The organism is Pedobacter sp. 05T44 (genome assembly GCF_056395985.1).
Genome location: NZ_JBFTKO010000002.1, coordinates 403,700 through 519,042, shown reverse-complemented (window position 1 = coordinate 519,042; position 115,343 = coordinate 403,700). Strand labels below are relative to the sequence as shown.

The window sequence follows — 115,343 nt, the reverse complement described above, 5'->3', positions numbered from 1 at the left end:
ATTTTTTGAGAAAATGGTGTTTAATGGTGGCAAATACCTGCCTGGATTATAACCAGCACTTATTGAAAAGGGTTCAGTAGCGTTAATGATCAGGTTGTTGATGATACTTGCGTTTTTAACCTGCCAGTGGCTTTTAAGTTCCGGATTTGGTAATCCGGCCATAATAGAAATTGCTGCGCTAACACTCTTTCCTGTAATACCTTGCAGGTAATTGTCGTGCACGTTATGCCCTTCGGCAATTATCCTTATTCCGCCTGTACCTGGTTTATTGTTGCCTATAAAGTAGTTTCCGTATACTTCTGAGTTATTGCCATGGCGCAGGGTAAGTGTTGCTTTACATTCATAAAACAGGTTGTTGCGGATAATATTTTTGCACGATTTAATAGATACAGCTTCCAATTCTCCGTCGCAATGTTCAAATATGTTGTTTTCAATGATGGTCTTTGAATCATGAAGGGACCAGGTGCTGTTACCTATCCTTAAAGTTTCACCGCCATTACCTCCCAATTCCGGTCTTTCTCCAAAATAGTTATGGTCTATTCTGTGGTAGTTAGGCTTGTCTGACAGCCATACCGTAAGGGTAACCCCCTGATGGCTTTTACCTTTGATAAAGCAATGATCTACCCTGTTATTAAAACCATTCATAGATATCCATCGATAATCAGCTGTTTTATCTGGGTTATTATATTCAACAATAGCAGTATTCGTTAGTCTGCACCATGTTGATTTGGTTGAGAATAGTACTACATCACCCTTGTCGATATATCCATTTGCAAAGGAAAGACCATCCACGACCAGCCATGCACCATCAATTTTAAGCGTAGAATTTCCACTTAGTGTGATACTGCCGGGTGTTGCGCTGGTAAGAGTAACAGGCTGATTTTTGGTGCCTGTTCCTTTAAATACCAATTGCTGATCTTTCCATTCTCCGACTTGCATAATCACCTTATCACCTGGTTTTAAATGTAAAACTTCCAGATCTTTAGCCGATTTTATTTTGTATTCTTTTGCGCTTAAAGCAGAGTTAAATCCCAGAAAAAGGATTAATCCCAGAACTATATTTTTCTTCATTATAATTAATCTAGTGCTCCTGTTTTCATTGCTTCTTTGGGCTTCGTCTGAATTTGATTTCCAACAATACCTTCAAACTCAACCTTTATTACACTTGCAATTGCATCTGGCGCTGCCGAAGGTAGTGCTATGGTTAAAACACCATTTTCTGTAGCGGTTTTCAGCTTGCTTTTTGTGGCTAACAATGTAGCTGAAAGCACTTCATTTTTAAGATTAGGAATAACCAATTTGCCATCTGATGGCCAATTAAATACAGAGAAATAAAGCGTGGTACCTTTGGCTGTTTCTTTTCGGGTACAGCGTCCCCATTCTAGCGGGGGTATCGGACTTGATTTGGTCGCGTAAATCGCTTCGCTATTTACTTTCATCCAATTGCCAATGGCTTTTAATCGTTCTATGCTTTCCTCAGGAAAAGTTCCATCTGGCTTAGGCCCTATGTTCAATAGGTAATTACCACCTTTAGAGGCAATATCGGCAAGGTTTCTGATCAGCGTTTCTGTCGATTTCCATTTGGTATCTGAAGTTCTAAATCCCCAGGTTCCGTTCATGGTCATGCAGGTTTCCCAGTCCATTCCATCCAACTCTGCCTGATTGGGTATTTTTTGTTCAGGAGTTTTGGTATCTCCCGGAAAATTAGGACGTTTTAAACGGTCGTTGGTAATAATCTGAGGTTGTGTTTTTAAGGCATCCTGTAATTTCAACGCTGCTTCATCTGTCATGTTTGTTGGGGTATCCCACCATAGCACCGCTATATCGCCATAATTGGTCATCAGTTCTTTAACCTGAGGTACCGATACCTCATCAATATACTGAGCAAAGGATTTGGTTTCCTGGGCAGGATCCCAATGTCCATGATGAGCTTCAGTGTAAGCGTCGACCTTTGCCGAGTCCGGATTTAACCAGCCTTCAGTCATTACCTTTCTTGCTGCAGATCCTCCTGCGTTATTCCAATCTTGGGCCTGCGAGTAGTAAAAGCCAAGTTTCATTCCTTGCTTTTTACAAGCTTCAGCCAAAGGCTTTAACAGATCTTTACCGTATGGCGTGGCATCAGTTATGTCCCACTTGCTGGCTTTTGAGTTAAACAAGGCAAATCCATCATGATGTTTAGCAGTAATGATGATATATTTCATGCCTGCGTCTTTTGCCATTTTTACCCATGCATCCGGATCGTATTTTACAGGATTAAAACTTTTAGCCATTTCCTGATATTCGGCTACCGGGATTTTAGAACGGTTCATGATCCATTCGGCCCCACCCCTAAGTTGTTCATGACCTTTATAAACCCCTGCAAACTGTGCGTAAACACCCCAGTGAATGAACATTCCAAACTTGGCCTCTCGCCACCATTTCATACGTTCATCTTTAGATAATTGTTTCTGACTGTAGCCTGTTTGTCCCAGAAAGAGAAGCGCTAACGTTATTGAAAATAGTATTCTACGCATGTTATATTTTGATAAATGTAATTGAGCAATACCTAAATTAGGGAGTAATAACTGGTTAATACTCTTTGTTTTTTGCCTATCGTTCAGCCTAATTGGCTTATTTATTTAATGCTTTGTATCTTAAAAGTGCTTCCAGATAATAATAATCTGCATAAGAAATCGGTACATCTACTTCGCTGTTAGATGGCTTTGAACCTGTACTGTGTAATAAAATAAAGCCCTTATTCTCTCCTTCAGGTGAAATATACTTTGTGCTTAAACTCTGCAACATGAGATTGGCTTTACTTTTATATAAATTCTTATTGCTGCTATATTTGCTTAATTCGTAAAGACCAGACACAATTACTGCAGCAGCAGAAGCATCTCGAGGCTCATTAGGTATACCAGGGGCATCAAAGTCCCAGTAAGGCACCAGGTCTTTTGGCATGTTTTTGTGATTAAGAATAAAGGCTGTAACATGCTCTGCCTGATTTAAATATGCTGGATCTTTTGTATAGCGATAACACATAGTATAACCATACAGCGCCCATGCCTGCCCTCTTGCCCATGCCGATTCATGACTATATCCCTGATGGGTATTCTTTTTTAAAACCGCCCCTGTGTTTGGATCATAATCGATAACATGATAAGAGCTATAATCTGCACGGAAATGATTCTTCATCGTAGTGTTGGCATGGCTCACAGCAATTTTATAGAATGATGAATCACCCGTAAGCTTAGTTGCTTCAAAAAGCAGTTCCAGATTCATCATATTGTCTATAATTACCGGGTTCACCCACTTATCCGTACTATGATCCCATGATCGGATCACTCCAGTTTTAGGATTAAATCTTTTACTCAATGTCTGCGCAGATTCGATAATTACTTCTTTGTAGTGTGGATCTTTGGTAAGCCTGTATCCGGTTCCGATACTGCAGTACACTTTAAACCCCATATCGTGGGTTACGCCATTTAGCTTTTCCTTTTCTATGTCAGCAGAAAATTTCTTTGCCTGTGTCAGCCAGTTTTCTTTACCTGTATATTCGTATAAAAACCATAGTTCTCCTGGGAAAAAACCGCTTGTCCAGTCTTTGGAGGCTACCAGTTTTAAATTGCCATGATCTAACGTTCTGGGCGAAACCAGTTCGGATTTACCGGAAGCTGCCTTTGCCTGATCTACTTCTTTAAGCATCAACTCTGTTTGTTGCGATGCCTGCTCAAATGCCTTTTTTACATTGATCTTTTGCGCAAGGGATGGTAATTGAAAAACAGATAAAATAAGTGCGGTAGAAATATATTTATTCATGATTGGGTAATGCTTTATAGGTTTTATTGAATAGGAATTAGCTGTACCTCTAACAGTTTCATTAGCTCAGCTCCTTTAATTTGTGTTGGTTTAATGGTAAGCAGTTGTATACCCACCGACGCCGAAATAACACCTGCATCCTGTGAGGTTACCATTCCATCGGCCGGAGGAACTACGGATGTGTTAATTTTAGTAGTTCCCAATTGGATTTCATAAGCAGCTCCAGAAGTTGAGCCTGCAATATATTTAACTACTACTTTATATTTGGCTGCTTGAAGTGATTTTAAGGTCCACGATAGGTATTGGTCCTTTAGCCTCCACCCATCCACATAATAGCGGTCTGCTTTACCATCGCCAAAAGTAAATTTCTTACCATGCAGTTGGGCATCAAAAGCAAGCAGTCTGTTGGTAGTGTTTTTTACTAACCGTCTTACCGTATCGGCAAGTATATTGCCTTTTACTTCCAGTACAACAACAGCATCAATAGCATCTGGCACTTTTTGAGGCAAAGTGACTACAGCATCTTCAGGCGTTAAGCGTTTGATTATCAATTTCTTTTCCGAAGGATCCGCCAAAAGATAAGCGTTACTTACATTGCTCTTTAAGCCTCCAACAAGCAGATTACCATCCGCTGGCCAGTCAAATACATGAAGGTAAAGCAGGTTAGCTTTCTGAGTAATAACACCCCATGCAGGGATAGGTAAGGCTGAACGTTTTGTGCCTTTAATGCTGGCTGAATTGGTTTTCATCCAGGTTCCTATTTCATCTAATATCCTGATATCTTTTTCATCAAAACTACCATCGCCTTTTGGACCAATATTCATTAAAAGATTACCACCCCTTGAAGCACTGGTTGCCAGAAGTTGTATAAAGAATTTAGGAGATTTATGACTGTTGTCGTGTTTTGAGTAACCATACGACTCATTCGTTGTTGGAATTGCCTCTGAGTCGCCTTCTACCGTTCTCAGTTCGGCTGGCCTATCGCCCGTGTTTAGGTAATCGCCAAAGTTGCCGTAATTACTTCTTGCAAGTCTGCCGTTGACAACGATATTTGGATCTGTTTCACGGATGGCTTCCAGTATCCTCAGATTTTCAGAAAGCGGTAGTTTATGTGGGGTATCAAACCAAAGTATATCGGGATGATACTTGTTAATTAACTCTTTTATTTGAGGAATGGCCTTTTGATCTACATATTTCACAGCTTTAGGAAGCCATTCCGGGTGACTATCGAACCAGTTTGCACCACCCAATAATTTATCACCTCCGGGATTTTGGTATTCCCAGTCGTTTCCGGGTGCATCGGGATGTTCCCAGTCAAAAGCATGAGAATAATAAAATCCAAACTTCATGTTGTACTTTTTAGCTGCTGCTGCCAGTTCCGCCATTGGATCTCTCTTAAACGGTGTTTGTTGCATTACATTAAAATCGAACACTTTACTGTCATACATTGCAAAGCCATCGTGATGTTTAGCGGTAATGATAAAGTACCCCACACCAGCATTCTTTGCTTTTAAAATCCATTCTTCGGCATTAAATTTTAATGGGTTAAATTCATGTGCCAGATCAAGATATGCGGCCCTTGTGATCTTTTCTTTCCGCATCAAATGTTCCGAATAGCCATTTACTTTTTTGCCTTTCCACTCTCCCGCAGGGTTTGAGTAAAGTCCCCAATGAATGAACATTCCAAAGCGTGCCTCTCGCCACCACGCGATGCGCTGATCGTGCGTTTTCATAGATTTGCGCCACCATCCTGCTGTTGCTGCATCTATGGCTTTCTGATCTCTTTGCAAGGCCTGATTAAACATGTTTACATCTTCATCTCCCGAAACCTGACTCTGTGCGGTGCTGCACAATAGCAGAAGTAATAGAAATAAAGAAATGTTTTTATAGTTTAGTTTAGCCATATCAAAGGATTTCTTACCGGTAGGTTTCTGATTACTTCTTCTACTTTTGGGTCATGCTCCAGCTTTAACCAGGTGTTTAACCATTCTGTTTTATGAAATGCCTGTGCTCCAAATATCAAAGCTGGCTGTGCAACGGGCCAGTTTTCCCAATACATCACATCAGGTTTTAAAGTCCACTTGCTTTTATCAGCCAGGTAAGGATAAAGATAGCTAATCCCCTTCTCAATAGATTTCCCGTCAACCGTCTTATACTCCCATAAATTATCGGTTTTAGTAGAAAGTATCTGGCAAAGCGTAGTCATGGCATCTAAATTAAAAATGGAATAACCATAAGGTTTTGTTCTCGACAGTTCTCTCGGAAAGCTTCCATCTACCGCCATTTGATCTGGCAACAACACTGTTTTATACCTTTCTTTGCAAAAGTTAAGCAATTTCTCATCCCCTGTAAGTTTAGCAAAGGATGCGACCTGCATGGTAAAGCAGGTTCCATGATTGTTCTGAGCATTCATTTCTGCTTTGCCATAAGGATGGCTCATTAACCAGCCCAGGTATTCTGTAAACCATTTTCTGGTTCCCGATAAAACCTTTGGATCTAGTACCTGTTGCATCACTATAACACCTTGTGCAACCTCTAATAGTTGTATGGTATCAATTATTCCTATCCCTCTGCCTGTAAACCTGCCTTTAATTGCCTGTGCATATTGCAGGTTTGCATTCATTAAAGTAGCAGCATTTATAAACCAGGCTTCTAAATGAACCATTGCCTGCTTTACATATTTATCATCTCCTGTTATTTTATAAGCAGATGCAAGTGCTCCAATGATTTTGCTGAACCGGATCATCGCCAACCGATGGGCAACAAAATTATCCGGATTGGTCATCCCATCTTTTTGAATATAAGGCGCGTTTGCATCTTTAGGATCAGGCCACCAGTAGTCGCCCTCCGAATAGAAGTCGTGCTTACCACCTGCACTTCTTAAGGAAGTTTCGGCTGTAACGGTAACCGGTTCTTGCTGCATAGCCCAGTTGGCCTGCTCCATTATCTGCGTTTTTAACACATTAACAGGCGCTTTTTTTATGGATGAACACGATTGCTGCACCATCATTACCACTATGGCTGTAAAGAAGATAAGTACGAATTTTCTAATCATTGCTGCTAATTGGTCATTGCTTTAAAAGTTACTTTATCAATTGTATTTGGCTTTCCGTTTTCGGCTTTAGATATACTTGTTTTCAGTTTACCACCTGCTGTTTTAGAGATGCTGATCTCTCTAAAGCTATACCCTCCTTTTTCATAATTAAAGGTCTCACCATCATCATCATAAAGCTGATATTTTGCAGGCTTGCTACCATAATACCTGATTTCCAGATTTACTTTTTCGTTAGGTTTTGGTGCATGTAGTAAGGCCGGCCCCATTGGGATAATGCCACCGTCTTTAACATATACAGGTATTTTATCCAGTCCTGGTGTAACAGTGATCACCTCTCCATCACCCGCATATTTACCGGTATAAAAATCGAACCATTTGCCTTTAGGAAATATTACTGTGCGCGTTTGCTTTCCGGTAAACATAGGAGCAACTAACAGATACTCGCCTGCCATGTACTGATCTTTAACCTCTTTACTCACTGCCTCTACATAAGGATTATCTTCAAGATTGGTGCTTTTTACTTCTTTTTTAACATCAGATTGATAACCTTCCTCCAGGTTCATTGCCCTAAACGGAGGGATTCCCTGAAAGTGGTATTTCGCAAACTCGCTGTACCAGTAAGGCATCATTTGCATACGCAAAATTGCCATGTCTTTCACTTGCTGTTCTACTTCCGGGTACGACCACGGTTTTGTACCGCTAGACCACGCATTGATCATTGCCATTGGCGAGAAAACTACCGACTGCATACGACGCAACCATTCCTCTCCGGTTTTAGATGCCCTCGCTTCGGGAGTCCACAATACCCCAGCAAAACTGCTGTTTATTAAAGCGGTAATAAAATCTTCATGGTTATAGTAATCGTTATAAATTACATAAGGCAATGAACTGCCACCACCATTAGAAGCCCGTACCAATCCATAAGTACGTTGGTTACGCTCATGATATAAGGCAGCGCTGTAGCGCTGAATAAGCAGGCCATAGGTTTGGCGCAATTGCTCTGCACTTTTACCCGATGGGAATATCGTTACATCAGGCCATAAATAATGGTCATAGCCATCTACCTCATCAAATTTATATCCGCTTATGCCAATATCTACCTGGCTCTTTTTAAGCTGTCCGAAGAAAATATCGCGGGCCTCGGGCATGGTTAGATCAGGAACTGCCCCAACCCAAACCGTATGGTCAGCAGTATAGGGTTTAATTGTCTTATAAATCGACGCTTCCGGCGATACATAAGGGTTAGTCCACAGGTTAAGTCTGATGCCTTTACCCAGCATCTCTTTTACAAAAGCAGCAGGTTCTGGATAGCGCTTAGTATCCCACTCAAATGTGCATGGGTAGGCTCTGCTTTGCCATCCCGGCTCCAGTCCGATAAAATCTAACGGAAAGCCTTTGTCCTGAAATGCTTTAGCTTCGTCTTCCACATCCTTAGAAGTAAACAAGGTTTTAACCCGCTGTGTAAAACCTAAACCCCAACGTGGTGGCAACACACCACCTCCATTAAGCAGGTTATACCTACGAACGGCATCTAATGGTTTTGGGCCTGCAAAAACATAAAACTCTACACCTTCTGCAGGAACAAGTATCTCTACACCATCAGAATAAGGGCGGGCCGACCAGCTTTTATCTGTATTACGATCTTTGGCTTCAGGCACGTTGGCACCATCTCTTTTAACCGAGGAACCTGCAAATACTTTTAAATAACGTGCTGAATTTACAAAAACGCCGTATCCATTAGATGAAACGTAAAATGGCGTTGGTGCATGGGTGCGTCCATTGTCTTTACCTCCATAATGATCTACATGGAGTTCAAGGATTTTACCGCGCTGGTGCACCGTTTGGAAGTTTAATCCAAAGCCATAAAGCTGCTCTTTTTTATCTAATGGAAAGCGCAGATAGGTTTTACCATCTGATAGTTTTCCGGTGATTTCGCTTTTTTCAAATGGGAATGGTGCATCACCCATGTTTTTTAGTCCATCAGCAGATGGTGTAGCACCTGAAGCAGTTAATAGGTTATAAGCCTCTGGTTTCCCGACACTGCCTTTCCATACACCTGGAGCCACTACTTCCCATTTAATATCCTGTGCGGCAAGATCAGTAGTTAAAAGTAAGAGCAACAGATACATCGGGTATTTAAATATTTTGTTCATGAAGGCAATTTTATAGGGTAATTATTTTATAGGTTTTTCCTTTTTCTGTTTTAAAATCAACTATATAGCCTTGCTGTACCGGAACAGATTGCAAAGCAGATTTAGCATTGTTCTTATATTGCGGTTTGTACGGTAGTTGTGTAAGTAGATTTGGGTTTGATCCGTTCACATGCTGTGCATCTGCTTCCACCACCTTTACTTTTTGCAAGGTTCTTAGGCGGCAGTTACCACCAATTTCCGACTTTATAAGTGCTTGTGCAAGCTTTCCGTTCTTCCAATCAAGGTTTACAACAAAATTGCCCCTGGCTTTAATTCCTTTTATGCTCCCTTCTTTCCAGGCATCTGGTAAGGCTGGCAATAAGCTTAGCATCCCGTCCTGACTTTGTAAAAGCATTTCGGTCATGCCTGCCGTTGCACCAAAGTTTCCATCAATCTGAAATGGAGGATGTGCATCAAAGAGATTGGGATAAGTTCCACCTCCGCTCATTTGTTCCTTTTCTTTTGTGGGGTCTATATAGGCAAAAGCATCTTCCAGTATTTTATAGGCATGATTGCCATCCTGTAACCTGGCCCACCAGTTTATTTTCCAGGCCATAGACCATCCTGTGCTTACATCTCCTCTGTATATCATAGATTGTTTTGCAGCGCTCGCCAGTTCAGGTGTTTCAAATACAGAAATCTGATTCCCGGGATATAAGCTAAACAAATGAGAGATGTGTCGATGGGTATCTTTTGGATCATCCCAATCCTGAAACCATTCCTGTAACTGACCATACTGACCAATATGAAACGGATACAGCTTCTCGCGTGCAGCGATCAGCTCTGCTCTAAAATCTGCATCCTCATTTAAGGCTTCCGAGGAAGCAATAATATCTGTAAAAAGCTGTCGCAGAATAGACATATCCATGGTTGAGGCCATAGAGAGCTGATATTCTTTACCTTTTATTTTTACCGTATTTTCAGGAGAGGTAGACGGATTTGTGATTAAATAATTGCTGTTAGGGTCCTTAATGAGCCATTGCAGCATAAACTCGGCAGCTCCTTTCATTAATGGATAAGCGGTATTTTTTAAGAAAACTTTGTCGCCAGTAAATTGGTAATGCTCATATAAATGGGTGCTAAACCAGGCACCACTCATAGGCCATGCAGACCATCTTGGCATCCCCTTAGGGTCTGAATCGTAACCACCTGGAGGGGAGCTCTTAGCCCAAAGATCAGAGTTGTGGTGTACCACCCAGCCCTTGTTTATATTATAATTAACCTTGGCTGTTTTAGCGCCATTTACCGCCAACTCCTTCATAAAATTAAACAGCGGCTCGTGACATTCAGAAAGGTTTGTGTTTTCTGCCAGCCAGTAATTCATCTCGGTATTAATGTTTGTGGTATAATTACTGCCCCAAGGTGGTTGTACCATATCATTCCAGATTCCCTGCAAATTGGAAGGTCGTGAACCTGGTCTGGATGCTGCAATCATTAAATACCTGCCAAACTGATAATACAATGTTTGCAATCCCTGATCGTTTTTGTTCTTTGCATATTGCAGCAAACGCTCATTTGTGGGTTGCTGTTCTGCCGCAGGGTTTGCTTTTAGCTGAAACCCTACTCTTTTAAACAACTGCTGATAATCGGCAACATGCTTAGCTTTTAAATCATTATATGCTTTTGCATAAACCTTGTCCAGATTTGCTTTAGTTTCAACGGAAGGGTCTTTGCCGTTTAAACCGGGAGATTTATCAAAGCCGTTAAAACTCGTGGCCTCTGACAAGTATATCGTCACTGCATTTGCATTGGCTACTTCTACCTGCTGGTTATTGATTTTTACGGTACCCCCTTCATTTTTTACTTTAATACGAATCTCGAAGTTCATCCCCTCTCCCGATTGCTCATCGTATTCTATTTGTTTCGGATCGTAATCTCTGTTTGCTACATATTTTGGTGCCTTCCCTGTAAGGATAAGCCCGTTCTGATCTGCACCATTAACATTAAACCGCAGCTTACTTGCTAACCCGGCTTTAAAGTTTAAAGCACCCGGCTTGCTGGAGGTTATCCTCACCAGTAATGCTTTATCCGGATAACTGGTAAAAACTTCTCTTTTGTAAGTTACCCCATCAATAGTATAATTCACTGCAGAAATGGCGGTATTGATATCCAGTTCTCTTTTGTATGATGTGGTTACACTATCCTTGCGGTTATCCAGAATATAAAGCTCGCCCAATGGTAAATACCTTGCCGAATATGGACCCTGCATCTTTTTCCAAAGTAGGGCAGCCTGATCGTAATTGCCTTCAAAAATTGCTTTACGAACCTGAGGCAAAACCTGCGGACCGTTAACATTGTTGCCAGCATCTGGAAAGCCAGACCAAAGTGTATTGTCGTTTAACTGGATGCGCTCGCGGTTTACGCGACCATAAACCATTGCGCCGGTTTTACCATTGCCTAAAGGCAATGCCTCTTCCCAGGCCTTTGCCGGTTTATTATACCACAATTTAAGGTTATTTGTTTGTGCCTCTGCGCCGATACTCATTAGGATAGCGCCTGATAATAAAGCCTGCTTTAATTTCATTGTACTCATTTAAAGTTCTATAAATGCAGAAGGTATTCCAGTTGCCTTAACACTGGCTACGCTTTTTCCGCCATTTAGTTTTACACTAATAATTGCATGCCCGTTACTTAGCTGCACTTTTCTCGATCCGCTGGAAGTCCCCTGATCGTCTACCAGACTTCCATCTCCAATTAAGCCAAATGTGATGTAATTTGCGGCATCCAGACACAATATACCTTTATCATCAGTCAATTTTACCTGAATTGTTGCAACTCCTTCTTTTTCTGAAACTTTTTCTAATACCATTTTAGCCGGTTTAGTCCATTTTGCAGTCTGGTACTGTTGACTGATCTCATCCGTTATAGTCTTACCATCCTTAGTAGCCACTACTTTAAAGTTATTGGTTCCTTCATTTAGTTTCACCATCCACCTTAAACCCAGCGCCGGGAAGCTTTTAATGTTTCGTTTTTTCTTGCCCAAACTTTTACCGTTCACAAAAAGCTCAGCTTCATCGCAATTAGAATATACTTTAACCATTTTTTCCTCTCCTGCATCTCCCCATCTTACCGGCCATGAATGTCCGTAAATATGTACCATCGGCATTTTTGTCCAATAGGCCTGAAAAACATAGTAAGATTCTTTTTTGGTAAAGTCTCGCTCTACAACCCCTTTTTGATTCACATAAGGAACAGGATTATCCGGACGAATTGGTGTAGAGAAATCTTTAAATGGCCAGTACGCTGTACCTGTTAACCAAGGCATAGATTCCTGCTCTTTTAAATGCCAGTCTATCAGGTTCACAATATAGCTTTCGCTCCAGTCGCCATCCTTAGATACCCTTGCACTACCTCCATATAATGATGCATCACCTTCTCTTTCATCTGCCCCTACGCCTGTTTTAACCAGGCTTAATGCTTTATCCGGACTCTCAGAATGGCGGCCGGCATGACTATCGCCACCCCATTCTACATGCAGAAAATGGTCTACACTTTCAAATTCCTTTTTAGAGGCTTCCTTATACTCCGTATAAATACCACGGTACCAACCTGCCCATATAGAAGGCGAATAAACATCAACAATGTCTTTGCAGAAATCACATCTTCTAATCGCTGTTTTCCTTGATGGATCCAGCTTATGCGAAAGGTCGTTTAACTCTTTCATAAAAGCCCTGATCTTGTCCTTCTCAAATTCAGCAAAATCCCCTGGCCAGTCATTTTCATTGCCAAGCCCCCAGATAATTATTGAGGCATGATTGTAATGCTGCTCAATCATATTGGTCAGCATCCTGCGTGCCTGATCTTTATAAATATCGCCACCTAAACCGCCACGGCACCATGGAATTTCCTCCCATACCAATATTCCCAGGCTGTCGCACAGATCAAGCACTATTCTCGATTGCTGATAATGGCCCAGGCGGATAAAGTTTACGCCCATATCTTTCATCATCATCATTTCCTGCTTTATCATGTCCTCGGTCATTGCCTGCGCTACTCCGGCATGATCTTCGTGCCTGTGCGTTCCTCTTAACAGCATTCTTTTGCCATTCAGCATGAAAGGGCCCTTTTTTACGAACTCGAAATTTCTGAACCCGATCTTTTCCTGGTGAACACTTGTTTCGCTTTTAACGTTCACAATAGTTTCAACGGTGTAAAGATTGGGTTGATCGGTAGACCAGAGTTTTGGGTTTTTAACCACGGTATCCCAAAGCACCTTATCGCCTGTAAAAGCCCTGATTTCCTTTTTCCAGCTCGAGATTACATTACCCTGCGGATCTTTAAGATTAATCTTTACAGAAATTGTATCAATCCCATCCGGGTTTAATAATCTGGCCGCCACCGTTAATCTACCTGAACCGCCTTTTGCATCAACGCTTGCATCGGCAAATACTTTATCTAAAGATACCTGTGGAGTATAAACCAAATTTACATAGCGGTACAAACCACCATATACATTAAAATCGGATAAGCTGGAAGGGATCATTTCCAGATCCCTTGAATTGTCGCAGCGTATTTCTACAGGAATTTTGCCCTTAAATTCCTTTTGAAAGACTTCATTTTTTTTGAAGGCCTCCACCTCATCTGTTATATCAATAGTGAATTCATCGTAGCCGCCAACATGTTCACCTACCTTTTTGTTGTAGATGTAAACCTGTGTTTTTTGTCCGGCACCCTCAAAGTGAAGCAAAGTTCTTCCCTTTTGGTATGGGTTGGCAATTGTTAGCTGTGTACGATACCAGCCTGGCCCCTGATAGTAATTCACATCAGGATCTACCGCATCGGTAGCATTAAAGCAATGCGGTAGCGTAACCTTCTGCCAAAACGGAACACTTTCCGGATTGCCTTCCTTAACTGGCCTTACCGCTTCCCAAACACCTCCCAGATCGCCTTTTAAATATTCCCAGTTTCCGGATAAACGTTGTTTTTGTTGTGCAAATAAGTATTGGTTGCAAATCAGCAATCCTAAAAAGAGTATCAGTCTGTATTTTTTCACTTTTATCAATATAATTTATAGGTATAATCGGTTTCTAAGGACTATTCAGGAATACTTGTGGTTAATACTCCCCCAATTACATGTATGGAGCCATTTGTTGCCTGTATGCTGCTGGTTCTAACATTCAATACCTCATTTAACACAATCGGATAATCAGAGGTATTAGATGGCGATGAATTAAGCACCTTAATGGTCATAATTGAATTAGGGTTAGGCAAAAAAACACTGGTTGATGTAATACCCACCGGTAACTGATTCCAGTAGCCTTTTGGTGCCAGTGTATTGCCTTCTATTGTTTGAAGCGCAGGAATGGTAAAGTGATCATGCTGTCCCTCCACAATAAGATACAAGAGGTAGTTTTTAACAAACTCTTTAGGATAATCGTCCCATTTTGTCGCAACTTTATTATTTATTTTATAGGTACCCCAAAAGTTGGTACCAGTAACAGCACCGTTATTTAGCAGTATAAATGTTCTGTTCGGCTTTTTGTATTCATTTGTATCTATCCCGGAATACTCAATAGCTTCCATCATCCTGTCAAATATCCTTGCCTCGCTATTAGCCCCTCTGGATCTGTCCTTTAGGTATTGCCATGTACTCTTATAGATCTTTGGGTCTACAGTATGCGGAACCCTGTCGTAGTTTTCCTGCAAGTCCAGCCCTGCAAGAGAACATCCCGAAATTAAAGTAGCAACAGTGGCTACCGTTAATATATTTCTAAATAAATTCTTCATTTTCCTGATCATTAATTGTAAGTTGGATTTTGAACTAATTGCCTGTTGTCTTCCAGAACAAAGCGGTTTATCGGCCACAACAGTTTTTCTTTCAACGGCCCAAAACCACCGGTTGCAGGCACTCCACCTTGCAGCCTGGTAAGTCTTCTGTTAATTACAGGATCCATTATTTTGTTCACATGGTTAGTACGAACCAGGTCAAACCATCTTTTACCTTCTCCAAAAAGCTCATATCTTCTTTCCTGAAGGATGGTATCTTCCATAGCAGTTTCATTTGCAACCGAAGGATCATCAGCAGACAGCGCGGCCAAACCAGCACGCACCCTAATAAAATTCAGGTATTTCAAGGCTCCTGCACGGTCGCCCGTTTTATTTAGCGCTTCAGCATAAGAAAGATAAACATCACCTAAACGGTACATCACCAGGTAAACATTGTACTCTTTAGCAGGCTTGCCACCTCCCGGGAAACCAGAACCCGGAACATCATAATATTTAAGTAACCTATCGAAATGTGCCAGCGTTTTCAAAGTATCAAGTGTTTTAGTCACTCTGGTATCAGCTTTATTCAGTTTCCAATCGTTGTGAATTACTGAATCCAGTCGAATGGTAGTGTTAGACTCTCCTATTGAAACTGGAATGCACGCGCAACCGTTATTTAAGTTATCCCAGTAAATGCTCCAGATCGCCTCTTTAGAACCTGTTGGATCAAGAAACAATTTCGGTTTCCAATCTGCCTGGCTCTCAAGATCTGTGATCTCATTACCACCATACACCTTGCCCGAAGGTGCTTTTGCTGCAAAAACTCTTTTGATCCACATTATTGCATTCTCATAATCCTGAGGCTGGTTATTTGCACCTGCGTTCCACATGTAAGCATCTGCTGCAATTGCAGCTATACCAGCCTCACCGATTAACCATACATTAGGCGTTTGAAGTTTCTGCGTTAATGAATATGCTTTTTCCAGATCAGCAAGAATAATCTCCTTCATGATCTTATCCTTAGATTCTCTTGGCCTCTCATCTTCCTGTGAAAAATCATCATATGGTTCAGTCCATATTGGTGCATCTCCCCAGAGCCTGATGATATAGAAATAGCACATTGCCCTCATTGCATAACATTCTGCCAAATTCTTATCCCTTATTGCCGGAGTAATCTGGTTATCTAAAGAAGCCGCTTGTGGAATGTATTTGATTGCGGTGTTTGCTCTTCCAATAGTTCTGTACAGCTCGGCCCACGATGACTGTGCATTTCCCGAGGTAAGGTTGTTTAATGAAAGCTCCTGCATGGTAATGTTGTTATAACCAGGATGCAAATCAAAATTATCTGATCGGGCCTCTCCCCAATAATGGTACTTACCGCTAAAATTTGCCCCCGTACCTGTCATTACCTGCTGAAAGGATCCGTAAACACCGGCCATAGCAGCATTTACATCTTTTAATGATTTAAAATAATTCTTGGCAGACACCTGTGTTAATGGTTCTTCGGTAAGGAACTTTTTGCAGCTGCCTAAAAAAAGAACTACACTAAATACCGCACTTATATATAATATTTTCTTCATGATTTCTGATTTTAAAATGTAAGGTTAACGCCCAAACCGAATTCTCTTATTTTAGGGTATCGACCAGAATCATTACCCGGTTGTAGCTGATTTGAGGTACTGAACTCGGGATCAAACAAGCTGTAATTTGTCCAGGTTAAAAGGTTCTGTCCAAAAACATAAACCGTTGCCGATTTCATTTTAGCCTTTGCGGCTATTTTAGGATCAAGCGTAAAGGCCAATCTGGCACTGCTTAACCTGATAAATGCGCCATCTTCCAGATAAAGACTGTTTTGTTCATAACGCATGTTTCCTCTTGTATCCTTGCGTGATGCCATAGGATATTTGGTTACATCACCTTGCTTATACCATGAAGTAAGTGCAGCATCCGGTGTTGGCGGAGAATAAGTAGAGTTAAATCGGTTCTGGTCAGCAGCTACCCTGTTATAGATTTTATTACCGAACTGACCATTAAACAAGAAGCTCAATGAAAATCTCTTGTATCTAAAGGTATTACTTAGTCCGAAATAATAAGTTGGCAAACCATTTCCGGCAATGATCTTATCATTGTCGTCAATATTTCCGTCATTATTAGCATCAAACCACTCAGTGTCACCACCTTGCAGTTTTACATTGTTATAATATTTACTTTTAACAGTTCCGGTGTATGGTTGCCCATCTAAAGTATATCCTCCAAAACTGGTCACTGTGCTACCATCTTCACTAACCACCACGTTTATAGGAGTAAGTCTTTTACCTTCGGGTGTATATGCATTTGACACATCGTATTGGTAAACACCAAGATTCTTAAAAATAAAGAAGTCACCGATTTTACCACCTTCCTGTATCAGCCATTTATTACCCGATAAAAATGCAGTACCATCAGCAAGTTTCTTCACTCTTGCTTTAGGGAATGTAATGTTTGCATTTACGTCCCAGCCAAACTTCTCGGTTTTAATTGGAGTGCCCACAACGGTAAATTCCAGACCTGTATTTTCTATGGTACCTAAATTTACTGCAACCTGAGTTTTTCCTGTTTCTTTAGCCAGCTCGCTCTGATAAAGCAGGTCTTTCGTGGTTTTGTTATAGTACTCTGCTGTAAAAGTTAACCTTCCTTTGATCATGGTAAGGTCTATTCCATAATTGGCAGATGTAGCTGTTTCCCATTGGATAAGCGAATTTCCTAAAACCACATTCTCTGCTGCTCCGCTTAACCCGTTATAATAGTTACCGCCAAAATTTATGGTAGTATACGATTGATAATCGCCGATAGCATCATTTCCCGCTGACCCATAACTATATCTTAACTTTGCATCATCCAGAAAACTTTTGCTCCAATCCATAAATTTCTCATCAGAGAATCGCCATGCGGCCGACATAGATATAAAATTTCCCCATTTGTTATTTTCTCCAAATCTTGAAGATCCGTCTCTGCGGATAGTTCCCTGAACAATATATCTTCCTTTATAGCTATATGATCCCCTTGCCAGCAATGATACATTTGAATTTGCTGTCGCAAATGTTCCCGTATTTGTAGGGTCAATTATCCCCACATTCGAAGTAAAAATATCGTCACTCAACAACTCCTCTACCCTGATTCTATACTCATCCCTACGTCTTCTATCGGCAGTAAAACCAGCTACACCAGTTACTGTATGGTCTTTGCCAAAAGTTTTGTTGTAGTTCATATAGGTCTGACTTTCCCAATAAACCTTTCTTTCTGTTGATCCTGTTCCTGTAGAAAATGCAGCATTGTTTATAATAGCCGGAGTTACATTTCTACTGTTTTGATTATCGAGTTGAGCATTGAACATGGTAGTAATGCTCAAATCTTTATAAATCTTATACTTGGCCTGGGTGTTAAACTGAGCCAGGTAATCATTATCGATGTTCTTATCCAACAAGGCAAAAGCAACAGGGTTTCTTTTCGATTCTGTAAAACCTGCAAGCGTTCCATCGGGCCTATAAAGACTTGTCCACGGATTACGTTCAAAGATCTGCCTTGCTGTATTCTGAATGTTCAGGATATTTCCTGTCTGATAAGCAAAAGCAAGGTTGTTGCTGATGGTCAGCTTATCTGATATGGCATATTCTACATTTAATTTCGATTGTATTCTTTTAATCCAGCTGTTCAATGCGATGGCTTGATTATCTACATAATTTAAGCCCCCGTAATAAGTTATTCCTTTTGAGCCTCCACTTAAGCTCAAGTTAACAGTATGCTTTTCCGATGTTCTGAACAATAATTCCTGATAATCATTGTCAGCATTCAGATAAGGGTTAATAGAATCGACATTTCCGCCAATTCCGGCACCACCACCTCTTATCATTCTGTAAAACCTAAGTTCATCAGCAGAAATAGTTCTTATTTTATTTGCCAGCTCACCTCTGTTATAAGTATACTGAACGCCAATAAGCGGCTTACCTTCTTTACCTCGTTTAGTAGTTATGATGATTACACCATTTGCACCTCTTGCACCATAAATGGCCGCAGACGCTACATCCTTAAGAATTTCAAATGACTCAATGTCTGAAGGGTTTATATAATTCCCGTTCTCACTAATGATTCCATCGATTACATACAAAGGGCCAGTACCCGATGCATTTATTGAAGAAGCTCCACGGATCTGGATGGTTCCCTGTCCGGCCGGATCGCCGTTATCATTGGTAACCAATACGCCAGAGGCTTGCCCTTGTAATGCATCAAATAAAGTAAGTGGCTGGCGTTCTGCAATGTCTTTAGCAGTTACTGATGATATTGAACCGGTGAGGTCACGTTTTTTAACTTTTTCGCCGTATCCGGTTACTACAACCTCGTCCAATGCAGACTCATCTTCTTTCAGGGTAATATCAATTACCTTTTTATTGCCCACAACTGCTTCCTGCGAAACAAGGCCGATGTAAGAAAACACAAGTGTTGAATTTGCATCGGGAACTGTAATGCTGTATTTACCATTTGCATCAGTCTGTGTGGATACTTTGGCATTTTTTACCCTGACGCCTACACCGGGTATTGCTCCCCCTCCGCCGTCCTTTACTGTTCCCGTAATATTAATGGTTTGCCCAAAGGCTGCTGAACCGGTAAGTAAAAACCCAATTATCACCATCCGTAAGGATAGGAAACTGAATAATTTACATACAGAATAGCCATAACATGAAACTGTTTGAGTATCATTTTTCTTCATAGCGTTTAAAATATTTGGTTGGTTAATTCACGAGTTGCTCAAACCCGTAGTTTGTTAGGTTGGTTGGTTAGTTTATTGATTGTATGTTTAATATTTAACTGAAATTGGTAACAAATTCTTTTTGATAACATAGCGGACTTTTTCCTGTGATCTTTTTAAAGCATTTGTAAAAGCTCGCGAAGTTATTAAAGCCACAATCATAGCATACCTGTTTTAGGTTAAGGCTGTGTTCAATTAATAGTTCGCAGGCCCTGCCCACTTTAATCTCTATCAAAAACTGCGAATAGGTTTTCCTGGTGCGAGATTTAAAGTACCTGCAAAATGAATTAGGACTGATCTTAGCTACATCAGCTATTTCTTCTAAAGTGATCTTGTTCTTAAAATTAGCATAAGAATAATCGTAGATATCGTTAATGCGATCCTTTTCATGAGGCTCCATTTCATGCTGAAAACCAATTGATGAAAACGTTTCCAATTTTTCACACTTAGTGATTTCAGCGAGCACTTGCATTAAAATAATTATCCTGTCTATGCCTTCTGCATTGGGCATTTCAGAAATCAAATCAGCAATATGCTGTTTGTTTTTACCCTTAATCTTTAGTCCTCTTCTCGACTTTTCCAGAACAGACTTTAACAGCTTATTCTCGGGTAAATTCAAAAAAGATTCACCCCACATATTTTCAGAGAAATGAACCACTCTTACGTCAGGGTTAGAGGCAGGATTATTATTTCTAAAGTACATATCATCAAATCGCCAGTAGTGTGGCAACTGAGGGCCAACAAGAACAATATCACCTTGATTAAACCTGCTAATATTGTCTCCGATAAATTGGGTGCCTTTTCCTTTACTGAAATAAACTAATTCAAATTCTGGGTGATAATGCCATTTGTTATTAACAGATGGAACCACATCCTGCCTAACACTAAATGACTGAGCAGGCGACATTGAAACTTTTAGTAGTTGTGCTTTCATAGTTTAATTTATTAAGTTAAAACCATAAGATGCGGGCGCACAAGAGAACACTGCTTGAGATACCTCGTTCATACACCGGTGATTTACATATTTGGTTTAGCTAATGTAAGCGCCAATAAAATGCAAGAGGGGTTAAAATCTTAAAGAAAGAGGGTGATTTTCTTAAATTCAGAAAAAAGGTTACTTTAAACTGTACTCTGAGGGGGTTTGTCCGAATTGCTTTGCAAATTCTTTACTGAAATATTTACTATCACTAAAGCCCACCATATAGGCAACCTCATAAACGGTATAAACATCCTGCTTTAGTAACTGAGCGGCTCGCTTTAAACGAACAGATTTGATGAAGTTATTTACCGTAAGATCTGTAAGCGCCTTAATTTTCTTGTACAAAATTGGTGTGCTCATCCCTACCTCCGCAGCAAGTGTATTTACACTAAAATCTTCATTGTTAAAATTGGCTTCGATATATCCCATTATTTTATTCAGGAATTCCTCGTCGGCCGATTCTATTAAAATATTGGTTGGCTGAAGTGTTATCTGCTGACTAAACTTTCTACGCATATTAGCCTGCAAGGTTAGCAGATTATAAATATTAAGTTGCAAGCTGTTAATGCTAAATGGCTTTGTAATGTAGGTCTCTGCTCCTGTTTTCAGTCCGTTTACCTCATGGATATTGCCGGAACGCGCAGTAAGCAATATAATAGGAATATGGCTTGTGCGTGGGTCTGTTTTAAGTGTACGACAAAGCTCCAATCCATCCATAACCGGCATCATCACATCACTCACAATAATATCAGGAATCTTCTCTATCGCCATTTCTACACCCTCTTCGCCATTATTGGCTTCTATTACCTGGTACGACTGCTTTAAAGATTGCGCAATAAAGCTCCTTACCTCAACATTATCTTCTACTATTAAAACAGTTATCCCGTCTTCTGTTTTCTCTGCCGGCTCATAATTCTTTACCGGTTCAATTTCCGATACCTGCTGATAAAGAATAGGGTTTTCACTGCTGATATACTGTTCAATAAGTTCATCCTTTTTAAAATGTTCTTTCCCTAATTTAAGCCTCAGGCTAAAACAAGTATGAACGTCTTCGTCTTTAAGCTCCTCATTATTTACCAATGATAAACGACCATGATGCAACCTGCTTATCTTTTCGGCTAAGGCCAGACCAATTCCTGTACCCGTAGTTCCCGAGCGATGGTCTCTAACCTGATAAAAGTTTGTAAATATCTTATTCCTGCTTTCTTCGGGAATCCCTTTTCCATTATCAGCTACCCTTATTTCGACCTGGTTGTCGCTGGTCTTAAGAATATCCAGGCGGATAATTCCATGATCAGGTGTGAACTTAAACGCATTAGAGAGCAGGTTAAACAATACCTTCTCCAGTTGTTCACTATCAAAATACACTTCTATGATGTCCTCATCGCAGTTAAAGCGATAATCAATATGATTTTTAAGGGCTACGTAGGTAAATGAAATATAAATCTCTTTAACAAAGCTTACAATATTCCCCGGTGCCACATTAAGTTCCATATTACCCGATTCGGCTTTTCTAAAATCCATCAGCTCATTCACCAATCTGGTTAGCCGGCCAGCATTTTTCTTTACCGTAAGTAATCTTCTGTTTAAGGCAGGCGATTCCTTTGTTTCGTTTACCAAATGCTCCAACGGGCCTACAATAAGGGTTAGTGGTGTTCTGATCTCGTGGGATACATTTGTAAAGAAATCGAGCTTCATCTGATAAATCTCGTGCTCTTTCCTTAGCAATGTTCTTATCCACAGGAACCTTAAAACAAGGAATATAAGCCCCGAAAGCAAAAGTATATAGATAAGATATGCCCACCATGTTTTCCAATAAGGTGGATTTACATTAATGATCATCTCCTCGGGCTTGCTGGTCCACACCCCATCGTTATTTGCTCCTTTAATTAAAAGAACATACCTGCCCGCCGGCAAATTGGTAAACGCGGCCTGTGGATTAGTTACATAATTCCACTCTTTTTCGAAACCCTTAAGTTGATAAGCGTATCTGTTTTTTTCGGATTTTACATAGTTTAGAATGGCAAAATCAATAGTAAAGATATTCTGATGATAAGAAAAAGTTAATTCCTTTGTTAAGCCTATATTTTGAGTAAGCAAGCCTGTTTTATCATTAATATTTACGGGTTTATTAAACAACCTTAACCTGGTAAATATAGCTTTGGGCACCTTTTTATTATCTCTTATCTGATCCGGGAAGAAACTCACCATACCGGTATAGCCACCAAAGAACATTTCGTTCTTACTGTCTTTAAAAAAGGAGTTGTAATTAAAAACATTTCCCGGCAACCCGTCATCAACAGTATAGTTTTTAAAAACCCGTCCATCAAATTTCGATAAACCGTTGGAAGTACTTACCCACAAATTCCCCTTACTGTCTTCCAAAAAACCTACTGCGTTATTACTAGGTAAACCATCATTAATCGTAAACCTACTTATTTCTCGGTTTTTATCATACTTAATCAACCCTGATTCATAGCTACCTATCCAGATATTGCCTTTCGAATCTTCTTTAATAAAATTGATGTCGTCGAATTTAAAATCAATGCTATTACTCTTGAACTCTTTAATCTGATTAGAACTTGCTGAAGCTATATAAATACCAGAATTTGTAGCTATCCATATATTTTTTGCAGAATCCTCAAAAAAAGTTCTTACAAACTTTAACTCCTGGTTATAGGCAGCGCTATTGAGCAGCGTAAAATTATCCTTAGCCTCATTATAAAGAAAAACGCCTTGTGCGCGTGTTCCCACCCACAATCTGCCCCTGCTGTCGTGTAGCAAACAAACGATCCTGTTAGAGTTTAAGGCATGTGGATCTGCAGTATTTGGTTTATAATGCTTAAAAGTACCCGAAAAAGGCAAATATCTATCCAGATTCCCCTCATAAGTAGCTACCCAAACACTTCCTTTCTTATCAATTGAAATGGCTTTTACCAGGTTTGAACTTAATGAATTAGGGTTGCCTATTTCATTTTTTATAGCTTTGAATTTCCCGGTTGTTCTGTTATAATAATTTAACCCTTCGGCTTCTGTCCCAATCCACAGATTATGGTTTTCGTCTTCAACAATAGCACTAACTACATTGCTGCTGATGCCATTACCGCCCAGACTGGTCTTGTATTCTCTGAACGGGGTAGAGTTGGCATGGTACACATTAACCCCTCCATAGTAAGTACCTACCCACATGGAACCTGCCGCATCTTTCAGAATATCATAAGTAGAATTTTGGTTTAAGGTTAATGGATCATTAGGGACGTGGTTCAGAACCGTGAACTTCCCTGTTTTAACATCAAATATATCTATACCATTTAAGGTGGAGATCCATAATTTTCCATCTTTGTCTGCCTTGATTTTGCGAATTACATTACTGCTAAGTCCACTACTGGGTCCGCCTTTTGCCGAGTAATGCTTAAAAGTGCCGGTAGCCCTGTCCATTAATTCCAGTCCATTATTATGCGTACCTATCCATAAATTATGGTACTGGTCTTCAAAAACAGCACTAAGGTCGTCATCAATTAAACTAGCTGGATTGCTGGGGTCATGAAAATAAGATTGAAAAACATACTTTCCTTTTTTTTCTTTCATGCTGGTAAGGCCTTGCATAGTAGCAATCCACAGTACATTATTATGGTCCTGATGAATAGCTTTTATTAATGAATGCGCCAACCCTTGACCCTTGGTACTGCTGCTATAAAAAACGCTGAAATTTATCAGGCGCTATCATCTTGTTTAGCCCGTTGTCTGTTCCGACCCAAATATTTCCCTTATTGTCTTCAAAAAGATTCCTGATAATATTGTGACTGATACTGGTTTTGTCTTTCGGATCGTGAAGAAATCTCTTAAAAGAATTACTTTTAGGCAAATAAAGATTTAATCCTTTTTGTGTACCTACCCATAAATTGCCCTTTCTGTCTGTAAGCAAATAATTAATATTCTGACTGCTGCTTAAAGAGGCATTGTTGTTTTTATCGTGCTTAAATACTTCGAATCTTTGAGTATTGAACTTGTTAAGTCCATCTTTAGTTCCGAACCACATAAACCCCATACTGTCCTGAGCTATAGAGAGTACACTGCTTTGCGACAAACCATCTTCTACCGTTAGGTGATTAAAGCTTATATTGTTTTTTTGAGCACTGGCATCTACACCGCAAAGAAGCGGCACTAACAATAATACACTGTTAATTAAGTGATACAATAATTTATTACGGCTCATATTTGGTGTTAACCCTATTCTTTAGTTCAACGAAAGTAAAACAAATAGATTTGCCATAAAAATACAATAGTTGATTTTATTAATTCAACCTTAATCTCTGCTTTTGCTTTAGCAGCTGGGTTTCCAGTTTTTTATAGACAACCTGCTGAACATCTACCTGGTCATCTATGGCTATAACAGCTGCAGTTGCTGCCGATTCACCAAGGATCATAAAAACAGGTTCCATTCTAACGGAACCATAAGCAATATGGGAGCTGGAAACACAAACCGGCACCAGCAAATTGCCACATTCTCCTTTTTTAGGAACTATTGATCCATAAGAGATGCTATAAGGTTTAGGGGCATGCACACCTATATCGCCCTCATTCTGCACAAATCCCTTATCGGTTACATATCGTTGTGTATTATGCGAATCTAAAGCATAAGAACCCATCCCAATAGGTTGAGGCACTTCCTTCCGTCCTAAAGTTTCGTTTTCTGTAAGTACCTGATCACTTATCATCCTTCTGGCCTCTCTTACATAAATTTGGTGGGGCCAGTTTCCATTATCTTTAAATTCGTCTTTAGATAAACCCCATGTTTGCAGTCTTTTTTGCAGATCAGCCGGAACACGTGGGTCTGTGATCATGAAATACATTAATCCTTTCTGATAATCTTCATGCTGTTTAATGATCTGCTTTCGCTTTTCGTATGAAGCCTCCGGATAATCGTAGTTCATGCCAATATAATCGGTACTGAACGGACCATGATTATTGGTATCCGTTTTATGATTGGGTATGTCATCAAATTTATCAAACAACTCTTTCCATCCACTCTGAAACACCCTAGCCAGCAATTCGTAATTTGCTGGGTTGTAATTATCAGGTTTTGGAAATGTAATTCTGTTCTCTGCCTTATTGGTGAGACACATTCTAAAGCAATATGCCTGCAACTTGTTATCGCCCTCTCCTTTTATCCCCGGATCCTGGTCGGATATGCCTACCAGTAGACCGCTGCTTTTATCGCCGGTAACTTTATATGGATCTATATTTGTTTTAAAATGATGGCCATGCTGAAACACTTCTGTTTGCACGCCATTCCAGGTTTCTCCGTATACACTGTTTGCTTCACGGCCTATGTGGTAGCTAACCTTTGCCGCAGCCATCAAATCTCCCTCATAGGTGGCATCAATAAACATTTTACCACTAAATTGCTTACCACTTAATGTAGTGATTGATGTAATTTTACCATCCTTCATCTCTACACCATCTTTACGGTTTAACCATTCATTGCGGTAAACTTTAATATTACTTTCTTTGATAAAATCTTCCATTATTTTTTCGGCAACGTGTGGTTCAAATATCCACATTGTGCGGTCTTTACCATCAATAGCAGGTGTTCCTTGCCCCTTGTTCCCATATTCTTCCTTTTTTTGCCATTTCCATGCAGTATCTTGCTGATAATGTAAATAAACCCGATGATAAAAATCTCGGGATAAGCCTCCTATCACCTCTTTATTTCCGGTATCTGTAAAACCCAATCCACTGGATGACAAGCCTCCGAGATGAATATCGGGAGAAACAACAATAACAGTTTTACCCAATTTTATAGCAGTTACTGCTGCTGTTACCGCTGCTGAGGTGCCACCGTAAATTATAAGATCTGCTTCATATGGTTTTTTATCTGCAGCCTGCAGACCAAAATTGGAAAATATAATAAAAATGGAAGTAAGTATCGTTTTATATAACATTTTATTAGTAATAGGGTTAAACATGTATTTGGTTAGAACAGCAAAATATACATTTTATATCAAACTTTTGGCTGTGGGGCTTTAACAGGGCGTTGATAGGGCTTTGCTAGGGCCTTGATAGGGCAAAAAGCCCTGGGAATGCCTTAGCAAAGCCCTAACAACACCTCAGTAAAACTACGATAACGACTGGTTTACTAATTAAAACCTTACACCAAGGCTTGCGGAAAAGGTAAGCATTCGGGTATCCAGGTTATCGCCTTGGTCTGATACAGTGCGATTAAAAACCGGCAGCAGGGTATAACTGATCCTAAAATCACCATAGAGATTTATTCTAAATGGTTTATTGTCGCCCACCTTAATACCCGCAAGCAAGCTGTTGTTAAAATGATTTACATATTTTAAAGGCAGCGTTTCGTTTCGGCCCCTGCCGCCATCGCCGTCTACCCCATCTTCATATCTTAATTTTGTTTTCGAATTAACAGCAATACCCGGTGCCATGCCGGCATAAGCCGATAAGAAGAGTCTGTATGCACTTGGTTTAAAATTGTAACTGATCAGGATTGGGAGTTCTACATAATCAATATTGAAATTATAGTTATTATAGGCCTGCTGCTCCTGTCCGTCATCGTCAACAATAATTACATAATTATTCTTTTCTCTGTAAACCATCCCTCTGGAATTAAAGAGCAACTCGGCACCCAGTGTAATTCGTTCTGTTAATCGCCCATCGGCAGTTAATCCAACAAGTGCAGATGCACGGAAATAGCGGTTAAAATAACTGAGGTCAGTTCTTTTTGAGTTGGCTGTGGGCGTTACGTTGCGTGTAAAAAGAGAGCCGTTAATGCCTGTTTTAATCCCAAACCTTACCTTTTTCTCAAAATCAGGCTGTTCCTGGGCCTGAACATACAGCCCATAGAAGAGCAGTATGAAAAAACATAAATTAGATTTCATAGCGTGTTTTATTTGTGTGTACTCTAATTTATGAAATATAATCCGTTACTATCGTAACATTTTGAGCGAGAAAGCTTTACTATTCCATCTCCTGAAGTTCTTCAGGACGGATTTTGCGTTCCGGACGGTAGCCAATCAAAGCAAGGTTGATTTCGTCCTGTTTGTTGGGATTAATTAAACGCGAACAGTATGAATCGCCGTTTTCATAGCAGAAACTGATTACTACACGTTCCTTAGGATGATCGATCTCTGGCAATGTTCCTAAAACCTCATACAAATTGTTAAGTGCATGGCTAACATCATCCGTTTCAGGTAAAACAAATAAAATCTCATCTCTTTTAGCATCAAAATAGCTAATTGAGCGCCAGTTGCGGCCAAGATAATGTGCTTTTAGGTTTACTAAAAGTTCTGATTTATAAGGATGGTCCATTTAATAGTTTGCTTGCTTCCGCTAATATAGCAGTTTTGGCTTAATAATAGTTGGGGCTGGCATACTTTCTATATACCAGCCTTAATAAGATCTGCTACCTTACACGAAATTGATTTCCGTTTTTTAAGCTGCTAACTGTATCAGCCAATTTATCAATCTCTGCACAAGTGTTATAGAATGCCAAAGATGGTCGCACCGTTGCTTCCAATCCAAACCTTCTCAGTATGGGCTGAGCACAATGATGGCCGGATCTTACGGCAATACCTTCTTTGCTTAATGCCTCGCCAACTTCAGTAGTTGTAAATCCATCTAATACAAATGAAAGCACACTCGTTTTATTAGCTGCCGTTCCAATTAAGCGCAATCCTGGAATTTGCTGTAACTGCTTTGTTGCGTAGCCTAACAAAAAATGCTCATAGTTGTAAATGTTGTCAATCCCAATCTTTTGAACATAGTCTATTGCCGCGCCTAAACCAACTGCATCCGCAATGTTACCTGTTCCTGCCTCAAAAAGTGATGGCGCGGGATTAAACTGGGTATGTTCAAACGTTACATCTTTAATCATATTGCCACCACCCTGATAAGGCTGTGCACTGTTTAACAACTCCTCTTTACCATATAATACACCAATACCTGTAGGCCCAAAAATTTTATGCCCAGAAAACACAAACCAATCTGCATTAAGTGATTGTACATCCGTACGAATGTGTGAAACAGACTGTGCACCATCGACAAGCACTTTTGCTCCCGCAGCATGAGCCATATCTACAATTGTTTTTGCCGGGGTTACCGTTCCTAATGCATTAGATACCAAGGTGAAAGAAACCAGCTTTGTTCTTGGATTCAGCAATTTTGCATATTCATCAAGAATAACTTGTCCATCATCATCAACCGGGATCACTCTTAATTTTAAGTTCTTCTTTTTGGCCAATAACTGCCAGGGAACTATATTGGCATGATGTTCCAAATGGCTGATGATGATTTCGTCTCCTTCCTGAAGATATTGGGCACCCCAGCTATCTGCAACCAGGTTTATAGCCTCGGTTGTTCCGCGTACAAATACCACTTCATTTGCTGATCTGGCATTTATAAAGTGCTGTGTCTTCTGTCTTGCTGCTTCATAAGCATCGGTAGAACGGGCAGCTAATTCATGGGCAGCACGATGTATGTTGGAATTTTCATGTGTATAAAAATAGCTTAACCTTTCTATTACCTGTCGCGGTTTTTGGGTGGTTGCAGCGTTATCCAGCCAAACCAGGGGTTTTCCGTTTACATACTCTGAAAGGATTGGGAAATCGTTACGAACAATGTTTACGTTAAATGCAGGGTAAGATTGGCCAGTTATTTCGCGGTAGTCTCCTTTGGCAAGCTTTTCTGCAGAAGAGAAGTAATATGAATGTTCTCCCAAAACTGCCGAAGGTGTAAATGGCAATTGAGAAGAAGGACTGTAAACATTAACTGCAGCCAGGGCTTTGCTCAATTCTTTCTCAAAGGGTCTGTCGTTTTCAAACGGCAGGGCATTCACTGATTTGGTGCCGGGTGAGATACCCCCACTTCCATGTGTGGAGGCAGGCACATGCCCCAGCCCCAGATTATTTGCATCCGGCAAACTTGTTTGCGGATCCAGAAGATCGACAGAATTTCCCTGATTAATTGCCAAAGGTGAAGATTGAGTTTTATCCAATGTTCCGGGAGCCGAGAAAAAAAGTTCATTTGCCAGTTTCTCTAAGAGATGTACATCTGGCAGTCCATTCGGACCATTAATTGTACCACTCATAACCTAGTATTTATATTCATGATATTTATTAATTTCAACATCGTCGAGTACAGCAATAGCATCATCTACCAAAACTGCCAGCGAACAGTAAAGAGATACCAGATAAGAAGCAATTGCTTTTTCATTGATCCCCATAAAGCGAACTGATAAACCAGGAGATTGCTCACCGGGAAGATCGGGCTGATATAAACCCACTACACCCTGACGGCTCTCTCCTGTTCTGATGAGCAATATTTTACTTTTATTATTTTCTATAGGCACTTTATCGGAAGGGATTAAAGGAATTCCTCTCCAGGTGATGAACTGAGAACCAAACAAAGATACCGTTGGTGGTGGTACGCCTCTGCGTGTACACTCCCTGCCAAAGGCAGCTACCGCTAGTGGATGAAGGAGGAAGAATCCGGGTTCTTTCCATACTTTAGTGATCAACTCATCCAGATCATCTGGTGTGGGTGCTCCTGAACGTGTAGAAATACGCTGAGAAGGTACAATACTGTGCAACAAACCGTATTCTTTATTATTGATCAGTTCGCTTTCCTGACGTTCTTTAATGGCTTCAATAGTAAGGCGCAATTGCTCACTGATCTGGTTGTAAGGTTTGCTATACAAATCGGAAACCCTGGTATGTACATCAAGCACGGTATTTACTGCACTAAGCAGATACTCACGTGGCTGTGCTACATAATCTACAAATGTGTTAGGCAATACACGTTCGTCTCTGTTAGAGCAATCTACATCCACTGATTCTCCTTCTTTTACTTTGTTCACTCTGTAAATCCCTGACTCTACGGGCGTCCAGCTTAAAAGATGAGGCAACCATCTTGGAGTAATAAATGATGCCTGCGGCACGGTACGGGTTGCAATAGCCAGCGGCCTTGCGGCAACATCACCTAATGCGGTTTGTGTTGGATTTAATTTTTCTGCCATGATTTGTTTAATTAATTATGTATAAATAGATCTATTACTTTAAATAATCCTTCCCTAAATATATAATTTATATATTAATTCTACGGAATTAGTAGACTATTTAATAAAATAGTTATACCTTAGTCAAATCATACACAATTTCTAATCGAAATTTGTTAGCTCGTCTGAGTTTTGTTTAAAATTTAAAGCCAGGTCGGATGACCTGGCTTTTTAAATTATAATTGGTTTAAGTGTGTTTTTATTTTACAAGGATCACATCATCGAAGTAGAAACTTTCATCTTGTTTTTCAGGGCCTTCTATCCAGAAGCCTAATTGTTTCATCGGACCTTTTTTCCAAAGTTCAAGTGTTGTCATCGGGATTTTAAAGTAAGTCCATACATTAGCAGGTACTATTATTGGAACGCTTCTATCTGAATTTCCATACCCCCCTGCCCTTGCATCGCCTGTTACATAAAGCGTATAGTCGGCCGAAGCTCCCTTAACCCAGAACGACAAATAATTATACTCTGGCATACTGGCTACACCATTCCAGTTTGCAAAACCATCTGCACTCCAGTTTCCTTTGTTATATCCTGCTTTAAAGGATTTGGTTCCACTTTTGGCAAAATCGGTTGATATTGAAGCGGGGCCCCATGATCCGTTTTCGAAACCATTACCATAATCATCTGTAAAGATCTTATAGGCTTTATCCAGATTCACAAATACCTGATTTGTGGTAATTGGCCCGGTAGAGTTGGTAAGTATTAGTTTTGCGCTGTTTACCGTAGTTGCAGGCATTTTAATTACCAGTTCTTTTTTGGATTGAGATACGATACTGGCCTCGGCCGCTGCGCCATCCAGCGTTATGCTGGTTACATCCTCAAGGTTGTTTCCAACCAGGGTAATTTCTGTGCCTTCAATAAAATTATAGTTAGAGGCTGTATTTACCAAAGGCAAAGCAACAACATTAAATGGCACTTTTAGCTGAACTCCAAGTCTGTTTGTTAAAATGATGTTTTGGGCACCACCATTTGCAGTATCAGGCACTCTAAATATCAATGCATTATCTGTATTTAGCGTCGGGTTAAATGAAGCAGGTACATTCCCTTTTTCAAAAACAATACTGGTCATATCGCCCAGGCCGCTTCCGGTTAAGGTGAGTACAGTATTTCCGCTTGCCCTTTCCGGATCAAGCTTATTGGCCACCGGACTATTGGACGCTTTGCTGCTCGACTGCTCTTCTTTTGTGCAGCCTGTTATGGTTAATGCTCCTGCCATACATGCCAGCAGGAATATCTTTAGATTTTTAATAGTTTTCATATCTATTTATAATAAGCTACTGCAGGTTCAAGCAGTAAAGGATTAATAACTGTTTCTGGTTGTGGTACCGGAAGGTACAACTGCTTTGCCGAAGTAAGTGTGGCCTTAAAGCTGGTTAACTGGCCGTTACCACCTAATGTACCACGCTCCTGTGCGGCTATCATCTGCTGTGCCTTAGCAAATCCTTGTCTTTGGATGTCAAACCAGTAGTCGCCTTCAAATGCGAACTCTACTTTACGCTCGTGTAAGATATCATCAAGCGTGATGTTGGTTAAACTTACCAGACCAGCACGGTTATGTACTTCGTTAAAGGCACTTAAAGCGGTAGCATCGCTGGTAGATCCTCCTCCGGCCATTACTGCCTCTGCATAAATCAGCAATACGTCAGCATAGCGAAGAATATAAGTAGAAATGCTGTTATGACTGTCGGAAGTTACTACTTCAGCGCTTCTGTTTGGTCCTACAACATATTTCTGAATATTGGAGCGGGTGCCTGTTTGAATTTTAAAATCGCTTGTTATCCCTGTAGTATCATAAGTAAATCCGTTAGGGAAATTGTCGTTGATCCAATCGGCTTTATGAAAGCCCTGCTGCATTACCGACCATCCTTTTCTACGGTCGCCGGTAGCATAACCTGTTGAAGCATTTAACATGTCGAACGACGGAACCACTGCTGAATAACCATTTCCTCCTGTTGGTTTTGGTTTTAACAAAGGTTGCGGACCTACGTAAAGCATGTACCTGTTTCCTCCGTTCCATCCCATAGCAGCTAACCATCTTAATGAAAACAACATTTCTTTGTTGTTTTTGTTGGCGATGTCTGAGGAGGTAAACATGCCCTGAAAATCAGGATTCAGGCCTATTCTTTTGGTTGATGTTGCATAGTCTATAACCTCTTTGGCTTTTAACCTTGCGTTTTCATAGTCCTTTAAGTAAAGGTAGATTTTGGCCATCATCCCTTTTGCTGAATATTTATTAACCCGACCATCCTGAGTTGCTATTTCGGGCAGGTTTTCTTCTGCAAACTTAAGGTCCTCAAGTGCAAACTTTAATACATCTTTTTGCAGGTATCTTGGTGTTGCAGGCGCCCCGGCTTTGGTTAGATCTACCGGGTTTTCTACTATTGGCGCATCACCAAAAGCACGGCCGATATAGAAGTACGCAAACCCACGGATAAACTTGGCTTCGGCTATACCTACATCCAGGTAGGAAGGATCGGCCACCTGAGTTTTTTTATTCATAAAAGTATGAATCAGTACAGATGCCTGTCCGGCTGCCTTATAGCAAGACTTCCAGGTGTCCATTACTAAACCATCTGTACTTTGGATATTAAAATTATAAAATGAGTTGTATTGTGCATTGCCCTGCACTCCGGTTACGGTACCACCCAGCACATCACCTACAGATATAAAGGCTTTGTCAGACCAGTCATTCCATACAGAATTGTACAAAAGTCCTGTGGCACCATTTACTTCGGCTGCTGTGGTATAATAACTTTCGGTGGTTGGTCCCGTTTCTGAGGGATTATCCAGGAAACTCTTTTTACAGGAAACTCCAATTAAAGCTACTGCAAAAAATATGATGATGAGATTTGTTTTCATTACTTTAATTTTTAGAGGTTAGAATTCAATGTTGGTGCCCAGAGTAAATGTTCTAGGAACCGGATAATGACCATTGTCGATATTCATGAACCTGATGTTGTTATTAAGCGCTCCCAGTTCGGGATCGTAACCCGAATAATTGGTAAATGTGTACAGGTTTTGAACAGAAACGTAGAACCTGGCATTGCTCACCTTTATTTTGCTTATTAAAGATTTTGGCAGGTTATAGCCTAGCGCTACGTTCTGTATCCTTAGGTAAGATCCATCCTCAATGTACCGATCAGAAATTCTGTTGTTATTGTTGTGCCATTGATTATACCTTGGCAAATCTCCATTAGGATTGTTTGCAGAGTATCTGTTCAATACAGTAGTAAGCTGATTGTTGTAAGGAGAGCTTAAGGCTTCGGTTTGGCGACGACTATAGTTGAAAATGTCACCTCCCTGGCTACCATAAATGAATATCGAAAGGTCAATTCCTTTATAGCTAAAGGTATTTGTAAAGCCGTAGGTGAAGTCTGGATTAGGATCGCCTATAACGGTAACATCCTTATCATCAACCACCTTATCGCCGTTTAGATCTTTAAACCTTACATCGCCCAGCCATAAGCTACCCGGAGCAATTGAGAGTCCGTAATCTATCCCATTGTTTAGCTCTGCCTGCGATCTGAATAATCCATCGGTAACATAGCCATAGAATGCACCAAGCGGACGGCCCTGTTGAGATAAGGTAACCAATGATTTGGTACCATATTCATCAAAAGTACCAGGTAAAGTTGCATTAGGCTCGTTCATCCTGTTAAGGATATTTTTATACTTACTGAATATGATATTGGTTTTCCATGTAAAGTTATTATTCTGAATGTTATAAGATGTTAGTCCGATATCGAAACCAGTGTTGGTCATGCGGCCATCGTTTGTTGTTGGCGTTTTGATATCGTTCCATGCCGTTCCTAAACCAGAATAAGCACCAAGCTGAGTAGCCAGTAACATATCTGAGGTTACTTTTTTATAGGCATCAAAGCTGAACTCTAATCTTTTATTCCAGGTGGTAAGGTCTAAACCTGCATTGTAGGTATTGGTAGACTGCCAGGTAATTAACAGGTTATCTACGTTATCAGGCAATCCACCTGGACCAAATGGTGCAATAGGAAATAGTCTGATATTTGCAGAGTATAGGTTACCTGAGCCGGCATCCTGCCCACCCACTTCTCCATATCCGAATCTTAGCTTCAGATAATTAACATATTTGTTGTCTTTTAAGAAAGATTCGTTACTTGCTGTCCACGATGCCGAAACAGCCGGGAATGTACCCCATTTGTGGCCCGGGCCAAAGTTAGAAGATCCGTCTCTTCTTATTGTTCCACTGATAGCATACCTGTTGTCGTAATTATAGTTTAAACGTGCAAATACCGACTCCATACTCCATGTTGCAGCTCCTGCTCCTATGCCTTGGGTATCGCCTGCATCACCTGCATTTAAATTTGGGATATTAAGAACCAGGTTATCTCTGTTGGCATTGATAAAGTCGTATTTGGATCTTTGTGCCTCATGGCCTACCGTAGCAGCTATATTATGCTTACCAAAGGCTTTGTTATAATTAGCATAGTTTTTAATTGCCCAGTAAAGGCTGTTATTTCTTTGCTCTCTAAGCCTTGCCGGAGAAAGGATGACGGCTTTGGTTTCAGCATTTTGTACATATGGCTGAAATGCCCTATCGCTGCTCAGATTAAAATCAAAGTTACCCTCTGATCTGATGGTGAGACCATCTATGATAATCAGATCTGCATATACTGTTCCGAAAGCTTTTGAAGATTGATTGCTTACATCACGCAACATTGCTAACGCAACCGGATTATTTGGATTTCCAAATGTGCTGCCTCCTATTACATTGGTAGAGATATAATTACCAAAAACATCTTTAACGGGAGTTACAGGACTATTATAAAGCACTGTACTGGTAACGGCATCGAAACCATCTGAAAGGCCGATCTGCTGATTGGTTCTGGACAGGTTTGCAGTGATACCTGTTTTTAACCATTTAGTAGCCTGATGGTCTATATTAGCTCTTAGGGTTATTCTTTTAAACCCTGTTTTGATTAGAGTTCCTTCCTGATTAAGATAGCCGCCAGAGAAATAGAACTGTGTTTTTTCTGTTCCTCCTGAAAAACCAAGTTGATGGCTTTGAGTAAATCCTCTTCTGTAGATCTCGTCCTGCCAGTCGGTACCCACACCTAATAAGGAAGGGTTTTTAAACTCTGCAATACTATCCATTCCACTTCCCGGAACTCCTCTTACTTCTAAAACCAGCGAGTTCATGTATTCTGCATTTTGGCGCAGGTTCATTACAGAAAGCTTTTTTGGAACTTCTGAAATACCAACATAAGAATCGTAGGTAATTTTACTTTGGTTGGCCCTGCCTCTTTTGGTATTGATGAGCACTACTCCATTTGCACCTCTGGCTCCATAAATGGCCTGTGCTGATGCATCTTTCAGGATATCGATGGTTTCAATATCGGCAGAGTTTAAGGTTGCCAGCACACTTTGCCCGGTTTGTCCGGAACCACCCCCTAAAAAGTTTTGTTCCAGGGAGCTGCTTTTTGAGTTCATAGGAACTCCATCTATTACATATAACGGTTCGTTATTCTCGCCCGTTGAGGTAAGCCCTCTGATCCTTACGGAAACACCACCTCCTGGCTGACCGCCATTGTTATTTATGGTAACACCCGCTACCTTACCTTGCAAGGCCTGATCTACGCCGGCAACAGGTAAATTTTTAATGTCCTTTTGGGATACAGAAGAAATTGCTGAGGTTACTTCTGATTTACGCAATGTACCGTAACCGATAACTACTACGTCGGATAAGGTTGAAGTAGAGGATTCAAGGTTAGCGTTAATTACTGAGCCTGAACCTACGGTAAGTTCTTTTGTGGTCATCCCTACATAGGAAAATACAAGTACACTTGCATTTGAGGTAACCATGATGGAATACTTACCTTCATTATTAGTTAAAGCGGTGGTTTTGGTTCCCTTTACCACTACAGATGCACCGGGTAAAGTTGTTCCGCTTTCATCAGCAACAACACCCGTAACTATTCTATTTGAAGTACTTTGGGCGTAACCGGATTTGGTGATTCCGGTAAGTGTAAAGATCATGAACAGGATAAAAATCCATTCATTACAACTCGTTCTTGTCGTTTTCATGTTTGGTCGTCATATTTGGTTTAGTTAAGATCCCCAGGGGATGGGTTTCTATTTGTTAAAACTAGATACAACTGAATCCTGTATTGCTAAAAAAGGGGTACGCAAATGTTAACCTTTCACAAAAAAGGCTACGAAGCGGTAATATCCGTGTTCCCAGCATATTTTGAAGGGAGCACATCAAATTCTTCTTTAAAAGATTTGACAAAATTCTTGGTGGTTTTAAAACCTACCTTATAACAGATCTGTGAAACGGTTAATTTTCCTTGCTCCAGCAGCTGCGCTGCCCGTTTTAAACGATAAGACTTGATAAACTCGAGCGGGGTTTTGCCGGTAAGTGCTACAATTCTTTTGTACAAGGTTACACGGCTTATCAGCATCAGGTTGCTAAGCATATCTACAGAGAAATTGCTATTCCCTATATTCTTTTCTATCTCCTGAAGAATTTGCTGCAGGAACTGTTCATCAGGGCTCTCCATTTCTATGGTTGCCGGTTGTACTTCTACCTGCTTCTGATAAAGCTTTCTGAAGGATTCCTGCTGAATTAATATGTTGCGGATTTTGGAGTTTAGGATTTCAAAACTGAATGGTTTGGTCATGTAGTCATTGGCCCCTGTTTCCAGACCCGTCAGCTCCTGCTCCTCGCCAGTTAAAGCGGTTAACAGCACTACTGGAATCTGGGTTGTTCTGGAATCGCCTTTGATCTTTTTGCAAAGTTCTATACCAGTCATTTCGGGCATAGAAATATCGCTGACAATGATATTCGGATGGTAGAATAATGCCTTTTGCCAGCCATCTTTTCCATTACCGGCTTCTATTACATTAAAGTCTTCCTTTAAATTATCTTTAAGATAAAAACGCAGATCGGCATCATCCTCAACAAGTAATACAGTTGCTTTTTTAGAAGAGATCGTAACGTTTGCTTGCTGATTGTTTAACGTATCCTCATTAGCAATTAGATTATCTACAAAGTTATCCGTTGGATTGCTTTGATGTCTAAGTTCCTCGAATGGCAGCAAAATGGTAAAGCAACTGCCAATGTTTTCATCGCTCTCTAAAAAGATCTCGCCACCGTGAAGTTTTACAAACTCTTTGGTTATTGCCAAACCTATTCCACTACCCTGATTAATGATAGACTCTGGAATATCATTCTGAAAAAAGCTTTCAAATATCTTCTCCTGTTTCTCTTTTGGTATACCTATTCCGGTATCGCGAACTTTAATCTCAACCATGTATTGGTCGATCATAATACAGTCTACAGACACATTTACCTTGCCGTTATCCAATGTAAATTTAAAGCTGTTAGAAAGCAGGTTAAAGAGAATCCGCTCTATTTTATCATGGTCAAAATTTACATCGAGCTTCTCGTAAGTAGCATTAAAGGTTAACTGGATGTTTTTCTGTTCAGCGAGATCCTTAAAGGAATAAGTAATGTCTCTGATGAACGAAATGATATCGCCAGGTCTTTTTTGAAGTTTGATCTCTTTAAGCTCCATCTTTCTGAAATCGAGCAGCTGGTTTACCAGGTTGAGCAGACGCTTTGCGTTTTTCTGTATCAGGGAGACCTGCTCTTTAATCAGATTATCTGATGATCCTTTCAGGATTTTGTCTATTGGTGCTAGAATTAAAGATAATGGCGTTCTAAATTCATGACTTACATTGGTTAGGAATTTGATTTTCATAGCATCCAGCTCTCTGTACCTCATTGCTTCTAAACGTTCATTATCAAGCAAGCGTTGTGATTCTACTTTCTCTTGTTCAATCAGTCTCTGAACTTTTTGTTTTTCCTGCTCAGCAGCAAATTGCTGCTTTAGTTGCTGGATACCGCGGTATCTGAAATAGTACAATGCGCCGCCTATGGCCAGAAAATAAAGAATATACGCCAATGTAGAAGTATACCATGGGTTCAGTATCCTGATCCTTAAGGTTACCGGTTTAGCATCAGAAATGTTTTCGGTACTTGATGCCCGTACCTTAAAAACATAATCGCCCGGATCAAGGTTTGTATAGGTGGCCTTGCGTAAAGTATTATCTGCAGAAATCCATGTCTTATCAAATCCCTCCAGCATGTACTGATGTTTCACTTTATGAGGGCCAATGTAATTTAATGATGCAAACTCTATGGTAAATACATTTTGATCGTGGTTTAAGGTAAGCTCTTTAGTATCAAAAATTGATTTTTTAAGTATTACCCGGCCATCAATTGCAGTGTTTGCTGTTACACTCTTATTGAACAGTTGAAAGTCGGTTATAAAGAGTTTAAAGGTTTGATTATAAGATTTAATTAAAGAAGGTTGGAAAATATTGATCCCATCAGGACCTCCAAATGCAAGTTCTCCGGTTCTTAGTTTTACGGAGGCAATTCGGTTAAATTCCTTACCCTGCAGGCCATCATTCTCATCAAAATTCTTGAAAATGAGGTTAAGTTTTTTGTTATAAGTAACCGATATCTTTGATAAGCCGTTTGATGTGCTTACCCAAAAGTCACCTTGATTATCTTCCTGAATGTCCATGATGTTATTATCAGGCAATCCATTTTCGATGGTATAATTGTAAAAGGTTTTGGTTTTGGGATTATAAAGGCTCAAACCATCTCTTGTTCCTATCCAGAGGTAGCCCCTGCTGTCTTCAATAAAGCTGTTAATGTTGTCGTTGATCAGGCTGTTATCGTTTTTTGGATCGTTTACTATCTTGATAAACTTTGTCCCTCCTTTTGGCAATACATTCATCCCATAGGATGTACCTGCCCAAATGTTTTGATGCGAATCTTCCAGTACCTTAAATACATAATCGGAACTAATTAGACTCAGGTTCTGCGTATATCTTTTAAATTTCTTTGTGGTTCTGTTGAAAAGGTTTATTCCACCTCCCATGGTGCTTATCCAAAACCGATTTGATGAATCTTCCAGAAAATCAGAAACCTTATTATCGCTTAAACTTTCAGGATCTGAGGCGTTGTATTTGTAATGGATAAACTTACCATTATCCATGTAATCGAAACCTCCGGTATAGGTTCCAATCCATAATTTTTCAAAACGGTCTATATAAATAGCAACAATGGCATCGTGAGACAGGCTATTGTTGTTTGAAGGATCGTGCCTGTAGGAAGTGAATTTATGGGTACTCCTATTATAATAAACCAGCCCTTTGCCATTGGTACCAATCCAGATATTACCCAGCTTATCTTCGGCCATCCTGTTAATATCACTATGTATTAAGCTATTGGGATCAGAAGAGTGCTTAATGAGGTTAAACTTAATGATATTTGGGTGGTAAAAATTGATCCCTTTTCTGAAAGTACCTATCCAAATCATACCCATATTATCGTAATAGATACTGGAAATACTGTTCTGGCTTAAACTTTTGCTGTCATTTTCATTGTTAAGGATATACCTGATGCTGAAGTTTTTCTTATCGATAAGGTTAATACCTCCATGATCGGTGCCAATCCATATGTTGTCGCTATTGTCTTGAACAATACCCGTTACAATATCAGAGTTCAGTTTAAGTACAGGTGAGCTTTTACTGATCTTATTCAGTACATTTTTTACAGGATCAAAGTAATAAATACCTGTGGAAGTGGATATATCGTAGATCCATATCAATCCTTGTTTATCTATAAAGATCTTATAGGTATCGCTTTCTTTGTTTGAGAACTTGCTCGACAGATCTATTCTTTGCACAACAATATCCGTGTTCTTTTTCAGCATCTCCAATTTTCCGTCGGAATGAATAAGCCATGCATTTCCGCTTTTATCCTCTGCAATATCAATAATTGGGCTTGCCGAAAGACTGCTCTCTCTTCTGATTTTATGTGCTATATAGTTAGTTTTCTTTGTTACCGGATCGTATTTATATAATCCGGATGCGGGAGAAATAAACCAGAATGCGCCTGAAACACCCTTTTTTAGCGCTCTGATGGTGGTTCCCGGAACCCCATATTTTGAAAGCTCCGGTTGTATATTGTGATCAAATAATTCGGTTACAGGATCATAAACATCCATTCCGGCCCTTGTTTCTATCCACAACTTATGATCGGGGCCTTGCGTTATAGAACGAACATCACTATCGCTTATGGTAGATTTGTTTTTTATCCTGTGCCGGTATACTTTAAAGCTATATCCATCAAACCGGGCAAGGCCAGCAAGTGTTCCCAACCAGATAAATCCTTTATCATCCTTGTAAAAGCAATTTACATCGTTATGCGGCAAACCATTATTAATATCCAGATGGGAAAACTGATACTGGTTATACTGTGCAGAGGAATGTATGCTGGTAAACAGCAGGCATACCCCTACCAAAAGCAGTATTTTCAATTTGTGTCCCATTCGTTCTATTCGGCCGTTATCGCTATTTTAAAGCTGATTGTCAATATACAAATACTTATTTATAAATGTCTTTAAGGTCCTTTTCAAAAAGGGTATAGGGGTCATTATAGAATTTCTGAAAATCAGGAATGTTTGGATGACCAGGGTAAGGCGCATAAAAATGTGTAGCGCTTTTGGTATCGTTACGCCATACCAACACATAGCTCATTCTTATTTTATCATTTTTCATTACTTTAAGCAGCACATCGTTCCACCAGTTTGGATTGGTAAGCGATTCCAATCCGGTTTCGGTAAAGGCAGCGAGCTTACCGTTCTTTTGAGCGTATGCCGAAACGATGCGGAGTTTCTTTATGGCAGCATCCAGATTGTATTTGCCATCGCGTCCCATATCACCATAATTATCCGTTCCAAGCATATCTACCCATTCTTTACCAGGAAAACGTTCCAAATATTGCTGTTCAGAATTGAATAGATTATCGGGAGAAAATGCATAAATAAAGTTGTGCACACCGGCCGTATCACGTAAATAAGAAACAGTAAATTTCCATAGGGATTTAAATTCATCAACTGTACAATGTGATTTTCCCCACCAGAACCAGTCGCCATCAAACTCATGATAAGGTCTGAAAATTACGGGTACTAGGTTGCCATCCGGAGCTTTAAGACTTTTTGCCCAATCAGCAATATCGTTAAGGATTTTGATATACTTATCGTGCGCTTTGCCTCCTGGAATAATGTACCCGACAGCAGGTAAAGAAACCGAGTCTTTCCAGTAAAAGTCTCCTTCTGAAACCGGGTTAGAGAAATGCCAGGCTATAGTGGTAACCCCGCCTCTGTTATAGGTATCTATAACATTCTTTCTTAGGTGTTCTTTTGTTTTCCCAATCTGAGCCTCCGATTGTCCGGTTAATCCAGACAGATCGATTCCAATAACAGCTGGATGAGATCCAACAACTGATTTAACATCTGAACGATCAGCATCACCAGACCAGCCATGGCCATATTCAGTAGCATGCTGATGCCCGAATAAAGTATGCTTTTCGGATAATTTGTATAGGTTATCGAAAAGAGCCTTCGTCTCTTTTGTTGCCAAAGGATCAATGAGGTTACGTTGCTGGGCTATTGCCTGGCCTACAAGCAACATCGGGAGAATGATAAAGAAGTACTTCAGGTTCATAAAATTGTAATTTACAATAGCGTACTATTTACTATGAATTAGTAAAAGTATTGTACTGAATATTCCTTAATGCTAAAAAATGGGGTTCCAAATGTTAAACATCGGAATAAAGAATGTCTGTTTTAAGATAAGGCTCCGGCATTTGTACCGGTTTATGTTTCCATCTGCGATGGCTCCATAACCAGTAAGCAGGTTCATCTTTAATAATCTCTTCAAGAAACTGCGTATGCAATCTGGTGATCTCAAATTCTTCAGTATCCATTGGATTCAAACAGAGGGGCACACAATCAACCTCATAATGCCCGCGCTTTAGAACCTTAACTCTTAAATAAAAAATAGGGCGATTGGTTTTTTTTGCAATTTTCTCTATCCCAAGTTGAATGTATGCCGGTTGGTTTAAGAATGTTCTGCAGTAATGCAGTTCCCTTATTGATGGTGATTGATCATTACCAAAACTAAAAATACTTGGTGTATTTTTGCTGGCTTGAATAGCCCTTAGGGTTTGTCGCATTGGGATGAGTTTGTTCCCAAACTTACTGCGGGTTTCGCGAAACCATTTATCAAATATTGAATTATTTAAGGGCTTATAAATTGGGTAATGATCAGCAGAAAAGTTTAAGCCTATCCCTAAAGTTCCCCATTCCCAATTACCATAATGTGCTGAACAAACTAATACACTTTCTCCTTTATTTAGATATTCATTTACCAGCTCTTTGTTTTTAAAAACAAACCGTTTTCTTATTTGCGCTTCAGAGATGTTAATCATCTTAATCACTTCAAATATCAGGCTGGATAAATATCTGTAGTACTTCTTTTCAATTACGATAATTTCTTTCAGTTCCTTTTCGGGAAACGAATTACAGAGATTTTCTCTTACTACCTGCCTGCGATAGCCAAAAACATAATAGAGCAGGAAGTAAGCTGCATCTGCCCAAATGTATAGAAACGATAATGGCAGCAGGGATAATACAGCTAAAAAAAACGTCCCTAAATGAGAAATGCTCTTTTTAAACATACTACAATGATTTTCTACAAAATTAAAAGCTTAACCAAAAGGTTTTGCCATAAAAATGTTAGATTACTATTTTTTTTTAAAGCCCCTGTTACTGATGCAATCCGCCGTTTTTAAACAAGTCGTAAGCAGTTTGGTAATTTGCTATTGCCTGATCTATTACGGTTTTAGACAGCTTATCAGGGATTTGCTCATTACTTGATTTGCGATACAAAAAGGTTTCTGTAACCTTATGAGGACCTAATATGACCAAACTATCCTTCTTTAAATAAGCTAGTTTCTGATAAGTACCTAAAACTGCTCGGGGCTGATAGGTCGGATTTAATACATTCTGACCATACAGGTTGCTTTCATAATTCCATCCCAAAAGGCTAAACAATGTTGGATAAAGATCAATTTGTGAACAAAGCTTATCTATTACCATTTTGCCCTTTACAGGTAAATTTAAAACGATGCACGGAATGTGGTATTTGTCGATATCAATTTCATTCTTTCCGGCACTGGCGGCACAGTGATCCGCCACTATTATCACAATCGTATTCTTATACCATGCTTTCTTTTCAATATTTTTAAGGAATGTTGCAATGGCATAATCTGTGTAACGAACTGCACCTTCCCTATTGCCTTGTTTCATATCTACTTTTCCCGCTGGAAAGGTAAAAGGCCTATGATTTGAGGTTGTCATTACAAAACTGTAAAATGGCTTCCCTGCCTTATCATCGGCATCTGAGCCCCTTATAACTGCATCAAAAAGATCTCCGTCCGAAACTCCCCAGGCATTTTCAAAATGAATCTGATCATCCTGAATGATCGTTCTTTTTGTCAAATAACTATCTCCAATTTTGATATTTCTTCCCCTGTCTGTAATGTTAAAGCCGTTACTGCCAAAATATTCGTTCATATTGTCGAAGTAGCCATCCCCGCCATAATAGAATGTCCTGGTGTATCCCTCTTTTTCAAAGATATGGCCCACGGTTGTCAGGTTTTCATTTCCCTGTCTTCTTACAATACTGCTACCAGGCGTTGGAGGTATGGATAAGCTTAGCGCTTCCATACCTCTAACTGTACGGGTACCTGTTGCATACATATTTGTAAACATTAGATTCTTATCGGCAAGAGAATCAAGTACGGGTGTTAGTTTCTGTGTATTGCCAAAATGCGCAAGAAAACTGGCACTTAGGCTTTCAACAGTAATCATGATTACGTTTGGTTTATAAACCTGACCACCGTTTTGGATATTCCTTTTAATTGAGTTTCCATCATTTACAAAAGTGCTCTGCTGATCCTTTAGCTCACTTCTCATTATACCAAACGCCTCATTTAAAGGGAGTAAAGCATAAAAATGGTTATAATTTAACTCGTTGTTTTTAAACGCTGCAAAAATGGAATAAATACCTGCTTTTGATAGTTCATTTTCGTATCGGTTGGTACTTGATTCGGCAAAGGAATTTGTTAGGAAAAAGGCATATAATGACGTAATAACAAGCAAAATCCCGGTTATAACTGCCCTACTCTTAAATGCGACAACAGATTGGAAAACATTTTTAAAAATCCTCTTCTTTGCAAAAAGCCACATTACCAATAACACCATTACCAATACTCCACCAATTAATAATGGCAGCGGATATGATTCATTTATGTTGTTGATGACTTCATAAGTATAAACAAGATAATCCACAGCAATGAAGTTGAACCTGCTTTCAAACTCTTGCCAGAAAGTAAGTTCAGCAAAAAATGAAAAGAAAGAGATAAGAAGGATTATAAAAAGAGCCACATAAGTAATGATCTTATTTGCAATTGAAGCCGACCATCTATCTGGAAGTATAAGTAAATATAAGCTGTACAAAGTGGTTAAAAAGAGACCTACTCCAAAATCATAAACAAAACCGAGCAGGTAAATTCTTAATACACCTAAGAATGAAAAGTCCGTTTTGCCAATCGAATCAATAAACAAAACAGTACGGATCAGGAAGGAGATAAAAACAAAAATGGCTAAAAAAGAAAATAAGACGCTATATCTGCCCTTAAATAGTTTACTTATCATATAAAATTTTATATAAAAAGCAAAGGTAGATTGGAATTCTGTTTGAATTCTGAACTTAAGCTGTGTATGCCAGTTCGCCTCTTTCTGTCAGCATGATCATAACACTTTCTATGCTGTAATTCAATTTATGAAAAATAAGGTTTTCTTCTCGCTCTTCGTGGGTAAGAAAACTGATAAGATCTTTAAACCGAACAACTCCAATGTATTTTTTATTATAAAAAACAGGCATTGTATATAGCTCCTGCTTAAGCATTATATCTATTACCTCAATCACCAATTGCTCAGAATGCAGCCCGACATGCCTATCGGACCCACATTCTAACAAAAATACTTCTTTACCCTGTACATTAACCCCCATTACTTTGATAAATTTGATAAGGATATCAAATTATTTCGCAAAATTAGCGCCACCAACAACAAATAAGAGCCAAAATAAGGTTTAAAAATACCCGATGAGGACATTTTTTATGAAATTAAGAAAAAAATGCACAATAATTAACGAGATAGCTCCCCATACTTGTTCATTTTAGTATGAAAGAAGTAATTTATCGCTTTGGAGTTGAGACAGATTGGGTTGAAGAATTGGCCGTTAACCTTGGCGGATTTGTACGCGGCAATTTTATCATTGTTCCTGATGATATATTAACGGGCACTTATTATACGCTTCAAATAAGCGAAAACATTACGGTTATGCTGGTAGATGTGATTTATCATCAGGATGTGTTGTACAAAGTCAGGAATATTAAAAATGATTTTGCAGGAATATATTTCAATCTTACTGAAGGAGATCTGGTTCACGTTATGGATGATATTTCACGGTCGGTGGGGCGATGGAATTACAATCTGGCGATTACAGATAGTCAACTTGATATAGATTTTGTAATAAAGTCCGGAAGTAAATCGTACGGCATTTCACTTTTCTTAAAGAAGCATATTCTAAGAGAATATCTATCCAAAACAGGTATCCTTGATGAGGTACTAAACAGAGTTTTTGATCAGAAGCAAAATACCCTTCTGCATTATGCCCATATGAGTAGCAACAGTTGGCATATCATCAATGAGTTCAGGAAAAGCACTCCAGGAAGCATATCTTTCAACCTCCTATTAAGTGGTTTGGCTTACAACTTGCTGGCAGATTGCCTGGATAACATCATGAAAAGAGAAATAATGATTAGCAAAGTTCTTCGTACAGATCTTGCAATGATATTAAACTCACAAACAAGCCTGATTAAAAAACAAGAGGGCATTTTCCCCGGAATAACTTCGTTAGCTGCTGAGGCAAATATGTCGGCAACAAAATACAAGAAACTATATAAAAAAATCACCGGCCAAACTCCTAATGCCTTCTTCCTAAACAACAAGCTTGAACTTGCAAGAGATTTACTTGGATCCGGACAGTATACCATTAGAGAATTGGCCGAAAAATTAAATTTCACAAGCACCTCTCATTTATCAGAGCAATTTAAAAGCTACTTTGGGATGTCGCCTAAAGAATATGCAGCATCATTGTAATGGCAACAGGAAAACAAATATCAATTCCTCATGATATAGCTCAAGGCTGTTCTTATTTTATGGAGGTAATGCCCGGATTAATGGCCCTTGTTGTTGATTTTACTTTGCAAAGAAGTGTTGAACTAAACCAAGTAGTAAATGCGGAAGACTTTTACATTGCCTATTATGATCTAAGCGATGAAATTGATATTCAAAAAATTAACCACAGCAAAGTTAATTATCATTCGAAATTGGGAATGATTGTGGTCGATGCCACATTAAAAAGCAGCTATACCCCTTCTTTTAAAATGTATTCATTCTGGTTGCTCATAGCTAAACCCCTGCTTCAAAAGTATCTGTTAGGATCTATAGGTGGTCCTAAAATGGGGCAAAATAACACAATCGTTTTTACAAGCCACATGGACAGTCGCACCCGTCTTTGTATTCTTAAACTCAGAACGCGAAATTATAACGACCCATCATTTGAACTTTCTTTGCGTGGAACCTCATTGCAGGTTTTTGCATACCTGGTAGAACGTATAAATGAAAATGACCTGGTATTAGGGAAACTTTCTGAATTAGATACTGCGCAGATCATCAAAACTCAAACTTATCTGATGGAGCAACTTTTGGGAGCATTTCCCGGAATAGATTTTTTGGCTTACATGGCCGGCATGTCTATTTCTAAATATAAGAAGCTGTTTAAGAGAATATTTAAGGAAAGCCCCAACAGTTTCTTTATTCGCGAAAAATTAAACCTTGCACAAGAGCTCTTGAAAAGTGGAAATTTTAATACAATAAATGAGGTAGGCAATGAACTTGGATATTTAAAACCGGGATACTTTGCTGCGATCTACAAAAATCAATTTGGACAATTACCTGGAGAAGTTTTTGTGAAAAACAGGTTATAAAGAAGCCAATTGCTTACCGGTTAAACCAGCTTCTTGAGATCATTAAAGCAAAAGCATTATAATAAAAACCCGTATATATTCTTATGTTTGAGTCAAAAGAGATCCAAATGAATATAGAAATACATCAAACAGGAGAAATAAGAATTGCAGAGGTCGTCTCTGATAAAGTCCTGATTAAGAATCCGGAAGAAGGATTACAGTTACTGGCAGATTTATACTACCAGGATGTTGATAGAATTATCCTTCAGGAACAAAATATATGTACTGAGTTCTTTGATCTGAAAACAGGTATTGCAGGAGAAATTCTTCAAAAATTCTCAAATTACAGGGTTCGCCTTGCTATTGTTGGTGACTTCAGTAAATACCAAAGCAAAAGTATGAAAGACTTTATTTACGAAAGCAACAAAGGCAAACAAGTAAATTTTGTAGGCAGCTCGGAAGACGCAATTGCAAAACTAAATCAATAATTATACACAGATTACTAATATTTAGTAATCTGTGCCACAATAACCTCAGGCGCTATTGTAATAAAATGCCCCTGCCCCTCTTTTATTACAATTTTTAATTTCCCACCAAGCTTCTTGTAATGTTGTTCTATTACCTTAGTATGCTCCTTAAACCAAGGGTCCTGACTTCCAGAAACAATTAACAAGGGCACAGCTTCCTTTGCAATCAGACTAAGTCCATCGAACAGATTCTTTTTGGTCATCAAACTGCGCATCACCGGATTTACAGCATAAATGGCAGAAACTTTTTCCGGATTTTCCATTGCCCATGCAAAACATTCCCCTGCATTAACTCCTGATCCTTCTAATATTGGTTTCTTGGAGAATCCATGATCAGTTAGCATTTTATAAACCCCATCCCACTGTTCCATTACTGCACCTGATTGTGCGGTAAGCGGGGTAATAACAATATGATATCCTTGAGCCAGCAAAGCCTGATCTACCAGGGCATTTCTGTCCATCCGATCACTTCTAAAAACCCATGGTTTGCCTTCAGCGGCTTTATTAGGTGCTATAATAATCATTGAAGACACCCCATAGCGGCTCTTTCCTTTAACTTCATATTGCTCATAATAAGGTGTATAACCGGGGCCTCTGGCGGTCATCCATGTATTTTCTTCTTTTAAATACAGGTAGCTGCTTTGAGTATTATAGTAATAAGACTTGATGAAGTCATCATCAATAAAATCTGGCAATGGCGCTGCTTTAGCAACATTTTTAACAACCCAGTCTACAATAGGACCTGGGTTGCGCAGACTGTGCGGATGATGAGCTGTCCCGTCTTTAACCAGAACAGTCATTCTCCCACCCATTTGTAAATAAATATTTTCAATAGACAGCGTATTTTTTTCATACAGAAAATCTTCGGAACCGCAGATACTTAATAAAGGAACATCGTGTCTAGCAAGCTCTGCTATTTTTGCCAGACTTTCTGGCATGATTGCAGCGTTGTCTCCATAAATACAAGATACCTGATCAGGGTGATTTACAGACCAGGCATAGGCATTAATAGCTCCTCTACTCATTCCACCAAAGGCCGGTTTTTTTGAAAACCCATGTTCCTTGGTTAAAAAGGCATACCATGCATCCCATTGTCTGCCAGCATCGCAGTTAATGTATCCTATAAAAAAACCTTTTTTTAACAACTCGATTTCCGACTGGGGTTCATGATCCCAATAGAATCCTCTCCATGACCAGGGATTTCCTGCGGCTGCAGTTTTTGGTACAACAACCAGACAGCGCACCTTCCCTTTTACCTCAACATTAATCCCGAAACCCTCACTTTCAACAGCTTTAAATGGAGTTATTTCCAAGCTGAGTGTATCCATTAGAAAATCATATCGGTCAAATCCCCTCCAGGTAGTTTTATCGCCTGAAAAACCGGTTGTAGTTAACTGAGCCTGAGTTATGTTAAAAATTGATGTACAGATAAACAGTACAAAAATAAGTGCAATAATTTTTCGCATCCGTGGTTTTATTTGGTTATGGTCTTGTAAGCAAAAAAACTAAATCTGGTTAATATTTACTTAATAATCCATTAATCAGAAAATCTTTATCAATTTATGTGGAGATAAAAATTAGCATATATTTGAAGGTACTCATCATTATATGAAGAAATTTGCAGAAATTCTATGTTTAATTGTCGCTTTCGCGACATACGGTTGTTCAAGTACTAGCGTAGAACAAGATAACACCAAAACATTATATCGCGCTATAAGTAAAGATGATACTGCTACTTTTAAAATAAACATTACTGACAAGGAGTTCTTCGGGCAGCTTGAAATAAATTACCATGGTCTCTATAAAGATTCCGGTGATGTAACCGGAATTGTAAAAGGAGACGAACTAAAGGGAACTTATCGCTTTCAGCATTATGGAGTTGAGACATGGCACAAGGCTCCCATAGCATTGTTAAAAAAAGACGGAAAGTTAATTATGGGCGAAGGTTCAATGGAAATTTATATGAACATACGTTACTTCAAAAAAAACGTTCCAATCAATTATCAAGACGCAAAGTTTGTGTTTGAAAAGATGAAGTAAACAATTAGCCGTGAATGGCTTCCTTATTGCCGAAACTTTGTATAAGCTCACCTTCAAATTCAAGCCATTCTTTCCATCTTTTATCCACATCAATATCAATGGTATATTTGCGGGCGAAGTTCAGAAAAGTAGTATAGTGGCCAGCTTCTGACACCATCAGGTCATAATAGAATTTTGCAAGTTCTTCATCTTTGATGTTTTGCGACAGTACGCGGAAGCGCTCACAACTTCTGGCTTCAATCATCGCCGCAAATAAAAGACGGTCAATAAAAGCCGAGTTTCTGCTTCCATCCCTTCGACTGAATTTAACCAATTGACCAACATAGTCGTCTTTACGCTCACGACCAAGTGTATACCCACGTTTCTCAATTATATCAACCACCATCTTAAAGTGTTGCATTTCTTCAATAGCAATAGCTGTTAATTCCTGCACCAAATCCATATGTTCTGAATTATTGGCGATCAGGGTAATGGCATTCGTTGCTGCTTTTTGTTCACACCAGGCATGGTCAGTCAAAATCTCTTCTAAATTCGATTCAGCAATGTTTGCCCACCGCGGGTCCGTCAATAATTTTAATCCAAGCATGGTAATAAATATCTTCTTTAGGCCAAAATTAGTAAGATTTGCTTACTCTTCCGTACGCTTTTCCAGATCTTTTATACTAACAGTAATCATTTTACCCATTGGTTTGCTATCGAGGTAAGTTAAAACCCTTAAATGATCTGCTCCTTTTGGTACTGTAAGGGTATCGGTATACTTTGGAGAGAAGTTATCCGGATAAGTATTATCAAACGTATAATAGATGTCTAATTTCTTTATCTCGGTAGCTAATGCAATACGCAGCGTTTTATTAACAGTGTCTTTTAAAGGTTTTATTGTGGCATCATACACACTTCTTGCATAGTTGATATTTGCTACATCATACCTTTCAAGATTATGCTCCATACGGGAGATAAAGCTATCCCATCCCTTGTTTTCTTTTTGCGACCAGAAAACTTCAGCCAAGGCAAAGGCACGGGGCCAGGTCATGTATTCTACATGGCGGTAATTCGGAACAGATTCTGTCCACAAATTGCCCTGACCTCCTAATATCAGTGAAGGATCAGGTATTTCAGCCGGAATGGGTTCAAAATTATAACAACTTGATAAGGTAAGCATAGAATAAGTTGGTGGTTCTGCAGCTGGGTCTCCCTGATAAAGATCAAGATAACAATTATCGGCAGGAGTCATTATCACATGGTGATTCATTTTTGCTGCTTCGATGCCTCCTTTCATTCCTCTCCAGCTCATTACCGTAGCTTCGGGTGCCAATCCACCTTCCAGAATTTCGTCCCACCCCATCATTTTTTTGCCTTTAGACTTAACGATGTTTTCCATACGCCTGATGAAATAACTTTGCAGTTCTTCCGGGGTTTTCAGGTTTTCGTCCTTCATTCTTTTCTTGCATTTTTTGCAGTCTTTCCAAAATCCCTTAAAACATTCGTCACCACCAATATGGATATACTGACCGGGGAAAAGCGCTGCCACTTCTCCCAATACTTTTTCCATAAACACGAAACTTTCCTCGTTACCCGGACATAATGCATTGTCATCAACACCATAAAAGGTATTGCCAACATTTACCTTAAAGGGCCCGCCTGTGCATGACAAGTTCGGATAAGCAGCAAGTGCAGCTAAACTGTGTCCGGGAACATCAATTTCGGGCAGGATGGTTACAAAACGTTGCTGAGCATATTTAACAATTTCCTTAACATCTTCCTGGGTATAATACCCTCCATAATCTGCAACCTCATTTGCCCCTTGTGGATCACGTTTCCACCATAAGCCCATTCTTGGAGCACGCCAGGCCCCTACTTCAATAAGTTGTGGTAAGCTTTTAATTTCTATCCTCCATCCCTGATCATCAGTTAAATGCCAATGAAATACATTCATTTTGTATTTAGCAAGCTGGTTGATGTATTTTTTAACCACTTCTTTTGGGAAATAATGCCTGCTTACATCAAGCATTAAACCCCTCCATCCAAATCTTGGATAGTCTGTTATTTTAACGCAGGGTATAGACCATACTTTATTTTTAATAATCTCTGCACTTTCTATTTCTTTTGGCAACAGTTGCATTAAAGTTTGCATGCCATAAAAAAGACCTGCAGGCTTGTTTGCCTGGATAGTAATCTTGGCTGGCTTAACATCTAAAGTATACCCTTCTTCGCCTATCTGCTTATTGTAAGCTTTGTTCATAGCTAACTGAATGGTTGAAACTCCCCCCGATGCGTGACTTAATGTAAAGCCTGTTGGCACTTTGATCATAGCAGCGAATAATTCTGCTATTTCTTTATTTGCAGGAGCTGCAATCAGTTTAGTAGTCTTGCTTATTTTGAAGCTACCTGGAAGCCTTTGAAACTTTACTGGCTGCGGAATTAGGGCCGGAACACCTTCTACGGCAAATATATTTATGGAGAATAGCATGCAAAGCGTAAATATTGCTATCCTCAAGTATCTGAAATTCATATTTAGTGGATTAGGTAAGCCTTCATAATTTAAAGGTTTGGACAACTAAGATAATTATTTACATTACAATAAACATTGGTATATAGGTAACTTTTACAAAGTTCAATTGTTACTTATTTGATGGGGGAACTTAAATACAAGTATACCAGAAAACAAGAACTGGTTCATGGACTGATACATGGTATTGGAGTCGTATTTGGCGTTAGTGGCCTCCCGGTATTAGTAGGAATTGCAACCGCTCACAACAATGTCCCGGCAATTGTCGGCGCCGGAATATACGGCTTTTGCTTTATGCTTTTATTTACTTGCTCAATGGTATACCACCTGGCCCTGGAACCGGCAGTAAAAAGATTATTCGAAATCTTTGATCACATTAGTATTTATTTCCTGATTGCCGGAACCTACACTCCTTTCCTACTCATCTATATGAACAACCATTTCGGTATCACCCTGCTTTCGGTATTATGGGGACTAACGCTTTTAGGTGTATTTTTTAAAATATGGTTTACGGGCAAGTTTAATATAGTGTCAACAATTATTTACTTGCTTATGGGCTGGATGATGGTTATTGGAGGCAATAGATTCTTTTCAGTGCTTCCGGAATCTGTGGTCATTATGCTTTTTATCGGTGCGGCATTATATTCGGCCGGAACTATTGTCTACCTATTTGGTAAACGATCATATACGCATTCCTTATGGCACGCAATGGTACTTGCCGCAGCAATTTGCCATTATGTAGCCGTATTGCTTTCTATGTAGAAAAAAAATAGTAAAAAATAATTACCAGATTTGGGTGATATTTATGTCCAAACTGGCACATACTATTAAAACATAGTTGCAATGGTTACAAAACTCAATAAAGATAAAGTAAGCACAGATAATGAAGCTTTGCTGATGTCGCTGTACCAGGATACTTTTCCTCTTGTAGCAAGCCATGTGAGTAGAATGGGCGGATCATTTGATGAAGCCAAAGATATTTTTCAGGATGCGCTGATCATTTATTATGAAAAAGTAAAGCATGCTAAGATAGTGCTTAAACATAGCGAAAAAGCATACCTTTTTGGCATTACCAAATATCTTTGGAATAAACGGTACAAAGAAACCAGCAAGCAGCTGCCTCTTGATCAATTGAATATTGAACTAGATGAAGACGCAGCCCCGGCTGATTCTGTCTATGAAGAGGTATCTTCTTCCAGATTACTTCATTTGATGCAAACGGCAGGTCAGAAATGTATGCAGCTCCTAAGCGCTTTTTATTATGAAAAGCTGAATATGGAAACACTGGCTGAACGATTTGGATTTTCAAGCGCCCGGTCAGCAACTGTTCAGAAATTTAAATGCCTCGAAAAAATAAAAGAAACTGTAAAAGAAAAATCATTGGAATATGAAGACATCATGGAATGAGCTGCGATTAATAGAGGATTTTCTTTTATCTGATACAGATACAGAAGACATACTCCTTTTTGAAGCTAATCTTCTGCTTCAACCAAATTTAAAGGAAAGTGTTTTTTGGCAGCAAAAAACATATAGTCTGGTCCATAAATTCGGAAGACTGCAGCTGAGAAAAGAAATAGATCAGGTACATGAAAAGTTGTTTACTGCTCCAGAGCATCATTCTTTCAGGCAAAAGATCATGCAGCTTTTCGGCAAATAACTTCCGCATTTAATTTAGCACTAACAATTATACCCCTCCAAACCAGAGGCATGGGCAATCTATGCCTAAAAATTTAACTAATAACAACAGACATGAAGAACAACGAATTTCGCAATTATGCAATAAAACACCATCGGATCAACAGTCTACATGTAGATCGTCACATCTCCCAAACATCAGCCAATGTTGGTCCATTTGCTATGACCCCCTACATCATAGAAGAACGGCAATTAAACGTAGCGCAGATGGATGTATTTTCACGTTTGATGATGGATAGGATTATATTTATTGGTGAGCCTATAGACGATAGAAATGCCAATGTGATACAGGCACAATTACTCTTTTTACAGTCTGCCGATGCTGAAAAAGACATCCAGCTATATATCAATTCTCCAGGTGGATCAGTCTACGCCGGGCTTGGTATTTATGACACCATGCAATATATAAGGCCTGATGTTGCCACAATCTGTACAGGTATTGCACTCTCTATGGCTTCAGTATTGCTTTGTGCAGGTACAGATGGGAAACGCTCCGCCCTAAAACACTCAAGGGTAATGATCCATCAAGCCTCTGGCGGAACGCAAGGAACTGCTGCAGACATGGACATCAGTATCAGAGAGGTACTTAAGATTCAAAACGAATTGTACCAGATCATTGCTGAGCGTAGTGGTCAGAGCTATGATAAAATAAATGAAGTTGCAGCTCGCGATTATTGGATGACAGCTACAGAAGCCAAAGAATTCGGTATGATTGACGAAATATTGGGGTATTCCTAAATCTGAGGAGTTTGGGAAGCCAATTCTTTACTTGAGTCTGTAGTTAAGTAATTACCAGTGTGTGAACCCACAATGCCTTCATCATTCGCTTCAGGGAATTCTAATGTGAAGGTTGTTCCATTACCCGGTACGCTATGAAAACTGATCTTACCTTTCTGCATCTCAGTGTACTCCTTGCATAAGTTCAGGCCAAGCCCAACACCTTTTTCGTTGCTTGTGCCGTAAGTAGATGCGGCATTCAGCTCAAAGAGATTTCCCTGCCTTGCCACCGGAATGCCCACGCCGTTATCCATAATATGTAACCTCACACGACCAGAATCTCTGGAACTATATATTTGAATATTCCCACCTGGCAGCGTAAACTTAATCGCATTATTAATCAGGTTGCGGATCACCAGTTTAAGCATATCCAGATCCGCCGTAAGCTCGGCAGAGGGATCAATATTCACACCGATTGTGACCGTTTTTATATCTGCTGCTGCTTGTTGTACAGCCAAACAGGTTGATACTATTTCAAACAGGTTCAGTCTCACCATATTTACGCTGGTACCACCGTCCATCTGCGATTTTGTCCAGTTCAATAAATTATGCAGCAGCACTTGCGTGTTTTTTGTTTCATTAAGCAGGTTCTTTTCCAGAAATCGGCGTTCATCCGGCGATAATTCATATTCATGGAGCATTTCAAGAAAACTGGCAATTGAATTTAACGGAGAACGCAGGTCGTGCGATAAAATAGATAATAACCGGGTTTTGGAATCATTGGCGTCTTTTAAAGCAAGGGAAGCAGCCAGGGCATTATTCTTTTCCCGTTGATAACTGTTGATCAGGTAAGAAAATACCGCACCCATACAAACAACTACACAGATATAAGTTGTAGCTGTGTCCAAAAACAGATCACTTCGCTTTGCATAGGTGACTTTTACAAATCCTCTGTTATAATACTCAACCAACAATAACCCACCAACAATACCCACGTTAATCAGCATCCAAAATACATACTGCCTGGTCGGCATTACAGACAAAGTAAAAACCAGCGAAAGAAGATAAAGTATCAATGTAGGTCCATGTATACCTGAATTGATGAAATAGTTAAATGCCATCAATAAGCTCGTACCTGCACTAAATATGATAAAGCTAAGCTGCAGTCTTCCAAAATATCTGGAATTGATGTACATCGCTGCAGTTACCATCCAGCCAGCTGAGAGTGCTATATTGGCTAATGGCACCTTTATCACAATATTTACCAGCACTGCCAAAGGAAGACCGATCATAGCGATCAGGCTAACTTCATGAAAAATTCTGGCCTGGAGTGGCGTGTCAGCACTGTTACCGATCAATTTGGCATGCAGCCCTTTAATAGATTTGATCATCAAATATTTGCCAATTTTAAAAGCAGTAAATCTAAGAAAAATCTACTCACATAATTGGCACTGTTTAAAAAGCCAAGGTCTTTTTATTAACTTCCGACATACCGATTTAATACAGCACGACAGTTCCTAGCCTTCAGTCGTCGGCTTTAAACCTACCGAGGCCTTTCCTGTTTGAATGTCAAATGGGACTGAATTGTGCGAATGAACAATTAACCATTTCCCATTCATTTTCTGATAACAGGTAGTTTCCCTCCAGAACATATCCAGGATTCCCCCATCCTTCTTTGCGGCAAATACATGGTTTAAATTATAGCAGAAAGCTACATCCTCGCGCACCAAAAGAAAAGGCTCAGCAATCTCAAAACCAATCGGGCCTTCACCAAAAGTGGAGAACCAATTTTTCAGGCGCATTCTGATGTCATCCAGACCTGAAAGCTGAAGCGGATCAACCACATCAAAAGAAACAATCCGGTGAGAATAAAATGATAAAGTCAATTCCAGGTTCTTTTGTCTTATCGCCTCAAGACGTTTATTTATTGTCCAGAGTACCTGGGCTTCCTGTGCAGCAAATTGATCGTTGTTTTTCATAATGTAATTGTTAACTCACCTAAACGGCCATCTCAATCTCCAAGGCGCCTAGCTATAACCGATAAGTTGCAGAAATTGTTTCGCCTGTTCATTCTTTGTCTTACATTTTACAATTTATCGCAGCGATGATAGATTAATACTTCCGTAGGCTCCGGCAAAAAAGTCCCGGTAGGCAGTTGCTATATCAGCATAACTGTTCATAACAAACGGACCTTCTGCCACGATTGGTTCGTTATACGGCTTGCCTCCGAAAATGAGAATATCTGCTGCATTGATCTTATCGTTCTGAAAAACGATTCCTTGATACCTTCCTCCATCAGCAACATTTTGCTGTTGCCTAACACAATACCATTTACATCTATTCCGAAGCAGTGACAAATACAGCAACTTCATCATCCTTTCTCGGTGAAAATGAGAAACTGGAATTGGGATTCAGGCTATAAATAGCAGTGACCGGTGGTAGGCAGATCAAATGATTTCCTGCCATTTTTTGTTAACGATAGTAACTAAAATCTTAAGCTGGCATTCCCGAAATCTTGCATTTTGAAACCAGATTTGATATCTTGCTAAAGATTAAACGTCATCATAGATGAAGCTCAAACTACGAGAGGAAGATACAAATGGCGAATTGCTGATTTTTAAGGATGAACCAAGTTTCAGCAGGTTGTTTTATACCAAAGATCGATTCGACAAGTATTTTACCATTGCCTGGAATCCAGGAGAAAGCCAAGCCATCACTATCGACGGAGCTGAATATGTTTTTCCAAAGGATTCATTGGTAACTTTGCTGTTCAACCAATCCTTCAGCTTCGAAAATTCTGAGGGCATCGTTGCCTGGCAGTTTAACCGCGAATTCTATTGCATTATTGATCACGATAGCGAAGTAAGCTGTGTGGGATTCCTATTCAGCAGTACAGACCATTTGTTCATCCAGCTAGGCGACGAGGCAAAGCTAAAGCTGAAACTGCTCTGCGATGTGTTCATTGATGAGTTTAAGATTTCCGACAATATCCAGAATGAAATGCTGCTGGTATTATTAAAGCGTCTGATCAGCTATGTGACGCATTTGGCTAAAGCGGGGCATGTTCCAGTAAAGAAACTGCCGGACGAACGGTTCCATATTATCCGAAAGTTCAATCTGCTGGTTGAGGCAAACTTCAAATCGGAACATTCCGTTAGTTTTTATGCCGGACAGCTTTGCAAATCGCCCAAGACATTGTCTAATCTTTTTGCGATCTTCAACCAGAAGACCCCTTCGCAACTTATCCAGGAAAGGATTATCGTAGAAGCCAAACGGCTTTTATATTATACTGATAAATCTGTAAAACACATCACTTTTGAACTTGGTTTTGAGGACATGGCCTATTTCTCCAATTTTTTCAAAAAGAATATGGGTTTGTCGCCCTCCGACTTCAGGAATTCGCCAAAGGATTCCAAAGAAGGGAAATAACCTCAACTTATCGGAAAATATGGGTTTCTCATTAGATGGAGCCTGAATGCTTTCTGAATTATTTTATGTTATTATACCCGGCAGCATTGTGCCGGGCCCTTACCTGATGTAATCTGTATCATAATTTCCTTCATCACTACTCTTTATTCATTCTAACAATACGTGGATAAAATTTACCTTGTATTTCCACTAAATCATGTTGTGCAGTTATAACGGTTTCAATATCCTTATAAGCTAAAGGGTTCTCTTCAACCGTCCCTCCAATCAAGCTAACACGGGCATTAGCAAGCAACTTTTTCATGGCAGACACAGTCATACTATCCTTAGCCTTTTGCCTGCTCATAGCACGGCCAGCGCCATGTGATGCAGAGTATAATGCATCATAGTTTCCTTTGCCAGACACCAGATAAGCCGGTGTTGTCATGCTGCCAGGAATGATACCCAGTTCACCTTTATGCGCTGGGGTCGCCCCCTTACGGTGTATGATCACATCTTTACCATCAATTAATTTATCCTTCCAGGCAAAATTGTGATGGTTTTCCACCACATGGAGCGCCTTTAACCCTAATGCTTTTAAAAGGTTTGCATGAATGCGGTCATGACAAGCTTTAGCATAATCACCGGCCAATGTCATAGTAAGCCAATATTCCTGCCCGGCTTCGCTATTAATATCTAGCCAAGCTAGTTGTTGTGCGTACCGTGGTAGTTTACAGCTATCCATAGCTATTTTTGTGTAGTGTTTAGCTATAGCTGCACCTAAACCACGGCTTCCCGAATGTGTTAATAATGCAGTATACTTCTTAGCGGGTAATCCTAAGGTATTATCGGCCAACAATTCAATTTCGCCAAACTCTACAAAATGGTTACCATTGCCGGATGTCCCTAATTGCCTTACAGCTTTACCTCTTAATGGTTTCAAAAAAGATACTTCATTGAACACCAAACTATCTAAAACCTCATGTTCTTGCCTCATATCCAACCCACCTTCCATTCCAAAATGAGTGTGATTTTTTAATGCCTCCTTGATTTGATATTCAAATCTTTTTATAAAACTATCACTTTCATCAATAATAGAAAGCGCCATTCGGCAACCAATATCCATGCCCACTGCATATGGGATCACTGCATTATCTGTAGCCAACACACCACCAATTGGTAGCCCAAATCCCATGTGCGCATCTGGCATTAAAGCACTTTGTACGCTTACCGGCAACAGACCTGCAAGTTCCATTTGCTTTTTGGCTGATTGTTCAATACCCTTACCTCCGTATGTCTTACAGAATACCGGTTCATCGCGTAACTCGTAAGTTTTAAACGATGCCCCTTCTACTTTGCCTATTATCTTCTCAGCTATCTTACTTGTTAATTCATTATCCAAAAATGCTTGCGGATCATTGTTAATATTCACCAACAGATCCAGCAATTGTTGTTTACTATAGTGTTTGAAATTTTTGGAGGCTATGCCAATAACCAGGCTTCGCAGCTGATCATTATGATAACCTATTTTACTTAAATCTTTTGTTCTTAAATTGCCCATGTGGGTTTATGTTTCTAATTCCAGATAAGCTTCTTTTGGGCTGTATCTGGGTATGTTTTTAATTTTGTTAATGTATTTATTCTGCTCGTAAAACCATCCGCTCCAACGGTACCCTCTGCCTCGCGTTAGCAAGTTAATGCGTGGTTCTAGGTTATGATTATCAATATGATCGGCTATATATGATAGCTCTCTTTCAATATCCAGATCCATCAACTTTATATGCGTAATCATATGGGGTGTAACTTTTAACTTATATCGCCAAGGCTGAGTAAATACGTATTTTATACCTACGCGTCTGGTTTTAACATCAAAGGTTTCAACGCATGTAAAGCAAGCCTTTTCGTCGTCGGTTAAATTCACCTTTTTAGCATCCCAGCTATAAATGGAAAACTCACGCAATAATTGTTGCTTCACTTCGTACCCATAGCGCTTTTTAGGTCGCTTCTTCCGTTTGAACGTCTTATCGTAATGGTATTCAACGGTGTTTATCTTCGCAAGCAGTGTTTCATAAAACGCTGTCCTTGGACTATGTTTTAAATCTTCTCGAAGTACAAAAAAACGTTTCCAGCCACGTTGGTAGGGATGTTCTAATGGTACCAGTGGCAAAAGCCTCTTTTGTTGCCAAAGTTCTGCGCGTCGTTTGTCAAACTGTATCAGCTGCTTATCACGATCTGTTTTAACGAGTCGTCTTTTCTGACGTACCGATTTAATACGGTACGACCATTCCTGTGTGTTCATCACACTTTCATTTTAATTTTTTATTGAATTGGATTTCTAATCTCAGTTCGTCCTTGTGTAAGGATATACCCATTTAAAAGTGCTCAGAAAAACCCAATGAATTGGTGGAGACAAACATTGCAGAAATTACTTATGCAATTGTTAATTGTTTAATAAAACGGCGGTTTGACTGCCTTATTAGGCAATGAGCGAAAGGGGCGATATGTAGATATGCTCTGTCATGATTCCTTGATATTTTAAAGGTTAACAAATCAGGAATTGGATGCAAAGATATAAAATTATTTTAATCCATAGAGAATAAAAAAATCCTGTAAGCTAATAGCTTACAGGATCTAATAATTGTGTCGGGGTGGCAGGATTCGAACCTACGACCTCCTGCTCCCAAAGCAGGCGCGATACCGGGCTACGCTACACCCCGAACTGGTATCTGTTTTTACTGGTCAATATTAAACTACTCATCTAAGTAGTTGTGTCGGGGTGGCAGGATTCGAACCTACGACCTCCTGCTCCCAAAGCAGGCGCGATACCGGGCTACGCTACACCCCGAACTGGTATCTTCTTTTTCCCTTTTTCGAAGGGATTGCAAAGTAACAACTTTATTTTTATAAAAGCTAACTTTACTTTTTTTATTTCTAGCTTCATCAGCTAAGGCTGCAAAGATAGAAATAATTCATTTGCGTGCAAATATTTAAACACTAATTAGAGCTAAAAAACATCCTTTTACGATACATTAATCGGGTTTTAACTCTATATCAACCACTTAAAAAACATAAAAATTTAAAGTTTTTTAAGTAGCATAGGCATATTTGGGTTTCAGCATCAGTATTCTCCCCTTAGCAGTGAGTATTTGAATAGAATCAGAGGGAATTGTGGGTGGTCTTTTTGCTTAGAAAAAAATGCTAAAAAAAAGAAAGCGGGAATAAACCAGATTGGCCACTCCCGCTTAAATTAACGCTCTCACCGCAAATATACGACTGTAAATTGGATTACCTACTAATTTTTTAAAAAAAATGTAGGTTTCTTCTTAGAGCTACAAAGTGTTTTTTAGATTGCTGTTTTCAACCGAAACGTTATACAATTCATACCAGTCCTGATGATCTAGTTCTATAGTAAAGGCATTTACTGCGTTTCTTATTCTTTGTTCGTTTGTGGTACCAATAAGTGGTAAAGCGCCCAATTTAACTAACCACGCTACGGCCAATGATTCAATATGTACATTATATTTTGCACTTAATTCCTCTAACTTTTCGCGCACCTTAACGGCTTGTTTATCTGTTCCTGCAGCAATTCTGCCTTCTGCAAGAGGAGCGTAAGCCAGCGGGCGCATGTAACGTTGTTTGATATAATCAATCTGTCCGTTATCCAATGCCTGCATATTCAGAAGATTCAGCTCAATATGATTGGTTACAATTGGCTTAGTCAAATAAGAAGCCAATAACTGGTGCTGAAAAACGGAGAAATTTGCTACACCAATGTTTTTGATCTTACCTGATTCTTTCAGTCGCTCAAGGGTTAATGCTGTTTCTTCAAGATTAGAGATTGGATCTAGTTTATCTAATAAAAAGATATCGATATAATCAGTTCTCAAATTCTTTAATGATTGCTCTACACTGGCAATAATATGAGTTGCTGAGGTATTATAATGTTTAACTCTGATATCAGGGCGCTGTGCATTTGGAAGCCTTAGTCCGCATTTACTAAATAAAACAACCTCTTCTCTTTTAAAAGCGCCTTCTTTTAGCAACTCTCCAAATAATTGTTCGCATTTCTCGGAACCGTAACTGTCGCCATGTTCAAAGGTGTTAATACCCAGCTCCATGCACAAATAAAAAATCTTTTTTAAAGTAGCATCAGCATCCTTAACATCATCCCATCTGTAAAAACCGTATACTGCAGGTGACACTTTAGGCCCTGCATCTCCCATATAAATCTTTTGCATATTCTCTTTCTATAATTCAAATCTAAGCATTACTTCAATCTATATAAATTTTAGTAAAAAAATACTTACATTTTTTAAATAATTGTCTTTGTGCAATATTGGTGAATTTTATAATTGCATCCTAAATCGTATATTTAATTCAAACCCTATTCAGCAATAACCATGTCGCAGCTACTCCAAACTATATCTAATATCATTAGCTACGTCAGTATCGCAATTATCTGTTATGGTGCTGTAATAGGCTTATTTAAATTTATCAATAATGAATTTGGTAGATTCAACCGATCCTTTTCGTTAGAAAAAACTGTTCAGATAAAAATCGAGGTGGGGTATTATCTATTGCTTGGTCTGGAATTCTTAATCGCCTCCGACATCATTGATACCATACTTAATCCTTCATTTGAAGATTTAGGAATATTAGCCGGTACTGTACTTATCAGAACGGGCCTGTCTTTTTTCCTAAATAAAGAAATTGAGAATATCGCCAAAAACGATCCCTTAAAGGATTAGCTTCCTTTCTATGCTTTTATCTTTTCTCGGTGATTAAGCCCCCATATCACTAAACTCTCTGTTACCGGCAGCACACTGCTACCGTATTCAGTGATCGCATATTTTACGGTAATGGGTCGGGTATCCAGCACGGTCCGGGAAACAAGCAGATTAATCTCAAGATCATGCAGCTCTTTTGATAACATTTTGGCCGAAATGCCTTCTATTTCACGCTGGATTTTTTTGAAAGTATTCTGGCCATCCTTTCTATTGTTGAGGTATCGCATGATCCTTAGTTTCCATTTTCCACCAAGTATTTCGAGGCTATCACGAATTGCTGATAGTTCCTGTTCGCAGGTTGCCTCCTTTATATTTCCGTTGATATTTATTGTTGCCATACTTAAATGGGTTAACTAAAGGTAACCGGTTACCTTTAGTTAACCCATAACAAAAATAAACTATTGCCTCCTAATTTTGAAATAGAATTTCATATACTAATCAATAAAGTATGCAAATCAGGAAGATATTTCGCTGGATTTTTAGATTAAAATGTCGTTACAGCAAGCTCTCTAGTTACCATTACATTAGAGATATCATTAAGTAGGGTCATCACCACCTGCATCCTTAACTGGCTTATCTTCCTTTGGATGCAGTTCTACGGATGGTTGCATAAAAGGTTTCAACAGATCAATTGGTACCGGGAAAATCGTTGTTGAATTATTTTCTGTTGCAATTTCACGAAGTGTTTGCAGATAGCGCAGGGTAAGTGCGCTTGGCTGTTCGCTTAAGATCTTTGCAGCATCCGATAAACGTTGCGAGGCCTGGTACTCTCCCTCGGCAGAAATCACTTTTGAACGCCTTTCACGTTCTGCCTCGGCCTGTTTAGCCATTGCTCTTTGCATTTCCTGAGGAAGGTCTATCTGCTTTACCTCAACCGCCGTTACCTTTATGCCCCATGGTTCCGTTTTCAGATCAATGATCTGTTGCAGGTGCAGGTTTATTTTATCGCGTTGCGAAAGCAGGTCGTCAAGCTCCGATTGCCCCAGCACGCTACGTAATGTTGTTTGCGAAAACTGAGAGGTAGCAGTTAAAAAATTCTCAACCTCCACCACAGCTTTTTGAGGGTCTATTACCCTAAAATAAATCACAGCATTAACCTTTATAGATACGTTATCTCTTGTAATCACATCCTGAGGAGGCACGTCCATAACAATAATACGCAGTGATATTCTTACCATTTTATCTATAAAAGGAATCAAAAGAATCAATCCAGGTCCTTTTGCACCTTTGTCTAGCACCCTGCCCAAGCGAAAAACAACTCCCCGTTCATATTCACGAAGTATACGAATCGCGCTGGAAAGTACGATGACAGCAAAAAAAATGAGCACTATAATAAAAACATTGTAATACATAAACACCTCCTTTTAGTTAAAAATAGAATTATACAGTACGCCCTAGTGGCTCAACAAATAAAGTAAGCCCTTTAACCTTTATTACTTTTACAAGCTCACCCTTATTAATTTTTCCTTTAGTTGATTCCGCAGTCCACACTTCTCCATTTACCTGTAGCTGACCCTGTGGGTTAAGCAGACTCAGCGCTTCTCCGGTCTGGCCCAGTAAGATATTAATCCCTGTTACCGTTTTGAGTCGCTGTGCCCGCAAGCCTAAAACTATTACACAGAGAAAGAAAGTGGCACTTAAAACAGTAACTGAAATAACCACTCCCGTAGATATTTTAATCATATCTAATGAAGAACTTGACTTGAACAGCATTACCGAACCCAGAAACAACGAAACCACACCTCCAATTGCCAGCACCCCATGGCTAACCACCTTAATTTCGAGCAGAAAAAGAACCAGAGAAAAGACGATCAACATTAATCCGGCGTAATTAACAGGTAAAGTATTCATAGCATAAAAGGCAAGAATCAAACTAATTACCCCAACCACTCCTGGCAACACTGCTCCGGGGTTAAACAATTCAAAGTATATCCCTGCCATGCCCAGCATGAGTAAAACATAAGCAACATCGGGGTTACTGATAAAGTCAAGTAACTTCTCGGAAGCACTCATCTCTACATATTGAATTTTAGCTCCTTTGGTATGTAAAGTAACATTTCCGGAGCCTAGTTCTACATTTCGTCCATCTATTTGATTAAGTAATTCATTTTCATTTGCAGCGATATAGTCGATTACCTTCTTATTGAGTGCCTCATTTTCAGTAATCGACAAACTATTTCTGACTGCATCCTCGGACCATTCAAGATTGCGTTTTCGTTTTTCAGCTATACTTCTGATAAATGCTACGGCATCATTGGTGGCTTTTACATTCATTACTGAATCTGTCTTACCTACCAGGTTCACAGGGTGCGCAGCACCAATATTGGTTCCGGGTGCCATCGCGGCAACATGAGCTGCAAGGGTAATGAAAACTCCGGCAGAACCTGCATGTGAGCCGGATGGTGAAACGTAAACCACTACCGGAACTGGTGAGGTTAAAATATCGCTAACAATAGTACGGGTAGATTGTAGTAAGCCTCCCGGTGTATTGAGGTGAATAACCAGACATACTGCCTTTTCCTTCGTTGCCTTTTCAATTCCGTTATGTACAAAGGACGCTGAAACCGGATTAATTGCACCATCAATCTTTATCATCACAACCCTTTGTGCACTTAACATCAACGGGAAACAAGCTAGAAAAACCAAGAAGAATATCTTATTTTTCATACGGTTGAATTCATTACTCGTGTAATATATAAATATACTGAAAATCAACCACTTATTATTCTTTTTTAAGCAATATTAAAGGTAACTTTAATATGACCAGCCTATTGATATATTACTACCCAAATCTGCTACAGAAAGGAGTTCAATTATGGGAAAAGTTAGAAACATCTTACAAGAAAAAAACAGTTCTACAATTTATGTAAGCCTAAACACCACAGTCTTTGAAGCGTTGGAATTAATGTTTAAAAAAACATCGGATCGCTTATGGTTATGGTTATGGATTATAATATTTCTTTACCAGAAGATCACTATAGTAAGCGCATCTCTTTGATCATTTTTTTGAAAAAGGATTACAAAAATGGAAGAAAGACAGATAACTTTTTTTATTTTCGGCCCACATCTGCTTTTTAGAAATACATGAAACCTCCTTTTACCTGCTTATATTACCTGGAAAATGATTCCGATTGCTTACTGGAAGTGAAACGCAATGACCTGCCTGCAAATGCAGACATTGCTGACATATTCAGATGGCTGTACATAAACAAACAGACATTTGAAATTTCACCCCTGGTTTTCCGTTCAATGGATTCATCTGGCGAAGTACAGGAACGTTTCTTCGACCAGGGATACTTAAAATTTAACGACCAAACGGGCACTTATATTGAGAAATTTAATTCTGCACAGCATCAGCTTGAAAATAAAACAGGATTAGCCATTTCTGATGAACTACAGCATATGATAACACGCTATCTTAATCTATAAACTGATTCTATTTATGAGCCATTATCCCATCAATGGCTTTATCGCCATGGGTTATGTAATCCCATGCCCTTAAATAATATCCCTTTTTAGGATTCAAAACCTCAATTTTTATATGATGATTGCCACTGGCTAACTGATAGCGCCAGCAAATTTCATGTCTTCTGGTTCTGTAAGCGGTAGGTAAATGAGCAGTTTCGACGATCTGCCCATCAACATATACTTTGGCTTTAAGTTCATAATCATCCAGATTCTGATCATTTTTTCCGGCATTGCCGCGCAAAACAAATCCGGTTCCTTCAAAGTCAAACTCATAAACATCATCAATATTACGATTAAGTGGCTCTTTTGCTACAGGATAAATTCCCTCAAAACCTTTCTCCAAGCGCACCACCTCTGGTTTTTGCACCTTAATAATTACTTCGGCATCACCTACTTTGCCATTATTTGCAGCAATTGCTTTCAAAGCATGCTGATAACTTGTTTCATACACTTTATTTAAAGACATATTTGTGTATTTGAAGTTCAGATCCTCACTACCATTTAATCCTTTTTTCCAGTAATCCGGAATTTTACTGTAGCCTAGTATTGTTCCCAAAATCCCTCCAACGGTAGATGGGTTACAATCAGAATCCTGTCCGGAACGTGTAGCTATTTCCAACGTCCTTGTGTAGTCTCCTTTTCCGTAAAGCAGCCCCATTACCACATAAGCAGAATTAACTTTCGCATCAATGTCAAACGGACTGAATATACCCTCAGGACACCCTGCTTCTTCTGACCATTTCTTCTGAACCTCGTACCAGGTCTGCTTCCAATCGTTTGGATATTTTTTATGCCATTTGATTACATCGGCAATACATTTATAAAAATCACTTTCTTTTGGTATGGTTTTCAGAGCCTCATTCACCACGTAGTTCACATCGTCAGATAAAAAGGCCAGACTGTACATTGCCCCAACATAAACTCCGCCATACCATCCATCACCATAATTCATAATATGGCCAACTTTATCACTTAAAGTGCTTGCCGAATTTGGCATTCCCGGATGCATTAATCCTGCAAAATCTGCCTCTATCTGATAGTCAATATCATCAGCGTGTGGATTATTTAGCCAATGTCCGCTTTTTGGTGCTTTTATTCCATTAAGAATATTATAACGAGCAGCCTGGTTTGCATGCCATAAATTATAGGAAGCATTTGCAAAGGCATTTGCAAATGAATCAACAGGAGCATCAAAGCCAGCTCTATCCAATACTTCGACAAAAGTAAGGTCCATATATATGTCATCATATAAATCCGGCCATTCCAGCATCAGTTTTTTAACATATCCTTCTCCCCATGGGATTACCTGATAATCTTGTATAAAAGTACCATTGTGCCGGAACTCTGTATAACTTCCAAAGCTCACCCCAATAGTTTGGCCTGCCCAGCCTCCTTTTATTTTATCACGTAATTTCTCTTTTGTGAATGTTACAGTTTCTTTCTTGTGCTGCTTAAGGGTGAATGCAGACATCAAGACGGTCATTATAAGTCCGGGGATTAGTAATTTTTTCATCTTATTTTTTAATAGCTAAATAAATGATCGAATACGGAATCAATTTGAAAATAGAGCAGCCCAGTTGACTTTAATTTATCAGCCTGTTCTTTGGCCTTGCCCATAACATCAGACGATTTTAGCGCCCAGGAGTTAATCACACCTACGGCTAAAATATTATACTTACCAGCCCATTCAACATCTGATTCTGAAATACTATCAGAGAAAAGAAAATAGTTAGATGAAAGGTAATTGGTTTTAAGCATATTTTCTTCAAGCTGCTTTCTGGTACAGCTGAGCTTTATCTTTCCAGTAAAAAAATCAGTAGACTCATCTGTACCAATCATTAGCGCATTCTCGTATAGATGGTGTCTTTTCAGCATGTCTATCACTTTTGCAAATAGTAAGGTATCGTTTCCATCTATTTTATTATCAATCATAACCTGCAGTTTACCTTCGCAGTAATTGAGTACCTCCTCAAATTTTAATATTTTATTGCCTCTTTTATCTCTAAGCTTACTGATCTGCTCCCAGGTCATGGACGAAACATCCGCATCCAGACCAAAAGATCGTTTCAAATTCTTATCGTGATTTGTAATTAATACTCCATCTCTGGTTAACCTTAAATCCACTTCTACCATCCAGTAACCTCTATTTACTGCCTTTTCTAATGCTAAAAGACTATTCTCCGCAGAAAGGCTATCCACCACACCACCGCGATGGGCTATCAGTTTATAGTTGGCAGCGAATGAATGCTGTTTCGAATTCTGGCATACACCCACAGATTGGATCAAAGAAAGTAATAAACAGATTCCTATGGCAAACTTCATATTCTTTTCTATTCTATAAATGAAGGAAGGTACCCAGTTCTAAATGTCTTTACAACAGATTTTGGAGTTAAAACAGATAATTTTTCTTTCGGCAACAACTTTGCTATCCCATACCCTTCTACCGACCAGAGATACATCATTCCATTCCTTATTAAATAAGGTTCATTTTTAAAGATAATAAATGTGCCGTCTGGTAGTGCATCCGGGTATTCCAGAAAGGTAACCTTTTTGTTATTTTGATCAATCCTTTCCTGTTGAAGAATATCATCTATCGCTTTTATTGGTGTTTTAGCGTTAAATCCATATTCAGGATTTCCTTTTAACCAAAACGTTTTGAAAGCAGTCGCCTCAGCTCTGCGACACTCAAAACACGGTCGGTGACCAGCAGCAAATGAGGTGGGTTCATCAAGAAAAAACAACTCAGTATATTGTCCCGGAGCCATTACCGGCCGCTTCCTATCTTTAAATTCCAACACGCAGGTTATCCAGGCAGTGAGCTTAAAAAGGCGTCGAATCTCCTGCTTTTCATTGTGCAGCAATCCCCTATTCCCCATAAATGTACCCCTCGCAGGAGATTTGATAAGGTTGCCATATGGATCAACTCTGTTTTGTAACATGTCTTACAATTAAAATACCCTTGTAATTTAGCAAATATCATTTTTAAAATGGCTCAATAAGTTCATTACAGTTTACTAAATTGTGCGCAATATTAGGAGCTAAAATCTATACCTAAGCCCTATTAGAATAAAAGAATAAACAACTGCATTTAGAAAAATGGAAGCAAAAATTGTGATTATACCTGGACTAGGCGGTTCTGGAGATGACCATTGGCAAAGCTTTTGGTCGAGGAGCTTTGACAACGTCGTAAGGATCGAGCAGGAAAATTGGGATGAACCTGAATTGGAAAAATGGTTAGAAAAACTAAATGAGGCTATAGAAAAATTGGACTCGCCGGTTATTTTAGTTGCCCATAGTCTTGCGGTTTCACTAGTGCTTCATTGGGCGGTTAAATATGATAAATCTAAAATCAAAGGAGCATTGCTTGTAGCTCCTGCAGACGTTGATTCTCCTGAACACACCCCCGATGTTGTAAGAGGGTTTGCACCAATACCAATAATAAAGCTCGCTTTTCCATCAATAGTAGTGGCAAGTCTTAATGATCCTTACCTAAGCTTAAACAGAGCCAAATATTTTGCAGAACAGTGGGGCAGTGAATTCATAAATATCGGTGAGAAAGGCCATATTAATTCCGACTCAAACCTAGGATTTTGGGAGGAAGGCCAATTGATTTTACAGAAATTGCTAAAGTATTAAAAATACAAAGAAGTGGTAATGACAATCATGCTATCGTTGACAATCATACTACCGTCAACGTACGGCGCTCTTCTTTCGAGATGACGAGCGATCTGGTTATTTAACCAACCAGATCAACCGACTAAAGTTTTTACATAATTTAAACTTTGAGTAATACTCTTGTAAGGATCAATTTTAATAACATCCTGCTCCACAAAGAGATTTTCAAGTCCCGATAATTTAGCCTCGGCCAGAATACCCTTATAATCAATTCTGCCCGTTCCTACTTCAGTATAAACAGACTTGTCTGTTTTATCCATATCCTTCACGTGCCACATTTTAAAACGGCCCGGATTTTCTTTAAATAAAACCAAAGGATCATAACCTGCATTAATAAGCCAAAAAATGTCCAGCTCAAAACTAACTAGTCCAGGATCAGTCTCTTTTAAAAATACGTCATAGCCTGTTAGCCCATTACGCAAATCCTTGAACTCAAATGCATGATTGTGATATCCAAGTTTAAGTTGGTGATCTTTACATAATTCGCCTGCCCCGTTAAACTTTTGTGCCATTCGTTTATAGTCATTGATAGTGCCAGGTGTCCTGATATCTGTAGGCGTCGCCGGAACCACAAAATATTGCTGGCCAACTACAGCAGCGGTTTCGATATGAGATTTCAATACATCCTCATTTCCATCAGGGGATAAATAAGCAGTTACATTATAATGCCCGCTTGGAGAACTCATTTGATTGGCTTCAAGTAAACAATAAACCCATAAACGCCAATTAAGACAGGAATGATTGGATCACTTAGGCAAGTAAAGAAAAAAGGTAGACCCTACATCCATTGTAGATTCTACCTCAATACGTCCACGTAATCTCTCTACCTGCGATTTCACAGTACCAAGCCCAATACCATTTCCGATATTACTGAAGCGATCCAAAACGCCGGAACAATAGCCGTGCTCAAAAATACTGCTTAGAACCTCTTTCGACATACCAATGCCATTGTCGCCTACTACGAAAGTATATCCTTCTGCAGTTTGTTCAAACTTTATTTTAATCTCAGGATGAATTTTATCGTTATATCTTATGGCATTACTTAATAGGTTCAGCAATATCTGCTCCAATGCAATTCTGGAGGAACAAATTTCCGCGTCCAGCGGAAGTTGGAGTTTGCAATTTTCTGGTACAGTAAGCATACTGATTACTTCTTCCAGTAAATGGGTAAGGGAAAAAACTTCCTTCTCTTCTCCTACCCCTGTAGAAGTTTTTGTGTCCCTGAGCAGTTCATTAACGTAGTCCACTAGTTTCTTTGCTGAATTTAGCGAAATGTCAATAAAACGATAATAGCCATCATGCCCCGCCTTCTCTGCTTTACTTCTTAAAGCTTGTGCCGTAAGCATGATATTACCCAATGGATTTTTGATATCGTGGGCTACGCGCTCGGCAAATTTCTGAACCAAACCATTTGACTCTTCCAGCGCTTTATTCACTTCTTCATATTCGTATACTTTCTTACGTAGCTCGATCAATTGAAGCGCCTGTCGCCCCAGAATTTTCAATGCCCTTATCTGGCTGTCATTGAGCTGTTTCTTTTCATTACCAATAACACAGATACTCCCAAGTGCATATCCATCAGGATTTACCAGAGGAACACCTGCGTAGAAAACCACTTTATGCTGGGTTACCATCGGGTTATCAAAAAAACGAGAATCTTCAGTAGCATCGCTGACGATCATGATCTCCTGATCATCTATTATTGCATGGCTACAAAAAGTATAATCACGGTGATTTTCTGTTAATTCAGTCCCATATCTGGATTTAAACCATTGACGCTGCTCTCCAATTAAGGTAATCAAAGCAACTGGTGTCTGACAAATTTCTGCGGCCAGCATAGCAAGGTCATCGTACTCCTGCTCCTGTTCACTATCCATAAGCTGGTAGGAAGCAAGGGCCGATAGCCTGGCAGATTCATTTTCAGGTAGTGAAGCGACTTTCATGAATATATACGTTGATGCTAAAGATAGTATAATCCCATCGTGTAAAAATCGAAAAAAATCGTTTCTTTGGAATACGGCCCTTAATATTTAAAGTTGACAATGAAACTAACCAGGCGAAAATTCATAAGGGCAGGTCTTCTGGCTACATTCGGAACCATCCTGGCAGATATGTTTTGGATTGAGAAGTTTTTTATCGAAACTAATGAATTTTACATTGGCAAGGCAACTAAAGAAACAACCCATATCAAAGTTGTTCAAATCTCTGATTTGCATCTTCAATCTGTAAATTATCAGTTAAAGCATCTGGCAAATAAGCTTAACAAATTACAACCTCAACTAATCTTAATTACCGGTGATGCGATAGATAAATCGGAAAACACTCCTCTACTCAATGAGTTTTTAAAACTAATTGATAAGGAAATAAAAAAGGTGGCCATTTTAGGTAATTGGGAATATTGGGGTAATATCGATTTAGATGAGTTAAATAAAATTTATGCAGGCAATAATTGCACTCTGCTAATTAATGAAACAACACAGTATTCGTTCAAGAATAAGTCCATTTCAATAACAGGTGTAGATGATTTTATTGGAGGCAAGGCTGATTATGGCACTGCAATAAAAGGCTATAAAAAAAGCGACTACCATATTGTTCTGAATCATTGCCCTCAGTACAGCGACTATATTTCAAGTCAAACGGATAAGGACACGAATATTGATTTTATCCTTTCGGGACATACACATGGAGGCCAGATAAATTTATTTGGCTATGCTCCATTTTTGCCACCGGGAAGCGGAAAATATGTTAAAGGATGGTATAATCATAATGTTCCTAAAATGTATGTTTCCAAAGGTGTTGGAACGAGTATTTTACCTGCAAGATTTGGAGCAAGGGCTGAAATTGCTATTTTTAACCTGCTATGAACTCAATTTCCAAAACAACTACCCAATCACTATGGTTAAAGCCAGAAACGAAAAGCTAAAACACATCATAAACTGGGCTAATTCAAACCATGAGATTAGGGCTGTACTGCTCACCAGTTCATTGGCCAGCGCCATTGCACCCGTAGATAAATTCAGCGACCTTGATATTGAACTGGTTTTTGAAGATTTAACTGCAGCCCTTAAAGATGACAGCTGGCTCAGTGAGTTCGGAAGAGTTATTGCCAAAGTAGCTGAAAGTGAAGAAGCCTTTGATGGGAAGCATGCCATGAGAATGGTGCTTTATGAAGATTATGTAAAGGTTGATTTCAAACTCTATAGCATACTGGAATTTCAAAAAGAAGCCGCTAAATCTGAATTGCCGGAAGATTGGGATGTAGGCTATAAAGTTTTAATAGATAAAGATCGGCTCTGTAAAAACTTAAAGCCGCCAACATATCAGTCTGTTATCATAAAAAAACCAGGAGCTGAAAAATTCGCACAAGTGATGAACGACTTCTGGTGGGACATGACATACGTGGCCAAGTGCCTTGCCCGGGATGAGCTTTTCTATGCTAAGTTCATGACGGAAAACATGATGAGGAATGATTATCTTGTACCAATGATTGAATGGTACATCTCTCTTTCGCATGACTGGAAAATTACCACCAATAAACACGGCCGCTTTTTTAAGAAATACTTGTCATCTGAATTATGGAAAAAAATTGAAGCAACTTTTGCCTCTGCCGAAATCCAGGACAACTGGCGGGCTTTATTTGCCTATGCAGACATTGCCCATGAGTTGGGCACAGAACTGGCAGAAAAACTAACTTATCAGTATCCTGTTTTGCTGGAAAAAGATATCAGAAATTACCTTAATGCAATAAAAAACCACACAGAACTTAAATAGATTCCTGAATCACTATTTGCTTTGGATCCGCACTAAAGTCAGACGCTAACTCATTTTGTATCGGTTGGCGTTGAATTTCCTTAAACTCATTTCTGGCTTTACTTGCCGTCTTATGATCACCTGTATGGCTCCATCCTGGTGGCATAAAAATATACAGGAATTTATTTTTAAGTCCTGGGGCTTTGTAAACATCCTTTATCAAACAGGCGAACTCCCCAAAATAACTATCCAGAAAACTATTAGGTTTCATTTCTCTGGTAATACCGTATTCGATTGGAAGATTCTTCTCCTCAGGCTGATAAGTGCCAAAAACTCGATCCCAGATATTCAGCAGGTTACAAAAATTTGTATCCATATACAATGGATTTTTAGCATGATGTACCCTATGGTGCGAAGGTGTCAGAATGTATTTATACAAAAAGCCCAATTTACCATCCTTCATCAGTTGTTCACCTATATGTATAAAACCACCGTAAAACCCATCAATAAACATAATTACAAACAACATCGGCGGATTTACGCCTAATAAAATGCATACCGTAGTTCTAATCACATCCGCATAAGGCCCCTCCAGAAAAAAGTGTGCATAAGATACAGACAGATTCATAGCCTGTGGTGCATGATGAGTAGAATGCAGGCACCAGAACAAGCGAACTTTATGACCAAGATAATGATAAATGAAATGCCCGAATTCCCATACTATATAGCCATAAATAAACCAATACCAGGTAAAACTAGTTTTAAAGATAGCATACTTCTCAAAAAGCCCTATACAAAATACAATTGCAGCTATGGAGATAAATCGTCCTACAAAAGCATTAAAAACGTACGAAAAGAAAGATATTTTATAATCAATGGCTTTAAATTTCCTTAATATTAAAGCCGTTAATATCTCAATTACCAAAACTATTGGAAAAAGAGGCCCAATAATAGAGGTAAATCCGTCGTAAGTTAAAAAGGAGCTGTAATCCCCAGAGTTAACGATCTTGATAAAATTTCCAATACCAAAGAAACCGATAACCCAATCATAAATTGCTTGAAAAAAATCCATCATAATACTTTGTGCTATTTGGTTAAGGCTATTTATATTGTATATACATATATACAGATATTTTTTAAACCCCGCACATAAAAATATAAAAAAACTATTAAAACTCAAATAATTCAATGAATCAAATGAATTATTACATTTTTATTATCTTCGTATGTACATACATTAAAAACCACAAACTCATGAAGATTTATTCGGCATATCTATTGGCCCTTACCTTTCTTATTTGCTCCTGCTCATCCACTAAACAAAGTGAAGAACAACAACTCGCAAAATCTATTCTGGCAGACACCTCCATGCAAATAGTAGACAGCATGGCCAGAACTGCCATAAAAGAAGGGTTTAATGCAGGAAGTGGTTACTCGCAGATCTGGGCACGCGATATGAATACCTTTATTGTAACCGCGCTCGAGGAGACTTCCAAAGAAGAAGTTAAAGGGGCCATTTTAGTCTTCTTCGCGCTTCAGCAAAAAAATGACGAGATGGTGGATGGTTATGTCTTGAAAAAGGACTTCACATGGAACGATGATACACCTTACTATTCTGATAACGACCCTAAGCATGTAGGCTTTAAAAACACTGTTGAAACAGATCAGGAAACCTCATTAATTCAGCTTGTAGGCAAATACGTTAAGAAAACAGGAGATACAAGTATTTTAAGCGAACAAATTGCCGGTGTAACCGTATTAACAAGAATGGAACGCATGATCAGGTATTTACTTAAGGAAAGATACAACAAAAGTTATGGCTTGCTTTACGGAGCAATGACGGCTGATTGGGGCGATGTACAGCCTAATGATGACTTTGGCTGCGACTGGAACAACCTATCTGATGAAGCAATAGATGTATATGATAATGCAATGCTAATTATTGCACTCAACTATCTTCAGGAAATGACCACTGATAAAAACCAGATCACCCAATGGAAAGAATTACAGAAATCAGTTAAAGCAAACGTGAGAAAACACCTGTGGGACGAAAAAAGGAAGAAATTCATTCCTCATATTTATCCGGGAAAATCTCCTGTCCCCGCAGGCTTTGACGAGAATAATATTCACTATCACGGAGGTACTGCGGTTGCTATTGAGGCAGGATTATTATCAAAAGATGAAATTGCAATCGTTAACAAACAAATGGTTGAAAACGTAAAGCTTTCGGGCATGCCAAGTATTGGCCTTACCATATACCCTACTTATCCTGAGGGCCTTTTCCGTGGAGGGATGTCAAAACCATACATTTATCAAAATGGAGGAGATTGGACCTGGTTTGGAGGAAGAATGATCCAGCAATTGATTGCTAATGGATTTGTAAAAGAAGCTTATGAAGAAGTTCGCCCTATGATTGATCTTGTTATCAAAAACCATGGTTTCTATGAATGGTATGGCAAAGGTGGGGTACCAAGCGGTTCTGGCAAATTCAAAGGCTCTGCAGGTGTTCTTAGTAAATCAATTACTCAGTTTAAAGACTGGGCAAACGAACAGAAATAACGACCTCTAAAGCCCCTCAATATCGCTGATCTGCTTGCCAATATCTTGTACTACAAGTTCATCAAGCAGCAGATCAGCATGCCCGGATGTTTCATCGTACTCATAAATGGGGTAACCACCTGAATCCAGATCGTCAGCCGAAACAGCCTCCCAGCTCCCTGATTTGCTCATAAATATTTCCCCTACAAGTCCGCCATGACAAACCACCTTATAACTGCCTGCTTCCTGGGGGTGTATGTTTAAATCAACCTTTTCCCCATGACTGGTGATGATAATATTAAACGGGTCCATAATTTGCTCTCCTAATGTACCTTATAAACCAACAACAGACTAAATAGTTTTCATTTCAGGATTTTTTTCTATGCCCCAATACCGACCATTCAATGCCCTGCAGTAGCAACTTCCTGTAATTGGGATTTCCAAAGGCTTCCGGCCCATGTCCTAGTTGGATGAACAATACATCTGCTTGTCCATAGGTATTAATCCATGCGATATCATGTGAACTCCCTGGATGAGTAGTACTAAGCAGGGGTCTGATGTTTGGCTGAGTACCAAAATGGCCATATACTTCATCGTAAATCTCGAAATCTTTAAGCCCTTTGGTAACAGGATGCTTATGGTCTTCAATTTTTACGGGTATAATAACATCGTGCTGGTAGCTTGATTTTATGGTATCCCCTTTTACAACGGTTGCCTGCTCATAATATTTACCTCCAATGATCTTCTGAAACTCATCCCAATCCTGATAAGATACCAAAGAATGATGCAAAAATATCATTGCCTTTCCCTTGTTCAACAAATGCATATAAGCCTGTTTTTGTACAGAAGTAATGGAATTGTACATATCGTAAAAAACCAGGGCATCATACTTATCAACAGCCGGAGAGGCGATCAGCTCATTGGCTGCAGGTTGTTCCAGTTTGTCATAGCTAATATTCTTGCTTAATGAATCAAACATATGATAAAACGGCTCCTGCTTAAAACCATGCCCGCCTGTAATGACCAGGATGTGTATCTTCTTCTGTGCAAAACAAGCTATACTAATGATACATAGCAGGATGGTCATTCTCATTGATTTCATAATTTTCATATTATTGTTAGCTCCAGCTGTTCGCCTCTTTTTGTATCAAACGTAAATGTTTTACCAGCTAACACCTCTACCTTCTGCCCGTTCCTGATTAACTGCACTTTTTTTCCCAACCAAGGGTTGTCTATACTGCATGGTCTACCCGCCTCGCTTACTAGTTTAACATATTCAATTTTGCCATTTTTCAGGCGGCTGCTTACTAAGAAAGCACCATAGGCCCGCAATTGCTCAAAGCTTGCATCTTTAGCCTTGTTCCAGTTTGGAAATATTCTGATCACCTGTTCATAACTCTGCATCATCATTTCATTTATCGTTAATGGAACCGCGGCAAGGGTTTCTGTCCCTCCACCATCAGCAGTGATCCACAGATTTGGAAGCGATTGCAGTGCAATCCGGTCTTTCAGCTGTTTAATAATTTCATCAGAATCATATCCAACCCTTACCGCGGCAGGAAAACAGGTTTCAATTCCATTACCCAGCGTATTTGCCCATTCACCCGGAGCGTTCATTCTTTCCTTCCATCTGCTTACATCACTAAGCAGGATCTGGTTAAAAGCTGAATCCGTTTTAGGGCCACATACACCACCCGGAAGTATCAACCCATGGATAGAAACCCGTGCCAAACCGGAAATACGGCTATGCCTGACAGAAGGGCTCTTTTCAACTTCTTTTAAGCTCAGTTTACCATCTACTTCACCCACAGTAAAATCACTTATATGTTTTACAATATGCTGCCATTTATCTACCCTTTCAGGGTCGACTTTTAAAAAGCTACTTACATCAATGATTCCCTTAAATAACATTTTCACAAGGCCAACAGAAAGTGTCGAATTAAAATCGCCCAATTGATCTCGCCATTTCCCCTTATTTTTAAGGTTTGGCATCACCTCACCATAATGATCCATATAAATCACATAACGCCCGTTCTCAAACTTTAAATAATCCTCCCAAAAATCAGCACATTCCAGCATATAAGGATAAACTTTTTGGGCATAGGCGGTGTCATAAGTACTGTAAAAACGCATCAGCATATTCCCTACACTAAAAACAGCGTTGATCTTTTGGCCTAAAAATTTATATCCTCCATCAATGGTATTCTCCTTTGTCGCATATCTTTTTTCCATTTCATCCGGAGTAAGCGGCCAGCGGGTAGTTACCAATCCCTTAGGGCCTATTCCAACGGGATAATAAATCCCTTTAATATGAAGTAATTCCTGGGCGTGTTGTTTTCCCTTTTCCATATAATCCAATAAGGGCTGATCGAAATTAGCCGTCTGATCTATGTAATTGGACGAATATGCAGCCCAATAGGGAGCCTGGTAGTTATAATTTAAATGATAATCCCCTCCCCATGAGGATGAATCCCTGGTTATAAATGGTCCCCAGATACCGGGAGCAAATTTATTCCCTCTTGAAGTAGATCCGAACAGATATTGTGAAGCATAGTAATACTTCTCAATTAAGGAGTCGCCAATTTGAACGTTTGAGCGGCTCCAAAAATCCTTCCACCAGCCCTCATGTTCTTTCTTTATGGCCGCAATTGAATTTTGTGTTGTAGACTGCGCCTCTTGGATCGTCTTTTCCTTCCAATCATTTTTATCGCAATTGGTATACATGGTAACAGATAGGGTGAGTTTCTGGTTGGCTTTCATATTAAGCGTCCCATCTTTCTCAACTTTTCCGCCCAGTACTTTTAGTGCGATAGCAACATGCGAAGGCCATTCCAGTAATGGAGTATTCTCGAAAGAGCGGGTTACCCAAATCACATCTCCATTAATACCTTTTGTGTTTACAGAGGTATTTCCTTCAGTAGCATTTAAGGCAAGGTTCATTGTAAAGGCCTTATTTGCTGTAAATTCTGCAATCACCGTATTCGTTGTAGCCGATACCCAGGAGTTAAGGATTACTGTAAGATCATCCTTCGTAAACTTTCCCGCAATTAAGGCCCTGTCCTGAATTTGTTCTGCATAATAATTAGCGCCCTTAAGGGCGCTAATATGAACTTCCAACCATCCTGGCAAAGCAATACCTCCTCCGGGATAAACCGGATATGCCCGCCAGAAATCATTTTTACCTAAGTAGAACAACAATTTATCAGGGCTACCACCAAGGGTAAGCCCAATATCTCCATTTCCCGCCAACGGACCATCTGGAGTTTTTGACGTTGGCACCTTTTTAGGCGCAGTTGCGAAAACAGCTTTATATCTTCCTGAATATATTTCCTGTGCCTTACTTTTTTGAGCAAAACAGAACAGGATCAGAAACATGGCCCACAGACTACGCACTACCTAAAAGTTTGGATTCTGTGTCCACACGCCTTTCATAATATCCATTTGGCTCAATGGAATCGGAAAAAGGTAAGACTTAAACTTTCTCTTTGTTCCTTTGGCATCATAAGCTACCTGAGGGATAACCTGATCTGCTATTTTCCATCTGATTAAATCGTTGTACCGTAAACCCTCAAAGGCAAGTTCTACTCTACGCTCGTTTCTAATGATTTCACGGGTCAGCACAAGCTGTGCCGGCATATTAACTCCAGGTCTTGCCCTTACATCATTCAATGCCTTTAAAGCACGCGGGTCAGCACCTTGCCCATTTTCAAACATGGCCTCAGCATACATCAGCAACAGATCGGCATAGCGGATTTTAACCATATGCTGATCACTCAATGTAGCACCAGATGCATTATTTATAGCAGGATTTACCCATTTTTTAAAGGCCATAGTGGTATAAGGAATTTGTCCTTCAGCCGTACTTCCAGCTTGTTTAAAGCCTCCCGGATTGTATGCCCACGGATCCCCCGCTTCAAAAATGGTCATCTTTCTGCGCGGATCATTTGGCTCATAAGCATTCTTCAGTTCTACCGTTGGAAATACCGACATACGCCCACCAATAACCTGATCCAAAGAGTGATAATCATCTGGGGCTTTAAATTGCACAGAGAACATGATCTCTTTGTTGTTAATTTGATTACCAAAAAATATACCTGCATAATTATCAGAAAGCCTAAACGGATTACCGGCATCACCAATTAATGTCCAGGCTGCATCAGCCGCCTCACCATATCGTTGATTATTTAACAGCACCCTGGTTTTAAGCGCTATTGCTGAACCTTTTACTGCACGGCCGTCACTAAATGCAGTTGCTGGCAAGTAAGAAATGGCCAAATCAAGATCTTTCAGGATCTGGGCAACTACCTCGGTTTTAGGTGATCTGGGTGTTTTCAAAAAATCGCCATCCAATGTAGCTGGTTTCAAAATAAGTGGCAAATCTCCATAAAGCTGGGTAAGATCATTATAGTAAAAAGCCCTTAGAAACAAAGCCTCGCCTTTCATTTTGTTCCGTACAACATCTGTAATTACACTAACACGGTCTATGTTGTCCAGAAAATAATTACAATAAGCAATTCCCTGAAAACCAAAAGTAAAAGATTTACTCACAATTCCTGTTGTCGCAGAATTATGCTCTCCCCTCATTACAATATCAAATGCTTCGTAATTAGAGGTATTGGACGCATTGTCAGACAGCGCTTCCCAGTAAAGGGAATTACCGCTTTGCCCTGCCCCATTGGAAATAATTGGTTCTTTAAGCTTATAATAGCAAGCTATGAGTGCCTTATTGGCCTCTCCTTCTGTTTTCCAAAAATTTTCGGAATTGGGATTAGAAAGCGGATCTGTATCTAAAGTCTTCTTACATGAAAACACCATTGTGCTCAACATCATCAGAAGCATTGTTTTTATATATATAGTCTTCATAACATCAATGATTATAGTGTTACTTTCACACCGAATGAATAAATTTTAGCCTGGGGGTAAATTGCTGCCCGGCCACTGGCTGCTGCCCGTTCAGGATCGCTCCCTTTAAAAAAGTCGCTAAATGTTAGCAGATTGTCTCCAGATACATATAATCTTAGTGCCTGAATTTTAGCTCTGTTAATTAGCTTGGCCGGGAAGCTGTAACCCAGCTGAAAATTCTTTAACCTCAAATAAGAAGCATCCTGTAACCACCAGTCAGAAACCTGAGTATTAGGCGTATAATTTTCGTTGAAAATATGAGGGATGGTATTTGATGTACCTTCTCCATCCCAGGCATTTCTCCAGAACGTAGGCGGCGGCCCTGCTTGTCTGAATGGCGCAATTCCCCATTCTTTAACATAGATCTTACGGCCTTGAATTCCCTGGAAGAAGAAACTCAGATCAAAGTTTTTATAATCAGCGTTGAAGCTTAGTCCGTAATTAAATTTAGGGAAAGCCCCTCCAACAACCATTCGGTCATCTGTAGTAATTTTGCCATCAGGAACACCATTTGGCCCACTTACATCTTTGTATTTCATGTCGCCAGGTTTAGGTTTAACAAGTGGAGTTGGACCATTGTCAATTTCGGCCTGATTTTGATAGATGCCATCAAATACGTACATAAAATAAGAGTTATAAGGCAGCCCTTCCTGATTGATCGTTCCATTGCCGCCATTAATTTCACGCGCACCATATTTCACTACCTTATTTTTGTAGGTCTCAAAATTCCCCTGCACTTTATAATGAAAATCATTGATCTTGTTTTCGTATCCCAGCGAGACTTCGAAACCAGTGTTGTTCATTTCGCCAAGGTTTACTGTTGGACCGGCAACGCCTATAAAATCAGGCACCTGAAGTGGCCTCAAAATATCCGTTGTGTTTTTAGAATACCAGTCTACGCTACCAAACAACGATGATTTAAATAAACTGAAATCCAGACCTATATCGGTTACCGTAGTCGTTTCCCAGGTAATATTTCTATTAATCAGATCGGTTCGGGTTACCCCTTGCTGTAAAGAGCCTCCAATATTGTATAAAACCGGATTCAAAACATCCTGATATGGATAAGGCATTGATTCACCACCAAGCGATCGATTAACATTCTGGTTCCCAACCTGTCCCCATGATACCCGCGCTTTTAGGTTATCCACCCAATCAACAGATTTCAGGAAGTCTTCCTGCGAAATTCTCCATCCGGCAGAAGCAGATGGAAAAAATCCCCATTTGTTTCCTTTCGGAAAACGTGAAGAACCGTCATAACGGAAGTTTCCTTCCAGCAAATATTTCTCCTTGTAATTGTAATTGATCCTTCCAAATAGCGATTGTAGTGCCCATTGATAAGCATAACCATCGGCCAGCTGTCCACCCGGAGAATAAGACCCAAGTTCGATCAAATCATCAGAAGGGGCATTTCTTTTAAAGCCCTGTAAACGATCGTAGCGAAAAGTTTCCTGACTTCCTCCCAATAACGCAGAGAAGTTATGTACTTCATTAAAGGTTTTGGTATAATTTAATGTTCCGAATACAGTATACTGAACATCCTTTTCGTTTCGAACGGTCAGGTTATTTTCACCTACGGTTCCGTTCCATTGTGTATTGTACAAGTATTGTCCGCTTGCATCCGGCAGGAACATATATCCCGGTACACCAACAACATGTACCTTCGTTTGCTTATCATTATATTTTACTGCGCCTTTAATCTCTCCTTTTAATCCAGGAAGAATATCTACATCAAGAAATGCAGATGCCAGTGTATAATAGTTCTTGATATACCTTCCGCCATTTTCTGCCGTGGCCACCGGATTCTTATTTCCACCTTCCTGAATAAAGGCTTTAGCAGCATATCTTCCACTTCCATCCGGAAGTTTTGGTGTAAATGTAGGGTGAGCAGCTAAGGCACTTAAAATCTGGTCTTCTGTCGAATTTCCATCAAAATTATTATTCAATGCAGTCTCATTCCGGTCTCCTTTAGAAAAAGCAATGTTGGTTCCGAAAGTGACTTTATTGTTCAAACTTGTTTTAAAGTTAAACTGTGCATCATATCTTTTATAACCGGTTGCTATAAGGATACCATCCTGATCAAGATAGCCGGCACCAAAATTATACGTTGTTCCTTCCTTACCACCATTAACACTCACATAATGCTGTTGCATTGGAGCTGTGCGAAAAATCGCATCCATCCAGTCGTAACTTGGGTATTGTGCAGGATTTGTAATGGCACCCTGGCGGTATTGCTCAATCTGATCGGGGGTATAGATTTGGTTGGCACTGGTACCGGTGTGCGCAATTGCTTTATTAAGCAATTCCATAAATTCAACAGAATTGGTAATCCTATCATAGATAGAAGTGGCCCTCTGACTGCCATAATTATAGCTATAGTCAACATTTAATCTTCCTGCTTTACCAGCTTTGGTGGTTACCAAAACCACCCCATTTGCAGCCCTGGAACCATAAATTGCTGCCGAAGCAGCATCCTTTAATACAGAGATACTTTCTATCTGATTTGGGTTTACATTATTTAAATTACCTTCTACACCATCTATCAAGATAAGTGGATCATTGCCTGCACCACTAAAAGTACCCTGACCACGAATTTGTATAGTTGCACTCTCTGCTCCCGGCTGACCAGAATTCTGTGTTACCTGCACACCCGGCATTCTGCCTTGTAATAAAGAGGTTGTGTTTGGTGCCTGCCTGGTGGTTAACTCTGTACCCGTAACATTACTTACAGCCCCGGTGAGGTTCACTTTCTTTTGTGTGCCATAACCTACCACCACAATCTCAGAAAGCGCGCTGCTTTCTTCTTTTAACACCACATTAATGGAGGTACGGTTATTTACAGGAATTTCCTGTTGTGCAAAGCCAATAAAGCTAAATACAAGCGTTCCCGTTCCATCAGGCAAGGTCAGCGCATAATTGCCATCACCATCTGTTATGGTACCGGTATTGCTTCCTTTAAGTTTTATATTAACACCAGGCAATGGCCCGCCCTTTTCGTCAGTAACCTTTCCTTTAAGTTCTAATTTTTGAACCGAAGTACTTTTTGCTGGTATAATATCGGCCACATTATCTTTAATGATCACCGTTTTGTCCTTAAACACGTAAGTAAAAGGTTGCCCCTCAAAACAGCGTTTTAATACTTCTTCAAGCGTTTCATTGTTAACTGAAATATCTACTCTTTTCGCTTTCTTTATATCTTCCAGATTGTAAAAGAAATCGTATCCACTTTGTTTACGGATTTCTTTAAACAATTGTTGCAGACTGGCATTCTTTTTTGAAAAGGTGATACGTTGAGCCTTACTTGCCTGGGCAATCTGCAAAAAGAGGGTGATTAGTAAAATTGTAGTAATCTTAACTCTCATAATTAGTTTACTATGATCTGTCTCTTTAAATCTGCGTAAAGCAGAATTCATAATCAGCAGAAATTTAGGTACAAAGCTCCGCGGCTTACATACAGATTGTTTGTAAAAGTTCATACATTTGTTTAGTTGGGGTTTAACGAAAAAATAACTCTTGGAGGGTAATCCCAGCCATTTTTTACCGGGAGTGGTTCGAAGCACTTCCGGTTTTTTAGGCTTTGCCTGGTTGTTACAGCATAATACCGATTCCAGGCTTTATTACCTCAAATCAGGGTATAAGTTGTGTGGTCATTCTTCTTCTCATGCTGTTTATTTTTTTGGTTAGTTATTAATATTTGCTTGTTTATTTTTTATCGCGCAATACCGTGATCCGATTGCCTTCAATTACAAAATGTATTTTGTTTGTGGACTCCATAATTCCTAATACCGACGATATGTTTTTTGAGCGGGAGATCAAGCCACCAAATTTCACATCATCAAACTCGCCTTTATAGATCACTTCTACATCATACCATCTTGCTACTTTTCTCATAATACTTTTCAGATCATCGCCATCAAATACAAAGTCTCCGTCTTTCCAGGCCAAAATACTTTCCGTATTCACTTCTTTTACATTTATCTTCTGATCACCCAGCTCGCTCTGCTCACCTGGCCTTAACAATACGTTGTTATCAGGCGCATTCCCACTAGATTTTGAGCGGATTACCCGAACACTACCTTCTAAAAGGGTAGTTTTTATTGGGCCTTCGTCTTCGTAGCTGTTGATGTTAAAGTGTGTTCCCAGAACCTCTACTTCTTGTCCTTCGCTTTTAACAATAAATGGAATTTTACCGGGTAGCTTAGCTACTTCAAAATAGCCCTCTCCTGTCAATTCAACAACTCTTTTACTTCCACTAAATTTAGTTGGATAACGTAATAATGAAGCGGCATTTAGCCAAACCCTTGTGCCATCAGGCAAATTAACCTGATACTTTCCTCCATTGGGCGTTTCTATGGTATTGAATAACTGAGCTCCATTTTTACCCTGGGGTTCAGAGTCTGATACTGTGTAAACCAGCTGACCATCTGCAGTTTTATTAATTACCAAGCCCTCCTGTTTAACCACCTCACCATTAGCCGCATCGGTTAATGAAATCCTTTTGCCATCGGCAAGTGTTAAAAATGCTTTGTTACCTCCCGGAGGGATGTCTTGTTTTTTTGAAACGCCAGTTATTGAGGAGCGGTTCCCCGGTTTGTTTAAATAAATAAAACCAATGAAACCGACGATGCTGATTACAGCTGCCCAACTGGCAACTTTAAGTAAGAGCTTACTTATCTGAACAGGCTGAGATTCCTTATCCTTCTGGGCCGACAATGCCGCCCATACCTCGTCTTTAGTCTTGCTAATAATTTTATGTGAAGGAGCCTCCTTTCCAGAATGTAATTCCAGATACCAGCTTTCAACAATTGCTTTTTCTTCTTCAGAGCAATTGCCGGCCTTGTATTTTTCTAACAGTTCTCCGGGATCCCTATGCATACAATATATTTGGTATTTATACTTTATGCTACTATGACAGGAAAGCTGGGGGGTATGGGGTACTTATTTTAATAAAAAAAAAGATAAAGGAATAAAATCCCGCTATCGGACTGCCCGTCATCTCGAATGTAAAGAGAGATCTCTTGGCCACGGAGTAACTGCGAACCTTTGCATAATCAGGAGATTTCTCCTATCGTCGAAATGACGGCAGCTTAAAACAATCTGGCATTGGTATTCAAACGCTATATGAAGTACAAAAACAAACTATAAAAAGCAATAACAAATAAATCAAACTTGGGCCTAAGTATGCGTAAAGCCTTTTTCACATGCATGCGTACGGTCTGTTCAGATATCTGAAGCCTAACTGCAATCTGTTTATAAGAGAGGTAGTCTCTCCTGCTCAGTTCAAACACTTCTCTCATTTTAGATGGTAAGGCCGAAATTTCCCGTTCAATCATCTTTCTCATTTCAACCTCCCTTATTCTATGATCTGCAAAGTAAGTATCGCGATCTATAAAGCCAGCCAGTGAGCTGATGTATTTATTTTCTACAGCATTGTGCGAAATACGGTTTATAATACGGTTCCTGATGGCCGAATATAAATAAGAAGATAGGCTACGATCAAATGAAATGGTTTCGCGACGCGTCCATAATATTTCAAATAATTCCTGAACTACGTCTTTTGCCTCGTCCTGATCGTTTAAAAGCTTACAGGCATGTACAAATAATAAACCATAAAAACGGTCAAAGATGGCAGTGTATGCCAAATGATCTCCTTTCTTCAAGAGATCAGCCAACTCCTCATCGTTTAATTGTTTATATAATAACATTGGTAAAACTGTAAATGGACTTTACGCCCATGCCCGACACAATTATTGAAACTAGAATTTTATATTTGATTAGTATCCAGATCAAATGTAACACATTACCGCTCCCGTGCTTACGCTCATATTGGCTTTTTATTCAACTATTTTGCCATAAAAGGTTTTTGGTTTAATTATTTAAATGAAAGATGCAGAAAGGATACACCCTGTCTTGGCAGTAAGATTTCTAAATTAGCAGTTCCATTTTTAGTTTTAAGTATCGAAGGTTTTTCGAGCATAGCCAGTTGCCCGGCTTTTTCAAGTTGTTTGATTTGTACAGCTGTCGGACTTACCGGAGAACCCATTTTTTTCCAAACTTCGTACGAATTGCTGTGCTGATCATCAATACGATAATGTTTAAGCTCTATTGTTTTCGAGGGCAATCCATTAAGCTGAATGTTAACTTTTTCGGCGCTGCCTTTTTCATCAGCATCATGATAATTCCAAACCATAACCGCAGCAGATTTTGCATCTTTTGATGCCAATGCACCAATATCTGTGTGGGCACCACGAATACCAGATGCTAAAATACTATCCAGAGGACACATTCTGTTTGCATCAACCTTTACCAAATCACCTCTCATCATTCCAAACATCCTGAATACATTCAATACCGGTTTATCAACTCCATTAGTTGCCAGGTCTCTGAAACCATAAAACCATGGTTGGTTTTCAAATTCAAAAGCCCAGGTAACCGCACCAATCAGGTTAGATTTCAGTAAGTGAGCCAGTTCATATTTACGGGCAAAAGATGCGGCAGTATAGCTGGAATACATGGTTCCGTTTCGATATGCATTTTGAGGATCAGTAGCCATACCGCAAGCGGCACATCCTTCGGGGTCCGACTCTCCAATCACTATCGGTAGATCCTTTAACTGCGGATAAGCCGCAATGACCTTTAAATTATCATTAATGTTTCGAAGCTGACTACGGATTCCCATAACCACTCTTCCATTTTCCAATTTTGGAGATCCTTTGGCATGAAATAAAAGGATATCAAGCGGCGATCCGGTTTTTCCGGTTGCATAATTCGTCTCAAACAAACAGTGTTTTATAAAAGCATCCTGAAATTTCATTGCTCCCCCTGTAATATCAGTCCCTCCAATTTTTGCCGTTGGCAAAGCTCTTTTAACAGCATCGGCAGAATAATCATATAATTTAAAAAATTCCTGCTGTGTTCCTCTCCAATATTGCGAATCTGGTTCGTTCCAAAGTTCCCAATACCAGCTTTCTACTTCTTCTTTTCCGTAACGCTCAACACTATGTTTTACCCATTGATAAACAAGCTCTGTCCATTTATTGTAATCTTTAGGAGGATACGCCCAACCAGTAAAAATATCGCTGTATTTATCACCTGGTTTCCAGTTATGTTTATAAGGAACAGGTTTGCTCGAGAGTGCTTCGGGCATAAAGCCAATCTGTGCCAGCGGTTTCATACCTCTTTTGATATAAGTATCAAAGATACTGTCGATAATAGACCAGTTATAAACCGGATTTCCACTGGCATCTTCGGTATAAGCATTTGTTGAGCCCCATTTTAAAGCAGCCACACCATCACCGGTTACCAATAAACTATGCGCCCTAACGAACACCGGTACGGGACTTGCCGCCGCAATTTCGGTCAGTAATTTCTTACCATCCTTCATATAGGTATAATTTGGTTCATCATATCCAAACCAGGCCCATAGTGGTTTCATTGGAGCTATTGATGCTGAAAAATCAACAGCAACCTTTACCGGCTCATTTTTATTCGTTTGAGCGTAGGCAAGGCTGTTTATGCCTACTGCAATGATAAAGAGTTTAATACTTTTTTTTAATAGCATGTGCTTTGGTTTAAGCGATATATCTTTTATACGATTAACGATCATCCAAATTAAATATATAGCTTTTTTTCTTTCTAGTATAATCCGCTAAGCCAATTGAAAAATAAAGTGCCTCTAAAATTACCCGCAGATTCCAGAGCGCTTATACGGCGATTTCATCGTTAGCATAAACAGGGAGATAACAGGGAGGTAACAGGGACATAGTAGGGATAAAATCCTTTTAATATCCCTATATAGTTCTAATCAAATTTTTATTTATAAAAAGATATTAATATATTATATATCAACCTTTTAGCAATTATAATTATGGCAATTATCAAAAACGGAATTTTAGGAGGATTTAGCGGAAAAGCGGGCACTGTTGTCGGTTATCAATCAAAAGAAAGAAGCCTTATGCGTGGCAAACCAAGGCTTAGAACAAGCCCACCCACGCCAAAAGAATTAATAAACAGAGAAAAATTCGCCTACGTGCAGGCATGGCTACAACCACTACTTGAATTTTTACGTGTTGGATTTCAGGGATATGCAGCCAATTTTGAGGGTTTTGTAGCTGCAAAATCTTACAATTCTAAAAATGCGCTAATTGGGATTCCCTCCTATTTCCAGATCAATCCGGCCCTGGCATTGGTAAGTTTTGGAGATATGAGCCAGGCCACCACTGCAACAGCCGTTGCAGAAAGCGGAAATGTAATTAGCTTTAGCTGGACAGGTGGCAATTTTGCTTATGACGACAGAGCAATGCTGGTGGCTTATGACATAACCGGTGAGCGGGCAAAATTTAATACCGCATCTGAAAGAGCTAAGGAAGGATTTGCCAAACTTAAGATGGATGAAAGTTTTGTTGGAAAACAAGTAGATGTATATCTGGCCTTTGTGTCGGAAGATAGAAAACGACGCAGCAACAGTCAGTACCTTGGGTTGGTTACTGTTTTGTAAGTGTTGCTTCTATTTGCTGGCTTTTAACATAATTGGCGATCATTGAGCGGACAGACTTATGAAAATAGGCCTTAACATCACTAATGCTTCCGATCTGTAATTTGTTATGCCAGAATTTGACAAAAAATTCGACTAATAAATCATCTGCAACACTTTCATTTTTGATTGTCTTAACCGTATAACTAAATAAATAAGGATACAATGATTTGTGAAGCAAGGCAAAAGACTGCTCTTCGCCTTTTATTGAGTTATCCCACAACTCCGTCAATTCATTAACTTTTTGCATGTTTAAATATTTGGCTTATTCAAACTTACAAAAGCTAAACCTGTTTAGCTAACAATAAACAAGTTTTATTCATTTAATAAAAAAATAGCATAAAAAATATCAAAGTCACATAAAAACAATTACTATTATTAAAAATATTAACGGTTTTATTATTTATCTGGCAAGCTTTCCTTAAGCGAGAAAAATAAAGTTCCAAAACCTGCATTATCTGCATTAAACCCCGCACCTTCGGGTCTTAATTTATCTGCCGCAGCCTTTGTATATTTATACTGTTCAGCTGGTATTCCCTTTACCCTAAAGGCATAATGATTATACACCTGTTCAAAAATAGAGCGGAGGTTGCCCCTACCATTGGTAGAAATTGTGGATGCAGGAAACCGGCCGCTAATATCCATGTGGGGTTCAAAGGGTACATCTTCACCTAAATTATATTTGGCCGTGTATTCGAATCCTTTTAAAAGTCGGTTATCTGAGAATTTATACATGTCCAGGCCCTGATTCCATCCAATTTCGCACATCTCAGCAAGGTGACCAATTCCCAACATACTGTGTGGCTGATCGCGGCCGCTCTCTTGACCCTGCCCGGCTTCATTGACAATGTAATGCAAAAGACTCCCATTTCCAGGGCCTCTGTAAAAAAAATCTACTGCCTTATCAAACATCTCATGATCATCATTAAAAACTGCAATAGACATCATACCTTTCATACAAGCTAAATCCCAGTTTCCATGTGCCCAAAGCGCAAAATATTGGATGGGAGGATAAAATACATTACTAAACATGTCCTGGCATTTCTTAATTTCTGCCTGCGACCATTTAGGATAAGTGGCACGCATAATTTCGGCAGCACTGGCCATTTTAAATACATTCAACCCTGCTCCAAGCTCTACATCGGTACCATCAAAGATTTTAAAGGTATCAGACCAGGCATTGATAATCCGAACCGCTGCTTCTGCATGAGCTTCATCTCCGGTAATTGTCCACATCAGTGCATTCTGATAAGCAGCACATACATCCTTTTCAAGATTACCTATGTTTTTCCCGGCTCCCGTTAGCAGACTTCTTTCTGCATGTGCCGCTGCGCTTGGCTTCCAGCTGGCGCTAGAATAAGGACTTTGTTTAAATTTTTCAAATCCGCTCTTCCAGGGTTCAATTCCCCTGGCTACCATATCCTTCATTCTTAGCAGGTCGGAAGACGAATGCAGCAGGCCAGGATGTGTAAAAGGAGCCGGATGATAAGCTTTCGGCTTTTCCAATTTTAATACCTGTGCATTACTCATTGATGAAATAATCACTAAAAAAGTGCACATGAAAATTCTGGCAAATAAAAATCTGATCATTGTATGTTGTTATTTTAACAGTAAAAATGAATTAGGCAGTTTCGGATTTCCGTTAGGATACTCGATATACTGCTTACTTAAAGCAAAAAAACCGATGAAATCTGCATTAAATTCGGGATGTGTTGTTACGTTCCCCTTCAGGTTAACTTTAACATTTGCACCACGCTCAGTGTGTATCAAATGGAAATTGGCATCATCTACAAAAGTGTTGTAATCTATCTTGCATCCCGTACAGCTTTGGGTATCCAGCTTTTGTTTTACAAAAACATTCCCAAACCAGCGATGGTCTATATTGAGAGAAGGAATGGTTTGTTTGATGACTAAAGTATGGGGCAGATAATTACTTGTGGCCACCGATTTCCCTGGCTGACGTTCATTGGTAAAACTACAATTGTAAAACAGGTTTTTGATAAAAACATTCGCTTCACTGGCGAGCATTTTGACACCTGATTTTCCGGCCTGATTTCCCGAAGCAAGCACATTGTTGTCGACCAGCGCCGGCCCATGGCTGTTGAAAAGATATATTGCATCAGCCCCTGTATCAGAAATTATATTTTCGCTGATCCGCGTAGCCTGAAACAAGGGTCCCAGATAAATACCAAAACCTTGCTTTCCTTTGATCTGGCGGATTAAGTTCCCTTTAATCACAGCGTCTATGGCCACTGCCAATCTGATGCCGGCAGATTCTGTGCCTGTGTACAACCCTTCGGTATTGATCTTTTCAATCAGGTTTCCATTTATCAAACTTGCAGCGCCTCCCGCTAAACCAAAAATTCCTGCCTGGCCGCAGTTTAATATATGGTTATTACGAATGACGTGATGACCAACCTTTTCGATTTCTTTATAATTGCTGAACTCCGGGTTTCTTGGGCTGGCTTCAGGATACGTTTTACCGGTATTACCAATTGAGATACCCACGCCACTGCAATTGTCTACGGTGCAGTTTTGGATGATCCAGTGTGTTCCTCCACCCGTCTCAATTGCTCCTCCCTGTTTTCCATAGATGCTGGAAATGGCGCTCACTACCTGACTCACATGAATTCCATCTAACGCAATATAATTTACATTTTCCAAAGCTGAAATTCCGGATGACCTTACGGGTATTTCGGTAAGCGATTCGTTGGGATTGCTTTTACCAAAATTTGCTTTGATCATAACTTTTCCACCACCGTTTTCTGCTATCCAGCTTAATACAGCTCCATTTACGTGTTTAAGCTCATTCTGCTGCTGCATTTTTACATTATTGAAAAAAATAATGCCTTTAAACGATGACGTATCTATAAGCAATTTCCAAATGCCGTTTTTTTCTTTGGTCCAGCTTTTTGCCTGTTCAGAGCCTCTAATGCTTACGGTTTCGCCTTTAGCGGCTTTTATGGTAATCCTTTGTTGTTCAGATGCCCCACTCCTATTTAATACTACGAGTTCCCTGTACATACCTTTCCGAACAATCACCTGGTCCCCTGGCTCTGCTTTTAATATAGCCTGGCTAATAGTCAAAAGCGGCCGCGCAAAGGAACCATCGGCAGAATCATTTCCGGATTTGGATACGTAAATCAACTTACCAGAGCCTGGTGTCTCCTGAAAAAAAGCATTAACCAAAAAAGATTGGGCAAGGCAAAGACTAAGAAACAAAACAATTTTTTTCATTTAAAATCTAGTTATAATGATATGACAACATAATGGGCTTTTTATACTCATTGGCTCACTCATCATGCTGACCACGAAATAGCTGCGAAGCAAAAAATTATCAATGACAGATTGTTTAAAACTGTCGTCATCTCGAACGTTGTGAGAGATCTCTTGAACTGGCAGAACCAAGGGATCTCTCACAACGTTCGAGATGGCGATGTGCCTTGCATGACGAAATGTACCCATATGTTATTCCCACCACGGCAGAAATAAAGCTAACAAACTATAATTTATATACAAAACACACCAATAAAATCTGGCAAGAGAGTATTGAATGGAAAGTGCTGCGTCTATAGATAAACCACTTAAACCGAGCGTATGAAAAGGATTCCTTAGGATAAAGAGATTTTATGTTAATTAATCTTGCCGCAACTATTTAGAATAGGAAAGCGGTCTTTTTATTTTTCCATTTAAAGAACCAAATAAATTTATGAAACTTCACTTACAAAATTCAACTCAATGGAGTAAGATTATGAGGGTTGGATTTGGTCAGATGATTCTATTTTCATCATTGATCAATCTAGCCTATTCTAAATCCTCTAACACTCATAACACCCCTGATAGCTTTTCGGATCCCCACTATGCTAGTATAAAGGGCTTAAAAAATAACAGCAGAAATCATTTTGCAAAAATGGATCAGGTAGTGTCGGGTACTGTAACCGATGCCAAAGGAGAAGCAATTCCGGGAGTATCTGTTAAAGTTAAAGGCACCAATCTGGGTGCGGTTACAGATAAAAACGGAAAATTTAAGTTAACCGTACCAAATAGTATAAGTATTCTGGTTTTTAGTTCCATTGGGTTTGAAACGCAGGAATTGGCAGTTAATAACAAAGAAGTTATTAATGTGAAACTAAAAGAAACAAATGATGTATTGGATGAATTGATAGTTGTAGGTTATGGAAAGCAAAAGAAAGCGACACTTACAGGTGCTGTAGAAACTATTGACCGCAAAGTGTTCCAGGATCGTGCTGTAACTAATGTGGGTCTGGCATTGCAAGGTCAATCGCCAGGACTGTTGGTTACCCGTAGTTCACCCCGCCCTGGTAACGAAGGTTTAGCATTCAGGATTCGTGGGAATTCTTCTGTGAATGGTAGCGATCCATTGATTATTGTGGATGGTGTCCCTGTTCTCAATTCCTATTCCTTCCAGAATATGAATAGCGATGATATTGAGAGCATTTCTGTTTTGAAAGATGGGGCCGCAGCAATTTATGGTTCACGGGCTTCCAATGGTGTGATACTGGTAACAACTAAGAAAGGAAAAGGCAAATTACAAGTGAATTACAATGGTAATGCGCGTTTTAATACCAACGGTATTACCGGTTATTCGCCCAATATGCAGCAATATGCTTCAATATGGCTAGCGGCAAACAAAGAAGAAGCCGGACCAAATTACTGGGTTTGGGGAAATAAAGAAAACCTGGAGAAAATGCAGCAAGGTGTGGAAGGCAGATATGATCTTTTTGGAACAGATTACTATATCTTTAATGCTAACCGATTGGATGAGATGTTTGCCACGCGTTATTCTCAACAGCATAATTTAAGTATTTCCAGAGGTACAGACTCAACAGGATATCGTCTGTCTGTGGGTTATGCAAACAACAGAGGAAATTTAGCTACTGCTTATGACGGACAGAAACAATACAATCTTCACTTTAACCACGACTATAAGCTATCTGATAAATTTAAACTTGAATCGAATGTTAGTTTGGTTAATACCAATACCAGTACACCTTCTGTTGGGCTAGACAATACACTTTATGCTTACGACATGCCTTTTTATCCAGCGAAAAATCCTTTCGGGCAATGGTTTGCTACATTTAACGGAATTGACGGGGGTGCCAACAGAAATGCAGCGGCTATGACAGCTGCCGGTGGGCGAGAAAATAAAAATTCACTTACCGGAAGAGTGGACGTAACCGCCACCTATCAGATTTTTAAGGATCTTGCCCTGGAAGGTTTGGCATCTTTGCAAAACGAGAGATTTAACTCAGAAAGATATGTATTACCTGTGCAGTTGTACAATTGGTATGGCACGCCCACAGGGATTGGTTTAAATACCGGAGGTACAAATAACACTTACAATACTTATGCCTGGCAAGGGCTTTATCAATATTACTCGGCATTGTTACGTTATGAAAAAACATTCAATGGTGTACACAATATATCGGCGGTAGCAGGCCTCAATGCAGAAAAAAGCAACTCGCAACAGGTAACGGCTAACCGTGTGGGTTTTGAAGACCAGGGCGTTTATGATATTAGTCTGGCCGGGTTAGAAACGCAAACAAACAGCGGAACCAAGACCCAAAATGGCAGGTTTTCATACCTGACAAGATTGAACTATAATTATGCCGAAAAATATTTGGCGGAATTGATAGGCAGAAGAGATGGTAACTCCAGGTTTGCCTCAGGCTATAAATTTAAAAATTTCGGATCTGCACAATTGGGATGGGTATTTACCAAAGAAAGTTTTCTGACGGGCATTACGCCAGTACTTAATTTCGGTAAAATAAGGGCTTCTTACGCAACTACTGGAAATGAGGCATCTGGCTTGGGTGCTTTCGATTACCTGTCGACCGTCAATATTGGCTCTGCTGTTTTAGGTTCGCCTGCTGCACCACAGTCATCAAGTAGTTTGAACAACAACGGACTAATTAGTTATACCCGCACATGGGAAAAAGTAGAGCAAAAAAACCTGGGTATTGATCTGGAATTTTTTGACAGTCGATTAACTACCAACTTTGATATTTTCGAAAAAAACAATATTGGGATGCTAATCAATGTAAGCTATCCTTCTGTGTTAGGAGGTAACGCACCAAAAACCAATAGCGGCAAATTCAATACTAAAGGCTGGGAATTTGTTATAGGCTGGAAAGACACAAAAGGTGACTTTAGCTATAATTTCGCTTTTAACATTGGTGATACAAAAACCTTGGTATCGGGAGTTGAAGGTGCTGATAGTTATAACGCTGGTAGAAACGGAATCGTAAACGGGCGCCCATGGCAATCCTGGTTTGTTTACAAAACAGATGGCTACTTTAAAAACCAGGCAGAAGTAGATGCATATTATGCTGCCTATGGGTCTAGTACAAACCTGGCCAACATGCCTAAAAACAATCAGGCAGTAGCTTTACGTCCTGGTGATACAAAAAGAGTTGACGTTGCAGGAACAGGTAATATTACCAATATAGGTAACGAAAAAAGCTCTTTGGTATATGCCGGTGATGGCACACCACATTTTAATTTTGGTTTCAATTTGGGTGGTTCATGGAAAGGGTTTGATTTAAACGCTTTCTTTCAAGGTCAGTTGAAACAGAATATCATGCGCAGCGGTTACATGGCTTATCCATTTGGTGCAATATTTACGAATCAGAATCCCGCATTTCTGGGAAAGACATGGACAGAGGGCAATCAGGACGCATTATTTCCTCGTTTAACAGTTAATGGAACCAGGGCTAAATGGAATTATGAAAATAATGATTTTATGTTGCAAAATAACCGATACATCCGTTTAAAAACGTTGATCGTAGGTTATACTTTACCTCAAAGAATTACGGAGAAGATAAAACTATCCAAAGTAAGATTTTACTTCTCAGGAAACGACTTATGGGAAGCAACATCTGTTAAAGATGGTTTTGACCCGGAAATGGGCGAGTCTTCTATAAATAGCGGTTATCCGTTTGCAAGAACGTGGTCGTTCGGTTTAAATGTTGGATTTTAACAACCAGTAATGATTAAAGCAATGAAAAAGATATTCAATTATATAACTATAGGGGTACTTGGCTTCAGTATTTCTGCATGCCAGAAGGATTTTATAGACCTGGACCCTACTGCACAATATACAGATGCAGTATATTTTAAGAAGTCCGCAGATTTTAAAGCATTTGCGGCCGATTTCTATGGCCAGCTACAGGGATGGAGTTTTGGTAATATGGACAATAGCTCAGATCTGTCTGCAAATTCCAATGGAAACGGTTATGATATTGGTTATGGCACCATCGTAGTTGGCAATAATGATTGGAATTATTCCGGTATCCGTAACTGCAATATTTTGCTTGCAAAAGCAAGTACCTATGCAAATGCAGCAGAAATTAGCCAGTATGTAGGCGAAGCTTATTTTTTTAGAGCTTATGCTTATTTTGGTTTACTTAAAACTTATGGTGGTGTACCAATAGTAACAACTGTATTAGATATAAATTCGCCTGAATTAAAGGCAAAACGCAATAGTCGTTATCAGGTGGTAGCACAAATTTTAACAGATTTAGATGAGGCTATTGCAAAATTACCTATTGAGCAAAACATAACGGCCACAGATAAAGGAAGGGCAAGCAAATGGGCAGCCAAGGCTTTGAAAGCCCAGGTCCAGTTGTATGAAGCTACCTGGGAAAAATATGTAGGGCAGACTCCTGATGGAGATGGCACAAGCAAAGGTGCCGGCACAGCCGGATACGACCCTGGTAATATAAACAAGTATCTTACAGATGCTGTAGCCCAATGCGAGGACATTATGACCAATGGGGGTTATGAATTATGGAATAAAAATGCCGATTCAAAAATGGCAAATTCGAGTTCATGGTATTTGTTCAATCTTGAGGATGCAGGGTCTAATCCAGGTGGGTACGACAAGACCTCTAATAAAGAATTCATTTTATATCGGACTTATGATTATACCTATAGACAGGCAAGACTAAACATAACCTGGACCTCGGGACAATTATATCCAAGTCGCAAATTTGTGGATATGGCGGTGTGTACAGATGGATTGCCACCGGCTAAATCGCCTTTGTTCCAAGGGTATCATACCGCAGTTTCAGAATTTCAGAATAGAGACAGACGTTTATTGAACTACTTGTACGCCTCCACTACCGCACCCGCATCTGTTACACTGGACTTTGGAGGCTTAGGGTCAAGTGGCTACGGAAACAGCAAATATGCGGTATACGGATATGGTTCAAGAAGGATTGACAATACTGAATCTGCCAATTGGCCAATTATTCGACTGGCAGAAATTTACCTGACTTATGCAGAAGCATTAGTTGAATTAAATGGTAACATCACTGATGCACAACTGGATGCTTCTATAAATAAATTAAGAGATCGTGCTGCAGTAGCACATTTGACCAATGCATTGGCCGGGGCTAACGGTCTGGATATGAAAGAAGAAATCAGAAGAGAAAGAGCAGTGGAGTTATACCGCGAGGGCAAGCGTTTTGATGACTTAAAACGCTGGGGCATTCTGGAAGTCTCTTTAAATGCTTCTCGATTGGGAAGAGTTGTAGGAGATGCAAGTTATGCCACACCATTTAAAGATGCTTCGGGGCAGCCAACTTCTCTTTATAAACCTACCTCGTATGTATGGGGAGAAGAGGCAGTACAAACGCCAAAAGGGATGCTAAAAAGCGTTGTGGTTTCCAGTTCGGCAAACCATTCTCTTGCACCAAAACATTATTTATATCCTATACCTGTAAACCAAATTATTTTGAATAAGAATTTGCTTCAAAATCCTGGTTATAACTAGTAGGACAGACATTGGATTATCATTAGATCTTTAGAAATTATGAAAAAAATACAAGTTTATAATATATTGAGTTGGTTCGGTATCCTCTCCTTTTTCGCGATTTTGTTCGCTTCCTGTGAGAAAGATCCTAACTTCAGAGAATTTAATTATCCTGAACTAACTGTAAATGATTTTTCTCCGGCTGCAGGACGGCCCGGATATCAAATCACCATTAACGGCACTAATTTCGGAGATGTTAAGAAAGCTGTTACTGTTTATTTTAATGGTGTAGCGGCTACTCAGGAGGACATCATCAGTGTTACCGACAAGCAGATCGTAGTAACTGTTCCTAAAACTGCCACCAGTGGAAAGATCTCTGTAAAGGTTTGGCAATTTACCAAAGAAGTGGCCGGTAATTTCACCTTTATACCCGGTGGAGAGATTATTAATATTTCGCCTGGGTTCGGTCTGGAGGGTTCATTAGTTACCATATTGGGTAAGAACTTTGGAACCATAGCAAGTGACATTAGGGTTACTTTTGGTGGAGTTAATGCCGAGGTGATCTCTGCAACAGATGCGAAGATAGAAGTAAAAGTACCTGTTGGAGGCCTTACCGGCACAATAAAGGTTTATATAGGCCTACAGGAAATTGAAGGTATTTATTTCCTGGTTGGTGAGGAGAAAATAACAGGAACCATTATTGGAACACCCGGCTCATGGAGCAATAATCCTGCTACAACAATTGCAGCTGCGTTTGATGGAAATATAGCAACTTTTGTCGATGGTGCTGTTGCATCGGGATATCTCGGTTTTGATTTGGGAGCCGCCGGGAAAGCGAAACTAAACAGGATGCGTTATTACCCTAGAACAGGTAATGCCGCAAGAATGAATGGCGCCCGGGTGTATGGGACAAATGATCCTGATAAAATAGGGACGACAAATGGTGACCTTTTATACACCATCACAACAGCCCCTGCTTATGACTGGAATGAGGCAGCCATAAACAGCACAACTAGTTACCGTTATCTATACCTGTATTTTGCTACCGGAAACCTGAATGTAAGTGAGCTTGAGTTCTATGGCGTAAAAGACAATTAAAACCTAAAATTAATACTCCCGGGTTTGATAAATGCAAGCCCGGGAGTATTTTTTAAAGTATACCCGTGGTAATCCCTATCAATTTTAAATCTCAATTATGAAACTATTTACTAACCTGGTTCTGCTTTTTGCAGGATCAATATTTCTTTTAAACTGCAGTAAGAAAGATGCTGCTAATCAAGTACCAGACCCAACAGATCCACCTCAGGGTACTGCTTTATCTATTGATACACTGGCGCCAGGCGCTCCAATGAAACATGTTGGAGGATTACACACCGCAGCAGATTTCGCAAGAATAAAAACAAAGCTGAACGAAAATGCACAACCATGGCTTTCAGGATACGATAAACTTCTGGCAAATTCACATGCACAGTTATCTTACACGCCAAATCCTCCTGAAAAATTGGTACGGGGTGGCGGAAGTGCGGAAGAACCAGATTCTGATAATTATTCAAGAGCCTTTAATGATGTTGCAGCTGCCTATCAGCTGGCATTGAGATGGAAAATTTCCGGAGATAATACATATGCGCAAAAATCCATTCAAATATTAAATGCCTGGGCAAGTACCTGTAAGCGCATCAGCGGCGATTCAAATGCACAATTGGCTGCCGGCATCTATGGCTATCAATTTGCATTGACCGGGGAATTGATGAGGGATTATAGCAATTGGCAGGCAGCAGATTTTAAAGCGTATCAAAAATGGATGACAGACGTTTTTTATCCGATAAACAAAGATTTCTTAAATAGACACAACGGCACTTGCGATTCCCATTATTGGGCAAACTGGGATATGTGTAACCTGGCTTCTATTATGGCCATTGGTATATTAACAGATAACCGGTCAATGTATAATTATACCATTAACTATCTACAAAGGGGAAACGGCAATGGCAACTGGTTTAAAGCGATTAATTATGTGTTTGATGGTGAAAATGCGGGTTTGGCGCAATTGCAGGAAAGTGGACGTGATCAGGGTCATGCTACACTGGTAATTGCGTTAATGAGTACAATTTCCCAAATGGCATGGAACCAGGGCGACGATTTTTATGGTCTTGATAATAACCGTTTCCTTAAAGCTTGTGAATACACTGCCAAATACAATGTAGCGAGGCTGGGAGTTCCTTTTCATGAATATACCCGTCTGTGGGCAGCAAATTGCGCCCAATCAGAGGTACACAAGGTAGTAAGTGACAATAGCCGGGGCACGGTTCGTCCGATGTGGTCTGCCGCCTATTTTCATTATGCGAAGATTAAAAAAGTTGCTGAGTCTGAAGCGAGGTATACGGCTTTGGGTGTACAAACAACTTTACCAGAAGGAGGCGGAGGTGACTACGGACCAAACAGTGGGGGCTTTGACCAGTTAGGGTTCGGAACATTAATGTACTCTTTACCTTGAGGTGTTTCTGTTTACATTGATGTGTTTGGCACACAACGCTATAACACTCGCCGTCATCTCCTTTGATTAACCAAAGGAGATGACGACAACTTTAAAACGGCAACGTTAAATCACCGAGCGTTAAAACGGCGAGCATTAAAACGACAGTTTAAGACAACAGCTCTAAGACAACAGCTAACGCGTAATCCAAAAGGTATTTATAACAGGAGCTGCAGTTTGCAATTTGGGTTCATTGCTGTTTCCATATTGCCAGGCCACAACAGTAACTTTTATAGGAAAACGACTACGTGGGGGAATTTTAAAAAAATTCAGGCGATTACCTACAATTTCTGCGGGGCCATCCTGCACATAGAAATAAACAGGCACATTTGCATCTGAGCTGGCTTTAAGTTCAATCCCGTTTTTATTTGCAGACTGATCCGGAATAGGTAAAAAAGTAAGGTGCTGCTTCCTACCGGCAGTATTCATAGGAGGAACAAGCATTTGGGCCTGTTGCACAGCTGGCCTATACTGTTCATCTCCTGGATGGCTAACGGCAAACCACAGCTCATAACTATGTGGGTTTTGCCAGAATCCCGACTGAGGCTGAATTCGAAAAGTAGTGTCATTAAACCTGATCATCGGGCCTGTAATTCTTCGGATCACGATTGATTCCGCATTATTTGCGTGCCCAATACGCTCACCAGCAGAAGCACCTGCCCATATAGCCGGACGGGGGCTTCCCCCCGGTATAGTATCGTAAAAAGCTGTACCTAATTTAAACGTTATCCCATCTGGCAAGGGTTCAAATTTCAGATTAATCTGCTGATGTGTATTCTTTTGTTCAACTTTTTTCCCATTTTGCACATAGGCAATAAGCTGAACTTTTTTATGGCGATACCTACCCTGATAATCCATAGTGGCCTTTGCCATTTCCTCATCAAAATACCAGAAGGCTTGCGCAGGATCTCCTTTGTACCGACTCACTGGCGCCGCTTCTGCCTTTGGAAGCTCATCCCTACTCCACTTATCAACCAACCAGCCTGTTTTAGTGGGATCTACAGATCGAAGTCTGGTTTGGCCAGTACCTTCGACCCAACGGTACTGCATTACTTTCTTTATGTATAGCGCAATATATTTACACTTTTCAGGGCTACTTGCAAAATGCCCCTCTGCCGGACTTGCCAGCATACTTAAAGGCAGCAGCGGATGTGTTGCTCTTTGCTTTAATCCTTCTAAAGCCACACTTTCAGCAGCCTCATACTCTCCCATGGTTTCCAGGCAGGGTATAAAATCTATATTTCTAGTTCCCCAGATATCCGGAGCAAAAACGGGATGGCGAAAATAAGGCCATTGGCCGCTAACTGAAATCGCAGCAAGTGCTCTTTCAGGATTCCACGCAGCCATGTAATATGGAGCGCTGGCGGCAGCAGAATGCCCCATTCCGATAAATGGAGCATTCCGCAATTCATCATAACCAGATACCTCGGCCAGATCATTCATAACATCATTGAAAACAGTTCCTGCCCCCTTACTAAAATTAAAAAAAAGGTCATAGGCCGGACTAATCCAGACCTGGGCGATACCTAGCTTACCCATAGCTTTTCTGAATTCAGGATCCTCCAGAATGGAATGCTCTTCCATGTTGTTCTGCGAAAAAATAAAAGCTTTAACCCTTTTACAATCGGGCGGAATCCATAAATAAGCCCTGCAAGGCTTATCGTTTTGAATGGTCTTCACTGCCACTGACCATTGCCAGACGGCTCCTTTGACAGGAATTGATAGGATCACAAAAAAAAGAACAATCAGGAGGTCAAACTTGGTTTTCATCATTTAGTAATTTCTCTTATCCAGATGGCCTGCCCACCAGATGGAATTAAATCTGTATCAATTATGGTTTTATGATCTACCGGTTTCCTGGTTACCCTTACTTTAGTAGCCGTTGCAACCGAAGGATCATCTGAATAAATACTGGCAATGTATTTTTTATCCTTTGGTAAAAAATTTAAAGGTATTTTAAGCTTACGTGCATCATTGTTGGTCAGCGTTCCAATAAACCAGTCCTTTGCTTTTCTCCTGGCAATAGTAATGTATTCACCAGGATTTCCTTGTATGACCTTGGTTTCATCCCAGGTAGTCGGGATTTTATCCCAAAACTCCAGTTCCGGTTCATCTTTGGAATGAGCTGGCTTATCGTACCAATATAAGGTTTGTAAGGGACTATAATAAACTGCCGCCATTGCCAGCTGATGGGCATGAGTAGTTTTGATTCGCTCGTCGTAATAACAAATGGTATAATCCGCTGCTCCGGCAATGTATCGGGTAAATGGCATAATGGTATTGCTGGTGGCATCGGGCATTTCCTCATTTCCTCTGATGCCTTCTGAAGTCAAGAGATTAGGCCATGTACGCTGTTCCCCTGTTGGCCGCCAGTCATCATGAATGTTCACCATGATATGCGCATCTGCAGCCTGCTGAATGGCTTTTTGCACCCATGTTGTCCAGCGATGAGACCCCACTTGTACAAACCCAAATTTCACCCCTTTCACCCCCCATTTCTCATAAACCTTAAACAAACTATCAGATTGACTATACAAACCCTGAAGGTTTACATACAGCCAAACACCAACGCCTCTTTCTTTCCCATAATTGATAATATCAGGAAGGTCAAAATCCGGAATGGCCACCTTAGTAGCATCAGATTTAAAAGTAAATGATGGCCCGTACCATTTCCAGTCGAACAGGATATACTGAAGGTTATGTTTTACCGCAAAATCAATATTCGCCTTTGCATCTGCAGTGGTCTGGGTCATTACCCTGATGATCTTGCCCGGCTTAATCCAGCTTTCATCCTTTATCTTTGATGGAGTATTAAGGTTAAGCAGCAAGTGATTGTTTTGTATGAGATCTCCGGGTTTTTCTGCTACCATTACGACTCTCCATGGAGTACCAAATGGCGAGATCAGATCTGCAGGAGTATACATGGAAGTTTGAATGGTATTGGATTTTACAGTGCTCAGTTTGAATTTTGTACGTGCATAATCAACCATCTGCGCCTCAGCAAGACAGGCATATAACCCATCAGGCAGTTCCAAAGTTAAAGGTCTTTCTCCCTCATCCGGCCAGTTCTTTAAAGGCAATAACCGGTAAGGTGCCTGAGCCCATGAAGCATGCCAGGCATTAGTTCCCTCGGGCAATGAAAATTCGGTATTCTCAGACACAATCCGATAATAGGTTCCCTTCTCATTCTCGGGAAAGAAATACCGGAATGCGGTGCCTTCATTATAAGCACGTATTTCTATGTGGATGGGATAAATTGGATTGTCTTCTTTTACTGCTTGTATCGTGATGGCCTGATAATGATCTCTGATCTGGCTACTCTCACCGGTTATGGGCGTCCATGCTGTATCTTTAGAATTGCGAACAATTCCGGTTATCTTCAGGTTTTCAAACCATTTTTCGCGCCGGTCAACCTTTAACGCCATCGCCTGCTCACTTAAATGATTGTCTAACTGTAAATCCAATAAAGATTCCAGTATAACGGGTTTTCCTTTAAAATTTACCGTGTAATACATCGCACGGGTACGGTCGGTTAATTGTTTCTGATAGAATGTTATTAAGATATTTTTATCCGGAGAATACAATTGCTGAAGAGATCCTGAAACCAGTTGCTGTGCCCTAACAGAACTAAAGAAACCAGCCAGAGCAACAACAAAGGTTAAGAGTGGTTTTAATTTTCTAAGCTGCATAAATATTGGAAAGTAGACAGGTTTCACGTAAAATCTGAACTGCACGGTAAACCTGATTAACTACAGATTGATACTTTATCCCCGTGATTTCTGATATCTGGTTATAATTAAGGTCCTGGTAAAAACGCATATGAATGACCTCGCGTTGTTTCAGTGGTAAATTATTAATGGCCCCCATCATTACCTCTTTTAACTCCACATCCTGCTCCCTGGAAATAATGGCATCTTCATTTGAATATTCAAATTCTGCAAAAGGCATTGCCTCAAGCTTTGATGCTTTCAATTGGGATTTCCGGATGTGGTCCAATAAGGTACAGCGGGTGGAACGGTAAAAGTAAGCTCGGACATTAGTGATTTCACCTATCCTCACTCTGTTTTCCCAGAACTTAATAAAGAGTTCCTGCAGAAGGTCATCGACCAGATCAGCATCCTGAATCGTGGTAAATGCATATCTGAATAAACCCGGATAAAGTGCTTTGTGAAGTAAGGCAAAAGATCCTTGCTCACCATTCCTGGTCTGATCCCATAACACCATCAAATTGTCGACTTTGCTCATAAGAATTACATATTTGGTTACTGCAATGTTTGGTTTGCAACAAGCCTGAGCAGAAAGATTTTCAGCTCTGGTTTGCCGTAAATTGCAGTTACGAATATGGTTTGGAATAAAAAAAAGGAAGGGTACAAACTCGTAATTAAGGAGTGTATTTTCGCCAAATGGCGTTTTTTAACCTAAAAGAGGGCTATTTTTTGCTAATCTTTGAATTTATAGCGCTTATTAAAAGACTTGCGGTGTTTCTTTATGAACTCAGATGGGTTGGAATGAAACAATTTAAAAAATTGTTTGCTGAAATATTTAGCATCATTAAACCCGGTTTGAAAAGCCGCCTCGTTTACATTACAATCTGTATTGATCATGATCCTTGCTGCAGTACGCAAGCGGATGAAACGAATAAAGGAACTTACGGATTGTCCTGAAATTGACTTTACCCGTTTGTACAAATTGGAATGGCTCATTCCGATCTCCTCTGCAAGGGCCTTAATTCCAAAGTCGGCATCATTTAAATGCTGTTCAACAATGATGATACACTTTTCCAGGAATTCTTTATAAGCTTCGGATATGGTCAGGTTATTTGATTGAAGCGTAATCTCATTATAAAAATACCGCTGCAGGTTATTCCTGTTTTTCAAAAGATTTGCCACACGGGCCACCAGGTATTCTTTTTCAAATGGTTTGCTGATATAGTCATCAGCACCACCCTCCATACTTTTTAGCTTTATGTCTGCGGAAGCACTTGCGGTAAGTAATATGACGGGAATATATGATAATGCGGGGTCATTCTTTATCTTTTCACAAAACTCTATTCCATCAATGCCCTGCATCCTGAAATCAGTAATGATCAGGTCAGGTAATTTCTCTGTAGCCAGTTTCAGTCCATCAGTCCCGTTTTCCGCTTCATAAAGCAGGTAATCTGATTTGAATACACTTTTAATATAGGTTCTGATATCTGCTTCGTCATCAACTATTAAGATACTTTGTTTATCACTAATCAGTTCTACCTCTTCATCTGCATTAAACTCATCTGAAAATGCATCCACTTCGCCAAGCATTTCATTAAATAAGACGGATTCACCCTGATTATCCAGGTCTGCGATAACCTCCGGAAAATGCGATTGTCCTTTTAACAATGAAAGGTAAAATGAGGTGCCGTTACCCAGCTCACTGGTATAACTTAATTGCCCACTATGCAGGTCTGTAAATTGTTTGGCCAGGAATAAACCAATTCCGAAGCCCGGTTTAGCGGAATTATCTTTTCGTATGGCCTGGTAAAAACGTTCGAACAATTGATCGCCTGCATCGGCAGGAACACCAGAACCGTTATCTTCCACTTTAATGAGTACATCTTCAGTTGTTTCTGTTACTTCGATCAAAACGGCACCACCGGAAGGGGTATATTTTAGTGCATTCGATATCAGGTTAAACAAAACAATTTCCAGTTTCCCACGATCAGCAAAAATTTCCAGTGCTTTATTTTCGAAGATAAGCTCGTACTGAATCGCTCTTGAAGCTGCTTGCTGGGTAAAGCACAGATATACCTCCTGACACAAATCATATAAGTTTAATTTCGAAACCCTAATATGGTCAAACCCCGCTTCGGCCTTTCTAAAAAGCAAGAGCTGATCAATCAGACTCAGCATTCTTCTTGCATTTCTGTGGATAAAACCGAGTTCCTTAATGTCCTCAGAAGATCGGTTTTCTGACTTTTTCATCAAATCCTTAACAGGATTGATGATCAGGCTTAATGGGGTTCTGAACTCATGGGAAATATTTGTAAAGAAAGACAGCCTTTTTTCATTCAACTCTTTTTCATTCTCATTAATTACACGCTCTTTTTCATGTTCAAGACGTTCTTTTTCATGTTTTGCCACTTCCGCTTCATACTCGGCTTTTTTGCGTTCTGCACTGAGATTTGCTATTTTAACTTCATAAGTAAGTTTAGTTTGTCTGGATTGATAGAGAAAATACAGATACACTAAAGCCGCAACTGCACTGAAGTAAATTAGGTATGCCCACCAGGTACGATACCATGGTGGCAATACAACAATCTTTAAATTGATTTGCTTACTGTTCCAAACACCCTCGATATTGGTGCTTTTTACTTTAAAAACATAACTACCCTCATCCATATGGGTATAAGTAGCTGTGCGCGAATTCCCTGCTTTATTCCAGTCCCTGTCCCATCCGTCCATATAGTAGGCGTACGAAATCTTATCGGAGGCAGAATATTCAAGCGCAGTAAATTCAAAAGAAAACACTGCCTTATCATAAGGAACCTTAAGTTCCAGAACCCTGCCACTCTTACTTTCTTTTACAAAAGAAGGATGCTGTTCAACTGGTACATTATCAATGTTGAGTCCTGTTAGCAACAGATTGGGCGCATTGTTAACAGGGACAATACTTGCAGGCTGAAAAATATTAAATCCCTTTATCCCCCCAAATACCATCTCTCCAGATTTTAGCCTCAGACTTGAATTGATCTGAAACTGGTTACTTTGAAGACCGTCACTCTGATAAAAATTTGTAAACTCCTTTTTTGCAATGTTAAATTTAGAAATCCCATTATAAGTGCTGATCCATAGATTACCCTTCTGATCATCGAGCAGGCTGAGTACGGAATTGTTACACAGTCCATTTTCTGTGGTATAACGTGTAATTATTTTACCCGTCTTTCGATCAAAAAGCAAAAGACCACCACCTTCTGTACCAATCCAGAAATTGCCACGCGCATCCTCATTAATTACCCGAACCGTATAACCAATATTAAAGAACTGGTGTTTTTTACCCAATTTGTCGATTTTCACCAGCTGGTTCAGATTCCCTCCCCAAAAAACACCTCGGGCATCCTCATGCAATACAAACAGGTCGGTAAGTTTGGTATCAAAGAGCTCAAATTTATTTTCGGTGCGGTTTAATCTGTATAAAGCTCCCAGTAAACTGCCGCGGCGCAAAGTAGCTGCCCATAAGGTATGGGCACGATCTTCGTATAAGTTGAACACAACTTTACTTTCTATTCCGGTTTGAGGATTAATACACTTATATCTCTCAAAAGTTTGGGTTGATCTGTTGTATCGGTTTAATCCGTCGGCAAAAGTCCCCAGCCAAACATCCCCCTTATAATCGGAGATAATAGCGGTAATAAAATTTCCCGAAAGGGATTTTGGATCTCCTGGAATATTTTGATGCTGAACAAATGAGTTTGTTTTTCTGTTCCAGATATTAAGTCCTGAGTTTTCAGTACCAATCCATAGCTGATCCTCCTGATCACCGTAAAAGGCTGTAATGGCACTCTTTGCCAGTGACTTTTTGTTTCCAGGCTCATTCGCGATTGTTTGAAATTTCTTTTTATTCGGATCAATGATGCCCACCCCGATAAAAGAAGTTCCGATCCATTTCCTGGACTCCTTATCAATATAAATAGAATAAATCATGCTACCGTCCAGAGCATTTTTATGATCTGCCGTTTTCAAAGATTCTATTTCCGAACTGGAACCATTAAGGAGATATATCAGTCCGGCAACTGTCCCAATCCAAAGATTTTTTGATGAATCAAACTTAAGTGTAGATACTGCACTACTAATTGGCACATTACCCGTAGCAAACATCTGTTCCACGCCATTGTGAAGCATATCATATTTAAACAGGCCGTTATTTGTTCCAATCCAGATATAGTTGCCAAGAATTTCCATGCAAAGCGACATACTAAGGGAAGTGTTTATTAGTTTAAGCTTGCCTGAATGCTCGTCCAGCACGCATAACCCAAGATTTTGAACAAATACCCAGAGCTTTCCCTTCTGATCCATTTTAAGAGATTGAACTCCATATGACCTGGTTTCTTTTCCATTTACAACTAAGGGAATCTGGTCTGCAATAAGTTTATCGGCTTTGCATAAGAGCAAGCCAAGGCCTTCAGACCCGATAAAAACATTTCCTTTGGCGTCTGCCTCAATATCTTTGATCACTTCCCTTATGGTGTCCGTACCTTTGGCAGAGTGATAAACTACGGTATTGAATTTTCCGGAAAGCTCATCGTAGACGCTAATTCCCTGGCGGGTTCCAATCCACAAATGATTTCTGACATCACTGGTTATGACATGAATAATGTTATGCACCAAAGAATGCGGATCATTGAGCTTGTTTCGAAATACTTTAAATCCATATCCATCATACCTGTTCAGGCCATCGCGGGTACCAAACCACATAAAGCCGTTGTGGTCCTGATAAATGGAACGCACCAGGTTATTGGACAAGCCATTTTCTATCCCCAAATAGCTCACAGGAGGAAAATCCGTTGCCTTTAGCCCTGTTAGGCTAAAAAGAAAAAGCAATAAAATCAGCGAAATCCTCACCCCTGTTCAGTTTATTAATTCAGTAGCCTAAAATAGGCAGATTATATCTGCATCCGGCTAATACTTTTCAAATAAAAGCAGTTCTGTAAACGCTTTTATTTCAAGGCATTCCTAAGATTTAAGCCCTTTTGAAGCCTTTGAAGCCTCAATAAGGCTTCAAGATAATAATAATCTGCATATATAATAGAAGCATCAACTTCAGATCCGTTGGGTTTATGTCCCGTTGAATGTAAAAGAAAAGCACTATTCTTTTGTCTGCTCTGGTACTGTACTGATGATAAAGAAGTTAGCATTTGCTCTGCTTTATCCCTATAGGTGTTTGCCTTAATTTTATCCTTGGTAAACGTTGAAAGTTCCAGTAAAGCTGAAGAAACAACAGCTGCTGCAGAAGCATCTCTTGGGGCTTTTGGAATAGCAGGATCACTGAAATCCCAATAAGGAATCAGATCGGCAGGCAATCGCTGCAAGTAAACATCAGTCACTTCCTGAGCAAAATCTAAAAATAAAGGGTCTTTGGTTTCCCTGTAACACATAGTATATCCATATATAGCCCAGGCTTGTCCGCGCGCCCACATGGAATCATCTGCATACCCCTGATGGGTTACACCTTTTATTTTTTTACCGGTTTCTTTATCGTAAACCACTGCGTGATAAGAAGTATAATCCAGTCTGAAATGATTTTTCATAGTAGTTTTGGCGTGTGATACAGCGATATCATAGAGCCTTTTATCACCTCCATTTTTTGAGGCCCAGAATAACATTTCCAGGTTGATCATGTTATCAATTATGGTATTATGCTGTGGCCATTCCATATTGGGAACTGGTCGTGGCCAGGATAAAATGGTGCCTACCTTTGGATTGAACAGGGTTGCCAAAGTATCAGCAGAGGCGAGTATGATCTTTTTATAGTCAGGATTCTTTGTTAATCGATAACCATTTCCAAAGCTGTTAAAAATCTGAAAACCGAGGTCATGATCAAATGCCTTCCTAGTAGAAAGTGGTGTAAGCTCGCGCGAAAATTTATCGGCCTGGGTTTTAAATTTCTGATCATGTGTACCTTCATAAGCATACCAAAGTATTCCGGGACAGAAACCACTACACCAGTCCTGATAGTTAATGAACTGCCATTGCTGCTGACCAGAAAGAATGCTTCTTGGTATATTTTTCACACTATCTGCAGGAAGCTGACTAAGCGTTTTATGGATTTGTGAAGTGCAATAGGCAATGGATTGCCTGGTGTTCAACTGCCCAAAACTGATCTTGCTGCCAAGAACAACTACCACTGTGAAAAAAAGATTTCTGAAAGTATTTATTGTCGTCATACACTAGTGACACTTAAATTTATCAGTTATACTCAGAAATAAATAAATTTTAGAAAATTCTAATTACAAGGAATACACTGCTTTGCTATTTTTTAGTCGAATCACGAACGATGAATGCTGATTGGACAACTATCTTTTGAGGAAACTGAGCATTTTTTTTAGGATCCAGCATATCCAGCAATATGCGGATGGATTGACTTGCCAGTTCTGAAATCGGCTGTGCTACTGCCGTTATGGTTGGAGCGTAAATATCAAAGACCTGATGATCATCAAAAGCAACGATGGCCACATCACCTGGAATATTAAGATTTAACTGATTAAGTGCTTTTATTCCGCTAAAGGCCAGGTAATTTGTGGCAAAGAAAATAGCCTCTGGCTGATTATTATTCCTGATAAAGTTGACCAGCCGCGCTGCCTTTTGGTCCATTGTACTGGAGAACGGTATTTTTAACAACAGCGGCTTAAGGCCTTTCACTGCCAGGGCATCCAGGTATCCCTTTCGCCGATCGAGCATCTGACTCTGATCGGAATCAAGTTCAACGAAGGCAATATTTTCGTGACCACTGTTAATCAGGTACATTACTGCATCGAAGCTTGCCTTATAATTGTCAAGAATCACATAACTGCTATTTACCTCTTCGAAATATCTGTCAAAAAGCACCACAGGTAAACCATCATCAATCAATGCCTGGATATCCTGCTCAATGCCTGCCGGAGGTGTAATGATATATCCATCTACATGTCTTTCACGAAAAAGATTAATGAGTTCTCTGGTTTTGTGAGCATCATTATCTGTACTGCAATAAATGATCTTATAGCCATTCTGATAAGCCAGCTCTTCGATATGATAAGCTACCTGCGCAAAGAAATAATCAGAAATTTTTTCGACCATGAGACCAATAATCATGGTTTTACCGGTGCTAAGGCTTTTTGCAAGCTGGTTAGGCTTATAATCCCTCCTCTCCACATGATTTACCACCCGCTCGATCAACACATCGCTGATCCTGTTTTCCTTTGCCTTACCATTTAAAATAAGAGATACTGTGGTCTTGGATATGTTTAGTTCGCCCGCAATATCTCTTATGGATAGTTTCTTTGTCATAACCTAAAGATATTGGTATTACTGTTTAATAGCAATTTCGGTGAGATTCAAAGCCGGCATCATAAAAGAAACAACCTTTGTTCCATTGTTTTCCAATCTATTACCTATTATTCTTTTCAGCTTTCCTTCAATGGTAAAGCTTATTGAAACTTCTTTATCACTAAGGTAAACGTCGGGAAGTGTTAGATTGATTTCGGCGGATGAGCTGAAAAAGGCTTGTTTATCTTTAAAAGACAACACTGCCGAAGCACTTTTACCGGCGAACAGACCATATCCAGATTTTGAGAGTTCATTCCCATCAGTAAGAAACAAAAACACTAATCCATCAGCTTTAGCTCTCGCCATTCCATAAGTTCCCTTAAACTGCATATCCTGATATTTAATGCTTTCGGCCGCTGCCCCTGCAAAAATATAATCGATCATTCCATTTTTACTTTCAACCTGGATTCCCGCAAAAGAAGAATCATTTCCTACCCCTGCAAATGAAGAGATCCTGGCAATATCTCCTCCAGTATTACCTTCGGCAGGCTCGTAAACTGCTACAAAGGGGCGCTCCCATGCCGCTCCATTCTGACGTACCACAACAGTAGGTAAAGGCAAGTTGGCAATACTATCAGGTATCAACTGATCTTTTCTCCAGGATTTTGAGGGTGGTGCTTTCACGCTGAAAATCTCACGATCCGGATATCCTTTCATCCACATGTTCATATATACTCCTGCCCTTCCAGGAATATCTAGCTCAAACCTGCCATTGAAATCGCCTGATGAAACGACAGACTGCTTATCGTACCAATAATCATAACCCATCAGCTCCTCATTGGCAAAGGTCAGCTTATCAGTAGCCTTTAAGGGCAATGGCTTTTTTAAGGCATCAGTAAGACTAAGTCGCTGCCCTAGATTATGATAGATATAATCATGATACTTATCACCTCCATTTTTTTTAGCCGACCGGAAAACATCAACATAATACCCACTAGAGTCACTGGTTCGTACAATGCTCATTAGCCTGTTCTGGTTAGAATTGGTCTCTGGTTCCAGAAACAGTAAATTCGAATAAGTAACATCCTTAAAGTATCCCTGTTTTATACCCGGTTCCGGATAAGCACCCTGTAGTTTAAGAAAATGGTTACTTTTCATAGTAGGGTATGATGAAATGCCATCTACCACTACAGTATTGTGTGCCGGGAACTGAGAGTAATATTCTGCATAATCGGATTGAAAATAACTACCTCCAATTCCCCCTTCAGGAGCAAGTATCAAGCCTTTCCCATATAATTCCATCGCAATTCCGTTCGCATGCGCATGATTTCCGCCTGAACCGGCCTGAGAGATCATTAGGCCATGGTGCGGATCAATACCATTGCGCTGTACCATCCAGGCTACATTAGGCGCCCAAAAAGTGGCAGTCATATAATCCTCTGGTAAACCAGTTGCTACCGATTCACTAAGCGTTAAAGGTGGATTACTAAACAAAGACATAAAACCAGTCCTTAACTTTGGCAAACCTGATTCCTCCTTTTGTCGCAGATTCTGCATTGTTTTTAACAAACGTGTATAATATAGTTCCTGTTGTTTTTTTCCATGCAACCTGGCATTCCTGATCAGATCTTCCATGGGTTCCATGCGGATTGGCCCATAATGAGTGTCCCCAAATCCAACGATAGACCCATTGGGAAATAAGTATTGTGGCTGTGCAGAAACTGCCTGACTAAGCACAGGCAGTTCAGGTAAGAGATCCATTTTCATGGTTCTATCAAAGAAGTTTACAAAACCCGTAAAATCAGCCAAAACATTTACCGAATAGCCCGGAGATTCGGCCCATATTCCCGTCTTGGGATCATAGCCTTTCTTTAAAATATCGGTAAGAGCCCATTGCCGTGTATGAGTTTGATTCAAAATCTGATCCAGATAGTACCCACAACCTTTTTTATCCGGATAAACCTGATCATTTTCAAGTATCAGGGCGATGCAGGCAACAAACCTTGCCTCTATCAGGTTCCAATTATTGAAAGGCACACCGTTTTTAATAATAATATCTGCCCATTTCTTAAATGTTTCTGCATACAAAGGCAATTGTTTGGGGTGTTTTTTTTGAATGTAGCCATGCAAAAAATCATAGCATGCAGTTAAAGGCTCCAGGATGTCTTCATGAATTACTTCAAATGACGACAAACCTACCAAAGTCTGATCATGCCCTTTGTTCAGGTCTATTGGTTCATTCCGGTAATACATTCCGGTCATATAGGTTTTGAAAAGATCGTAAGCGAATTTTCCATATTTTTCTGATCCGGTATACCAGTAAATCATTGCCGCATCTCTTGCCTTATTGATGATTTCAATATTTATCGATTCAATACTTCTGCCTGTTTTAGACTGATCTACCCATTCCCAGGCCTGTCCGGATCCCTTGCTTTGAAAATAGACCTTGCCATCCTGATCCATGTAGGGTTTAATATCTTCCAGTTTAGGCCGCATATACTGACTGGCAACATCTCTGGTACCGGTAAACCGTACTGTTGGGACAGGCGCTTTTCCTGTTGCATAGGCATAAGCACCATTTTTTATGAAAACATCTGTTGAATGGGTATTCCAGTACATCTGTAGGCGGGAAACCATCCAGGTGCTGTCTTGTTGATGCCGATCAACGTAAGGACTTACCTCAGCAGTAATTTTCTCATATGTAGTTTTTGCCCAATCTTCACGACTAATCAATGTGGCCAGTCGTGCTTTTCCCGTTTTCGCATCGGTGAGCAGTCTTGGGTGTTCAGTATGGGTTAAAGAAGGTATTTTGATGTGCTGAGCCCTTGCCATACCAACCCAAAAAAGGCCTGACAAGAACACACTTACTATCTTTCGTTTCATTAATGTTTTACTTTATAAAATCTAGCT

At 39.7% G+C, this 115,343-nt stretch carries 84 protein-coding genes and 2 tRNA genes (2 of these 86 running past the window's edge); 20 read left to right on the top strand and 66 right to left on the bottom strand.

What is annotated here, in order from left to right; genetic code table 11:
- From AC1DDK_RS06710 to AC1DDK_RS06580, 27 genes are all read right to left on the bottom strand, one after another.
- A protein-coding gene (locus AC1DDK_RS06710; protein WP_288883256.1) for a polysaccharide lyase 6 family protein crosses the window boundary here: on the bottom strand, positions 1-1,071 show its 5' portion. 258 nt of this gene lie to the left of the window's left edge; only the first 1,071 of its 1,329 coding nucleotides appear in the window; it begins with the start codon at positions 1,069-1,071; its stop codon lies beyond the left edge, outside the window.
- A 5-nt stretch (positions 1,072-1,076) separates the two neighbouring features.
- Positions 1,077-2,513, bottom strand: a complete 1,437-nt coding sequence (locus tag AC1DDK_RS06705; protein ID WP_337716886.1) for an alpha-L-fucosidase — start codon at positions 2,511-2,513, stop codon at positions 1,077-1,079.
- 97 nt (positions 2,514-2,610) lie between these two features.
- The gene (locus AC1DDK_RS06700; RefSeq protein ID WP_337716884.1) at positions 2,611-3,798 is read right to left on the bottom strand and encodes a glycoside hydrolase family 88 protein; all 1,188 of its coding nucleotides are present in this window, start codon (positions 3,796-3,798) and stop codon (positions 2,611-2,613) included.
- A gap of 23 nt (positions 3,799-3,821) precedes the next feature.
- Complete coding sequence (locus tag AC1DDK_RS06695; protein WP_337716882.1) at positions 3,822-5,702, bottom strand: alpha-L-fucosidase; 1,881 nt, start codon at positions 5,700-5,702, stop codon at positions 3,822-3,824.
- The gene (locus AC1DDK_RS06690; protein ID WP_172660228.1) at positions 5,690-6,853 is read right to left on the bottom strand and encodes an alginate lyase family protein; all 1,164 of its coding nucleotides are present in this window, start codon (positions 6,851-6,853) and stop codon (positions 5,690-5,692) included. The genes AC1DDK_RS06695 and AC1DDK_RS06690 overlap by 13 nt, the downstream gene beginning before the upstream one ends.
- Before the next feature lie 5 nt (positions 6,854-6,858).
- Positions 6,859-9,006, bottom strand: a complete 2,148-nt coding sequence (locus AC1DDK_RS06685) for a glycoside hydrolase family 31 protein (RefSeq protein WP_337716880.1) — start codon at positions 9,004-9,006, stop codon at positions 6,859-6,861.
- A gap of 10 nt (positions 9,007-9,016) precedes the next feature.
- Complete coding sequence (locus AC1DDK_RS06680) at positions 9,017-11,569, bottom strand: glycoside hydrolase family 95 protein (protein WP_337716878.1); 2,553 nt, start codon at positions 11,567-11,569, stop codon at positions 9,017-9,019.
- A gap of 9 nt (positions 11,570-11,578) precedes the next feature.
- Positions 11,579-14,038, bottom strand: coding sequence for a glycoside hydrolase family 2 TIM barrel-domain containing protein (locus tag AC1DDK_RS06675; RefSeq protein ID WP_337716876.1), 2,460 nt, complete (start codon positions 14,036-14,038; stop codon positions 11,579-11,581).
- Between the two features lie 41 nt (positions 14,039-14,079).
- Positions 14,080-14,772 carry a hypothetical protein gene (locus AC1DDK_RS06670; protein WP_288883243.1) on the bottom strand — a complete coding sequence of 231 codons (693 nt, stop codon included), beginning with the start codon at positions 14,770-14,772 and terminating at the stop codon, positions 14,080-14,082.
- Between the two features lie 11 nt (positions 14,773-14,783).
- The gene (locus AC1DDK_RS06665) at positions 14,784-16,331 is read right to left on the bottom strand and encodes a RagB/SusD family nutrient uptake outer membrane protein (protein ID WP_288883241.1); all 1,548 of its coding nucleotides are present in this window, start codon (positions 16,329-16,331) and stop codon (positions 14,784-14,786) included.
- Positions 16,332-16,342: 11 nt separating this feature from the next.
- Positions 16,343-19,495 (bottom strand): SusC/RagA family TonB-linked outer membrane protein, encoded by a 3,153-nt coding sequence (locus tag AC1DDK_RS06660; protein ID WP_288883240.1) that lies wholly within the window; start codon positions 19,493-19,495, stop codon positions 16,343-16,345.
- A 94-nt stretch (positions 19,496-19,589) separates the two neighbouring features.
- On the bottom strand, positions 19,590-20,468 hold the full coding sequence (locus tag AC1DDK_RS06655; RefSeq protein ID WP_172660222.1) for an AraC family transcriptional regulator: 879 nt from the start codon (positions 20,466-20,468) through the stop codon (positions 19,590-19,592).
- Between the two features lie 180 nt (positions 20,469-20,648).
- On the bottom strand, positions 20,649-24,101 hold the full coding sequence (locus tag AC1DDK_RS06650; protein ID WP_477612325.1) for a hybrid sensor histidine kinase/response regulator transcription factor: 3,453 nt from the start codon (positions 24,099-24,101) through the stop codon (positions 20,649-20,651).
- A 103-nt stretch (positions 24,102-24,204) separates the two neighbouring features.
- Positions 24,205-24,729 carry a ligand-binding sensor domain-containing protein gene (locus AC1DDK_RS06645; protein ID WP_477612324.1) on the bottom strand — a complete coding sequence of 175 codons (525 nt, stop codon included), beginning with the start codon at positions 24,727-24,729 and terminating at the stop codon, positions 24,205-24,207.
- A gap of 79 nt (positions 24,730-24,808) precedes the next feature.
- Entirely contained in the window at positions 24,809-26,458 is a 1,650-nt protein-coding gene (locus AC1DDK_RS06640; protein ID WP_477612323.1) for an FAD-dependent oxidoreductase, read from the bottom strand.
- Between the two features lie 198 nt (positions 26,459-26,656).
- Entirely contained in the window at positions 26,657-27,409 is a 753-nt protein-coding gene (locus AC1DDK_RS06635) for a porin family protein (protein WP_172660219.1), read from the bottom strand.
- 79 nt (positions 27,410-27,488) lie between these two features.
- Complete coding sequence (locus AC1DDK_RS06630) at positions 27,489-27,839, bottom strand: hypothetical protein (RefSeq protein WP_337716872.1); 351 nt, start codon at positions 27,837-27,839, stop codon at positions 27,489-27,491.
- Between the two features lie 94 nt (positions 27,840-27,933).
- Positions 27,934-29,616, bottom strand: a complete 1,683-nt coding sequence (locus AC1DDK_RS06625; RefSeq protein WP_337716870.1) for a family 2A encapsulin nanocompartment cargo protein cysteine desulfurase — start codon at positions 29,614-29,616, stop codon at positions 27,934-27,936.
- Between the two features lie 3 nt (positions 29,617-29,619).
- Entirely contained in the window at positions 29,620-30,543 is a 924-nt protein-coding gene (locus tag AC1DDK_RS06620; protein WP_048906269.1) for a family 2A encapsulin nanocompartment shell protein, read from the bottom strand.
- Between the two features lie 238 nt (positions 30,544-30,781).
- Entirely contained in the window at positions 30,782-31,843 is a 1,062-nt protein-coding gene (locus AC1DDK_RS06615) for an IPT/TIG domain-containing protein (protein WP_337716868.1), read from the bottom strand.
- 2 nt (positions 31,844-31,845) lie between these two features.
- Complete coding sequence (locus AC1DDK_RS06610; RefSeq protein WP_288883232.1) at positions 31,846-33,444, bottom strand: RagB/SusD family nutrient uptake outer membrane protein; 1,599 nt, start codon at positions 33,442-33,444, stop codon at positions 31,846-31,848.
- A gap of 18 nt (positions 33,445-33,462) precedes the next feature.
- Positions 33,463-36,645 (bottom strand): SusC/RagA family TonB-linked outer membrane protein, encoded by a 3,183-nt coding sequence (locus AC1DDK_RS06605; protein WP_337716866.1) that lies wholly within the window; start codon positions 36,643-36,645, stop codon positions 33,463-33,465.
- A 128-nt stretch (positions 36,646-36,773) separates the two neighbouring features.
- Positions 36,774-40,970, bottom strand: a complete 4,197-nt coding sequence (locus AC1DDK_RS06600; protein ID WP_337716864.1) for a hybrid sensor histidine kinase/response regulator transcription factor — start codon at positions 40,968-40,970, stop codon at positions 36,774-36,776.
- A gap of 55 nt (positions 40,971-41,025) precedes the next feature.
- Complete coding sequence (locus AC1DDK_RS06595; RefSeq protein WP_172660213.1) at positions 41,026-42,147, bottom strand: glycoside hydrolase family 26 protein; 1,122 nt, start codon at positions 42,145-42,147, stop codon at positions 41,026-41,028.
- A 94-nt stretch (positions 42,148-42,241) separates the two neighbouring features.
- On the bottom strand, positions 42,242-43,162 hold the full coding sequence (locus AC1DDK_RS06590) for a lysophospholipid acyltransferase family protein (RefSeq protein WP_337716862.1): 921 nt from the start codon (positions 43,160-43,162) through the stop codon (positions 42,242-42,244).
- Positions 43,163-43,250: 88 nt separating this feature from the next.
- On the bottom strand, positions 43,251-45,203 hold the full coding sequence (locus AC1DDK_RS06585; protein WP_288883226.1) for an LTA synthase family protein: 1,953 nt from the start codon (positions 45,201-45,203) through the stop codon (positions 43,251-43,253).
- A gap of 55 nt (positions 45,204-45,258) precedes the next feature.
- Positions 45,259-45,561, bottom strand: a complete 303-nt coding sequence (locus AC1DDK_RS06580; protein ID WP_172660210.1) for a CBS domain-containing protein — start codon at positions 45,559-45,561, stop codon at positions 45,259-45,261.
- A 173-nt stretch (positions 45,562-45,734) separates the two neighbouring features.
- Between AC1DDK_RS06580 and AC1DDK_RS06575 the strand changes: the two genes are divergently transcribed.
- From AC1DDK_RS06575 to AC1DDK_RS06565, 3 genes are all read left to right on the top strand, one after another.
- The gene (locus AC1DDK_RS06575) at positions 45,735-46,715 is read left to right on the top strand and encodes a helix-turn-helix transcriptional regulator (RefSeq protein ID WP_172660209.1); all 981 of its coding nucleotides are present in this window, start codon (positions 45,735-45,737) and stop codon (positions 46,713-46,715) included.
- A complete protein-coding gene (locus AC1DDK_RS06570) occupies positions 46,715-47,605 on the top strand; it encodes a helix-turn-helix transcriptional regulator (protein ID WP_337716860.1) in 891 nt (296 codons plus the stop codon). Before AC1DDK_RS06575 ends, AC1DDK_RS06570 begins: the two co-directional genes overlap by 1 nt.
- Before the next feature lie 107 nt (positions 47,606-47,712).
- Complete coding sequence (locus AC1DDK_RS06565; RefSeq protein ID WP_172660207.1) at positions 47,713-48,072, top strand: DUF4180 domain-containing protein; 360 nt, start codon at positions 47,713-47,715, stop codon at positions 48,070-48,072.
- Between the two features lie 14 nt (positions 48,073-48,086).
- Here AC1DDK_RS06565 and AC1DDK_RS06560 read toward each other — a convergent pair whose 3' ends face one another.
- Positions 48,087-49,577: an alpha/beta hydrolase gene (locus tag AC1DDK_RS06560; protein ID WP_172660206.1), complete on the bottom strand. Its 1,491-nt coding sequence runs from the start codon at positions 49,575-49,577 to the stop codon at positions 48,087-48,089.
- A 142-nt stretch (positions 49,578-49,719) separates the two neighbouring features.
- Here AC1DDK_RS06560 and AC1DDK_RS06555 point away from each other — a divergent pair, with 142 nt between their 5' ends.
- Complete coding sequence (locus AC1DDK_RS06555) at positions 49,720-50,151, top strand: hypothetical protein (RefSeq protein ID WP_337716858.1); 432 nt, start codon at positions 49,720-49,722, stop codon at positions 50,149-50,151.
- A 4-nt stretch (positions 50,152-50,155) separates the two neighbouring features.
- On the opposite strand, the gene AC1DDK_RS06550 is transcribed toward AC1DDK_RS06555, so the two are convergent.
- Positions 50,156-50,737, bottom strand: a complete 582-nt coding sequence (locus tag AC1DDK_RS06550; RefSeq protein ID WP_337716856.1) for a MiaE family protein — start codon at positions 50,735-50,737, stop codon at positions 50,156-50,158.
- Positions 50,738-50,779: 42 nt separating this feature from the next.
- Positions 50,780-52,660: a beta-N-acetylhexosaminidase gene (locus AC1DDK_RS06545; protein ID WP_337716855.1), complete on the bottom strand. Its 1,881-nt coding sequence runs from the start codon at positions 52,658-52,660 to the stop codon at positions 50,780-50,782.
- Between the two features lie 120 nt (positions 52,661-52,780).
- Between AC1DDK_RS06545 and trhA the strand changes: the two genes are divergently transcribed.
- The 4 genes from trhA (at position 52,781) to AC1DDK_RS06525 (ending at position 55,090) form a co-directional block, all read left to right on the top strand.
- The gene (gene trhA / locus AC1DDK_RS06540; RefSeq protein ID WP_172660203.1) at positions 52,781-53,419 is read left to right on the top strand and encodes a PAQR family membrane homeostasis protein TrhA; all 639 of its coding nucleotides are present in this window, start codon (positions 52,781-52,783) and stop codon (positions 53,417-53,419) included.
- Between the two features lie 81 nt (positions 53,420-53,500).
- Positions 53,501-54,064 carry an RNA polymerase sigma factor gene (locus tag AC1DDK_RS06535; RefSeq protein WP_288879255.1) on the top strand — a complete coding sequence of 188 codons (564 nt, stop codon included), beginning with the start codon at positions 53,501-53,503 and terminating at the stop codon, positions 54,062-54,064.
- Positions 54,045-54,314, top strand: a complete 270-nt coding sequence (locus AC1DDK_RS06530; RefSeq protein ID WP_337716853.1) for a hypothetical protein — start codon at positions 54,045-54,047, stop codon at positions 54,312-54,314. Before AC1DDK_RS06535 ends, AC1DDK_RS06530 begins: the two co-directional genes overlap by 20 nt.
- 92 nt (positions 54,315-54,406) lie before the next feature.
- Positions 54,407-55,090: an ATP-dependent Clp protease proteolytic subunit gene (locus tag AC1DDK_RS06525; RefSeq protein WP_337716851.1), complete on the top strand. Its 684-nt coding sequence runs from the start codon at positions 54,407-54,409 to the stop codon at positions 55,088-55,090.
- On the opposite strand, the gene AC1DDK_RS06520 is transcribed toward AC1DDK_RS06525, so the two are convergent.
- From AC1DDK_RS06520 to AC1DDK_RS06510, 3 genes are all read right to left on the bottom strand, one after another.
- Positions 55,087-56,460: a sensor histidine kinase gene (locus AC1DDK_RS06520; protein ID WP_337716849.1), complete on the bottom strand. Its 1,374-nt coding sequence runs from the start codon at positions 56,458-56,460 to the stop codon at positions 55,087-55,089. The genes AC1DDK_RS06525 and AC1DDK_RS06520 overlap by 4 nt on opposite strands.
- A gap of 126 nt (positions 56,461-56,586) precedes the next feature.
- Positions 56,587-57,048: a YybH family protein gene (locus tag AC1DDK_RS06515; protein WP_172660198.1), complete on the bottom strand. Its 462-nt coding sequence runs from the start codon at positions 57,046-57,048 to the stop codon at positions 56,587-56,589.
- A gap of 114 nt (positions 57,049-57,162) precedes the next feature.
- Positions 57,163-57,444 carry a pirin-like C-terminal cupin domain-containing protein gene (locus tag AC1DDK_RS06510; protein ID WP_337716847.1) on the bottom strand — a complete coding sequence of 94 codons (282 nt, stop codon included), beginning with the start codon at positions 57,442-57,444 and terminating at the stop codon, positions 57,163-57,165.
- Between the two features lie 193 nt (positions 57,445-57,637).
- On the opposite strand from AC1DDK_RS06510, the gene AC1DDK_RS06505 reads away from it, so the two are divergent.
- Positions 57,638-58,498 (top strand): helix-turn-helix domain-containing protein, encoded by an 861-nt coding sequence (locus tag AC1DDK_RS06505; protein WP_172660197.1) that lies wholly within the window; start codon positions 57,638-57,640, stop codon positions 58,496-58,498.
- A 136-nt stretch (positions 58,499-58,634) separates the two neighbouring features.
- Here the strand turns inward: AC1DDK_RS06505 and AC1DDK_RS06500 are convergent, their stop codons facing one another.
- From AC1DDK_RS06500 to AC1DDK_RS06480, 5 genes are all read right to left on the bottom strand, one after another.
- A complete protein-coding gene (locus AC1DDK_RS06500; RefSeq protein WP_337716846.1) occupies positions 58,635-60,035 on the bottom strand; it encodes an RtcB family protein in 1,401 nt (466 codons plus the stop codon).
- 6 nt (positions 60,036-60,041) lie between these two features.
- Positions 60,042-60,773: a hypothetical protein gene (locus AC1DDK_RS06495; RefSeq protein ID WP_337716844.1), complete on the bottom strand. Its 732-nt coding sequence runs from the start codon at positions 60,771-60,773 to the stop codon at positions 60,042-60,044.
- A 344-nt stretch (positions 60,774-61,117) separates the two neighbouring features.
- Positions 61,118-61,191, bottom strand: a tRNA-Pro gene (locus tag AC1DDK_RS06490).
- A gap of 54 nt (positions 61,192-61,245) precedes the next feature.
- A tRNA-Pro gene (locus AC1DDK_RS06485) sits at positions 61,246-61,319 on the bottom strand.
- A gap of 484 nt (positions 61,320-61,803) precedes the next feature.
- Positions 61,804-62,712, bottom strand: a complete 909-nt coding sequence (locus AC1DDK_RS06480; protein WP_172660194.1) for an aldo/keto reductase — start codon at positions 62,710-62,712, stop codon at positions 61,804-61,806.
- Between the two features lie 162 nt (positions 62,713-62,874).
- On the opposite strand from AC1DDK_RS06480, the gene AC1DDK_RS06475 reads away from it, so the two are divergent.
- Positions 62,875-63,222 (top strand): DUF1622 domain-containing protein, encoded by a 348-nt coding sequence (locus AC1DDK_RS06475; RefSeq protein ID WP_172660193.1) that lies wholly within the window; start codon positions 62,875-62,877, stop codon positions 63,220-63,222.
- An 8-nt stretch (positions 63,223-63,230) separates the two neighbouring features.
- Here AC1DDK_RS06475 and AC1DDK_RS06470 read toward each other — a convergent pair whose 3' ends face one another.
- The 3 genes from AC1DDK_RS06470 to AC1DDK_RS06460 all read right to left on the bottom strand — a co-directional run bounded on the left by AC1DDK_RS06470 (position 63,231) and on the right by AC1DDK_RS06460 (position 65,928).
- Positions 63,231-63,599, bottom strand: coding sequence for a winged helix-turn-helix transcriptional regulator (locus AC1DDK_RS06470; RefSeq protein ID WP_172660192.1), 369 nt, complete (start codon positions 63,597-63,599; stop codon positions 63,231-63,233).
- Positions 63,600-63,797: 198 nt separating this feature from the next.
- Positions 63,798-64,613 carry a slipin family protein gene (locus AC1DDK_RS06465; RefSeq protein ID WP_288879227.1) on the bottom strand — a complete coding sequence of 272 codons (816 nt, stop codon included), beginning with the start codon at positions 64,611-64,613 and terminating at the stop codon, positions 63,798-63,800.
- 28 nt (positions 64,614-64,641) lie between these two features.
- On the bottom strand, positions 64,642-65,928 hold the full coding sequence (locus AC1DDK_RS06460; RefSeq protein ID WP_337716842.1) for an NfeD family protein: 1,287 nt from the start codon (positions 65,926-65,928) through the stop codon (positions 64,642-64,644).
- 417 nt (positions 65,929-66,345) lie between these two features.
- On the opposite strand from AC1DDK_RS06460, the gene AC1DDK_RS06455 reads away from it, so the two are divergent.
- Positions 66,346-66,690: a hypothetical protein gene (locus AC1DDK_RS06455; protein ID WP_288879225.1), complete on the top strand. Its 345-nt coding sequence runs from the start codon at positions 66,346-66,348 to the stop codon at positions 66,688-66,690.
- 7 nt (positions 66,691-66,697) lie between these two features.
- On the opposite strand, the gene AC1DDK_RS06450 is transcribed toward AC1DDK_RS06455, so the two are convergent.
- Genes AC1DDK_RS06450 through AC1DDK_RS06440 form a run of 3 tightly spaced genes read right to left on the bottom strand, consistent with a single transcriptional unit; the run spans position 66,698 to position 69,668 of the window.
- The gene (locus tag AC1DDK_RS06450) at positions 66,698-68,242 is read right to left on the bottom strand and encodes an ADP-ribosylglycohydrolase family protein (RefSeq protein WP_337716838.1); all 1,545 of its coding nucleotides are present in this window, start codon (positions 68,240-68,242) and stop codon (positions 66,698-66,700) included.
- Between the two features lie 8 nt (positions 68,243-68,250).
- A complete protein-coding gene (locus tag AC1DDK_RS06445) occupies positions 68,251-69,051 on the bottom strand; it encodes a glycerophosphodiester phosphodiesterase (RefSeq protein WP_172660187.1) in 801 nt (266 codons plus the stop codon).
- Between the two features lie 8 nt (positions 69,052-69,059).
- Positions 69,060-69,668: a hypothetical protein gene (locus AC1DDK_RS06440; RefSeq protein WP_172660186.1), complete on the bottom strand. Its 609-nt coding sequence runs from the start codon at positions 69,666-69,668 to the stop codon at positions 69,060-69,062.
- Positions 69,669-69,825: 157 nt separating this feature from the next.
- Between AC1DDK_RS06440 and AC1DDK_RS06435 the strand changes: the two genes are divergently transcribed.
- A complete protein-coding gene (locus tag AC1DDK_RS06435; RefSeq protein WP_172660185.1) occupies positions 69,826-70,365 on the top strand; it encodes an RBBP9/YdeN family alpha/beta hydrolase in 540 nt (179 codons plus the stop codon).
- 113 nt (positions 70,366-70,478) lie between these two features.
- Here the strand turns inward: AC1DDK_RS06435 and AC1DDK_RS06430 are convergent, their stop codons facing one another.
- On the bottom strand, positions 70,479-71,090 hold the full coding sequence (locus AC1DDK_RS06430; RefSeq protein WP_288879222.1) for a sugar phosphate isomerase/epimerase family protein: 612 nt from the start codon (positions 71,088-71,090) through the stop codon (positions 70,479-70,481).
- Between the two features lie 60 nt (positions 71,091-71,150).
- Positions 71,151-72,347, bottom strand: a complete 1,197-nt coding sequence (locus tag AC1DDK_RS06425; protein ID WP_477611811.1) for a GAF domain-containing sensor histidine kinase — start codon at positions 72,345-72,347, stop codon at positions 71,151-71,153.
- Between the two features lie 99 nt (positions 72,348-72,446).
- On the opposite strand from AC1DDK_RS06425, the gene AC1DDK_RS06420 reads away from it, so the two are divergent.
- Entirely contained in the window at positions 72,447-73,268 is an 822-nt protein-coding gene (locus AC1DDK_RS06420) for a metallophosphoesterase (RefSeq protein WP_288879221.1), read from the top strand.
- A gap of 31 nt (positions 73,269-73,299) precedes the next feature.
- On the top strand, positions 73,300-74,175 hold the full coding sequence (locus AC1DDK_RS06415; RefSeq protein ID WP_288879220.1) for an AadS family aminoglycoside 6-adenylyltransferase: 876 nt from the start codon (positions 73,300-73,302) through the stop codon (positions 74,173-74,175).
- On the opposite strand, the gene AC1DDK_RS06410 is transcribed toward AC1DDK_RS06415, so the two are convergent.
- On the bottom strand, positions 74,168-75,229 hold the full coding sequence (locus AC1DDK_RS06410; RefSeq protein WP_288879219.1) for a sterol desaturase family protein: 1,062 nt from the start codon (positions 75,227-75,229) through the stop codon (positions 74,168-74,170). The genes AC1DDK_RS06415 and AC1DDK_RS06410 overlap by 8 nt on opposite strands.
- A 179-nt stretch (positions 75,230-75,408) precedes the next feature.
- On the opposite strand from AC1DDK_RS06410, the gene AC1DDK_RS06405 reads away from it, so the two are divergent.
- Positions 75,409-76,713, top strand: coding sequence for a GH36-type glycosyl hydrolase domain-containing protein (locus tag AC1DDK_RS06405; protein WP_172660180.1), 1,305 nt, complete (start codon positions 75,409-75,411; stop codon positions 76,711-76,713).
- Between the two features lie 6 nt (positions 76,714-76,719).
- Here the strand turns inward: AC1DDK_RS06405 and AC1DDK_RS06400 are convergent, their stop codons facing one another.
- The 8 genes from AC1DDK_RS06400 to AC1DDK_RS06365 all read right to left on the bottom strand — a co-directional run bounded on the left by AC1DDK_RS06400 (position 76,720) and on the right by AC1DDK_RS06365 (position 89,155).
- Positions 76,720-77,004, bottom strand: a complete 285-nt coding sequence (locus AC1DDK_RS06400) for a hypothetical protein (RefSeq protein WP_172660179.1) — start codon at positions 77,002-77,004, stop codon at positions 76,720-76,722.
- 55 nt (positions 77,005-77,059) lie between these two features.
- On the bottom strand, positions 77,060-77,794 hold the full coding sequence (locus tag AC1DDK_RS06395) for a ThuA domain-containing protein (protein ID WP_337716836.1): 735 nt from the start codon (positions 77,792-77,794) through the stop codon (positions 77,060-77,062).
- 5 nt (positions 77,795-77,799) lie between these two features.
- Complete coding sequence (locus AC1DDK_RS06390) at positions 77,800-80,085, bottom strand: glycosyl hydrolase family 95 catalytic domain-containing protein (protein WP_337716834.1); 2,286 nt, start codon at positions 80,083-80,085, stop codon at positions 77,800-77,802.
- Positions 80,086-80,088: 3 nt separating this feature from the next.
- A complete protein-coding gene (locus AC1DDK_RS06385) occupies positions 80,089-81,555 on the bottom strand; it encodes a RagB/SusD family nutrient uptake outer membrane protein (RefSeq protein ID WP_337716832.1) in 1,467 nt (488 codons plus the stop codon).
- A gap of 11 nt (positions 81,556-81,566) precedes the next feature.
- Positions 81,567-85,007, bottom strand: a complete 3,441-nt coding sequence (locus AC1DDK_RS06380; RefSeq protein WP_477611810.1) for a TonB-dependent receptor — start codon at positions 85,005-85,007, stop codon at positions 81,567-81,569.
- 289 nt (positions 85,008-85,296) lie between these two features.
- On the bottom strand, positions 85,297-86,469 hold the full coding sequence (locus AC1DDK_RS06375) for a FecR family protein (protein WP_337716828.1): 1,173 nt from the start codon (positions 86,467-86,469) through the stop codon (positions 85,297-85,299).
- Between the two features lie 242 nt (positions 86,470-86,711).
- Positions 86,712-87,299, bottom strand: a complete 588-nt coding sequence (locus tag AC1DDK_RS06370) for an RNA polymerase sigma factor (RefSeq protein ID WP_172660174.1) — start codon at positions 87,297-87,299, stop codon at positions 86,712-86,714.
- Between the two features lie 167 nt (positions 87,300-87,466).
- The gene (locus AC1DDK_RS06365; protein WP_337716826.1) at positions 87,467-89,155 is read right to left on the bottom strand and encodes a GH39 family glycosyl hydrolase; all 1,689 of its coding nucleotides are present in this window, start codon (positions 89,153-89,155) and stop codon (positions 87,467-87,469) included.
- A 306-nt stretch (positions 89,156-89,461) separates the two neighbouring features.
- Here AC1DDK_RS06365 and AC1DDK_RS06360 point away from each other — a divergent pair, with 306 nt between their 5' ends.
- Positions 89,462-90,091 carry a DUF6266 family protein gene (locus AC1DDK_RS06360; RefSeq protein WP_172660172.1) on the top strand — a complete coding sequence of 210 codons (630 nt, stop codon included), beginning with the start codon at positions 89,462-89,464 and terminating at the stop codon, positions 90,089-90,091.
- Here the strand turns inward: AC1DDK_RS06360 and AC1DDK_RS06355 are convergent.
- The 3 genes from AC1DDK_RS06355 to AC1DDK_RS06345 all read right to left on the bottom strand — a co-directional run bounded on the left by AC1DDK_RS06355 (position 90,078) and on the right by AC1DDK_RS06345 (position 93,364).
- Positions 90,078-90,377, bottom strand: a complete 300-nt coding sequence (locus tag AC1DDK_RS06355) for an RNA polymerase sigma factor (RefSeq protein ID WP_172660171.1) — start codon at positions 90,375-90,377, stop codon at positions 90,078-90,080. The two genes, AC1DDK_RS06360 and AC1DDK_RS06355, sit on opposite strands and share 14 nt — an antisense overlap.
- Before the next feature lie 149 nt (positions 90,378-90,526).
- A complete protein-coding gene (locus tag AC1DDK_RS06350; protein WP_172660170.1) occupies positions 90,527-91,717 on the bottom strand; it encodes an alginate lyase family protein in 1,191 nt (396 codons plus the stop codon).
- A 9-nt stretch (positions 91,718-91,726) separates the two neighbouring features.
- Positions 91,727-93,364, bottom strand: coding sequence for a right-handed parallel beta-helix repeat-containing protein (locus AC1DDK_RS06345; RefSeq protein WP_288879212.1), 1,638 nt, complete (start codon positions 93,362-93,364; stop codon positions 91,727-91,729).
- A gap of 472 nt (positions 93,365-93,836) precedes the next feature.
- Between AC1DDK_RS06345 and AC1DDK_RS06340 the strand changes: the two genes are divergently transcribed.
- The 4 genes from AC1DDK_RS06340 (at position 93,837) to AC1DDK_RS06325 (ending at position 101,397) form a co-directional block, all read left to right on the top strand.
- Positions 93,837-97,127 carry a SusC/RagA family TonB-linked outer membrane protein gene (locus tag AC1DDK_RS06340; protein WP_288879211.1) on the top strand — a complete coding sequence of 1,097 codons (3,291 nt, stop codon included), beginning with the start codon at positions 93,837-93,839 and terminating at the stop codon, positions 97,125-97,127.
- Positions 97,128-97,148: 21 nt separating this feature from the next.
- Complete coding sequence (locus tag AC1DDK_RS06335; RefSeq protein WP_172660168.1) at positions 97,149-98,924, top strand: RagB/SusD family nutrient uptake outer membrane protein; 1,776 nt, start codon at positions 97,149-97,151, stop codon at positions 98,922-98,924.
- A 39-nt stretch (positions 98,925-98,963) separates the two neighbouring features.
- The gene (locus AC1DDK_RS06330; RefSeq protein WP_172660167.1) at positions 98,964-100,001 is read left to right on the top strand and encodes an IPT/TIG domain-containing protein; all 1,038 of its coding nucleotides are present in this window, start codon (positions 98,964-98,966) and stop codon (positions 99,999-100,001) included.
- A gap of 97 nt (positions 100,002-100,098) precedes the next feature.
- Positions 100,099-101,397, top strand: a complete 1,299-nt coding sequence (locus AC1DDK_RS06325) for an alginate lyase family protein (RefSeq protein WP_288879210.1) — start codon at positions 100,099-100,101, stop codon at positions 101,395-101,397.
- 174 nt (positions 101,398-101,571) lie between these two features.
- Here the strand turns inward: AC1DDK_RS06325 and AC1DDK_RS06320 are convergent, their stop codons facing one another.
- From AC1DDK_RS06320 to fucP, 8 genes are all read right to left on the bottom strand, one after another.
- Positions 101,572-103,209, bottom strand: coding sequence for a thioredoxin domain-containing protein (locus tag AC1DDK_RS06320; protein WP_288879209.1), 1,638 nt, complete (start codon positions 103,207-103,209; stop codon positions 101,572-101,574).
- Complete coding sequence (locus AC1DDK_RS06315) at positions 103,206-105,125, bottom strand: glycoside hydrolase family 97 protein (protein ID WP_288879208.1); 1,920 nt, start codon at positions 105,123-105,125, stop codon at positions 103,206-103,208. Before AC1DDK_RS06315 ends, AC1DDK_RS06320 begins: the two co-directional genes overlap by 4 nt.
- Positions 105,115-105,681 (bottom strand): RNA polymerase sigma factor, encoded by a 567-nt coding sequence (locus tag AC1DDK_RS06310; RefSeq protein ID WP_172660164.1) that lies wholly within the window; start codon positions 105,679-105,681, stop codon positions 105,115-105,117. The genes AC1DDK_RS06315 and AC1DDK_RS06310 overlap by 11 nt, the downstream gene beginning before the upstream one ends.
- Before the next feature lie 194 nt (positions 105,682-105,875).
- Positions 105,876-110,030 (bottom strand): hybrid sensor histidine kinase/response regulator transcription factor, encoded by a 4,155-nt coding sequence (locus tag AC1DDK_RS06305; protein ID WP_288879207.1) that lies wholly within the window; start codon positions 110,028-110,030, stop codon positions 105,876-105,878.
- Between the two features lie 95 nt (positions 110,031-110,125).
- Positions 110,126-111,352: a glycoside hydrolase family 88 protein gene (locus AC1DDK_RS06300; protein ID WP_477611809.1), complete on the bottom strand. Its 1,227-nt coding sequence runs from the start codon at positions 111,350-111,352 to the stop codon at positions 110,126-110,128.
- Positions 111,353-111,437: 85 nt separating this feature from the next.
- Positions 111,438-112,454 carry a LacI family DNA-binding transcriptional regulator gene (locus tag AC1DDK_RS06295; protein ID WP_337716824.1) on the bottom strand — a complete coding sequence of 339 codons (1,017 nt, stop codon included), beginning with the start codon at positions 112,452-112,454 and terminating at the stop codon, positions 111,438-111,440.
- Positions 112,455-112,472: 18 nt separating this feature from the next.
- The gene (locus tag AC1DDK_RS06290; protein ID WP_288879204.1) at positions 112,473-115,316 is read right to left on the bottom strand and encodes an endo-acting ulvan lysase-like protein; all 2,844 of its coding nucleotides are present in this window, start codon (positions 115,314-115,316) and stop codon (positions 112,473-112,475) included.
- Positions 115,316-115,343, bottom strand: partial view of an L-fucose:H+ symporter permease gene (gene fucP / locus AC1DDK_RS06285; protein ID WP_288879203.1) — the 3' portion only. The gene runs 1,205 nt beyond the window's last position; 28 of the gene's 1,233 nt are visible here — the last part of the coding sequence; its start codon lies off the right edge, out of view; its stop codon occupies positions 115,316-115,318. Before fucP ends, AC1DDK_RS06290 begins: the two co-directional genes overlap by 1 nt.

Bases quoted from the DNA above. Each gene is read 5' to 3' on its own strand.
- AC1DDK_RS06705 (WP_337716886.1), bottom strand. From the start codon at position 2,513: ATGCGTAGAATACTATTTTCAATAACGTTAGCGCTTCTCTTTCTGGGA.
- AC1DDK_RS06700 (WP_337716884.1), bottom strand. From the start codon at position 3,798: ATGAATAAATATATTTCTACCGCACTTATTTTATCTGTTTTTCAATTA.
- AC1DDK_RS06695 (WP_337716882.1), bottom strand. From the start codon at position 5,702: ATGGCTAAACTAAACTATAAAAACATTTCTTTATTTCTATTACTTCTG.
- AC1DDK_RS06690 (WP_172660228.1), bottom strand. From the start codon at position 6,853: ATGATTAGAAAATTCGTACTTATCTTCTTTACAGCCATAGTGGTAATG.
- AC1DDK_RS06685 (WP_337716880.1), bottom strand. From the start codon at position 9,006: ATGAACAAAATATTTAAATACCCGATGTATCTGTTGCTCTTACTTTTA.
- AC1DDK_RS06680 (WP_337716878.1), bottom strand. From the start codon at position 11,569: ATGAAATTAAAGCAGGCTTTATTATCAGGCGCTATCCTAATGAGTATC.
- AC1DDK_RS06670 (WP_288883243.1), bottom strand. From the start codon at position 14,772: ATGAAGAATTTATTTAGAAATATATTAACGGTAGCCACTGTTGCTACT.
- AC1DDK_RS06665 (WP_288883241.1), bottom strand. From the start codon at position 16,331: ATGAAGAAAATATTATATATAAGTGCGGTATTTAGTGTAGTTCTTTTT.
- AC1DDK_RS06660 (WP_288883240.1), bottom strand. From the start codon at position 19,495: ATGAAGAAAAATGATACTCAAACAGTTTCATGTTATGGCTATTCTGTA.
- AC1DDK_RS06655 (WP_172660222.1), bottom strand. From the start codon at position 20,468: ATGAAAGCACAACTACTAAAAGTTTCAATGTCGCCTGCTCAGTCATTT.
- AC1DDK_RS06650 (WP_477612325.1), bottom strand. From the start codon at position 24,101: ATGAAAGAAAAAAAAGGAAAGTATGTTTTTCAATCTTATTTTCATGAC.
- AC1DDK_RS06645 (WP_477612324.1), bottom strand. From the start codon at position 24,729: ATGAGCCGTAATAAATTATTGTATCACTTAATTAACAGTGTATTATTG.
- AC1DDK_RS06640 (WP_477612323.1), bottom strand. From the start codon at position 26,458: ATGTTATATAAAACGATACTTACTTCCATTTTTATTATATTTTCCAAT.
- AC1DDK_RS06635 (WP_172660219.1), bottom strand. From the start codon at position 27,409: ATGAAATCTAATTTATGTTTTTTCATACTGCTCTTCTATGGGCTGTAT.
- AC1DDK_RS06630 (WP_337716872.1), bottom strand. From the start codon at position 27,839: ATGGACCATCCTTATAAATCAGAACTTTTAGTAAACCTAAAAGCACAT.
- AC1DDK_RS06625 (WP_337716870.1), bottom strand. From the start codon at position 29,616: ATGAGTGGTACAATTAATGGTCCGAATGGACTGCCAGATGTACATCTC.
- AC1DDK_RS06620 (WP_048906269.1), bottom strand. From the start codon at position 30,543: ATGGCAGAAAAATTAAATCCAACACAAACCGCATTAGGTGATGTTGCC.
- AC1DDK_RS06615 (WP_337716868.1), bottom strand. From the start codon at position 31,843: ATGAAAACTATTAAAAATCTAAAGATATTCCTGCTGGCATGTATGGCA.
- AC1DDK_RS06610 (WP_288883232.1), bottom strand. From the start codon at position 33,444: ATGAAAACAAATCTCATCATCATATTTTTTGCAGTAGCTTTAATTGGA.
- AC1DDK_RS06605 (WP_337716866.1), bottom strand. From the start codon at position 36,645: ATGAAAACGACAAGAACGAGTTGTAATGAATGGATTTTTATCCTGTTC.
- AC1DDK_RS06600 (WP_337716864.1), bottom strand. From the start codon at position 40,970: ATGGGACACAAATTGAAAATACTGCTTTTGGTAGGGGTATGCCTGCTG.
- AC1DDK_RS06595 (WP_172660213.1), bottom strand. From the start codon at position 42,147: ATGAACCTGAAGTACTTCTTTATCATTCTCCCGATGTTGCTTGTAGGC.
- AC1DDK_RS06590 (WP_337716862.1), bottom strand. From the start codon at position 43,162: ATGTTTAAAAAGAGCATTTCTCATTTAGGGACGTTTTTTTTAGCTGTA.
- AC1DDK_RS06585 (WP_288883226.1), bottom strand. From the start codon at position 45,203: ATGATAAGTAAACTATTTAAGGGCAGATATAGCGTCTTATTTTCTTTT.
- AC1DDK_RS06580 (WP_172660210.1), bottom strand. From the start codon at position 45,561: ATGGGGGTTAATGTACAGGGTAAAGAAGTATTTTTGTTAGAATGTGGG.
- AC1DDK_RS06575 (WP_172660209.1), top strand. From the start codon at position 45,735: ATGAAAGAAGTAATTTATCGCTTTGGAGTTGAGACAGATTGGGTTGAA.
- AC1DDK_RS06570 (WP_337716860.1), top strand. From the start codon at position 46,715: ATGGCAACAGGAAAACAAATATCAATTCCTCATGATATAGCTCAAGGC.
- AC1DDK_RS06565 (WP_172660207.1), top strand. From the start codon at position 47,713: ATGAATATAGAAATACATCAAACAGGAGAAATAAGAATTGCAGAGGTC.
- AC1DDK_RS06560 (WP_172660206.1), bottom strand. From the start codon at position 49,577: ATGCGAAAAATTATTGCACTTATTTTTGTACTGTTTATCTGTACATCA.
- AC1DDK_RS06555 (WP_337716858.1), top strand. From the start codon at position 49,720: ATGAAGAAATTTGCAGAAATTCTATGTTTAATTGTCGCTTTCGCGACA.
- AC1DDK_RS06550 (WP_337716856.1), bottom strand. From the start codon at position 50,737: ATGCTTGGATTAAAATTATTGACGGACCCGCGGTGGGCAAACATTGCT.
- AC1DDK_RS06545 (WP_337716855.1), bottom strand. From the start codon at position 52,660: ATGAATTTCAGATACTTGAGGATAGCAATATTTACGCTTTGCATGCTA.
- trhA (WP_172660203.1), top strand. From the start codon at position 52,781: ATGGGGGAACTTAAATACAAGTATACCAGAAAACAAGAACTGGTTCAT.
- AC1DDK_RS06535 (WP_288879255.1), top strand. From the start codon at position 53,501: ATGGTTACAAAACTCAATAAAGATAAAGTAAGCACAGATAATGAAGCT.
- AC1DDK_RS06530 (WP_337716853.1), top strand. From the start codon at position 54,045: ATGAAGACATCATGGAATGAGCTGCGATTAATAGAGGATTTTCTTTTA.
- AC1DDK_RS06525 (WP_337716851.1), top strand. From the start codon at position 54,407: ATGAAGAACAACGAATTTCGCAATTATGCAATAAAACACCATCGGATC.
- AC1DDK_RS06520 (WP_337716849.1), bottom strand. From the start codon at position 56,460: ATGATCAAATCTATTAAAGGGCTGCATGCCAAATTGATCGGTAACAGT.
- AC1DDK_RS06515 (WP_172660198.1), bottom strand. From the start codon at position 57,048: ATGAAAAACAACGATCAATTTGCTGCACAGGAAGCCCAGGTACTCTGG.
- AC1DDK_RS06510 (WP_337716847.1), bottom strand. From the start codon at position 57,444: ATGATGAAGTTGCTGTATTTGTCACTGCTTCGGAATAGATGTAAATGG.
- AC1DDK_RS06505 (WP_172660197.1), top strand. From the start codon at position 57,638: ATGAAGCTCAAACTACGAGAGGAAGATACAAATGGCGAATTGCTGATT.
- AC1DDK_RS06500 (WP_337716846.1), bottom strand. From the start codon at position 60,035: ATGGGCAATTTAAGAACAAAAGATTTAAGTAAAATAGGTTATCATAAT.
- AC1DDK_RS06495 (WP_337716844.1), bottom strand. From the start codon at position 60,773: ATGAACACACAGGAATGGTCGTACCGTATTAAATCGGTACGTCAGAAA.
- AC1DDK_RS06480 (WP_172660194.1), bottom strand. From the start codon at position 62,712: ATGCAAAAGATTTATATGGGAGATGCAGGGCCTAAAGTGTCACCTGCA.
- AC1DDK_RS06475 (WP_172660193.1), top strand. From the start codon at position 62,875: ATGTCGCAGCTACTCCAAACTATATCTAATATCATTAGCTACGTCAGT.
- AC1DDK_RS06470 (WP_172660192.1), bottom strand. From the start codon at position 63,599: ATGGCAACAATAAATATCAACGGAAATATAAAGGAGGCAACCTGCGAA.
- AC1DDK_RS06465 (WP_288879227.1), bottom strand. From the start codon at position 64,613: ATGTATTACAATGTTTTTATTATAGTGCTCATTTTTTTTGCTGTCATC.
- AC1DDK_RS06460 (WP_337716842.1), bottom strand. From the start codon at position 65,928: ATGAAAAATAAGATATTCTTCTTGGTTTTTCTAGCTTGTTTCCCGTTG.
- AC1DDK_RS06455 (WP_288879225.1), top strand. From the start codon at position 66,346: ATGAAACCTCCTTTTACCTGCTTATATTACCTGGAAAATGATTCCGAT.
- AC1DDK_RS06450 (WP_337716838.1), bottom strand. From the start codon at position 68,242: ATGAAAAAATTACTAATCCCCGGACTTATAATGACCGTCTTGATGTCT.
- AC1DDK_RS06445 (WP_172660187.1), bottom strand. From the start codon at position 69,051: ATGAAGTTTGCCATAGGAATCTGTTTATTACTTTCTTTGATCCAATCT.
- AC1DDK_RS06440 (WP_172660186.1), bottom strand. From the start codon at position 69,668: ATGTTACAAAACAGAGTTGATCCATATGGCAACCTTATCAAATCTCCT.
- AC1DDK_RS06435 (WP_172660185.1), top strand. From the start codon at position 69,826: ATGGAAGCAAAAATTGTGATTATACCTGGACTAGGCGGTTCTGGAGAT.
- AC1DDK_RS06430 (WP_288879222.1), bottom strand. From the start codon at position 71,090: ATGAGTTCTCCAAGCGGGCATTATAATGTAACTGCTTATTTATCCCCT.
- AC1DDK_RS06425 (WP_477611811.1), bottom strand. From the start codon at position 72,347: ATGAAAGTCGCTTCACTACCTGAAAATGAATCTGCCAGGCTATCGGCC.
- AC1DDK_RS06420 (WP_288879221.1), top strand. From the start codon at position 72,447: ATGAAACTAACCAGGCGAAAATTCATAAGGGCAGGTCTTCTGGCTACA.
- AC1DDK_RS06415 (WP_288879220.1), top strand. From the start codon at position 73,300: ATGGTTAAAGCCAGAAACGAAAAGCTAAAACACATCATAAACTGGGCT.
- AC1DDK_RS06410 (WP_288879219.1), bottom strand. From the start codon at position 75,229: ATGATGGATTTTTTTCAAGCAATTTATGATTGGGTTATCGGTTTCTTT.
- AC1DDK_RS06405 (WP_172660180.1), top strand. From the start codon at position 75,409: ATGAAGATTTATTCGGCATATCTATTGGCCCTTACCTTTCTTATTTGC.
- AC1DDK_RS06400 (WP_172660179.1), bottom strand. From the start codon at position 77,004: ATGGACCCGTTTAATATTATCATCACCAGTCATGGGGAAAAGGTTGAT.
- AC1DDK_RS06395 (WP_337716836.1), bottom strand. From the start codon at position 77,794: ATGAAATCAATGAGAATGACCATCCTGCTATGTATCATTAGTATAGCT.
- AC1DDK_RS06385 (WP_337716832.1), bottom strand. From the start codon at position 81,555: ATGAAGACTATATATATAAAAACAATGCTTCTGATGATGTTGAGCACA.
- AC1DDK_RS06380 (WP_477611810.1), bottom strand. From the start codon at position 85,007: ATGAATTCTGCTTTACGCAGATTTAAAGAGACAGATCATAGTAAACTA.
- AC1DDK_RS06375 (WP_337716828.1), bottom strand. From the start codon at position 86,469: ATGCATAGGGATCCCGGAGAACTGTTAGAAAAATACAAGGCCGGCAAT.
- AC1DDK_RS06370 (WP_172660174.1), bottom strand. From the start codon at position 87,299: ATGTTATTATATAAACAATTAAACGATGAGGAGTTGGCTGATCTCTTG.
- AC1DDK_RS06365 (WP_337716826.1), bottom strand. From the start codon at position 89,155: ATGCTATTAAAAAAAAGTATTAAACTCTTTATCATTGCAGTAGGCATA.
- AC1DDK_RS06360 (WP_172660172.1), top strand. From the start codon at position 89,462: ATGGCAATTATCAAAAACGGAATTTTAGGAGGATTTAGCGGAAAAGCG.
- AC1DDK_RS06355 (WP_172660171.1), bottom strand. From the start codon at position 90,377: ATGCAAAAAGTTAATGAATTGACGGAGTTGTGGGATAACTCAATAAAA.
- AC1DDK_RS06350 (WP_172660170.1), bottom strand. From the start codon at position 91,717: ATGATCAGATTTTTATTTGCCAGAATTTTCATGTGCACTTTTTTAGTG.
- AC1DDK_RS06345 (WP_288879212.1), bottom strand. From the start codon at position 93,364: ATGAAAAAAATTGTTTTGTTTCTTAGTCTTTGCCTTGCCCAATCTTTT.
- AC1DDK_RS06340 (WP_288879211.1), top strand. From the start codon at position 93,837: ATGAAACTTCACTTACAAAATTCAACTCAATGGAGTAAGATTATGAGG.
- AC1DDK_RS06335 (WP_172660168.1), top strand. From the start codon at position 97,149: ATGAAAAAGATATTCAATTATATAACTATAGGGGTACTTGGCTTCAGT.
- AC1DDK_RS06330 (WP_172660167.1), top strand. From the start codon at position 98,964: ATGAAAAAAATACAAGTTTATAATATATTGAGTTGGTTCGGTATCCTC.
- AC1DDK_RS06325 (WP_288879210.1), top strand. From the start codon at position 100,099: ATGAAACTATTTACTAACCTGGTTCTGCTTTTTGCAGGATCAATATTT.
- AC1DDK_RS06320 (WP_288879209.1), bottom strand. From the start codon at position 103,209: ATGATGAAAACCAAGTTTGACCTCCTGATTGTTCTTTTTTTTGTGATC.
- AC1DDK_RS06315 (WP_288879208.1), bottom strand. From the start codon at position 105,125: ATGCAGCTTAGAAAATTAAAACCACTCTTAACCTTTGTTGTTGCTCTG.
- AC1DDK_RS06310 (WP_172660164.1), bottom strand. From the start codon at position 105,681: ATGAGCAAAGTCGACAATTTGATGGTGTTATGGGATCAGACCAGGAAT.
- AC1DDK_RS06300 (WP_477611809.1), bottom strand. From the start codon at position 111,352: ATGACGACAATAAATACTTTCAGAAATCTTTTTTTCACAGTGGTAGTT.
- AC1DDK_RS06295 (WP_337716824.1), bottom strand. From the start codon at position 112,454: ATGACAAAGAAACTATCCATAAGAGATATTGCGGGCGAACTAAACATA.
- AC1DDK_RS06290 (WP_288879204.1), bottom strand. From the start codon at position 115,316: ATGAAACGAAAGATAGTAAGTGTGTTCTTGTCAGGCCTTTTTTGGGTT.